The organism is Halobacterium sp. CBA1132, assembly GCF_001485535.1.
Lineage (GTDB): Archaea > Halobacteriota > Halobacteria > Halobacteriales > Halobacteriaceae > Halobacterium.
This window is the reverse complement of sequence record NZ_BCMZ01000001.1, coordinates 2502645-2587453: the sequence shown is the minus strand read 5'-3', so window position 1 is coordinate 2587453 and position 84809 is coordinate 2502645. Positions and strand designations below refer to the sequence as shown.

Annotated in this window: 75 protein-coding genes, 3 tRNA genes, 3 rRNA genes and 2 pseudogenes (1 of these 83 only partly in view); 37 read left to right on the top strand and 46 right to left on the bottom strand. The window is 67.5% G+C overall.

Features of this window, described 5'->3' with window-relative positions; all coding sequences use genetic code 11:
• The first annotated feature begins 46 nt into the window (after positions 1-46).
• Positions 47-1132, top strand: coding sequence for a DHH family phosphoesterase (locus tag AVZ66_RS13540; protein ID WP_058984592.1), 1086 nt, complete (start codon positions 47-49; stop codon positions 1130-1132).
• On the opposite strand, the gene AVZ66_RS13535 is transcribed toward AVZ66_RS13540, so the two are convergent.
• Both AVZ66_RS13535 and AVZ66_RS13530 read right to left on the bottom strand, forming a co-directional pair.
• Positions 1133-1627, bottom strand: coding sequence for a DUF5807 family protein (locus AVZ66_RS13535; RefSeq protein WP_058984591.1), 495 nt, complete (start codon positions 1625-1627; stop codon positions 1133-1135). It abuts the gene before it with no gap.
• Between the two features lie 42 nt (positions 1628-1669).
• Positions 1670-2092: a 30S ribosomal protein S6e gene (locus tag AVZ66_RS13530; protein ID WP_058984590.1), complete on the bottom strand. Its 423-nt coding sequence runs from the start codon at positions 2090-2092 to the stop codon at positions 1670-1672.
• 146 nt (positions 2093-2238) lie between these two features.
• On the opposite strand from AVZ66_RS13530, the gene AVZ66_RS13525 reads away from it, so the two are divergent.
• Complete coding sequence (locus AVZ66_RS13525) at positions 2239-2517, top strand: hypothetical protein (protein ID WP_058984589.1); 279 nt, start codon at positions 2239-2241, stop codon at positions 2515-2517.
• Here the strand turns inward: AVZ66_RS13525 and AVZ66_RS13520 are convergent.
• The 6 genes from AVZ66_RS13520 to AVZ66_RS13495 all read right to left on the bottom strand — a co-directional run bounded on the left by AVZ66_RS13520 (position 2514) and on the right by AVZ66_RS13495 (position 9309).
• Positions 2514-3455, bottom strand: a complete 942-nt coding sequence (locus AVZ66_RS13520) for an ABC transporter permease (RefSeq protein WP_058984588.1) — start codon at positions 3453-3455, stop codon at positions 2514-2516. The two genes, AVZ66_RS13525 and AVZ66_RS13520, sit on opposite strands and share 4 nt — an antisense overlap.
• Positions 3452-4411, bottom strand: coding sequence for an ABC transporter ATP-binding protein (locus AVZ66_RS13515; RefSeq protein ID WP_058984587.1), 960 nt, complete (start codon positions 4409-4411; stop codon positions 3452-3454). The genes AVZ66_RS13520 and AVZ66_RS13515 overlap by 4 nt, the downstream gene beginning before the upstream one ends.
• Positions 4404-5795: a nitrous oxide reductase family maturation protein NosD gene (gene nosD, locus AVZ66_RS13510; protein ID WP_058984586.1), complete on the bottom strand. Its 1392-nt coding sequence runs from the start codon at positions 5793-5795 to the stop codon at positions 4404-4406. The genes AVZ66_RS13515 and nosD overlap by 8 nt, the downstream gene beginning before the upstream one ends.
• A 6-nt stretch (positions 5796-5801) precedes the next feature.
• On the bottom strand, positions 5802-6509 hold the full coding sequence (locus AVZ66_RS13505; RefSeq protein ID WP_157575673.1) for a hypothetical protein: 708 nt from the start codon (positions 6507-6509) through the stop codon (positions 5802-5804).
• Between the two features lie 130 nt (positions 6510-6639).
• Entirely contained in the window at positions 6640-8625 is a 1986-nt protein-coding gene (gene nosZ / locus AVZ66_RS13500) for a TAT-dependent nitrous-oxide reductase (RefSeq protein WP_058984585.1), read from the bottom strand.
• Between the two features lie 201 nt (positions 8626-8826).
• Complete coding sequence (locus tag AVZ66_RS13495; RefSeq protein WP_058984584.1) at positions 8827-9309, bottom strand: plastocyanin/azurin family copper-binding protein; 483 nt, start codon at positions 9307-9309, stop codon at positions 8827-8829.
• Positions 9310-9502: 193 nt separating this feature from the next.
• On the opposite strand from AVZ66_RS13495, the gene AVZ66_RS13490 reads away from it, so the two are divergent.
• Positions 9503-10753: an MBL fold metallo-hydrolase gene (locus tag AVZ66_RS13490; RefSeq protein WP_058984583.1), complete on the top strand. Its 1251-nt coding sequence runs from the start codon at positions 9503-9505 to the stop codon at positions 10751-10753.
• Here AVZ66_RS13490 and AVZ66_RS13485 read toward each other — a convergent pair whose 3' ends face one another.
• From AVZ66_RS13485 to AVZ66_RS13475, 3 genes are all read right to left on the bottom strand, one after another.
• The gene (locus AVZ66_RS13485; protein ID WP_058984582.1) at positions 10754-11023 is read right to left on the bottom strand and encodes a DUF6360 family protein; all 270 of its coding nucleotides are present in this window, start codon (positions 11021-11023) and stop codon (positions 10754-10756) included.
• Between the two features lie 71 nt (positions 11024-11094).
• Positions 11095-12855 carry a nitrite/sulfite reductase gene (locus tag AVZ66_RS13480; RefSeq protein WP_058984581.1) on the bottom strand — a complete coding sequence of 587 codons (1761 nt, stop codon included), beginning with the start codon at positions 12853-12855 and terminating at the stop codon, positions 11095-11097.
• Positions 12856-12942: 87 nt separating this feature from the next.
• A complete protein-coding gene (locus tag AVZ66_RS13475; protein WP_058984580.1) occupies positions 12943-13230 on the bottom strand; it encodes a hypothetical protein in 288 nt (95 codons plus the stop codon).
• Between the two features lie 237 nt (positions 13231-13467).
• On the opposite strand from AVZ66_RS13475, the gene AVZ66_RS16730 reads away from it, so the two are divergent.
• Positions 13468-13617 (top strand): hypothetical protein, encoded by a 150-nt coding sequence (locus tag AVZ66_RS16730; protein WP_169793375.1) that lies wholly within the window; start codon positions 13468-13470, stop codon positions 13615-13617.
• 32 nt (positions 13618-13649) lie between these two features.
• The gene (locus AVZ66_RS13470; RefSeq protein ID WP_058984579.1) at positions 13650-14306 is read left to right on the top strand and encodes a hypothetical protein; all 657 of its coding nucleotides are present in this window, start codon (positions 13650-13652) and stop codon (positions 14304-14306) included.
• Here AVZ66_RS13470 and AVZ66_RS13465 read toward each other — a convergent pair.
• Positions 14303-15532 carry a M20/M25/M40 family metallo-hydrolase gene (locus tag AVZ66_RS13465; protein ID WP_058984578.1) on the bottom strand — a complete coding sequence of 410 codons (1230 nt, stop codon included), beginning with the start codon at positions 15530-15532 and terminating at the stop codon, positions 14303-14305. The two genes, AVZ66_RS13470 and AVZ66_RS13465, sit on opposite strands and share 4 nt — an antisense overlap.
• Before the next feature lie 81 nt (positions 15533-15613).
• Here AVZ66_RS13465 and AVZ66_RS13460 point away from each other — a divergent pair.
• Positions 15614-15687, top strand: a tRNA-Lys gene (locus AVZ66_RS13460).
• A gap of 64 nt (positions 15688-15751) precedes the next feature.
• Here AVZ66_RS13460 and AVZ66_RS13455 read toward each other — a convergent pair.
• The 8 genes from AVZ66_RS13455 to AVZ66_RS13420 all read right to left on the bottom strand — a co-directional run bounded on the left by AVZ66_RS13455 (position 15752) and on the right by AVZ66_RS13420 (position 23497).
• Complete coding sequence (locus tag AVZ66_RS13455; protein WP_058984577.1) at positions 15752-15958, bottom strand: hypothetical protein; 207 nt, start codon at positions 15956-15958, stop codon at positions 15752-15754.
• A gap of 53 nt (positions 15959-16011) precedes the next feature.
• On the bottom strand, positions 16012-16812 hold the full coding sequence (locus AVZ66_RS13450) for a hypothetical protein (RefSeq protein ID WP_082678851.1): 801 nt from the start codon (positions 16810-16812) through the stop codon (positions 16012-16014).
• Positions 16813-16904: 92 nt separating this feature from the next.
• Positions 16905-16980: transfer RNA gene (locus AVZ66_RS13445), tRNA-Cys, on the bottom strand.
• Positions 16981-17103: 123 nt separating this feature from the next.
• Positions 17104-17225: ribosomal RNA gene (gene rrf / locus AVZ66_RS13440) — 5S ribosomal RNA — on the bottom strand.
• Positions 17226-17353: 128 nt separating this feature from the next.
• A 23S ribosomal RNA gene (locus AVZ66_RS13435) occupies positions 17354-20275 on the bottom strand.
• Between the two features lie 368 nt (positions 20276-20643).
• A tRNA-Ala gene (locus AVZ66_RS13430) sits at positions 20644-20715 on the bottom strand.
• Positions 20716-20825: 110 nt separating this feature from the next.
• Positions 20826-22298 (bottom strand): 16S ribosomal RNA (locus AVZ66_RS13425).
• Together the 16S, 23S and 5S rRNA genes with 2 tRNA genes alongside form the textbook arrangement of a ribosomal RNA operon.
• An 890-nt stretch (positions 22299-23188) precedes the next feature.
• Positions 23189-23497 (bottom strand): non-histone chromosomal MC1 family protein, encoded by a 309-nt coding sequence (locus AVZ66_RS13420; RefSeq protein ID WP_058984576.1) that lies wholly within the window; start codon positions 23495-23497, stop codon positions 23189-23191.
• Positions 23498-23721: 224 nt separating this feature from the next.
• On the opposite strand from AVZ66_RS13420, the gene AVZ66_RS13415 reads away from it, so the two are divergent.
• Positions 23722-23919, top strand: coding sequence for an AbrB/MazE/SpoVT family DNA-binding domain-containing protein (locus AVZ66_RS13415; protein ID WP_058984575.1), 198 nt, complete (start codon positions 23722-23724; stop codon positions 23917-23919).
• Between the two features lie 4 nt (positions 23920-23923).
• Positions 23924-24973 carry a quinone-dependent dihydroorotate dehydrogenase gene (locus AVZ66_RS13410; RefSeq protein ID WP_058984574.1) on the top strand — a complete coding sequence of 350 codons (1050 nt, stop codon included), beginning with the start codon at positions 23924-23926 and terminating at the stop codon, positions 24971-24973.
• Here the strand turns inward: AVZ66_RS13410 and pheT are convergent, their stop codons facing one another.
• The 7 genes from pheT to AVZ66_RS13375 form a co-directional block, all read right to left on the bottom strand.
• Positions 24974-26689 carry a phenylalanine--tRNA ligase subunit beta gene (pheT, locus tag AVZ66_RS13405; RefSeq protein WP_058984573.1) on the bottom strand — a complete coding sequence of 572 codons (1716 nt, stop codon included), beginning with the start codon at positions 26687-26689 and terminating at the stop codon, positions 24974-24976.
• Positions 26689-28197 carry a phenylalanine--tRNA ligase subunit alpha gene (locus AVZ66_RS13400; RefSeq protein WP_058984572.1) on the bottom strand — a complete coding sequence of 503 codons (1509 nt, stop codon included), beginning with the start codon at positions 28195-28197 and terminating at the stop codon, positions 26689-26691. Before AVZ66_RS13400 ends, pheT begins: the two co-directional genes overlap by 1 nt.
• A 306-nt stretch (positions 28198-28503) precedes the next feature.
• Positions 28504-30066, bottom strand: coding sequence for a tryptophan--tRNA ligase (locus tag AVZ66_RS13395; protein WP_058984571.1), 1563 nt, complete (start codon positions 30064-30066; stop codon positions 28504-28506).
• Between the two features lie 2 nt (positions 30067-30068).
• Positions 30069-31100, bottom strand: a complete 1032-nt coding sequence (endA, locus tag AVZ66_RS13390) for a tRNA-intron lyase (protein WP_058984570.1) — start codon at positions 31098-31100, stop codon at positions 30069-30071.
• A gap of 25 nt (positions 31101-31125) precedes the next feature.
• Positions 31126-31878 carry an endonuclease NucS domain-containing protein gene (locus tag AVZ66_RS13385; protein WP_058984569.1) on the bottom strand — a complete coding sequence of 251 codons (753 nt, stop codon included), beginning with the start codon at positions 31876-31878 and terminating at the stop codon, positions 31126-31128.
• A 39-nt stretch (positions 31879-31917) separates the two neighbouring features.
• Positions 31918-34254, bottom strand: coding sequence for a DEAD/DEAH box helicase (locus AVZ66_RS13380; RefSeq protein WP_058984568.1), 2337 nt, complete (start codon positions 34252-34254; stop codon positions 31918-31920).
• Positions 34255-34560: 306 nt separating this feature from the next.
• Positions 34561-35973, bottom strand: coding sequence for an MATE family efflux transporter (locus tag AVZ66_RS13375; RefSeq protein ID WP_058984567.1), 1413 nt, complete (start codon positions 35971-35973; stop codon positions 34561-34563).
• A 125-nt stretch (positions 35974-36098) separates the two neighbouring features.
• On the opposite strand from AVZ66_RS13375, the pseudogene lipA reads away from it, so the two are divergent.
• The 7 genes and pseudogenes from lipA to AVZ66_RS13340 all read left to right on the top strand — a co-directional run bounded on the left by lipA (position 36099) and on the right by AVZ66_RS13340 (position 43765).
• Positions 36099-37033, top strand: a pseudogene (lipA, locus tag AVZ66_RS13370) (lipoyl synthase).
• A 400-nt stretch (positions 37034-37433) separates the two neighbouring features.
• On the top strand, positions 37434-38516 hold the full coding sequence (gene pdhA / locus AVZ66_RS13365; protein WP_058984722.1) for a pyruvate dehydrogenase (acetyl-transferring) E1 component subunit alpha: 1083 nt from the start codon (positions 37434-37436) through the stop codon (positions 38514-38516).
• Between the two features lies 1 nt (position 38517).
• Positions 38518-39495 (top strand): alpha-ketoacid dehydrogenase subunit beta, encoded by a 978-nt coding sequence (locus AVZ66_RS13360; protein ID WP_058984566.1) that lies wholly within the window; start codon positions 38518-38520, stop codon positions 39493-39495.
• 1 nt (position 39496) lies between these two features.
• Positions 39497-40969 carry a dihydrolipoamide acetyltransferase family protein gene (locus AVZ66_RS13355; protein ID WP_058984565.1) on the top strand — a complete coding sequence of 491 codons (1473 nt, stop codon included), beginning with the start codon at positions 39497-39499 and terminating at the stop codon, positions 40967-40969.
• Positions 40969-42393: a dihydrolipoyl dehydrogenase gene (lpdA, locus tag AVZ66_RS13350; RefSeq protein ID WP_058984564.1), complete on the top strand. Its 1425-nt coding sequence runs from the start codon at positions 40969-40971 to the stop codon at positions 42391-42393. The genes AVZ66_RS13355 and lpdA overlap by 1 nt, the downstream gene beginning before the upstream one ends.
• Positions 42394-42450: 57 nt before the next feature.
• Positions 42451-43257 (top strand): prephenate dehydratase, encoded by an 807-nt coding sequence (gene pheA, locus AVZ66_RS13345; protein WP_058984563.1) that lies wholly within the window; start codon positions 42451-42453, stop codon positions 43255-43257.
• Positions 43258-43366: 109 nt separating this feature from the next.
• Positions 43367-43765, top strand: a complete 399-nt coding sequence (locus tag AVZ66_RS13340; RefSeq protein WP_058984562.1) for an Hsp20/alpha crystallin family protein — start codon at positions 43367-43369, stop codon at positions 43763-43765.
• A gap of 125 nt (positions 43766-43890) precedes the next feature.
• Here the strand turns inward: AVZ66_RS13340 and leuS are convergent, their stop codons facing one another.
• The 3 genes from leuS to AVZ66_RS13325 all read right to left on the bottom strand — a co-directional run bounded on the left by leuS (position 43891) and on the right by AVZ66_RS13325 (position 48407).
• Positions 43891-46551 (bottom strand): leucine--tRNA ligase, encoded by a 2661-nt coding sequence (leuS, locus tag AVZ66_RS13335; protein WP_058984561.1) that lies wholly within the window; start codon positions 46549-46551, stop codon positions 43891-43893.
• Positions 46552-46670: 119 nt separating this feature from the next.
• Positions 46671-47300, bottom strand: a complete 630-nt coding sequence (locus AVZ66_RS13330; RefSeq protein ID WP_058984560.1) for a hypothetical protein — start codon at positions 47298-47300, stop codon at positions 46671-46673.
• 252 nt (positions 47301-47552) lie between these two features.
• Positions 47553-48407, bottom strand: a complete 855-nt coding sequence (locus AVZ66_RS13325) for a sulfurtransferase (RefSeq protein ID WP_058984559.1) — start codon at positions 48405-48407, stop codon at positions 47553-47555.
• A gap of 209 nt (positions 48408-48616) precedes the next feature.
• Between AVZ66_RS13325 and AVZ66_RS13320 the strand changes: the two genes are divergently transcribed.
• A complete protein-coding gene (locus tag AVZ66_RS13320; protein ID WP_058984558.1) occupies positions 48617-49444 on the top strand; it encodes a sulfurtransferase in 828 nt (275 codons plus the stop codon).
• Here AVZ66_RS13320 and AVZ66_RS13315 read toward each other — a convergent pair whose 3' ends face one another.
• Positions 49445-50461, bottom strand: a complete 1017-nt coding sequence (locus tag AVZ66_RS13315) for an AI-2E family transporter (RefSeq protein WP_058984557.1) — start codon at positions 50459-50461, stop codon at positions 49445-49447.
• Positions 50462-50612: 151 nt separating this feature from the next.
• Between AVZ66_RS13315 and AVZ66_RS13310 the strand changes: the two genes are divergently transcribed.
• The 4 genes from AVZ66_RS13310 to AVZ66_RS13295 are packed head-to-tail and all read left to right on the top strand — an operon-like array spanning position 50613 to position 56853.
• Positions 50613-52802 carry a PKD domain-containing protein gene (locus AVZ66_RS13310; RefSeq protein ID WP_058984556.1) on the top strand — a complete coding sequence of 730 codons (2190 nt, stop codon included), beginning with the start codon at positions 50613-50615 and terminating at the stop codon, positions 52800-52802.
• 57 nt (positions 52803-52859) lie between these two features.
• Positions 52860-53987 carry a thiamine ABC transporter substrate binding subunit gene (locus tag AVZ66_RS13305; protein ID WP_058984555.1) on the top strand — a complete coding sequence of 376 codons (1128 nt, stop codon included), beginning with the start codon at positions 52860-52862 and terminating at the stop codon, positions 53985-53987.
• 5 nt (positions 53988-53992) lie between these two features.
• Positions 53993-55837, top strand: coding sequence for an ABC transporter permease (locus AVZ66_RS13300; protein ID WP_394326156.1), 1845 nt, complete (start codon positions 53993-53995; stop codon positions 55835-55837).
• Positions 55834-56853, top strand: a complete 1020-nt coding sequence (locus AVZ66_RS13295; RefSeq protein WP_058984554.1) for an ABC transporter ATP-binding protein — start codon at positions 55834-55836, stop codon at positions 56851-56853. The genes AVZ66_RS13300 and AVZ66_RS13295 overlap by 4 nt, the downstream gene beginning before the upstream one ends.
• 25 nt (positions 56854-56878) lie before the next feature.
• Here AVZ66_RS13295 and AVZ66_RS13290 read toward each other — a convergent pair whose 3' ends face one another.
• Positions 56879-57556, bottom strand: coding sequence for a class I SAM-dependent methyltransferase (locus AVZ66_RS13290; RefSeq protein ID WP_058984553.1), 678 nt, complete (start codon positions 57554-57556; stop codon positions 56879-56881).
• Positions 57557-57881: 325 nt separating this feature from the next.
• Here AVZ66_RS13290 and AVZ66_RS13285 point away from each other — a divergent pair, with 325 nt between their 5' ends.
• A complete protein-coding gene (locus tag AVZ66_RS13285) occupies positions 57882-58319 on the top strand; it encodes a DUF2391 family protein (protein WP_058984552.1) in 438 nt (145 codons plus the stop codon).
• Positions 58320-58622: 303 nt separating this feature from the next.
• Positions 58623-59201, top strand: coding sequence for a hypothetical protein (locus AVZ66_RS13280; protein ID WP_058984551.1), 579 nt, complete (start codon positions 58623-58625; stop codon positions 59199-59201).
• Positions 59202-59218: 17 nt separating this feature from the next.
• Here the strand turns inward: AVZ66_RS13280 and AVZ66_RS13275 are convergent, their stop codons facing one another.
• The 5 genes from AVZ66_RS13275 to AVZ66_RS13255 form a co-directional block, all read right to left on the bottom strand.
• The gene (locus AVZ66_RS13275) at positions 59219-59995 is read right to left on the bottom strand and encodes a hypothetical protein (RefSeq protein ID WP_058984550.1); all 777 of its coding nucleotides are present in this window, start codon (positions 59993-59995) and stop codon (positions 59219-59221) included.
• 143 nt (positions 59996-60138) lie between these two features.
• Complete coding sequence (locus tag AVZ66_RS13270) at positions 60139-61608, bottom strand: MATE family efflux transporter (protein ID WP_058984549.1); 1470 nt, start codon at positions 61606-61608, stop codon at positions 60139-60141.
• A gap of 265 nt (positions 61609-61873) precedes the next feature.
• On the bottom strand, positions 61874-62722 hold the full coding sequence (locus AVZ66_RS13265; protein ID WP_058984548.1) for a Zn-ribbon containing protein: 849 nt from the start codon (positions 62720-62722) through the stop codon (positions 61874-61876).
• Positions 62722-63114: a DUF2073 domain-containing protein gene (locus tag AVZ66_RS13260; protein WP_058984547.1), complete on the bottom strand. Its 393-nt coding sequence runs from the start codon at positions 63112-63114 to the stop codon at positions 62722-62724. The genes AVZ66_RS13265 and AVZ66_RS13260 overlap by 1 nt, the downstream gene beginning before the upstream one ends.
• A gap of 6 nt (positions 63115-63120) precedes the next feature.
• Positions 63121-63765, bottom strand: a complete 645-nt coding sequence (locus AVZ66_RS13255) for an Era-like GTP-binding protein (RefSeq protein ID WP_058984546.1) — start codon at positions 63763-63765, stop codon at positions 63121-63123.
• A gap of 1044 nt (positions 63766-64809) precedes the next feature.
• Here AVZ66_RS13255 and AVZ66_RS13250 point away from each other — a divergent pair.
• Positions 64810-66303: a Cdc6/Cdc18 family protein gene (locus AVZ66_RS13250; RefSeq protein ID WP_058984545.1), complete on the top strand. Its 1494-nt coding sequence runs from the start codon at positions 64810-64812 to the stop codon at positions 66301-66303.
• Between the two features lie 166 nt (positions 66304-66469).
• Here the strand turns inward: AVZ66_RS13250 and AVZ66_RS13245 are convergent, their stop codons facing one another.
• Both AVZ66_RS13245 and AVZ66_RS13240 read right to left on the bottom strand, forming a co-directional pair.
• Positions 66470-66778 (bottom strand): hypothetical protein, encoded by a 309-nt coding sequence (locus tag AVZ66_RS13245; protein ID WP_058984544.1) that lies wholly within the window; start codon positions 66776-66778, stop codon positions 66470-66472.
• Positions 66779-66791: 13 nt separating this feature from the next.
• Positions 66792-67310 carry a DoxX family protein gene (locus AVZ66_RS13240; RefSeq protein WP_058984720.1) on the bottom strand — a complete coding sequence of 173 codons (519 nt, stop codon included), beginning with the start codon at positions 67308-67310 and terminating at the stop codon, positions 66792-66794.
• Positions 67311-67467: 157 nt separating this feature from the next.
• On the opposite strand from AVZ66_RS13240, the gene AVZ66_RS13235 reads away from it, so the two are divergent.
• Both AVZ66_RS13235 and AVZ66_RS13230 read left to right on the top strand, forming a co-directional pair.
• Positions 67468-67842 (top strand): helix-turn-helix domain-containing protein, encoded by a 375-nt coding sequence (locus AVZ66_RS13235; protein WP_082678850.1) that lies wholly within the window; start codon positions 67468-67470, stop codon positions 67840-67842.
• Positions 67839-68111, top strand: coding sequence for a hypothetical protein (locus AVZ66_RS13230; RefSeq protein WP_058984542.1), 273 nt, complete (start codon positions 67839-67841; stop codon positions 68109-68111). The genes AVZ66_RS13235 and AVZ66_RS13230 overlap by 4 nt, the downstream gene beginning before the upstream one ends.
• Before the next feature lie 57 nt (positions 68112-68168).
• On the opposite strand, the gene AVZ66_RS13225 is transcribed toward AVZ66_RS13230, so the two are convergent.
• On the bottom strand, positions 68169-68948 hold the full coding sequence (locus AVZ66_RS13225; protein ID WP_082678849.1) for a S26 family signal peptidase: 780 nt from the start codon (positions 68946-68948) through the stop codon (positions 68169-68171).
• A gap of 85 nt (positions 68949-69033) precedes the next feature.
• Here AVZ66_RS13225 and AVZ66_RS13220 point away from each other — a divergent pair, with 85 nt between their 5' ends.
• Positions 69034-70689, top strand: coding sequence for a DNA-directed DNA polymerase II small subunit (locus tag AVZ66_RS13220; protein ID WP_058984541.1), 1656 nt, complete (start codon positions 69034-69036; stop codon positions 70687-70689).
• Positions 70690-70743: 54 nt separating this feature from the next.
• Here AVZ66_RS13220 and AVZ66_RS13215 read toward each other — a convergent pair whose 3' ends face one another.
• Together AVZ66_RS13215 and AVZ66_RS13210 are read right to left on the bottom strand one after the other, a co-directional pair.
• Positions 70744-71019: a hypothetical protein gene (locus AVZ66_RS13215; protein ID WP_058984540.1), complete on the bottom strand. Its 276-nt coding sequence runs from the start codon at positions 71017-71019 to the stop codon at positions 70744-70746.
• A 75-nt stretch (positions 71020-71094) separates the two neighbouring features.
• Positions 71095-72282: a PQQ-binding-like beta-propeller repeat protein gene (locus tag AVZ66_RS13210; RefSeq protein ID WP_082678848.1), complete on the bottom strand. Its 1188-nt coding sequence runs from the start codon at positions 72280-72282 to the stop codon at positions 71095-71097.
• 106 nt (positions 72283-72388) lie between these two features.
• On the opposite strand from AVZ66_RS13210, the gene uvrB reads away from it, so the two are divergent.
• From uvrB to AVZ66_RS13195, 3 genes are all read left to right on the top strand, one after another.
• On the top strand, positions 72389-74452 hold the full coding sequence (uvrB, locus tag AVZ66_RS13205) for an excinuclease ABC subunit UvrB (RefSeq protein ID WP_058984538.1): 2064 nt from the start codon (positions 72389-72391) through the stop codon (positions 74450-74452).
• A gap of 173 nt (positions 74453-74625) precedes the next feature.
• Positions 74626-75711 (top strand): sulfite exporter TauE/SafE family protein, encoded by a 1086-nt coding sequence (locus AVZ66_RS13200; protein ID WP_058984537.1) that lies wholly within the window; start codon positions 74626-74628, stop codon positions 75709-75711.
• 1 nt (position 75712) lies between these two features.
• Positions 75713-76147 (top strand): universal stress protein, encoded by a 435-nt coding sequence (locus AVZ66_RS13195; RefSeq protein WP_058984536.1) that lies wholly within the window; start codon positions 75713-75715, stop codon positions 76145-76147.
• Here the strand turns inward: AVZ66_RS13195 and AVZ66_RS16350 are convergent, their stop codons facing one another.
• Together AVZ66_RS16350 and AVZ66_RS13190 are read right to left on the bottom strand one after the other, a co-directional pair.
• Positions 76148-76318, bottom strand: a complete 171-nt coding sequence (locus tag AVZ66_RS16350; RefSeq protein ID WP_157575671.1) for a hypothetical protein — start codon at positions 76316-76318, stop codon at positions 76148-76150. It lies immediately after the preceding gene.
• Between the two features lie 58 nt (positions 76319-76376).
• A complete protein-coding gene (locus tag AVZ66_RS13190; protein ID WP_058984535.1) occupies positions 76377-78140 on the bottom strand; it encodes an excinuclease ABC subunit C in 1764 nt (587 codons plus the stop codon).
• 106 nt (positions 78141-78246) lie between these two features.
• Here AVZ66_RS13190 and AVZ66_RS13185 point away from each other — a divergent pair, with 106 nt between their 5' ends.
• The 5 genes from AVZ66_RS13185 (at position 78247) to AVZ66_RS13165 (ending at position 81940) form a co-directional block, all read left to right on the top strand.
• The gene (locus AVZ66_RS13185; RefSeq protein ID WP_058984534.1) at positions 78247-78912 is read left to right on the top strand and encodes a DUF5518 domain-containing protein; all 666 of its coding nucleotides are present in this window, start codon (positions 78247-78249) and stop codon (positions 78910-78912) included.
• 51 nt (positions 78913-78963) lie between these two features.
• A complete protein-coding gene (locus AVZ66_RS13180; RefSeq protein WP_058984533.1) occupies positions 78964-79218 on the top strand; it encodes a hypothetical protein in 255 nt (84 codons plus the stop codon).
• 92 nt (positions 79219-79310) lie between these two features.
• Positions 79311-80087 carry an ABC transporter permease subunit gene (locus tag AVZ66_RS13175; protein ID WP_058984532.1) on the top strand — a complete coding sequence of 259 codons (777 nt, stop codon included), beginning with the start codon at positions 79311-79313 and terminating at the stop codon, positions 80085-80087.
• Positions 80088-80159: 72 nt separating this feature from the next.
• A complete protein-coding gene (locus AVZ66_RS13170) occupies positions 80160-81083 on the top strand; it encodes an ABC transporter ATP-binding protein (RefSeq protein ID WP_058984531.1) in 924 nt (307 codons plus the stop codon).
• Positions 81080-81940 carry an ABC transporter permease subunit gene (locus AVZ66_RS13165; protein ID WP_058984530.1) on the top strand — a complete coding sequence of 287 codons (861 nt, stop codon included), beginning with the start codon at positions 81080-81082 and terminating at the stop codon, positions 81938-81940. Before AVZ66_RS13170 ends, AVZ66_RS13165 begins: the two co-directional genes overlap by 4 nt.
• On the opposite strand, the gene AVZ66_RS13160 is transcribed toward AVZ66_RS13165, so the two are convergent.
• Positions 81941-82318 (bottom strand): hypothetical protein, encoded by a 378-nt coding sequence (locus AVZ66_RS13160; RefSeq protein WP_058984529.1) that lies wholly within the window; start codon positions 82316-82318, stop codon positions 81941-81943. It lies immediately after the preceding gene.
• Positions 82319-82454: 136 nt separating this feature from the next.
• On the opposite strand from AVZ66_RS13160, the gene AVZ66_RS13155 reads away from it, so the two are divergent.
• Positions 82455-83639: an aspartate kinase gene (locus AVZ66_RS13155; protein WP_058984528.1), complete on the top strand. Its 1185-nt coding sequence runs from the start codon at positions 82455-82457 to the stop codon at positions 83637-83639.
• A gap of 109 nt (positions 83640-83748) precedes the next feature.
• The gene (locus AVZ66_RS13150; RefSeq protein ID WP_058984527.1) at positions 83749-84060 is read left to right on the top strand and encodes a beta-eliminating lyase-related protein; all 312 of its coding nucleotides are present in this window, start codon (positions 83749-83751) and stop codon (positions 84058-84060) included.
• Here AVZ66_RS13150 and AVZ66_RS13145 read toward each other — a convergent pair.
• Positions 84057-84692, bottom strand: a complete 636-nt coding sequence (locus tag AVZ66_RS13145; protein ID WP_058984526.1) for an IS6 family transposase — start codon at positions 84690-84692, stop codon at positions 84057-84059. The genes AVZ66_RS13150 and AVZ66_RS13145 overlap by 4 nt on opposite strands.
• Positions 84693-84746: 54 nt before the next feature.
• Between AVZ66_RS13145 and AVZ66_RS13140 the strand changes: the two are divergent.
• A pseudogene (locus AVZ66_RS13140) lies at positions 84747-84809 on the top strand (tryptophanase); its annotated part runs 1014 nt beyond the window's last position; the annotation flags it as partial.

Genomic DNA, 84809 nt, shown 5'->3' with positions numbered 1-84809 from the left:
CCCCCCGAACCACGGGGTTCTTTGCGCGGCCCCACCTCCGTCCGGTATGGAAGATTGGGTCATCGAGGACGACGACATGCCGCTGGAGCGGAAGTCTCTGCTCCCCGGCAAGGGCTTTTTCATCCCGGACAGCATCCACGAGGAGCGAAAGGACCGCGAGATTCGAGAGGAAGCGGAGGGCGCCGAGGTGCTCGTCGTGGCGGACCCGGACGCCGACGGGATGGCGTGCGCGGCCATCGTGCGCGAGGTGTACGGCGACGCGGCGCTCGTGCCGGCCGGCCCGCACGAACTCGAAGACGGCCTGCGGCGCGCCGCGGAGTTCGGCGCGGACGGCGCGACGGTGTTCGTCTGCGACCTCTGCCCGGACCAGTTCCACTACGTCGAGGACGAACTCGCGTACCTCGTCGAGCACGCCGGCGAGGTGCACTGGTACGACCACCACCAGTGGACTGAGGATGTCGAGGCCGCCGTCCGCGAGGCGGGCGTGGACCTCGTCATCGGCGACTCCGAGGAGGAGTGCACGGCCGACGTCGCGGTGCGCTCCATCGACGCGGACCTCCCGCGCTACCTCAAGGAACTGGCGGCGGTCACCCGCGACCACGACCTCTGGCTGAAGGAGGACCCGCGCAGCGACGACCTCGCGGACTACTCCTACTGGGTGGACACCGACGAGTACATGGAGACGATTCAGGAGCACGGGGCGGACCTCCCCGAGGACGTCATGGAGTTCCTCGAGGAGCGCCGCGTCGAGAAGAACGACCTCATCGACCGCGCGGTCGCGCGCGCGTCGCTGCGCGAGGTCAACGGCTGGACCGTCGGCGTGACCTACGGCCGCTGCTCGCAGAACGAAGTCGCGGAAGCGCTCCGCGAACAGGGAGCCGACGCCGCAGTCGTCGTCAAGCCCTCCGGGAGCGCGAGCATCCGGGGCACCGAGGACTTCCAGCGCGCCCACGAGGTCGCGCGCCAAGTGAACGGCGGCGGCCACCCGAAGGCCGCGGGCTGCAAGCCCGACATCTACGAGGACATGCTGGACTACGCGAACCACTGGACATCGCAGGGCGCGACCGCGAAACAGGTCATCCTCGACGGGTTCCGCAACCTCGACCCCGAGGAAGAATCCGAGGAGTCCTAACTAGCGCTCGCCCGCGAGCCACTTGTCGGAGTACGACTCCCCGCAGGAACAGTAGACGTAGGCGTGGATGACGTCGCCCTCCGCGTAGAGGCCGCCGACCTCCTCGTTTTTCGGTTCCGCGAACGAGAACGCGAACTGCGCGCTGTGTTCGTCACCGTCGTCGGCGTGCGGGCAATCACCGCCCGAGAGGTCGCTGTCGACGTGCCCGGGGTTGTCCATCGCGGCAGACCCGAAGTCCATCGCGCCCATCCCCGTGATTTTCTGGAAGACGCTGCGGCCGCGCTCGCCCTCGACGACGAGGACGACTCCGTCCTCAGAAGCGCTCTGCGCTTCTGATGGGCTGCGAGAATCGCTTTGCGATTCTCGAACGTCCTCGACCCGTTCGGCGTCGTCGCGGTCGGCCAGTTTGTCCACGTCGGAGACGTACGACTCGGAGAGGTAGAGTGCGACGTCGTCGGTCCTGTCGCCGGCGAGATACGCGTCGTAGTCGCTCACGGCGACGAATACGCGACGAGCGCGAAAAAGCGTGGCGTTCCGTTAGGCTTCGGCTTCCTCGGCGTCCGCGTCCGCTTCGGCGTCGCCTTCGCCGTAGAGAGACTCGACGGACTCCTCGCCGCGCTCGCTGATGGAGACGTTGAGCTGCGCGACCGCTTCGGAGACTTCCTTCCCGCGGACGGTGACGCGCTTGCGCTGGCCGTCGTCCTCGGGGTTGAATCCGGGGCCGCCCTTGAGCATCACGTCCTTCAGCGCGGCGCCGTTGACGTCGCTGCGCATCGGTCGGCCGGCGGCGTCGCTGCCGCCAGTGATTTCGACGGTGTAGCCGTCGAGGCCGACGGCTTCGCCGTCGACTTCGTCGCCGATTTCGAGGCCGAGGAACCGGTTCGCGTCCTGTCCGTCTACCTCCTGCTGGTAGCTTCGCCCCGACTCGGGGTCGGCGACGACAACTTGGAACGTAGCCATGCGTGAAACCAATCGGGCGCAGTTCAAAAACCCGTCGAAGCCGCTCCCGCCGGCAGGACGCTCCTCGCGGGGGAATTGTGGGTGCTGGGACGTAGCCGCCACCCGAGCGTTGAAGGCGCGGCCCGCACAACGACGCGGTGACTGGCATGGACCGGGAACGACTCATGGACCGCCTCGAAGCCGAGTTCGGTGGGACGCCCGCGGAGCGACGCGTGGTCGCACGGATGGCGGGCGACCTCGCTGACGCCGGGGCGTTGGCCGATGACCTCGACGCCGAGGTGACGCCGGAGACTGTCCTCGACAACTTGCGCGACGCGCCGGGCGGGTCGCCAGCCGAGCGCTGGAACTGGTGGGTGGGCGCGCTGGAGGCGTCCCACGGCGGCTACCGGCGGTTCCGCGTGGCGGCGTGGCAGCAGGACTCCTAGACGGAGCGACGGGCGAGCGCGCGCACAGCGCCGGCGACCGGGAGGACCACCCACGCCGCGAGCGCCGCGAGCAGGACGCCGCGACTCAGTCCGGTCCCGGTGAGCACGCCCGCGATGCCGCCCGCCGTCGTGGAGACGGTCCGGAGCACGAGCACGCGGAAGAGGTCGGCGGGGTTCGCAAGCACGGCCACCGACACGACCCACTGCGGGAGGTCGAAGGCGGCGACGGCGCCGAGCGCGACGAGGTCGTGGACGAGCACGAACCATACCCACGCCGCGAGCGCGGCGCCGAGCGCCCGGGTCTTCTCGCTGGCGAGCGCGGACGCGAGCACGCCGACGCCGAGGAACGCCAGCGCCGCCGCGACGGCGGTCAGCGCAACCCACGCGTATGCGCCGAGCACGCCGATTCCAGCGTACCGGACGAGGAGCGCGCCGCCGACCGCGAGCCCGAGCAACATCCCGCCGCCGACGGCGGCCGCGCGGCCCGCGTACTTCCCGACGACCACCGACGGCGTCGACAGCGGGAGCGCGAGCAGTATCTCGAGAGTGCCCGACTCGTCGGCGCCGACGATGGCGTCGTAGCCGGCCGCGAGCGCGACCAGCGGGACGACGTAGACGCCGACCTGCGCGAAACTCGCGAGCACCGCGCCGACTCGCGCCGGGCCGACTGCCGAACCGCCGAGCGCGACGAGCGCAACCGAGAACAGCGCGAACACGGCCGCGGCGCCGACCGCCCAGCGTCGACGGACGGCGATGCGGTACTCGCGGGCGGCCACTTCGACGGTCCCCCGGAGCGCGCTTCGCACGCCGCCGCGCGCCGCGAAACCGGTGGGAGTGGCGCCGTCGGCCGCAAATTTTGGTGACTGGGCGGCGGTCGCACCGCCGTCGGTCGCCGGTCGGTCGGACGCCCCCTCGGGGTCCTCGTCGTCGGCCGTCACGCGCGCTCACCTCCGGTGCCGAGCGACACGTCGCCGCCGGCCGCGACCTCCTCGCGGAACACGGCGTCGAGGCCGGGTTCGGTGACTTCCACGGCATCGACGTCGGCAGCCTCACGGAGCGCGTCAAGGACATCGAAGACGCGCTCGCGGTCGCAGTCGACGTGGACGCGCGTGCCGTTCGCGGTAGCGCGAGCGACGCCGTCTTCGGGCGCCAACGAGGCTGCCGCCGCGTCGGCGTCCCCGGCGACTGTCGCGTCGACGGTGACGGTGTCCGCGGCCGCACGACGGAGGTCGTCGACGCTCCCCGACACGGAGACATCGCCGTCCTCCAGAACCGCGACGCGGTCGCAGAGGCGCTCGATTTCCGGGAGGACGTGAGAGCTGACCAGCACCGTCACGTCCGTCTCCGTGGCGAGCGCGTCCACGACAGCGTGGAAGTCCGCGACGCCCGCGGGGTCGAGGCTGGCGGTGGGTTCGTCGAGCAACAGCACGTCCGGGTCGCCGACGAGCGCGGTGGCGAGCCCGAGCCGGCGATTCATGCCGTTCGAGTAGCCGCCGACGCGGCGGTCCGCGTCGTCCGCGAGGCCGACGGTGCGGAGGACGCGCTCGACGCGGCGGTCCCGGGTATCCGCGGAGACGCCGCGCACGCGAGCGTGGAACGACAAGACCTCGCGGCCCGTCAGCGACGGAGGGAAGCCGGCGTGCTCGGGAAGGTAGCCGACGCGCTCTCGGAGCGCGGTGCCCGCCGACGGCGAGAGGCCGGCGACCGTGACGCTGCCCGCGTCGGGCGTCTCGTGGCCGACGAGGAGTTTGAACAGCGTGGTCTTCCCGGCGCCGTTACGGCCGACGAGGCCGAGCGTCTCCCCGCGGTCGACGGACAGGCTGGCGCCGTCGAGCGCGGTGACTGTGCCGTAGGACTTCTGTACGCTGCGGATGTCGATGGTTGGGTCAGGCATAGTATCGCCTCCAGTCGTCGTGTGCGGGGGCCGCCAGCGGGTGGTGGTCGACGACACCGGGCGCCTCTACGAGCGGCACCGACCGGCCGGCCAGCCGGACCGCGTCGAACGCCGGGCTGGACGCGAACACGCGGGTCTCGGGGTGCTCGCGCGCGAGGTTCTCGACGGTGCCGTCCGGCTGGAAGCGGACCTCGCTGACGCCGTCGTGGTCGACGTCGACCGGGCTGGCGTCGCTCCAGTAGTTGCCGCGGGCGCTGCCGTTCCACGCGACCTGCTGGCCGACCACGGCGTACATCGCGTCGGCGTTGTCGACGAACGAGTTCCCGGACGCGCGGACATCCACGCTGCCCGCCGTGAGGTGGACGCCGACGTCGTTGGCGAGCACGAGGTTGTCCCGGAACGTGTCGTCGAGCGAGTTGTAGACGAAGATGCCGTTGTCGTTGCCGACGAAGTGGTTGCCGGCGATGACGGAGTGGTCGACCTCCTTCACGAGGACGCCGTGCCCGCTGGTCCCGGTGTTGTTGACCGCGACGTTGCCGACGATTTCGAGGTCGTCGGAGACCATCAGCGCGTAGCCGGCGTCGTTGTCGAACGCGGTGTTGTTCGCGAGGCGGTTGTGGTCGGAGTACATGTAGTGGACGCCGTACCGGAGGTCCCACATCGTGTTGTTCGACGCGAGCACGCCGGAACTCCACGAGAAGTAGACGCCGTCGCGGACGTCCGTGATGCGGTTGTCCGCGACTTCAGCGTCGTTGGCGCGCCACAGTTGGATGCCGTTCCCGCGGTTGGACAGGCGGTCGATGGACGCGCGCCCGACGATGGTGGTGTTCCGGACGGTGGCGTCGGGCACGCCGTCGACCCAGACGCCGAACGTGGTGTTGGTGATACGAGCGTCCGCGAGCGTGGCGTTCGCCGCGGCGACCCAGACGGCCGCGTCGTTGTCTGCCGTGCTGTAGCCGGCGTTGCGGACCCACACGTCCCGAATCGTCACGCCGCTGGCGTTGACGGTGAGGACGTCCCCGTCGGCGCGCCCGGAGACGACCGACCGCGAGGGCGACTCCCCGGCGATGGTGACGTTCGGCGTCTCGATGCTGACCGGGCCGGCGACGTGGCCGTGGACCGCGACAGTATCGCCGGATTCCGCGGCGTCGACGGCCGCAGCGAGGGAGTCGTAGCGTTCGTCGCCGATGGCCGCGTAGCCGTCGCCGCGCTCGCCCACCGACGAGAGCGCGAAGTCGTACTCCGCGGGGACCGGCGCGTCGAACGCGACCTCGGGGCTGCCAGCCGCGTCGTCGCTGGGGGCGGCGACGACGGCGCCGACGCTCACCACGAGGACGGCGACGACCGCGACGGCGAACCCGCGCTCGATGCGGCGGTCAGTCACGGTCGGTCACCTCGCGGCCTCCGCGTCCTCCGCGCTCCCGCCCGTGACGCGCGCGGCGAGGTCGCCGAACGTCGCGTCGCTGTCCCGGAAGTAGAACGCGACGACGAGCAGGGCGACGGCGGCGATTGCGAGGTACGCGCCCGTCCCGAAGCGACTGTAGCTGGTGATGTTCGCGACGTGGTACTGTCCCCACAGCGGCGGCGTGAACCCCTCGACGCCCATCACGGGCGCGCCCGGGTCGAGCGTGTGGCCGGCCTGATAGAGGCGGTACTGGATGTCCGCGAGCATCACGCCGAACACGACGACGGTGCCGACCAGTTGGGCGGTCAGCCCGCGCTTCAGGCGGCGCGCGTCCGGCGCGAGCGAGACGAACAGCGTGGCCGCCGACACCGCGACGAACGCCAGCGGGCCGAACGACCACTCCGGCACGTCCACCGCGTACGCGTGGGGCTCGTAGTTCGGCTGCCAGTACACCGGGTCCGGGTAGTAGAAGCCGATGTACTTGTTGAGGTTCGCCATCTCCGCGTAGTCGCCCGCGATGCGGGGGTAGGCGTACAGTTCGAGGTGCAGCGTCGTCGACGGGTACTGCACCGCGTCGACGGCGATGCGCCACATCGGGAACCACAGCGCCGCGACGAACAGTCCCGCCGCTACCAGCGGGAGCGCGCGCCGCAGTTCGCGGAACGCCGACGGGTCCGGTATCTCGTAGTCCATGGTGTCACCTGCCCGGGGTTCGCGCGACGAACCACCGGTTGCGACCCCCGCGGGCCGCGCCGACACGACGAGCGTGCCGGCGACCCCGGGAGGCCGCCGATGGCCTCGGGTGGATGACAGACTGCGACCGTCAGTTCTCGCGCGGTTCGACGATCATCCGCGAGCGCATCTCCAAGTGGAGCGCGCTGCAGAAGTACGTACAGTAGATCCAGTAGACGCCCGGCTCGTCGGCCGTGAACGTCGCTTCGCGGGTGTCCTGTGGCGCGATGGCGAGGTGGACGTCGTGGTCGGGGACGGCGACGCCGTGGATGACGTCGCGGACGCCCTCGATGTTCGTCACCGTGAGCGTCACCTCGTCGCCCTCCTTGACGGTGAAGTCCGAGAGGCCGTACTCCGAGCGCATCGAGGACGTCTTGACGTCGACGGAGCGCTCGCCCGTGCGCTCGACGCGGGAGTTCTCCTGGGTGACGAACTCCTTCTCGCCCTCGTAGTCGGCCTTGTCCCACGTCGTCGCGGGGTCGAGTTTGTCACGGTGCGCGAACACGCAGTCGTGGGGCTCGGGGTAGGCGGGGTGGTCGGCGACTAGTTCCATCTCCTTGTTGCCCTGTCCGATGTGGATGAGTTGGTCGTTGTCCGGGTGGATGGGGCCGACCGGCAGGAAGCGGTCCTTCGAGAGTTTGTTCAGACTCACCAGCCACTCGCCGTCGGGGTCGGTGGTCATCGCCTCGACGGCCTGAATGTGGCCGGGGTTGTAGTGGACGTCCTGCTTCCCGATGACGGGGTCCGAGGAGCCCTCCTCTGCCTCGACGGCCGCCTCGATGTCCCACTTGACGGCTTGGGAGTCGATGAACAGCGACGTGTACGCGTGGCCGTTCCCGTCGAAGGTCGTGTGCAGCGGACCGAGGCCGACGTTCGGCCGGCCGGCGACGACGTCCTCGGGGTCGCTGGAGGAGTCGAGAGCGTCGATGTCGATGATGGTGACCGTCGGGGAGAGCTTCCCGGCGACGAACGCGTAGTCGCCGTTCGGGCCGACCTCAACGCAGTGGGGGCTCTTCGGCGTCGGAATGTACCGCACGATGGGGTTGTCGCCCCGATTCAGGTCGCTGTCCTGCGTGCCGTCGACGACGGGCACGCCGTTGACCTCCTCGTAGTTGCCGGCCTCGACGGCCGCCTCGATCGCGGGCACGTCGAACGCCTTCACGTAGTCGCGGTCGTCACGAGTCATCTCCGAGACGGTGACGCCGCCCTCGTCGTTGTACGCCGACGAGATGGCCCAGCGGCCGTCCTTGTCAGTGTCGACGATGTCGAGGTTACCGTCGACTTTCACCTGCCACTGAGTCTCCATCGACTCGGGGTCGACCGCGGAGAACAGCGACACGTAGCTGTCGGGGTCGTGCACGTCGCGACCGTCGTTGGGCAGCGGCGTGCGGAACTCGCCGTTCCCGAAGATGTAGCCCGTGTCCGGGCTCTGGACCGAACAGCCGTGGATGGCCTGCGTGTTCGGGACGTTCGTGATGGCGTCCGTCTCGAAGTACTTCAGGTTCACGCGGGCGATGCGGCCGTTGGCCTTGTCGTTCACCCAGAGGTACTCGCCGTCGTAGTCGCCGTCCGTCTCCGAGAGGACCGGGTGGTGGTTGTCACCCCACGTGAGGTCGCCCGCGTCCTCCAGCATCTCCTTGCTCTGGTCGTCGTAGCCGTAGCCGCGGCCGGCCTCCGTGTTGAACACGGGGATGCGCATCAGTTCGCGCATCGACGGAATGCCGACGATGCGGATTTCGCCGGACTGCCCGCCGGACCAGAAGCCGTAGTACTCGTCGTGCTCGCCGGGCGCCACCTTGTGGTCGGGCGTCTCCGACCCGCCGGAGCCGGTCGTCGTGTTGTTCGAGCCGCCGAGGCTGCTCGAACAGCCGGCCAACCCCGCCATCGCGCCGGTCGCGACGCCCGCCTTCACGAAGTCCCGGCGAGAGAGCTCGAGACCAGCGAGTTCCAGTGTCGTCGAGTCCTCTTCGGTCGTCGGTTCGTCGACCTCCGCGAGCAGGTCGTCGAGTTGGTTCTCGTGGCGCTCGACCACGTCGTCCGGGTCGAGCCTGTCGGTGTCGGTGGTGTCGTCGGTCATCCTCACGTCGACGGTCGGCGACTCACCCACGTAAACCGACGAGCAGAGTACAGAGACTCGGGAACGCGGACGAACATGTTTGGCGCGGATACGACCCGAGAGCGGGACAGTCGAGAGACCACCGGCTCACTGTCGTCGCGAACCCCCTCCGTCGGGCGAAAAAGGAACGCAGTTCGACCGCGCGCGACGCCGTCCCGGCAGTCACTCGACGACGACGGTGCCGACCATGTTCGACGTCGCGTGGGGAACGCAGACGTACGTGTACTCGCCGGGCGTCTCGAACGTGTGCTCGAAGGTCTCACCCTGCGAGACCAGCGCGAACGCGTCACCGCCCTGCTCCATCGTACCGAACCCAGACGCGCCCTCGGGGATGGAGACTTTGTCGTTCATCTCGGGGTACGCGCAGACGTTGTGGCTCGGACTGGCGAACTCCCACGTGACGGTGTCGCCGGTCGAGACCGTGATTTCGTCGGGTTCGAACGCCAACTGTCCGCCCGGCCCCACCGTCACGACGTTCCCGCTGGAGTCGTCGCTTGCCTGCTCCGTCTGTGCCTCCGTCGTCTCCTCACCGCCCCCGCCCCCGCCGCCGCCATCGCCGCCACCGCTGGAACAGCCTGCGAGCGCCGCGGCGCCGACGACTGCAGTGCTTGCGAGGAACCGTCTTCGCGAGTAGTGGTCGTCCATGTTTGCCTCACTTCACCGGTCGGGCATACGGACACGTAAACCGGCGAGCACGGTACCAGACCCCGGGAACGTGGGCGAACATATTCGAATCGGGGATTAGGGAGGTTGCGCTGCGAACCTCCCAGTGGAGGTCGGTAGTCCCCGAGGCACCGCCGACCGACGGAGCCAAACGCGGTGCGTCCCTACGACGCGTATGGACTTGCGGTTTCTCGGCGGTGCCCGCGAGGTCGGGCGGAGCGCGATTCTCGTCGACGACTCGCTGCTGGTCGACTACGGTATGAAACCCGGGACGCCCCCGGGCTACCCCGAAGACGTCGACCCGGACGCGGTCGTCGTCAGCCACGGCCACCTCGACCACGCGGGCGCTGTCCCCGCGCTCGTCGCCGGAACCCGGCGCCCGCCGATCCACTGGACGCCGCCCACGCGGGACCTCACGCGCTTGCTCGCACAGGACACGCTCAAGCTACAGGGCGGCGGCGAGCGCGGCGGCCGATACGACTGCCCGTTCACGCGCGCGGAAGTCGCCGCGCTCGGCGAAGTCTCGGAGACGCACGGCTACCGGGAGACGTTCGAAGCCGCGGGCTACGAAGTCACGCTCTTCGACGCCGGCCACATCCCCGGCAGTGCGCACGTGCTCGTCGATGACGGCGACACCAAACTGCTGTACACGGCCGACTTCAACACCGAAGACCAGCGCCTTCTCGCCGGCACGACCGCCCGGCCCGACGCCGACGTCGTGATTACCGAGTCCACGTACGCAGACGTCTCCCGCGAGGACCGCGCGAGCATCGAGGACGCGTTCGCCGCGTCCGTCGCCGAGACGATTCGCGGCGGCGGCACCGCCGTCGTCCCCGCGTTCGCGGTCGGGCGCACGCAGGAACTGTTCATGGTGTGCGCCGCCCACGACATCCCGTGTTACGTCGACGGAATGGGCGTCGCCGTCACCGAGCGGTTCACGCAGACCAGCGAGTTCCTCCGGGACGCGGACGCGTTCCAAGCCGCCCGCGGCCACGCTCGCTTCCTCGACAAGACGACGCGGAACGGCCAGCGCAAGCGCATCGCGGACAAACCGACCGCCATCGTCACCACCGCTGGGATGCTCTCGGGCGGCCCCGCGATGACGTACGTCCCCGAAATCTCGGGCAACCCCCAGCACGAGCTCGCGCTCACGGGGTACCAGGTCGAGGGGACGCCCGGCCGCGAACTCCTCGACACGGGGAGCGCGGAAATCGACGGCCGGCACCTCCGCGTCGCCGCGCGCGTCAACAGCTACGACTTCTCCGCACACGCCGACCGCGAGGGTCTGCGCGAGTTCCTCGACGACTACCGCGGCAGCGAGGTGCTCGTCAACCACGGCGACCGCTGCGAGTGGTTCGCCGACGAACTTCGCGCGGACGGCTTCGACGCGAGCGCGCCGGACCGCGGCCCGACGATTACGGTGTAGTTACTCGTCGCTCTCCGCGCGGTCGGCGTAGGACTCGAGTTCGTCCGCGAGTTCGCGGGCGTCCGCCGGGGAGAGGGTCGCGCGCTCGGCGTGCGCCGGCACGCGCTCGGTGTCCGTGTTGTCGAGTTCGAGTTCGAGGAGCACGTCGCCGTCGTGGGTCGTGACGTTGAGCACTGCGAGCGCCTCCTCGGTCCAGCCGTGACCCTCGGCCTCGCCGTCGAGAAGGTTGAACGTCGTGTACGCGTTGACCTTGATGATACGGTCGGCCATGCGAACGGGGACGCGTTCCGCGCTGGTGGGTGTTTCGACAGCGACAACAGAAGAGACCGGAGACCGAGCGGTCAGTCGTCCGCGGAGATGGGTTCGCCGTCGCCGTCCGTCGGCGCGGGGCTGGCGTCCATGTCGTCCTCGTCGGCGTACGGGTACCACGTCATCTTCGTGTTGTGCATGTACGGGTCGTGGTAGTCCGTCTCCTCGGGGTCCGCGAGTTCCTGGAGCGCGTCCTCGTCTTGGCGCTGGATGAACTCGCGGAACGTCTCCCCACCCTGCTGCTCGTCCTCGTACGTGGCGAGGAGGTTCTGGATGTACCCCGGCACCTCGTCGGCGGGCACGCGCATCTCCACCCACTCCGCGAAGTGGGGGTTCTCGCCGAGCCCGCCGCCGAGGCCGACGTCGAGGGCTTCCACGGGTTCGCCGTCCTTGCGGGTCTTCATCCCGCGGAGGCTGATGTCAGCAATCTGGGGCTGCGCACACGACGCGGTGCAGCCCGAGAGGTGGATGTGGAAGTCCGTCACGGCCTCCGGGACGTCGACGTTCTCCTTCAGCCAGCGCGCGTACCGCACCTGGCGGTTCTTCGTCTCCACGATGGACAGCGAGCAGTACTCGGTGCCCGTACACGCGATGGAGCCCCGCATGAACGGGTGGGGGTCCGGCGAGTAGTCGTCCAGCAGGTCCGCGGCGAGGAAGTCGTCGAGGTCCGCCTCGGGGATGTCCGTCACGATGACGTTCTGTCGCTGCGTGAGGCGGACTTCGCCGCTGCCGTACTCGTCAGCGAGGTCCGCGAGTTCGTAGACGTCCTCGACGCCCTGCCGGCCCACGAGGACGTTCAGGCCCACGTAGTAGTTGCCGTCGGGCTGCTCGTGGACGCCGACGTGGTCGCCGTGCTCGTGGCCGCCCGCGTTGTACGTGTACTGGTCGCGGAGGTCGTCGCCCGCGGTTTCGAGGTCCCAGTCGGTGTAATCCTCCTGCAGGACGCGACGAACCTTGTCGGCGCCCCACTCGTCGACGAGGAACTTGATGCGGGCGTTGTAGCGGTCCTCGCGGTCGCCGTGGTCGTTGAACAGTTCGGTCGTCGCGGCCGCGATGTCGGTGGCCTTCTCCTCGGGCACCCAGATGTCGACGTCGCGAGCGAGACGCGGCTCCTTCCGGGAGAGACCGCCCCCGATGCGGACGTTGAAGCCGAGTTCGCCGTGCTTCTCGGCGGGCTCGAACGCGAGGTCGTTGATGTCGCCCTGCCCGCAGCCCTGGTCGCAGCCAGTCACCGAGACCTTCCACTTGCGCGGGAGGTTCGAGTAGTCGTCGTTACCCTTGAACGTCTCGTGGAGTTCCTCGGCGACCGGCCACGCGTCGATGTGCTCGTGGGTGTCCTTCCCGGCAACCGGACAGCCGACGATGTTGCGCCACGAGTCACCGCAGGCCTGCTGGGTCGTGAGGTCGTTCGCTTCCAGTTTCTCGAAGATGTCCGGAACGTCCTCCAGTTTGATCCAGTGGAGCTGAATCGACTGGCGGGTCGTCCAGTCACAGTACGCCGCGCCGAACTCCGGATTGTCGACCGGGCCGCGGGCGTACTCGTCGGCGATCTCCGCGACGGTGCGCAGTTGCCCGGGTTCGAGGACGCCGTTGGGCGTCCCGATGCGCATCATGAAGTAGCTCTCTTGGCCCTTCCGCTGGTGGTACAGCCCCCACCACTTGAACCGCTCGAACCACGCGTCCTCCTCGTCCTCGGGGATGGCGTCCCATCCCTCCTCCGCGAACCGGAAGAGATGCTCCCGGATTTCGTTCCCGTAGACCTCGTCTTTCCAGCGCTCGACGTCCGTTGGCATATAGACACACACTCGGCGTCCGGCCTTACCAAGGCGTGCTTGGTGTCAAGGTTCCCCGCGGCCGTTCGATAGCGGATATTGTTACCGCTATCGGCGAACACCTTCGACGAGCTCGAACCCGTCGTCGGTCACCTTCCCGACCGGCAGCCACGGCGTCGTTCCGGACTCCCCGCAGTTCAGACAGTGGCCGTGCGGGCGCGCCTCCACGCGCCGCCCGTCCACGCTCACGTCCACGAACGCCTCGACGACGAGCCACGCGAGCTCGCACGAACAGAAGCCCTCCGCGACCGGCCACACCTCGCTGGTCCCCACCTCGCGCTCGTCGTTCACGCTCACCCACGCGGCGTCGTCGAGCAACCGCAATCGCGTCGCCATACCTCCCGTTAGTGCCCCAGTCGGGTCCACTCGTCGGCGCTGGCAACGCCTGCCTGCCGTCCCCACTACCGTCAAAACTCTCTGGTACCAGCCAGCCCTGGCGGACGTTGCGCGCGCAGCGACAGTTAACCGTGTGTACGCCATACTGTCGAATATGCAAACCCGTACGCGCAGCCACCGTCAGCACGCGTCCGCCGACGCCGCACCCGAGCTGTTCACAGGCGAGGTGGACGGCGAGTGAACCAACACGCCGAACGCGACGCCGACCGCGAGGAGACGCAGGACCGCGACGACGACCACCTCGCCGACGTGGAACCCGGCGCGGGCTGCACGGAGATCTGGGAGCACCTCTCGGAACGCCGGGAGAACCACGACGACGAGGAGTAGGTGTTTTACGCGCAACGCCGTTACCGGACGCTATGACTGACGAGGAGCGGCTCCCGCCGACGGACCGAGAATCACCCGTCGGCGAGCCGGTCGTCCGCGGGGACGAACGCGTCACCGGCGAACACGCCCGCGAAGCCGTCTCGTTCGACCCCGACGACCCCGACAGCGTCGCCGAAGCCGCCGAGACCGTCGGCGCGTTCGCGCGAAACGAACTCGGCGACAGCCACCTCTACATGCTCCGCGGCGCCGCCGCCTGCGCCGCGCTCGTCCGCGCCGAGAACTCCTACAAGGCCGCCGCCGAGCGCGCGGACGGCGACGTCGGCGTCTCGTTCATCCGGAAGTGGGCGCGCGTCCACGACCTCCCGCGGGCCGTCCGCGAGCACGTCGCCGCCGGCCACATCCCCCCGACCGCCGCCAAACACATCGCGCGCGTCGGCGGCGACGACCGCTATCTCCTCGCGTGGGCCGTCGTCGACAACGACCTCACTGTCCGCGACGTCCGCCAAGCCGCCAGCGCGGTCAACGACGGACAACCCCTCGACGAAGTGCTCGAAGCCCTCGGTGTCACGCCCGGGGAAGTCACGGTCACGCTCCCGTCGCCGGTCTACCGCGACCTCCGCCGGCACGCCACCGTCTCCGACACCGACCCCGACGACGTCATCGCGGACGCGCTCCGCGACTACCTCTAGTTCTGCGCGAGGAACGCCTCCGCCGCGTCCGCGAGCACGTCCACCGCCGTCTCGACCTCCCGAAAGTCGATTGTCTCGTCCGGGAAGTGCGCCTGCTCGATGCTCCCCGGCCCGAACATCACGGTCGGAATCCCCGCCTCGATGTAGTGGCGCGCGTCCGCGCCGTACGTCACGCCGCGCGGCGCCGTCTCCCCGAGGTCGTTCGCGCGCATCCCCGACTGGACGGCGGTCACGACCGGCTCGTCAGGCGAGATTTCTGATGCCTCGAACTGGACGGAGAATCGCTCGAACTCCGGCGGGTGTTCCGAGAGCCACTCGCTGTCCGCGACCACGTCCGCGAGTCGTTCCTCGAACTCGGCCTCGACCGCTGCGACGGTCTCGCCGGGTGCGACGCCGATGCGCCACTCCGCAGTCAAGGAAGCCGGTACCGTCGACGCCCACTCGCCGGCCTCTACGGTCCCGCAGACGACGGGCCACTTCGTCGGGAACTCCTCGTACAACGGATGAGTGACCGACTGCTCGCGCTCCTCGGCGAGGTCCGCGAACGCCTCCCGGACGCTGTCGAAGTGCGGAAGCACGGACTCGCCGCGCCACGGCGTCGCCGCGTGCGAGGACCGCCCGGTCAGTCGTAGGCGCTTCATCAGGCTCCCCTCGGAGGCGACCACGGGAGTGAGCGCGGTCGGCTCGGCGATAATCGCGGCGTCTCGGTCGAACGGGTACGGATTGTCCAGCGCCGCGGTCGCCGCGCCGACGCCACCAGCCTCCTCACCGACCACGCCCTCAACGACGACTCGTCCGTCCAGGCCGCGCTCTGCGAGTGCGAGCGCCGCGAACACGCACGCCGCGAGCCCGGACTTCATGTCCGCCGCGCCGCGCGCGGTCAGCTCGTCCCCGCGCCATCGTGCCTCGAACGGCTGCGACGACCACACCGCCTCGTCGGCCGGCACCACGTCGAGGTGGCCGTTCAACACGAGTGTCGGCCCCGCATCCGGGTCGCCGAGTTCGAGGACGCCACCGACACTGCGCCGGTCGGCCGCCCGAATCTCGCGGGGGTCGTCCGGAAACGATCGATGGCTCGCGAGCAACTCCACGTCGACGTCCCACTCGTACGTCTCGAAACCGAGTTCGTCCAACCGAGCACAGAACCACGACGACACCGACGCCTCGTCACCGTCCGTCGACGCGAACGAAACGAGCTCGGACGCGAACTCGCGTACTCCAGGCATACGAATTGGTTCACGGACGGCTGCCTAAGGGTTTCGCTGGATGGTAAACGTTTAACGTCACGGTGCCCCACGTGGAATCGAGGGCCGATAGCTCAGCCCGGCAGAGCGTCTGGCTTTTAACCAGACGGTCGAGGGTTCAAATCCCTCTCGGCCCGCTTCTGCGACGAACGAACAGTTCGTACAGCGTCGCCACTCGGCAACGTCGAAACGAAGAAACCGCTACTGTGTCTGTGCGTGTGCAAGCCAAGCGAGACCCGCGCCGATGCCGACGGCGCCGAGCGCGCCCAGCGCCTGAAGAACTGTGACGACGCCGCTGTTAGTGTACTGCCACGGCATCCCGACGAGCGTCGCGATACCGACGAGTGCGACGAACACGCCGACGAGGACGCCGTAGACGTCGAGCGTATCAGCGAACAACTGTTGCATGCACGACGCGTCGCCGCCGAACACGTTAACGGTGACGGAACGCCGCAGCGGCGTCAGTACCGCGACGGCATGAACGCCAGCATCGTGAGGAACGCCGCCGCCAGCATGCTCAAGATGGTGATTCCCCAGAGCCCGTTCATGCGCTCGTGGAACGTCTCCTGTGCCTCGACATCCGAGTGGTAATCCTCGTAGTCGGTCGTCAACTGCAGGACCGACGCGCCGCCCTGCTGCTCGAAGTGCGCGAGGTACGCGGTGTCACCGACAGACGTGTTCTCCCCCTCGTCGAAGCCGACTTCGTTCGTCCGCGGCGCGAACCACTCGATGGTCACCGACGAGTTCGTGACCGAGGCCACGCGAGTCTCGTTGTCGTTGTTCGGGCGCTCGATTGCGTCGCCCTCCGCGAACTCGTAGACTGTCGGGTCGTCGAGATACTCGTCACGCTCGACGAGTCGGCGCTCCCCATCCTCCTCGACGATGACGTACGTCGTGCCGTTCTGCTCGACTGTCGGCCGGTCAACCGTCTGGACCTCACGGAGCTCGAACTCCGACGGATCCGACTGACTCGGAATGACAACGGAATAATTCCCGCCCCGGTAGACCACCGTATCGTTGGCCGCCCACGACTCCGTGTACCGCGCGGACTCATTAGTCCACTCTGCGGTCGCGGAATCCTCCGAGACCTCTGTGAAACTGTACGACGTCCCCGCCAGCGTCACTGTCTCGTTAGCGGAAACCGTGTAATCCGGGTTCTCTAGTGTCACGTCAGGCTGCTGAGCGGCACCGATGTACGTGTACGCGCCGGCCGCCAGCAGAATGAAAACCACGACGGACACCGCCGCAGCACGTCGTTGCATACTCGAAGCGTAGAGAGGGCGTCGTATAATCGTTACTTTCCCGCCGCGCGAACGCACGGGACCGCCTCAACGACGAACGACGCACGCGAAAAAGCCAAGGGCCGGATTCGAACCGGCGATGGGCGGCTCTGCAGGCCGCTGCGTTAGGCCGAACTCTGCCACCTTGGCACGTCTCGTGGTACTGCGCTCGCTCGCTTAAACGTAGCGGTACGAAGTGTCGCCACTCCGCGCTACAAATGCAGAAAGCCCCGAACAGCAGCAGTGCTGTTCGAGGCTTAATGAAGTATGAATAGTAGGCGGCGAACCGGATTTCCCAGAGGCTCGCGCACTCCAGTACTGACCGGAACGCAGGCGGGCTTATCTTCCGTGTTCGGGATGGGTACGGGAGTTTCCCCGCCGCTATGGCCGCCTTAATACCGACCAACGGAATCGAACCGTTGTTCCCGGACAGAAGTCCGGGACGCCAGTATCGGCGAACGTCCGTGTGTAAGTGCAATCCAGTTAACGCCTGGACTCGACCACGTAATGTGGTGAGTGCATGAGTGTGTGGCATTTGGTCGTTTAGTGCTCGCGGGCTGAACGTCTCGTTGCCTTGACGCGTACACCCCGAGTCTATCGAACTCGTCTTCTACGAGAGACCTCAACGGTGATTCTTTTCCAGGTGGGTTTCGAGCTTAGATGCATTCAGCTCTTACCCCGTGGTGCGTAGCTGCTCGGCACTTGCCCTCTCGGACAACCGATACACCAGTGGCACCCGTTCATAGTTCCTCTCGTACTATATGAACGTTCCTGTCAATCACCAATAACACCCCCAATAGATAGCAGCCGACCTGTCTCACGACGGTCTAAACCCAGCTCACGACCTCCTTTAATAGGCGAACAACCTCACCCTTGCCCGCTTCTGCACGGGCAGGATGGAGGGAACCGACATCGAGGTAGCAAGCCACTCGGTCGATATGTGCTCTTGCGAGTGACGACTCTGTTATCCCTAAGGTAGCTTTTCTGTCAGCAATGGCCCGCATCAAGCAGGCTCATTGGTTCGCTAGACCAGGCTTTCGCCTCAGCGTCCCTCGTTGTGTAGGACACTGTCAGACTACCTTATGCTCTTGCGCTCTTCTCCGGGTCTCCGACCCGGATGAGGTAGCCTTAGGGCGCGCTCGATATCTTTTCGAGCGCGTACCGCCCCAGTCAAACTGCCCGGCTACCGGTGTCCTCCTCCCGGAGTTAGGGTCACAGTCACTGACGGGTAGTGTTTCATGCTTGACTCGGTGGCGTGCTAGCGCACGTACCTGTGTAACGTCTCCTACCTACCCTGCACATCAGCGACCGTGTCCCAGCGACAGCCTGCAGTAAAGCTCTATAGGGTCTTCGCTTCCCCTTGGGGGTCTCCAGACTCCGCACTGGAACGTACAGTTCACCGGGCCCAACGTTGGGACAGTGAGGCTCTCGTTGATCCATTCATGCAAGCCGCTACTGAAGCGGCAAGGTACTACGCTACCTTAAGAGGGTCATAGTTACCCCCGCCGTTAACGGGTCCTTCGCCCCATTGTACTGGGTGTTCAGATACCCGCACTGGGCAGGATTCAGTGACCGTACGCGTCCTTGCGGATTTGCGGTCACCTATGTTGTTATTAGACAGTCGGAGCCTCCAAGACACTGCGACCTGCCCAATCACTGGGCAGGCATCCCTTATCGCGAACTTACGGGACTAACTTGCCGAATTCCCTAACGTCGGTTGTTCCCGACAGACCTAGGCTTTCGCTGCCAGAGCACCTGTGTCGGATCTTGGTACGGACATCGTGCTCGTCTTTTCACGGGCCCCAGATTGACTCGAGTTTCCCTATTCCGCCGTTCGTCCGCTTCCTGCCATTACGGCTTCCACGGACTTGGACGGTTCGACCGGGCGATGGCCCGGCTCGAGCTACTCCGAGGCGTCGACTTTCACTGCACGATGGCACGGGAATATTAACCCGTTTCCCTTTTGACCCGCTCGAATTACGACGGGACTTAGGACCGGCTAACCCTCGGCTGATAAGCATTGCCGAGGAACCCTTGCTCTTCTCGGTCGTCGGGGTTCTAACCCGACTAACGCTGCTACTATGGCCAGGATTTTCTTCCCCATTCGGTCCACTCGAGTTCTCACCCGAGCTTCCGCCCGAACAGAGTGCCAACCTACTGGATCACGCTGTAACGCGTGCCGTTAGGTCTCGGTGGTGAACTTGAGCCCCGATCATTTTGGGCGCCCCGAACCTCGGCCGGTAAGCTGTTACGCTTTTCTTGGAGGGTAGCTGCTTCTAAGCTCACCTCCCGGCTGTCTAGGGCTCGGGACCACCTTCAATCGCACTTAGCTCACACTTTGGGACCTTAACCTAACTCTGGGTTGTCTCCCTCACGGTACACAGGCTTACCCCGCATACCGGATTCCCTGCGTCAACGGCGTTCGTAGGTTCGGAGTTCGACAGGAGGGCCAACTCCTCTCGGAGTTGGACCCTCCAATCGGTAGCTCTACCCCACGAACTACCTCAGCAGAGGTCATGCTTCGACATGTTTCGGTTGGAACCAGCTGTTGCCAGATTCGATGGGCCTTTCACCCCTACACGTAGGTCACGGGAGGGTATTGAAAGACACCAACCCTAACAGACCTCCACATGGCTTTCGCCATGCTTCATCTTGCCCACGCGTAGATCATCTGGTTTCGGGTCGTGTCCGTTTGACTCCCCGCCCTTGAAGACGGCGGCCCTCGCGCAAAGCGCTGCGGCCATGTCGGTTTCCCTACGCCTCCCCGGATACTCCGGTTAGACTCGTCAGACAGACACACTCCCTGGCTCGTTTTTCAAAACGTACGACGGAACATCGGCTCCTCACAGGTCCTACTACAGGCTCGCGCCTGACTCGTTCCCAGTGAGGCCTTTTATGCCCCGTCGCTCCATCGCCACCTGATTTCAAGCCCTATTTCACCCCCCTTTGTGGGGTGCTTTTCAGCGTTCGTTCACACTACTTGTTCACTATCGGTCTCGGAGAGTACTTAGTCTTGGCAGTCGATGCCTGCCATCTTCACGAGGGATTTCCGACCCCCGCTACTCTGGAGCTGGCTCACGATTTACTTGTCCTCGATACGGGGCTGTCACCCTGTATCGCGCTCCATTTCAGGAGACTTCGCGAGAACGTTCGATCGATGCACGCCAGTCCGAACACCACATTGCCCAGAAGGCTTCGGTTTGGACTGTGCCGCGTTCATTCGCCATTACTGACGGCGTCCCATTCGGTTTCTCTTCCTGGCCGTACTGAGATGTTTCAATTCCGGCCGTTCCCTATTGCGCAAAGCAATTGCAGTGGGGATTCCCATTAGGAGATCCTGAGTTCTTCGCCTCCGTGCGGCTCCCTCAGGCTTATCGCAGCTTGGCACGTCCTTCATCGGCATCCGAGCCGAGCTATCCACCAGGTGGCACAGTAGCCACGTTGGATGTCAGCTGCAGAGCAGCTGACGATGGTACTCAACCACACGAAGTGGTCGAGGGTTGTTGGCGGTGAAGCCAACGACGATGAAGTTGACTGCGAAGCAGCCAACAAATGCTCAACACGCAATGGTTGAGCGCTGTTGAGTCACGGATGTGACCAACAGTCGGTACTCGACCACGGTGGTCGAGTCCAGTGAGCGCCTGGATTGCACTTACACACGGTCGTCATCGTACGTCCTCGTGGTGAACGAGGAGCGTACATAGACCCTTCCCACCCGCACTTTCGCGGGGTGGTGCATCAGTCTTCGTCGCGATTCATCGTTGCGCCGTCTCCCACTTAAGGGGAACGGTTTAAGATGAATCCCGGACGGGATGGACCCACTGGGATTCGAACCCAGGGCATCCTCCTTGCAAAGGAGGCACTCTACCACTGAGCTATGGGCCCACCTCCCGAATCGGGAGGAGGTTAACGTTAGCCTTGATGGTTTGTAGGTGTCCAACTGGTCACGGCGTCGTCGAAAGGTGGGCCAGGGCTACGCCCTGGTCCCGATCGTTAGGAGGTGATCCAGCCGCAGATTCCCCTACGGCTACCTTGTTACGACTTAAGCCCCCTTGCGGAGCCCAGATTCGACCGGCGCATGCCGGCCTCATCCGAACCCCACTCGGGTGCTTTGACGGGCGGTGTGTGCAAGGAGCAGGGACGTATTCACCGCGCGCTGCTGACACGCGATTACTACCGAATCCAGCTTCATGAGGGCGAGTTTCAGCCCTCAATCCGAACTACGATCGAGTTTAGGAGATTAGCGCCTCCTCTCGGAGTTGCATCCCATTGTCTCGACCATTGTAGCCCGCGTGTTGCCCAGCTCATTCGGGGCATACTGACCTACCGTTGCCCGTTCCTTCCTCCGCTTTGGCAGCGGCAGTCCACCTAATGTACCCAGCTACCCAAAGGGTACTGCTGGCAATTAGGAGTGCGGGTCTCGCTCGTTGCCTGACTTAACAGGACGCCTCACGGTACGAGCTGACGGCGGCCATGCACCTCCTCTCAGTAGCATCGGGTAAAGTCATCAACCTGACCGTCATTACTACTGTCGGAGCTGGTGAGATGTCCGGCGTTGAGTCCAATTAAACCGCAGGCTCCTCCGGTTGTAGTGCTCCCCCGCCAATTCCTTTAAGTTTCATCCTTGCAGACGTACTTCCCAGGCGGCCCGCTTCTCGGCTTCCCTACGGCACAGCGCAGGCTCGTAGCCTGCGCCACACCTAGCGGGCATCGTTTACAGCTAGGACTACCCGGGTATCTAATCCGGTTCGAGACCCTAGCTTTCGTCCCTCACTGTCGGATCCGTCCTCCTGAGGCGCTTTCGCCACCGGTGGTCCGTCCAGGATTACAGGATTTCACTCCTACCCCGGACGTACCCCTCAGGTCTTCCGGTCCCAAGCCGAACAGTTTCCGCTGGACGCCTGCCCGTTAAGCGGACAGATTTCCCAACGGACTTGTCCGGCCAGCTACGGACGCTTTAGGCCCAATAATATCGGCCATCACTCGGGCTGCCGGTATTACCGCGGCGGCTGGCACCGGTCTTGCCCAGCCCTTATTCGTGCACCACCTTACGGTGTACAAAAGTGAAGGCTCTATGCCTTCACACTCGGAGTCCCCTTATCGCACTTGCGTACAGTGTAAAGGTTTCGCGCCTGCTGCGCCCCGTAGGGCCCGGAATCTTGTCTCAGATTCCGTCTCCGGGCTCTTGCTCTCACAACCCGTACCGATTATTGGCACGGTGGGCCGTTACCCCACCGTCTACCTAATCGACCGCAGCCACATCCTGTGGCGCCGTAGCGTTTCCAGCTCCACCCATTCCAGGGGTGGAGCATTATTGGGAATTAGCCTCAGTTTCCCGAGATTATTCCCATCCACAGGGTAGTTTGGCCACGTGTTACTGAGCTTTCCGCTGCGGGTCTAAACCCGCACAACTAGCATGGCTAAATCGGACTCCGATAGCAATGGCCTCCGGCAGGATCAACCGGAATGTTTGCTGGGGTTAAACCCCAGCGACCAGAACTAAAAGTCCTGGTTTGGCGGGAACACAAAAGTGTTCCTCATAGCCACGACAAAGCGCCGTGGCCAGTTGGATGTCACCAAACCATCAAGGCTAACATCAGATTCCATCTGTACGGCGGACCGCAGGGGTGGAATCCTCATTCCTTCGGACCTGAACGTAGTCCGCGACAGGTCATAAACCTGCCGGACTTCGTTCGGCCCAAGACGACGTTCGCATTTCCTCCAACGCCCCATTATTACTTAAGGGCATCGAACCAAGCTCGTGAGAGCGTTAGTCGAGGCCCGAAAGCGGGCACGGAAGCATGCGTCAGTCACTCGGGAAACCCGAGTGACCTCATCGTCGTTCGCATTATTCCGAAGTGCCCGGTATCACTTAAGGGCATCGAACCAAACTCGCCGAAGGCGAGGAGTTCGATGCGGGGCGCAGGGATGATTTCAGTGGCGTCGAGATCATCGAGCCACCTCACGTCGTTCGCATCTCATCCGAGTGCCCGGTATCACTTAAGGGCATCGAACCAAACTCGCCGAAGGCGAGGAGTTCGACGCGGGGCGTCGAGGCGTCAATCAGTGGCGTCGGGGTCACCGAGCCACCTCACGTCGTTCGCATCTCATCCGAGTGCTGGGTTACGTAAAACCCCATCGAACCAGGGGCGCTTCGACACGCCACCGCATACCAGAAAACCACGTGACGGCGTACCGTAGACTACGGGTGTGAGTGCCACGTGGGAGGAGGTCGGCCGGTCATCCCGCGCGAGTGCGTGCGGTCGGGCCGAGTGGTGCCCACGCGGTCGACACTACTCGTGGGAGTGACTAAGCCGTTACGCGTCACATACGCGGTCAAAAGATACAGCGAGCGGCGTTAGTCTTCGATGTGGTTGATGCCTTCCTTGGAGACGTTGGCTTTCGTGATCTCGCCGGGCATCCAGTCTGGTTTGTCTCCGGGGGCGTCCTCCTCCCAAGCCCACGCTTCGTAGATGTGGACTTTGTCGGTGCCCTTCTCTCGGAGCCGGAGCTCCTTGCGGTCGGCGCTCTGTTCACTGTCGGCGACGTCCTCGATGCGGCGGGCTGCCTTGAGCGCGGCCTGCCGTGGGGTGTTCCCGCTGAAGACGCTCGTCTCGTCGTCGGATTCTCGGAGCGCGAAGTTGCGCTTGCCGTCCTCACGTACCATGGTTTTGCTCCATGCTACCCGAACACAAGGACGAGTGATAAATATACCGCCGATTTTGCCGGTAGTTTTATGTATTCAGTCGGCTGGTCCGGGGAAAGCGCCGACCCGGACCGCGACAGTTCGCCGATTGTAGCCGCCGTCAGTCCCCGCCAGCGAGCGTCGGGTCAGGCGGTCGGAAGAACTTAAGTACGGTGTGCGGCGAAAGGCAACGTAGACACTTCGCGATGGTTCGCAAGAAGACGCTCAGCCCGAGTGGCGCGAAAGGCGACGACGGGGAGTACCACAACGCGCACGTCAACCTCCACGAGGACGAACTGTCGGTCGCCGGTCTCGACATCGGCGACGAGGTCTTCGTCAGAGTTCGGGAGGACAAAATCATCATCCAGCGGGCCGACCAGGACGACGTCGAACACGACTTCTAACGGGATGTACGGGCTGGCCAAACCGCTGTTGTTCCGACTCCCCCCGGAGACCGCCCACGAGGCGATTACGGGACTGCTCGGCGTCGCACAGAAATTACACCTCGAACGCGCGTACGCGGGGCACTACACAGTCGACGACGACCGGTTGTCCGTCGAGGCGTTCGGCCAGTCGTTCCCGAACCCAGTCGGCGTGGCAGCCGGCTTCGACAAGAACGCCGAGATACCGCGGGCGCTGGCGGCGCTTGGGTTCGGGCACGTGGAAGTCGGCGCGGTGACTGCCGAGGGTCAGCCCGGGAATCCACGGCCGCGGATGTTCCGACTCCGAGCGGACGAGGGCCTCGTCAACCGGATGGGGTTCAACAACGCGGGCGCGGACATCGTGGGCGAGCGCCTCGCGGGACAGCGACTCCCGGACGTGCCCGTGGGCGTGAACATCGGGAAGTCGAAGTCCACACCCCTTGAGAACGCTCCGAGCGACTACCGGTACACGTACGAGCGGGTCGCCGAGGACGGCGACTACTTCGTGGTGAACGTCTCCAGTCCGAACACGCCGGGGCTGCGCGAGCTCCAGAACCGCGAGCAGCTGGCGGCGATTCTGGAGACGCTCCAAGACGCGGGCGCGGCGCCGCTGCTCGTGAAACTCTCGCCGGACCTCCACCGCGACGCAGTCGTGGACGCGGTCGAGTTGGCGAACGAACTGGGGTTGGACGGCGTCGTCGCGACGAACACGACGACCGACCGGCCGGAGTCGCTGCGGAGTCCGAACGCCGCAGAGAAGGGGGGGCTCTCGGGGCGGCCGATTCGCAAGCGCGCGACCGACCAAGTGCGGTTCGTCGCGAAGCGGACAGACCTCCCTGTCGTCGGCGTCGGCGGCGTGTTCACGGCCGAAGACGCCTACGAGAAGATTCGCGCGGGCGCATCCGTGGTGCAACTGTACACCGGCCTCGTCTACCGCGGGCCGGGCATCGCGAAGGACATCAACGAAGGGCTGCTCGAACTGCTGGCCCGCGACGGCTTCGCGTCCGTCGCGGACGCGGTCGGCGTGGACCTGTGATTATCGGAGCGCGTCGAGTTCGAACTCGAAGCCGGCGACCGGCACTTCGACGTCGTGGTCGACGATGACCGCGGGGTGAAGTTCACCGACGACGCCCACTTCTTCGCCGTCGATAACGACGCTAGCAGCGCGCCCGTCGATGAACGAGGGGTGGTCGGTCGCGGGCGTCTCTAAGTCGACGTGGAACTCCTCGCAGAGCGCCGCGAGTCGCGCTTTGGCGTCCTCGTAGGAGGCGTCGTGGCGTGCGAGCACGGCGGCGACGGTGCGGCGTTCGGCGACGCCCGTCTCGGTGGAGTCGTCGACGTGCGCGGCGAACCCGATCTCCGCGAGGTCCTGCGGGTACGACCGGTGGGTGTTGTTTTCGAGGACGGAGGCCAGCGACGGCAGCGCCCACGTCCGGAGGATGGTGAAGTCCTCGCTGTAGGGTTCGTCGATGGTCGCGGGGGCCGCGGCGCCGACGGCGTCGTCGTCGGGGGAGACGCGCATTCGGTCGAAGTTGTCGGCCTCGTTGGTCATGTTGAAGTTCAGAAGGTCCTCGAAACCGAGGCCGACGAGCGTCTCGCGGGCGGCAGCCTCCAGTCGCGAGGTCTCGGTGCGCCCGCCGACGGTGCTGACGTCGGGGTAGCGCGGCACGAGGTCGTTGAACCCGTACGCGCGCCCGATGTCGTCGACGACGTCCACGGGGTGGAGGACGTCGACGCGGTACGGCGGAATCTCCACGTCGTAGGTGAGTTCGTCCCCGCCCTCGGGTTCAGCATCGAGTCCCGCGCGTTCGGCGAGGTCGACGACTTCGTCGGGTTCGAAGTCGATGCCGAGCAGCGTCTCCACGCGCTCGTGGGAGACTCGTTTGGTGCGCACTTCGAAATCGGGGCGCACGAGTTCCGTATCGCCGTACTCGACGGTGACGTTCTCGACGGTGGCGCCGCGGGCGTCGAGCGCGTAACAGATGATGGCGCACATCCGGTCGATGGTCCACTGGTCGGTACCGGTGAGTTCGACGAACAGCTCTCGGGAGTCCGTGGAGACCTCGGTGCGGCGGCCGTTGATGACCGGCGGGAAACTGAACATCCCGATGCCGTCGTAGATGGCGGGGTAGCGGTCGTAGTCGGCGAGCAGGTCGGCGTACTGCTCGCCGGTCGGGTGCTCGGTGAGCACTTCGGCGGGCGTGCGTTCGGCGTCGTCGTCGAGCGCGACGAACGTGTCGCCGTCCGGTTCGATACCGGTGTAGGTGATGGATTTGCCGGGCGAGCCGTCGGCGGTGTCGATGGCTTCGCCTTTGAGCATCGCGAGGTCGTGGATGCCGATGGCGCCTTTCGCGCGCTTGCGGCCCATCGTCGCGTGGAGTTTCTCCTGGAGTTGGATGAGCGAGTCGAGGGCGTCCTCGTCGAGGTCGACGCCGCGGACGACAGCGCCGGTGACGCAGGGCCGGTCGTCAGGGACATCTTCGACCTGAATCGTCCACTCGGCGCCGTTCGTGTCTGGGACGTAGACGCCGCGGGTGTCGCCGTAGTGGTAGCGCAGCGAGCGCGCGATGCCCTCCACGGAGAGGCGGTCGAGGCGGTCGGCCTCGAACTCGAGTTTGAACTCGCCGTTGTCGGTCTCGCCCTCGTACTCGATGCCGAGTCCGAAGAGGTCGTCTTTGAGTTCGTCGTCGCTCTTGTCGGTGTGCCCGGTGAGCGTGCGGAGTTCGTCGGGGTCGATGTCGACGACGGGCATCAGTACACCACCTCCGCGTCCCGCAGGAACTCCAAGTCACACAGCGTCCCGTGGACGTCCCGGATGTCCTCGAAGCCGGTGACGAGCATCAGCAGGCGTTCGAGCGCGAGCCCCCACGCCATCACGTCGGCGTCGACGCCGAGCGGTTCGAGCATCTCCGGGCGGAAGATGCCGGAGTTCCCGATTTCGATGAGTTCGCCGGTCTCGGGGTGGCGCCCGAACAGCTCGAAGCTCGGCTCCGTGTAGGGATTGTACGTGGGTTTGAACTCGATGTCCGTGATGCCGAACTGGCTGTAGAACTCGCGGAACGTCCCCATGAGGTCGCGCACGGAGAGGTCTTCGGCCATCACCCACCCCTCGATCTGGAAGAACTCCAGGAGGTGCGTGGCGTCGAGGGTGTCGTTGCGGTAGGCCTTCTCGACGCTGAAGTACCGCGCGGGCGCCTCCACCTCCTCGCCGGCGACGCCGGAGAGGTAGCGGGCGGTGAGACTCGTCGTGTGTCCGCGGAGCGCGAGCGCACGCGCGAAGTCCTCGTCCCACGGCGAGTGATAGCCGTCGCCGTCCGGCCCGACGCCCTCACGGTGGGCGCGTTCGACGCGCTCGACGAGGTCGTCGGGGAGGTCGTCGATGTTCGCGGGCTGGTCGAGCGCGAACCGGTCCCAGTGGTTGCGCGCGGGGTGGTCCTGGGGCATGAACAGGCAGTCGTTGATGTAGAAGTCCGCGTCGACGTGCGGGCCCTCCATCTCCTGGAAGCCCATGCCGACGAGGACGTCTTTGACGCGCTCGGCGGCCTGCCGGAGGACGTGGGTCTTCCCGGGCGTGTACTCGCCGGCGTCGGCTTCGACGTTGTAGTCGGCGAACTCGGCGTCGCGCCACTCGCCGGACGCGAGCATGTCGGGGGTGAGTTGGCCGACCTGTTCGGCGGACTCGACGCCCGCCATGAGTTCGGTGACGCCCGCCTCAGTCAAGAGGACCGAGCGAACGGTTCGCTCGCGGACGGCGGCGAGGTCGCGGCGCGCCAACTGGTCGAGCACGTCGCTGTCTTCGACGGTCCCGCCGTCAGCGAGCGTGTCGAGCGCGACGGCTTCGGCGTCCTCGCTCGGGTCGGCGTCGGGGTCCGCGGAGAGGTCGCCGCTGTCGATGCTCCCGTAGCCCTTCCGGGCGTAGTTCGAGAGCGCGATGTCGACCTGTGGACCCTCTAGTCCGGACGCGCCGATGACTTCGCCCATCGAGACAGGTTCGTCGTCGGCGCCGAGTTCGAGTGCGGCCTCGTAGAGCCGTACTTCGGGCAGGCCGTCCTCGGCGTACTCGCGGCCTTCGTCTGTCAGTTCGACTTCTTCTTCGACCTCCTCGACGACGTCCACGAGGCCGGCGTCTTCGAGTTCGAACGCCGCGCCCGTGACCGTCTCCGGCGGTCGGTCGATGTCGGCCGCGAGGTCGGCGATGCGTCTCGGTTCGTCGGTGCTCGCCGCTTCGAGCACCGCGACCTGCTGTGGTGGCAGTTTCATTGTGCGTAGGGGTGTGTGGCAGTCAGTTATCCGTTCCGCTCCCGGCCCGAACGGGCGGGTTCGGCCGCGCGGCGACTCTCGCCGGCGCGCGGCGTCCACCGGCCCGCTCAGGCGAAGAAGAAACCGAACCCCGGAGCCGCGGCTGGTTCGGACACGCTGCGACCGGCGTGGGGTTCGGACGCCATGTGCGGGAGCATGGCACGACCAGTGAAAAGAATTCCGTCAGCGGCCCGCTGGCCGAACATCCAGCCCGTCAGGCTCGCGGCTCGCGCATCGCGTGGCTCTGCGCTCGCTCGTTCCGTGCTCTCACTTCGTTCGAGCACGCGCGGAGTCCAGTTCGACGTCGAGGTCAGCCAGCACTTCGCGGGCTTCCTCGCGTTTCTCTTGGTGGTCTTCGAGGAACTCCGCCATGAGTTCGGCGGCCTCCTCCTTGCAACCGCCGCAGAGGCGCTCGCCGCCCGCGCACTCCTCGTAGACGCGCTCGGCGAACTCGTCGTCGTCGGCCGCGAGCAGGTACGCGTACAGCTCGTAGACCGGACACTGGTCGGGTTCGCCGCCGAGTTCGCGCTGCTTCTCGGCGGTCTCGCGGCCGCCCGTGGTCGCGGCCTTGACCTTGTCGTAGCCGTCCTCGGGGTCGTCGAGGAGGCTGATGTGGCTGGCGGGAATCGAGGACGACATCTTCCCGCCCGTGAGCCCCGTCATGAAGCGGTGGTAAATCGAGGACGGCGGCACGAAGCCGTAGCCGCCGTGGTCGACCTCGACGGCGAGCGCGAGGTCCTCGGCGGTCTCCCGGTCGATTTCGAAGGCGTCGACGTGGCCCTCGAAGACGCGCTTCTCGCCGGCGACCTCGTCGATGAGCGCCTCGAACGCCTCGTCGGTCGCCTGCCGGTCGAAGAACCGAATCCGGGGGCGGAGCGGCTCCATCCCCGCGTTGTCGAGTTTCTGTACGACGCCAGCGACCAGTTCGTCGCCGAACTCGGCCGCGAGCGCGTCGTCCTCGCGGAGCCAGTCGGCGGCCTCCGCGCACCGGGGCTGGCTGGCGTCCTCGGCGTACTCCTCTTTGGCGTCGTAGGCCGCGGCGACGAGCGGGCGCTCGTCGTCGTCGAAGGCGACGCTGGCGTACGCCTCGGTCACCTTGAAGTAGCGCGTGCGCTCGGCGAGGTCCCGAGCCAGTCGCATGTGTGGGTCTTGGTCGGGGCCGACCGGAATCACGGTCGGCTTGGACTCCTCCAGTTGCGGGTAGAGGATGTCCGCCATCTGCGTGACGACGCTCTGCATGTGCGAGACGTCGGTCTCGCCGTCGAACCCGTAGATGGCTTCGAACTCAGAGAAGTTCGCCTCCGCGCCGAGCTCGAACGCGAGGTCCTGGAGTTCGCGGTTCGCGGACTGGCGGTAGAGGGTGCCCTCCTCGGCGTCGAAGCCGAGCGCGAGCAGGCTGAGGAGGTAGTCTTTGGCGTGCTCGTCGATTTCGTCCCACGAGAGTCCGCGGGCGGCGTGGGCTTCGAGGTCCGCGATGAGCGCGTACGCGTCGGCGCCCTGCTGTTGGTGCCAGACGATTTCGTCGAACACCATCTTGTGGCCGATGTGGGGGTCGCCCGTCGGCATGAACCCCGACAGCGCGGCGAACGGCTCGTCGTTGCGCATCGCGTCGGCGACGCGGCGGTAGTCGCGGTGCCCGAAGATGATGGCGCGCCGCATCAGGTAGTGCGGGTCCGGCACCTCGTCGATGACGTCGTCGAAGGACTCGATGCCGAACTCGTCGAAGAGCTTGCGGTAGTCCGAGACCGTCGAGGAGCCCCACGGGTCGAGGGCGACGCTGTCGGCGCCGGGCGCCGCCTCGGCGTCCGTCTCGTTGTCTGTGTCGGTCATAGTTAGGGAGTGAGTCTGCTCACGGAGAGCCAGCGAATCGTATCCGCACTGGGATTGTCGAGCGCAAAAACCATTCGCTTCCGGACCCCGTGAGCGAGGCGCACGTCCAGCGAGACGTCTCGCGGCGCGAACACGTAGTCGGCGGGGAGCACCCGAACGAGCAGTTCGGAGTGGCCGAGTTCGTCGACGGACTCGACCTCGCTGTACACGCGGAAGTCCGCGCCGAACTTGAACCCGGTCTTGGGCACCATCCCGCGGTCGCGGAGCGCGCGGTAGACGCGCAGCCGGCGGTCGAAGCGGTCGGCCTCGCCGGCGCGCCCGCGCTCCACGACCGCTTCCACGTCGTCGTCCCCGAGGTCGAGGACGCCCTGCGCGGCGAGGTACGCGGCTTCCAACAGCGAGAGCTGGAGCGCGTCGTACTCGGCCGCGCGGCCGCCGAGTGGCTGCCCGTAGAACCCCTGTTCGTGGAGTTCGCTGGGCGCGTCCCAGACGAGCACGCGGTCTTCGAGGAGCGTCCCGCTGACGGCGGTCGGCGGCGCGAAGTCGGTGTCGCCGTCCGGGTCGGTGGCGGCGACATCGAGGTACGTGATTTCGCTCTCCTCGTCGACGACCGCGAGCACGACATCGCCGAGGTCGCCGGCGGGTATCGTCGAGCGCTCGTCGACGACGCGAATCCGGTGTTTCACGACGCCGTCGCCGGGGCCGTTCCCTCGCGGGAACACCACGAAGTCGCCGTCGCCGGGGTCGGCCCACCACGGCTGGCGGTCGGGCGCGAGGTAGAACCCGCGGTCGCGGAGGTCCGCGTAGACGAGGAAGCGCGCAGGGAAGCCGGCGCCGCGGGCCGTGAAGAACTCCCGGAACCCGGCGCCGTCGACGGCGTCGAGGTCGCCGCGGAACAGCAGGTGTGCGGCCTCCACGAGCGACAGCGCGATGGCGTTGCCGTCGAGCGGGTGGCCGTACCCGCGGGCGTCGTGGAACCGCTGGCGGGCGTCTCCGCCGACTCGGACCTCGTCGCCGTGTAGCTCGCCGTCCATACCGGGAGCGTCGCGCGCCCGACGTTCAACTGTTGCGGTCGCGCCCTCCCGCACTCGGCGTCCGCTCGCAGTCACTGTCCAGGCACCGCCGCCCGCTCGGCGTCTCGAAGACCGGTAGCCCGCACTCACAGGTCCCGTCGACGGTCCCGTGGGGGAGCCGGTGGCTGGCGCCGCAGTCCGGACAGGTCGCGTGGAGCCCGCGGTCGGCCTCGATTTCGAGTGCGGCGCCACACAGACACGCCCACTCGCCGTCGAAGCGCTCGGCGACGACGTCGGCGATGGGCGTGCAGTCGCGGTCCAGACACGCCGTCACCGCGCCGCCGCGTTCCACCCGCAACTGGGGGAGCCCGCAGTCCGGACAGGCTTCGTCGACGACGGCGGCGTCCCGCGGAATCGCGTAACTCGTCCGGCAGTCGATACAGACGACGCGGCCGCCGTCCCGCACGAGCGTGCCGTCGCACTCGCACGTCCCGACCGGCGGTCCGGCGGGCGACGCGGGATAGTGGGCGTCGCCGTGCTCGGTCGCGCTCTCGACGACGAGCCGTTCGTCGCCGTCCGCCGCGTCGATGCGGAACCCGCGGGCGTCCCGCGTGTACCGGACGACGCCCGGGCGCGTGAGCCACGCCGCGGGCTGGTAGCCGTCCGCGTCGTGGACGAGCACGGTGTCGTCGGGCTTCACGATGACGACGACATCCCCGCGGAGGTCGCGCTCGGTTCGCCCATCGCTCTCGTAGCGGACGGCACACTCGCCGGCGAGCACGCGAATCGCGTCCTGCATGACCCGGATTGGTCCCGGTTTCGTACTTGAACCTACGCGCTACTCCACGCGCACCGCCCGCGTCTCGGTGACGGGCAACAGCGGGAGGTCCGAGAAGGAGACGGTGACCTCGAATTCGAGAACGTCGGCGTCCGCGCCGAACACGCCCACGGGCACGGAGAGTTCGTCGTCGAGGTAGCCGGTGGTCTCGGTCATCTCGACGCTATTGACGGTGACGGCGACGCCCGTGGCCGCGCCGCCGCCCGCGTTCCGCACGACAACCTCGCACATCTGGTTGTCGCCGGCCGCGATGCTGTCGGGGAGGTCGCTCCAGTCGACGACGACCTCGGGCATCCCGGTAGCCTGCTCGTAGACGCTCTCCGCGACGCCCGGGCCGAGCCCGGCTTCTTCGAGGCCGCCCTCGCCGGCGTCGCGGACATCCGCGGGCGTCTCGATGCCCTCGTCGGCGAGCTTGTGCGCGCGGCCAGCGGCCACGCCGTCGAGCGCGGTCAGGCCGACCGCGTCCTCGGGGACGCCGGTGTCGATGCGGGCTTCGAGGCGGGCGGCGACGTTCGCGCCCGCGGGGTCGTCGTAGCGCTCGAAGAACGCGCCCAGCGCGGCGAGCAGGCGGAGCGCGTTCTGCTTGATGACCCACGCGTCCGAGCGCAGTTCCGGCGGGATGGAGCCGTCCATGCTCCCGCGCAGAATCGCGAGGACCTTCCGCGGGCCGGAGTCGAGGTCGTCGGCCTCGCTGCCGACGATGCGGTCGACGGCGTCGCGCTCGGACTTGCGCGCGCTCACGCTGTCGAACTCGCCGGCCTTCGCGACCGCGCGGAGCACGCTGTCGGCGTCACCCTCGCCGTCGGCCACGTCGCGGAACTCGCCCGCGGTGTCGAGTCGGAGGTAGTACGTCGACGCGAGCACGCCCAGTCGAGTCGCGGAGAGTCCGAGGTCGTCGTCGGTCTCCACGAACCCCTCCTCGACGAGGTCGTCGAGAGTGTCCCGGACGCGGTCCCGGAGCCCCGGGAAGTCGTAGTCGTCGGGTTCGGACTGCGCGCGCTGGTAGTAGAACGTCGTCTCCAGCCAGTCCATCACGTCGCCGAGCCCCCGAATCGTGCCCATCGCGATTTCGGCGTTCAGGTGCTCTGCGAGGTTCCCCGCCAGCCGGGACTCGATTTCCTTGCCCTCGCGGAGGAGTTCGCGGTACATGTCGGCGTCCGACTCGTCGCAGACCACCCAGCCGTAGCCGACGTCGTCGTAGCCGGGGCGGCCCGCGCGCCCGAGCATCTGGAGGACATCCAGCGGGCTCATGTCCACCTCGCCTTCGAGGGGGTCGTGGAGTTTCGTGTCCCGGATGACGACGCAGCGCGCGGGGAGGTTGACGCCCCACGCCAGCGTCGACGTCGAGAACAGGATGCGAATCTTGCCCTCCCGGAACCACTCCTCGACGAGGTTCTTGTCGTTCGTCGAGAGGCCGGCGTGGTGGAACGCCACGCCGTCGAGCACGGACTTCCGGAGCGTCGCGTTGTCCAGTTCCTCGGTCTCGGTGTGGAACTCGTAGTCGCCCCGCGAGCCGACGGGGATGTCGCGCTCGCCGATTTCGTCCCGCGTCTTCTTCGCGGCCTGCACGGTGTCCTGCCGGCTGGAGACGAACACGAGCGCCTGGCCGTCCTCGCGGAGGTGGGGTTCGACGAGGTCCAGCGTCGTGAACAGCCGACGGTACTTGTCCGCGAACGGGTTGTCGCCGTGCGTGTACGTCCGCACGCCCGCGTGGAGGTCCACGGGCCGGTAGTCGTCGCCGAACTCGAAGGTCGTCTCCGGGTCGGCGTCGAGCCACGCCGCCACGTCGTCGATGTTCGGCATCGTCGCCGACAGCGCGACCACGCGCGGGTCGCAGAGCCGCCGCCAGCGCGACACCACCACTTCCAGCACGCTGCCGCGCTTCTCGGAGTCCAGCAGGTGGACCTCGTCGATGACGACGCAGTCCACGTCCGTGACGAACGAGTAGCGCGGCGAGTCGTGTTTCCGGGTGGCGGAGTCGGCCTTCTCCGGCGTCATCACGAGCACGTCCGCGCGCTCCGCGCGCCGGGGGTTGAGGTCCCGCTCGCCAGTGACGACGTACACCGAGTAGCCGAGCTCCTCGAAGCGCTCCCACTCGGACTCCTTCTCGTTGGTGAGCGCGCGCAGCGGCGCGACGAACACCGCGGTGCCGCCGGCGTCGAGGGTCTGGCAGATGGCCAGTTCCGCGAGCGCGGTCTTCCCGCTGCCCGTCGGGGCGGACGCGACGACGTTGGCCTCGGAGTTCACGAGCGCTGGCACCGCCTCGCGCTGCATCTCGTTGAACTCGTCGAAGGGGAAGGCGTCGGCGAACTCGGGGACGACCTCGGCGACTTCCATCACCAGTTGGGGAAGGCGGGTGGGCGGATAGGCGTTTCCTTAGTGGCGTGAGTCGGAGGGAGTGAGCGAAGCGAACGACCGAGACTCACGGATACAGCGAACGGCGACCACCGGGAGCCGTGAGCAGCGCGGTTCGGAAGGAGCGAACGAAGTGAGCGACTGAGAACCACGTCGACGCGAGCGGGGAGCGCGTGCCCGAGCGAAGTGAGGGCACGGAGTGGCGAGCGGGGAGGAACGACCCGCGAGCGGCATGAGTCGGAGGGAGAACGGGTCTGAGCGCACCGAAAACCACGTCGACGCGACCACTCAGTCGGCGGCGTCGGCACTCATCGAGGACGCGACGCGTCGGAGGAGGCCGCGGTTCGTCGAGTAGTAGAAGTAGGCGGTGACGCCGATGGCGGCGGCGGCGTTCGAAATCGTAATCGCCCAGAATGCGGCGTACACCGGCACGGAGAGCACGACGACGTACGCGCCGACGGCCGCGATGGGGAGGCGGACGGCCCAGTACTGGAGCGTCGTTGCGACCATCGAGACGGTGGTCTTGCCGGCGCCGTTGAATCCACCCTGCACGGGGTAGATGACGCCGAACGCCCAGTAGCCGACGGCGAGAATCTGGAGGTACGCGACGGTGTACGTGAGCGCGTCGCCGTCGAGGCTGGGCGCGAACGCGCTCGCGATGCGGCCGGGAATCGAGAACTGGGCGGCGCCGACGACGGCGAGCGCGACCGTCGCGACGCCCGCTGCGAGCCACGTCGCGCGGGTCGCACGGGCGGGGCGTTCGGCGCCGAGGTTCTGACCGACGACGCTGGAGACGGCGCTACCGACGGCGATAGCGGGGACGAACGCGAGCGTCGAGATGCGCATGCCGACGGTGTACGCCGCGAGTCCGGCGCTCCCGCCGACGCCGGAGACGATGGCGACCATGAGGAGGCGCGCGGTCTGCCGGCCGCCCTCCTGACCGGCTTTGGGGACGCCGACCTCGAGGACGTCGCGCAGCGAGTCGAGGCGGAGGCGCACCGCGTCGCGCGTGTACGCGAAGTCGGTGCGGTCGGTGGTGGCGAGCGCGACGGCGATACCGAACCCGACGACGTAGCCGGCGGCGGTGCCGAGCGCGGCGCCGAAGACGCCGTAGCCGGTGAACCCACCGATACCCCAGCCGACGACGAGGAACGGGTCGAGGGCGACGTTGACGGCGACGACGGCGACGTTGACGGCGAGCGCCGCGCGGGAGTCCCCCCAGCCGACGAACGCGCCCTCGATGGCGTCGCTCATCCCGCCGAACACCATCCCGGCGAGCACGACGACGAGGTAGACGGCGCCGAGTTCGACGACGGCTCGGCCGGGGTCGAACAGCGCGAGCACGTCGGCGGCGAACACGGACGCCAGCGCGAGCGCAACGAGGTTGAACGCGAGCGCGACGACGACGGCGTGGAAGGCGGCGCGGCGCGCGGCGGCGTCGGCGTCGGCGCCGGCGTGCTGGGCGACGAGGACCTGCCCGCCGGTGAGCGCGACGTGGTTCCCGAGCGTCAGGAGCGCGAGGAGGGGCGCGACGAGACCGACGGCGGCGACCGCGTCCCCGCTGACGCGGCCGAGCCAGAACGCGTCGACGACCTGCTGGAGGACGATGACGTACTGCTGGGCGACCAGTGGCGCGGCGACGTAGAACAGCGCCCGGGAGAGCGCGCCGTCGGTTATATCCTCGCGGGAAACGTCAAACATTTTCTTCTTCGAGTGTAGTTTGAATGTCGACTCACGCCCTCTTTAACGTATGGGGTGCGCTCGCACAGCGCGGCGGGGTAGCGCCGAACCCCACAGTTTTTGCAGTCCCCCGCGAAGGGATGTCTATGAGCAGTCGGCGGAAGCCGGACTGGCTGAAGATGCGGCCCCCGTCCGGAGAGCGATTCACGGACATCAAGGAGACGCTCCGGGACCACGACCTCCACACCGTGTGCGAGGAGGCGTCGTGCCCGAACATGGGCGAGTGCTGGAGCGGCCGCAACGGCCCGGGCACCGCGACGTTCATGCTGATGGGCGACCGGTGCTCGCGGGGCTGCAACTTCTGCGACGTCGAGACCGGGGGGATGGAGCCGCTGGACCCCGAGGAGCCGGCGAACGTCGCGGAGTCCGTCGCGGAAATCGGGTTGGACTACGTGGTGTTGACGTCAGTCGACCGCGACGATCTCGACGACCAGGGCGCGGCGCACTTCGCGCAGACGATTCGGGAGATCAAGGACCGCGACCCCTCGATTCTGGTGGAGGTGCTGATTCCGGACTTCCGGGGGAGGAGGAACTCGTGCGGAAGATTATCGACGCGAACCCCGACGTCATCGCGCACAACGTCGAGACGATCGAGCGCCGCCAGTTCCCGGTTCGGGACCGCCGCGCGGGCTACGAGCAGTCCCTCGCGGTGCTCGACCAGGTGAACCGCGAGTCCGACATCTATACGAAAACGAGCCTGATGTTGGGCGTGGGCGAGTACGACCACGAGGTGTACCAGACGCTCGCGGACCTCCGCGAGGTGGGCGTGGACGTGGTGACGCTCGGGCAGTACCTCCAGCCGTCGCGCTCGCACCTCGACGTCGCCGACTACGTCCACCCGCAGAAGTTCGAGACGTGGCGCCGCGTCGCCGAGACGGAGTTCGACTTCCTCTACTGCGCGTCCGGCCCGATGGTCCGGTCCTCCTACAAGGCCGGGGAGTTGTTCGTCGACGCGGTGCTTCGGGAGGGGAAGAGCATCGAGGAGGCGCGCGAGGCGGCGCAAAGCGCCGCCTCGGACTGAGCGAGCGGCGGTCAGCCGCGAGCAGGGAGGACGCCCGAAGGGCGGCCTCCGACTGAGTGAGCGGGGAGCGAAGCGACCCGCGAACCGCGCGAGATGCGGCCCGACGGGCCGCCTCGGACTGAGCGAACATCGGGACGATAGGCCGCGCGGACTGTTTCTGAACGCCCGAAAAATCCGGCAATACTTCGATTGAGGTGTCTGTACGACCAGTTAGTTCGTCGCGTATCTGACGTTCGTAGAATTACGTCGGGTAGTAGTGAACGAGAGTGGTGGAAATCGGCGAGACGATGACCCGCTAGAAAGACCGTTACGAAAATCATATGGTCGCACGGGGTGATTCTCCGCACATGTCAGGACGGGGGTACCCGTGACTGCGACCGTGCATCGAGAACCCGACGACATGGTACGGGTGCTCGACGAGGACGGCGAGCTCGTCGACGGCGCCGAGGTCCCGGACCTCGACGACGACGAACTCGTCGAGATGTACCGGACGATGAAGCTCGCTCGGCGGTTCGACGAGCGGGCGGTGAGCCTCCAACGGCAGGGTCGCATCGGCACGTACCCGCCGATGTCGGGCCAAGAGGGCGCGCAGGTCGGCTCCGCGATGGCGCTCGGCGACGGTGACTGGGTGGTGCCCAGTTACCGCGAGCACGCCGCCTCGCTCGTGCAGGGCCTCCCGCTGAAGCAGACGCTGCGGCTCTGGATGGGCGACGAGAACGGCGCGCGCGTCCCCGAGGACGTGAACCTGTTCACCGTCGCGGTGCCCATCGCGTCCCAGATTCCGCACGCCACCGGGCTGGCGTGGGCGTCCAAACTCAAGGACGAACGGGACAAGGCGTTCCTCTGTTACTTCGGTGACGGCGCGACCAGCGAGGGCGACTTCCACGAGGGCCTGAACTTCGCGGGCGTCTTCGACACGCCGAACGTGTTCTTCTGCAACAACAACCAGTGGGCCATCAGCGTGCCCCGCGAGCGGCAGACGGCGTCGAAGACGCTCGCGCAGAAGGCCGAAGCATACGGCTTCGAGGGCGTGCAGGTCGACGGGATGGACCCACTAGCCGTGTACGCGGTGACGAAGGCGGCCGTCGAGAAGGCCAAAGACCCCGCGGAGGGCGAACTGCGGCCGACGATGATCGAGGCGGTCCAGTATCGGTTCGGCGCGCACACGACGGCCGACGACCCCTCCGTCTACCGCGAGGAGGAGGAAGTCGAGAAGTGGAAGGCGAAGGACCCGATTCCGCGACTGGAGAAGTTCCTCAAGCGGACCGACAGGCTCGACGACGAAGGTGTCGAGGACATCGAAGCGGACATCGAGGACCGCGTGGCGGACGCCATCGCGGCCGCCGAGGAGACGCCGCGGCCCGACCCCGTTGAGATGTTCCGGAGCGTCTACGCGGAGATGCCCGGGCGACTCGAGAAACAACTGGAGTGGTTCCAGTCCATCCGCGCCGACCACGGCGACGAAGCGCTACTGGAGGACTAACATGGGAGAGAACTTGACGCTAGTGCAGGCGGTACGGGACGGCCTCCGCGACGAGATGGCCGAAGACGACGACGTGCTCGTGATGGGCGAGGACGTCGGGAAGAACGGCGGCGTGTTCCGCGCGACCGAGGGACTCTACGACGAGTTCGGCGACGAGCGCGTCATCGACACGCCGCTGGCGGAGTCCGGCATCGTCGGCACCGCCATCGGGATGGCCGCGTACGGCCTGAAGCCGGTGCCCGAAATCCAGTTCTCGGGGTTCATGTACCCCGGGTTCGACCAGATCGTGAGCCACATGGCTCGGCTGCGGACGCGCTCGCGGGGCCGGTTCACGTGCCCGATGGTGTTGCGAGCGCCGTTCGGCGGCGGCATCCGCGCGCCCGAACACCACTCCGAGTCCAAGGAGGCGTTCTACGTCCACGAGGCCGGGCTGAAGGTCGCGATTCCGAGCACGCCCCACGACGCGAAGGGGATGCTGATTGCGGCGATTCGGGACCCGGACCCGGTCATCTTCCTCGAGCCGAAGAAAATCTACCGCGCGTTCCGCGAGGAGGTGCCCGACGGCCCCTACGAGGTCGAACTCGGGGAGGCCGCGGTGCGCCGCGAGGGCAGCGACGTCTCCGTGTTCACGTGGGGCGCGATGACCCGGCCGACGCTGGAAGCCGCAGAGAACATGGCGGACGACGTGGACGTGGAGGTAATCGACCTCCGGACGCTGAGTCCGCTCGACGAGGAGACCATCGTCGAGTCCTTCGAGAAGACGGGGCGTGCGGCCATCGTCCACGAGGCGCCGCGGACCGCGGGCGTCGGCGCCGAGATTACGGCGACGCTCCAGGAGGAGGCGCTGCTCCACCAGGAGGCACCGATTCAGCGCGTCACGGGGTTCGACGTGCCGTTCCCGCTGGCCGCGCTCGAAGACTACTACTTGCCGGAGCCCGCACGCATCGAGGACGGCATCCGAGAAGCCGTGGAGTTCTGAGATGGCACGAGAGTTCAAGCTACCGGACGTCGGCGAGGGCGTAGCGGAGGGCGAAATCGTCAGTTGGCTGGTCGAGGAGGGCGACACCGTCTCCGAGGACCAGCCGGTCGCCGAGGTGGAGACCGACAAGGCGGTCGTGGAGGTCCCCGCTCCGGTGAACGGCACCGTCCGCAGACTCCACTTCGAGGCGGGCGACGTGGTGCCCGTCGGGGACGTCATCGTCACCTTCGACGTGGAGGGCGAAGCCGCCGAAGCGGCGGACGAGTCGGCGGGCGAGGAGGCCACCGAGGAGCCCGAGTCGGCGTCGAAGTCCGCGACAGAGAAGGCGTCGACGAGGACGTTCGCGCCGCCGAGCGTGCGTCGACTCGCGCGCGAACTCGACGTCGACCTCGATTCCGTGGAGGGCACGGGGCCGTCGGGTCGCGTGACCGAGGGCGACGTGCGCGCGGCGGCGGAAGGCCACGCGACCGAGCCACAGGATGAGCCGCCGGACGAGGTGCGCTCGGCCGTGGAGCCGGTCGGCGAGCAGGCCGCCGACTACACTGAGGGCGGCGCAGGCGGGCAGGAGCCGGCGGGCCGAGAGAAGACGCTGGCGGCGCCCGCGACGCGCGGCCTCGCGAAGGAACTCGGCGTTGACATCGACGACGTGCCCGCCAGCGAGGAGCGCGACGGCGAGGCGTTCGTCACCGCCGAAGCGGTCCAAGCGTACGCCGAGGGCGGCGACGCGGCCCAGGGCGGCGCCACGGCGAGCGCGCCCGACCGCGAGTTCGTCGAGGGCGGCGAGACGACGCAGCCGTACCGCGGCGTCCGCCGCAGCATCGGCGAGCAGATGGCCGAGTCGAAGTACACCGCGCCCCACGTCACGCACCACGACACCGCGGTCATCGACGACCTCGTGGCGACGCGCGCGAAACTCAAGGAGCGCGCCGCCGAGCAGGACGTGAAGCTCACGTACCTCCCGTTCGTGCTGAAGGCGGTCGTCGCCGGCCTCGAGGAGTACCCGATTCTGAACTCGGAACTCCGCGAGGAGGCCGGGGAAATCGCGCTCAAGCAGGACTACAACGTCGGCATCGCGGTGGCGACCGACCACGGCCTGATGGTCCCCGTCGTGAAGCACGTCGACCAGAAGTCCATCCTCGAAATCGCCGAGGAGGTGAACGAGCTCGCGGCGAAGGCCCGCGACCGCTCGATTTCCCGCGAGGAGATGCAGGGCGGGACGTTCACCATCACGAACTTCGGCGCGGTCGGCGGCGAGTACGCGACGCCCATCATCAACTACCCCGAGACCGCGATTCTCGGGCTGGGCGGCATCGACGAGCGGCCGGTCGCCGAGGACGGCGAGGTGCGGGCGGCGCAGACGCTGCCGCTGTCGCTGTCCATCGACCACCGCGTCATCGACGGCGCGGAGGCCGCGCGGTTCACGAACTACGTGATGGAGCGGTTGACTGACCCCGAACTACTGCTACTCGAATAATGGTTGTTGGAGACGTATCCACTGGAACGGACGTGGCGGTCGTCGGCGGCGGGCCGGGCGGCTACGTCGCGGCGATTCGCGCCGCACAGCTCGGCCTCGACGCGACGCTCGTCGAGATGGACGCCTACGGCGGCACCTGCCTGAACTACGGCTGCATCCCCTCGAAGGCGATGATTACGGCGACAGACGTCGCCCACGACGCGGGCAACGCCGAGGAGATGGGCGTCTACGCCGACCCCGACGTGGACTTCGGGGAGATGGTCGAGTGGAAGGACGGCGTCGTCGACCAGCTCACCGGCGGCGTCGAGAAGCTCTGCAAGGCCAACGGCGTCAACCTCGTGGAGGGGCGCGCGGAGTTCGCGGGCAGCGACAAGCTCCGCGTTGTCCACAGCGGCGACGGGCAGGGCTCGGAGACCATCGAGTACGAGCACTGCGTCGTCGCGACCGGGTCGCGCCCCATCAAGGTGCCGGGCTTCGAGTTCGACGCCGACCCCGTCCTCGACTCGCGGCAGGCGCTGGCGATGGACGAACTCCCGGACTCCATCGTGGTCGTCGGCGCGGGCTACATCGGCATGGAGATTTCGACCGTGCTCGCGAAGCTCGGCGTCGACGTCACCGTCGTGGAGATGCTCGACGAGGCGCTGGCGGGCTATCCCGACGACCTCACCCAGCCCGTGAAACAGCGCGCCGAGTCCCTCGGCATCGACTTCGAGTTCGGGCTCGCCGCCGACCACTGGGAGGAGTCCGGCGACGGCATCGTCGTCGCGGCCGAGGACGAGAGCGGCGAACTCACGGAGTTCGACACCGAGAAGGTGCTCGTGGCGGTCGGGCGCGAACCCGTCACGGACACGCTGAACTTGGACGCAATCGACCTCGAACCGAACGACGACGGCCGACTGGAGACTGACGACCAGGCGCGCACGGCCGTCGAGAACGTCTTCGCCATCGGTGACGTCGCGCCCGGGCCGATGCTCGCGCACAAGGCCAGCAAGGAGGGAATCGTCGCGGCGGAAGTCGCGGCCGGCGAGCCCGCGGCGCTGGACTACCAGGCCGTCCCCGCGGCGGTGTTCACCGACCCCGAAATCGCGACGGTCGGGATGAGCGAGGCGGAAGCCAGCGAGGAGGGCTTCGAGCCAGCGGTCGGCACGTTCCCGTTCCGCGCGAGCGGCCGGTCGCTGACCACGGGCAACGACGACGGGTTCGTCCGCGTCGTCGCCGACGAGGACTCCGGGTTCCTGCTCGGCGCGCAAATCGTCGGGCCGGAAGCCAGCGAACTCGTCGCGGAACTCGGCCTCGCCATCGAGATGGGCGCCACGCTCGAAGACGTCGCCTCGACCATCCACACGCACCCGACGCTGTCGGAGGCGACGATGGAGGCCGCCGAGCACGCGCTCGGCCACGCCATCCACACGCTGAACCGGTAGCCGGCGCGCACTGGCGCCCCGGTGGTCTTTTCCCGTCTCCGTCGCGTACACGAGCGCATGGAAACGGTCACGCTCGGTCCGACCGGCACGTACTCCCACCGCGCGGCGAGCGCCGTCACCGACGACGGCATCTCCTTCGTGGAGTCCGTTCGCGCCATCGCCGACGCGGTCGCGAACGGCGACGCCGACCGCGGCGTCGTCCCCATCGAGAACAGCATCGAGGGCTCGGTCACGGAGACCCTCGACGCCCTCTCGGAGGTCGACCTCGCCGTCGTCGGCGAAATCGTCACACCGATCCGGCACGCGCTCATCGCGCAGAGCGACCAGTTCGACACCGTCGCGAGCCACTCGCAGGCGCTCGCGCAGTGCCGTACCTACCTCGACGAGAACTACCCGAACGCCGACCGCGAACCCGTCGCGTCCACCGCGCGCAGCGTCGAAATCGCGCGCGAGGACGCCAGCGTCGCCGGCATCGCCCACCCCGACAACGCGGACGGCGACCTGCAGGTCGTCGCCGGCGACATCCAAGACCAGACCAGCAACGCCACGCGCTTCTTCGTCATCGCGCCGCCCAGCGAGCGCTCGGACGCCGGCGGCAAATCCTCGTTCGTCGTCTACCCCAACGCCAACTACCCGGGACTGCTGTTGGAACTCCTCGAACCGTTCGCGGACCGCGACATCAACCTCTCCCGCGTCGAATCCCGCCCCAGCGGCGAACGCCTCGGCGACTACCTCTTCCACATCGATGTCGACGCCGGCCTCTACGAACAACGCACCCAGCGAGCGCTCGACGACATCGAAGCCATCGCCGAGAAAGGATGGGTGCGTCGCCTCGGCTCCTACGACGTCGAGCACGTCGTCTAAACCCACTTTTTCCAGCGGTCGCGGACGCTTGCAGCGGTAACTCGGTTCGTCCTCGGATTCTGACCTGCCGGCCGGAACTTTTTCTAGGAGTCGCGGCGATTCGTCGAACATGGACCGAAACAGCCCCTTCGACGAACTGGAGCGACTGCTGGACAAAATGAACGACGCGCGCGAGCGCGCTGCCGGCGGCCTCGCGGTCGACGTTCGGGACGACGAGGAGGCGTTCGTCGTGACGGCTGACCTCCCGGGCTACGAGAAGGACGACATCGACGTGGAGGTTCACGAACGGACGCTTCGCATCGACGCGCGCCACGAGGATGAGAGCGCCGTCGACGACGACAACTACGTGCGCCGGGAGCGCAGCAAGCGCTCGCTCTCCCGGAGTGTCACGCTCCCCGAGGAGGTCGACGAATCGGGCGCGACCGCGGGCTTCGAGAACGGCGTGCTGACGGTCGAACTGCCGAAGTCCCACGCCAGCGAGGAGTCCACGCGCGTCGACATCGAGTAGCTGGCAGGCTCGTTTTCCGCGGCGCTACCGGCGTTCGAGCGAAGCGCGGTTCAGAGCGAACGCAGTGAGCGAGAACCGCGTTAGTGAACGGCGACCGCAGGGAGCCGTGAGCAAGCGGAGCGCGGTTACTCCTCGATGTCGATGGCGGGGCGGCCGGGTTCGGCCTTCGCCGCGACGCCGTCGTCGGCGTCGCTGGCGTGGACGACGCGGACGGGTGCGTCGAACTCGCGCTCGACGAGCCACGCGGCCGCGGACAGCGCGTCGTACTCCTCGTCGGGCGCGAGCGTCAGCGACAGCGCCTCCCGCTCGGCCTGCAGTTCTTGGCCGTAGTCGGCGGCGTCGTCGCCCTGCTCGCGAATGTGGGACTCCTGCATCAACTCGGAGATGAGGTTGTCGGCGTCGCTCTCGACGGCGATGCCGAGGGCGTCGTACTTCCACTCGGGCGTGACGACGACGTCGATGCGCTCGGGGTTCTCGATGCCCGCCACCTCGATAATCTGACGGACGTCCTCGCGGGTGTTCTCCACGAGACTGCGCCGGGTCTCCGCGGCGTCGCGGTCGACGTCGGTCTCGGGCCACTCGGTCTCCGCGGCGAAGCCGTCGCCGCCGAGTTCCTCGAACAGTTCCTCCGCGAGGTGCGGGGTGACGGGCGCGAGCAGGCGGACGGCGACGTTCAGGCCGCGCTCGAACGTCTCCGCGTGGACGGCGTCGGCGTAGTCGCGGTACTGGCGCAGCGTCCCCACGAGTTCTTGAGCCTCGCGGAGCGCGACGTTGAACGCGAGGTCGTCGTACTCGGGCGTGGCGACGGCGACGGCGGCGTCGGTTTCAGCGGCGACGTACTGCGCGACGCCGTCGGCGGGGCCATCGCCAGCCTCGCTATCGTACGACTCTACGAGTTCCTTGACGCGGGCGAGGAAGCGGTTCGTCGAGCGGACGCCCTCCTCGCTCCAGTCGAAGTCGCGTTCGGGCTGGGCGGCCTGCATCATGAACAGGCGCGCGGTGTCGGCGCCGTACTCGTCGACGATGTCCTGCGGGGAGACGACGTTGCCCTTCGACTTGGACATCTTCTCGCCCTCCAGTTGGACCATTCCCTGCGCGAGCAGGTTCGTGAACGGTTCGCGGTGTTCGAGGTCCTCCTCGTCGGCCAGCACCTTCGTGAAGAACCGCGAGTACAGCAGGTGCATCACGGCGTGCTCGATGCCGCCGACGTACTGGTCGACGGGCATCCAGTCGTTCGCGCGTTCGAGGTCGAACGGCGCGTCCTCGAAGCCGGGGGAGACGTAGCGCAGGAAGTACCACGAGGAGTCGACGAACGTGTCCATCGTGTCCGTCTCGCGGGTGGCGTCGCCGCCACACTCGGGACAGGTGGTCTGCTTCCACTCGTCGGCGGCGTCCAGCGGGTTGCCGGTGGTGTTCACGAACTCCGGCAGTTCCACGGGCAAGTCGTCCTCGGGCACCAGGACGGGGCCGCAGTCGTCGCAGTGGACGACCGGAATCGGCGTCCCCCAGTAGCGCTGCCGAGAGATGCCCCAGTCGCGGAGGCGGTACTGTTTCGCGAACTCGGCGGCAGCGTGGTCTTCGGTGACGCGCTCGCGGGCGGTCTCGCTGTCCAGCCCCGAGTAGTCGCCGGAGTTGACGACCACGCCGTCCTCGGTGAACGCCGACTCCTGTACGTCGGGCGCGTCCGGCGCCGTCTCGCCGTCCCAGTCGTCGGGCTCGGGCGCGACGACGGGTTCGATGGGGACGCCCATCTTCTCGGCGAAGATGTGGTCGCGGTCGTCGTGGCCGGGGACGCCCATCAGCGCGCCCGTGCCGACGTCCGAGAGCACGAAGTCCGCGACGAACACGGGAATCTCCGCGCCGGTCACGGGGTTGGTCGCGGTGAGGCCGGTGCGGACGCCGTTCGGTTCGTCGCCGTCCGGGTCGGCCTCCTGCTCGACGAACTCGCGGATGTCGTCGTCGTCTTCGACGAGCGCCTCGCTGATGGGGTGGTCGGGTGCCAGCGCGAAGAACGTCGCGCCGTAGACGGTGTCCGCGCGCGTCGTGAACGCCTCCACCTCGCCGCGCCCCTCGATTTCGAAGGTGAGCCGAGTGCCGTGCTGGCGGCCGATCCAGTTGCGCTGCATCTGCCGGACGGAGTCCGGCCAGCCGCCGAGTTCGTCGATGCCGTCGACGAGTTCGTCGGCGTACTGCGTGATTTCGAGGAACCACTGGGAGAGTTCGCGCTGCTCGACGGGCGTGTCACAGCGCCAGCACAGTTCCGCCTCGCCCTCGACTTGCTCGTCGGCGAGCACCGTCTCGCAGGACGGACACCAGTTCACGTCCGCGTCCCGGCGGTCGACGAGACCCTCCTCGTGGAAGCGTCGGAACAGCCACTGGTTCCACTGGTAGTACTCGGGCGTACACGTGGTGATTTCGCGCTCCCAGTCGTAGCCGAAGCCCATCGACTCCATCTGGTCCCGCATCGTGTCGATGCAGTCCAGCGTCCAGTCGCGGGGGTTGGTGTCGCGCTCTTTGGCCGCGTTCTCCGCGGGCAGGCCGAACGCGTCCCACCCCATCGGGTGGAGGACGTCGTCGCCGCGCATCCGGCGGAACCGGGCGTACGCGTCCGTGATGGTGTAGTTGCGCACGTGCCCCATGTGGAGCTTCCCCGACGGGTAGGGGTACATTCCGAGGACGTACGTCGGGTCCTCGGCGTCGTCGGGCGTGCGGTACACGTCCGCGTCGTCCCAAGCCGCCTGCCAGCGGGCCTCGACGGCCTCGTGGTCGTAACTCTCTTCGCTCATCTGCTTGTGCGTGTTTCGGCGGGTCGGCGCCCTATACCTTTCCATCCGGGCACCGACGCGAGCGGCGGCGAGAAGGGAAATGTAGTGGAGTGTCGGCGTTTGCGAACCGACAGCGCGCGTCAGCAGACGGGCTTGGGGTTGACGCCCATGGATTCGAGCTGTTCGGTGTACTCGTCGTAGGCTGCCTGAATGGCGCCGTCGGCGGCGTCCTTCGCGGCGTCCCAGTCGGCGTCGTCCTCGCAGACGGTTTCGAGGAGGTCGAGCGCGCGCTCGCGCTGGTCGTCGAGGTCGCCCTTGAGGCCGCGGAAGACGCTGGCAGTCTGGGGGTCGGCCTGCCCGACGAAGAAGCCCGTGAGCTGTTCTTTGGACTTCTCCGTCGCGAGAATACGGCCGAGGAGGGCGCCGGCGCGCTCGACGGTACCGTCGAGGCCGCGGAGATACGCCTGCATGCCGGTGGCGTCGTCGTCGGGCTGGTAGTCGTCGAGTTCGGCGAGGACGGCGTCGGTGTGGTCGTCCTCCTCGCTGGCAGTGGTCTCGAAGGCGTCGCGGGCGGCGTCGTGGTCCTCGCTGTCGGCCCACGCGTGGAACGTCTGCGCGGCGACGTACTCGGCGTCGGCGGCGGCTTCGAGGACGGGGCCGGCGTCCATCTCGCCGCCGGTAGCGGCGTACAGGGACTTCGAGGAGCCGAGTCGGGAGAGCGCGGTCTCGTTGTCGTCGCGGACGGCGTCGAGGAACTCGCTGGGGGTCATACCACGGCGTAGGCGCTCCCGTGGCTTGTATGCTGTCGTCGCGGCGAACGAAATGCGGGCCGCGGTGGGGGAGTGCGGCCCGACGAGGGGGAGTCGGGTGGGGACCCGGGGGAAGGGGACACCCGAGTGGTGCTAACGGAGGACGTGCAAAACCCCTTGTGGCCGTTCTCGGGGAGTGCAGCGGCTACGCGGCGGGCGTCGCGAAAAAGTGAGTGGTGTCCGGGTTACTCGCCTTCGGTCTCGCTCGTGACCTTACTCGCCCGTCTCGATGGGGGCGTCGACGAGGTTGCCCCACTCGGTCCACGACCCGTCGTAGTTGACGGTGTCGTCGTACCCGAGCAGTTCGTGGAGCGCGAACCACGCGACCGACGAGCGCTCGCCGATGCGGCAGTACGCGACGGTGGTGCCGTCGCCGTCGATGCCTTCCTCGGCGTAGAGCGCTTCGAGTTCGTCGCTGGTCTTGAAGGTGCCGTCGTCGTTCGTGACGGCCGCCCACGAGATGTTCTTCGCGCCCGGGATGTGGCCGCCGCGCTGGGCGGTCTCCTGGAGTCCTGGCGGCGCGAGGACTTCGCCGCTGAACTCCTCGGGACTGCGAACGTCGACGAGCGGAACGCCGCGGTCGATGGCCTTCTCGACGTCGTCGCGGTACGCGCGGATGGACTCGCGCGGGCCGCCGGCTTCGTAGGTCTGCTCGGAGAAGTCAGGGGCCTCGTCCGTGGTCGGGTAGTCGTGTTCGACCCAGAACTCGCGGCCGCCGTCAAGCAGGCGCACGTCGTCGTGGCCGTAGTACTTGAACTGCCAGTAGGCGTAGGCGGCGAACCAGTTGGAGTTGTCGCCGTAGAGGACGACCGTGGAGTCCTCGGTGATGCCGTGGCTACCGAGGAGGTCCTCGAAGTCGTCCTGCTCGAGGATGTCCCGCTGCGTCTGGTCCTGCAGTTGGGTCTCCCAGTTGAAGCCGATTGCGCCGGGGGCGTGTTCGTCGTCGTACGCCTCCGTGTCGACGTCGACTTCGACGAGTCGATACTCGGGGTCGTCACTCTCGAACTCGTCGAGGTGCTCCTCGACCCAGTCCGCAGTGACGAGTACGTCTTTGGCGTATTCTGCCATACACGTTCGTACAACACGCGGCCCCATAACTACCGGCTACGCCGGCAGGTTCCCCCGGGCATCGAGTTTACCAGCAATTGTTTCCGGTGGAGTGGCCACTACCCGAGTGCCTCGCCGCGAGTCCGGCAATCAATCGGCAAGAAGTTCTGGTATCTAGGAGCGACGGCGACAGCAGGGAGGCTAAGGCGCGCGAACTCCTCGCTGTGGTCATGAGCGAGGAATGGGTCGCGTCCGCGGACTGGCTCGCCGAACACATCGACGACGTCGCCGTCGTGGACGTTCGCGACGCGTGGGAGTACGACGGTATCGGCCACCTCCCGGACGCGGTCAACGTTCCCTTCGACGAGTTCCGGGCCGATGGGCACGCGTCGCAACGCGACGCGGAACGTGCGAACGGGGAGCGAAGCGACCCGCGAGCAGACCCCGAGGGAATGATGCCCGAGCGCGACCACTGGGCGGCGCTGTTGAGCGAAGCCGGTATCGAACGCGGGGACACCATCGTCGCGTACGACGACACGCACGGCGTGTTCGCGGCGCGGTTCCTCGTCACTGCGCTGTACTACGGCCACGACGACCTGCGGTTGTTCGACGGTGACTACAGCGCGTGGCTGCGTGACCACGAGACTACCGACGAGGCGCCGGACGTGACGCCGACCGACTACCAGCCGGGCGACCCCGACGAGAGCGTGTTCGTGGACGCCGACGACGTGCTCGCGGCGACGGACGACCCCGACGCTGTCGTCGTCGACACCCGCGAACCCGAGGAGTACGCCGAGGGCCACATCCCGGGCGCGGTGAACCTCGACTGGAAGGAAGTCGTCGACGACGAGACGCGCGGCCTGAAGCCCCGCGGGGAAATCGAGAGTCTGCTCGCGGAGCGCGGCGTCACGCCCGACGAGCGCGTCGTCCTCTACTGCAACACTGCGCGCCGCATCAGCCACACGTTCGTCGTGTTGCGCTGGCTCGGCTTCCCGGACGTCGCGTTCTACGAGGGGAGCCTCACGGACTGGACCGAGCGCGGCCACCCAGTCGAGTAGTCACGGCCACTCCTCGGGGAGCAGCGACGACTGCGTGCCGCGGTGCTCGTCCGCGAGCAGGCTCGCGGCCTCGACGACGAGCGCGACGACCAGCGGCCCCGCGATGATGCCGATGGGGCCGACGGTGAGCAGGCCGCCTGTGAACCCGACGAAGTAGAGGCTCCCCGGGAGGTCGGCGGTCCGCCGGGAGAGCCGTGGGCGGACGATGACGTCGGGCAGCCACGCCACCAGCACGCCCGCGACCACGACGACGAGGATTGCGCCGGACACGTTGCCGATGCTCGCCCAGTAGAGTGCGACGGCGCCGACGACCAGCGACGGGCCGACGATGGGAATGAACTGGAGGATGCCCGCGAGCGCGGCGAGCGTGACGGGGTAGGGGACGCCGAGCGCGAGGAACACCGGGAGCGCGACGACAGTCGTCGCGAGCGCGGTCACCGCCTGCAGCACGTAGATGGCGTACAGCGTCGCGCTGGCGCGCCGAGCCAGCGACCGCACGACGTCGTGGTAGGCGCCGGGAACCGTCGCGATGAGCGCGCGCTCGGCGTCCTCGTGGGCGAGCAACAGTCCGAAGACCACCATCCCGAACAGCGTGAACTTCAGCGCGAGTTCCGGGAGCGCGACGGCGGCGTCGACCGCGAACTCCGCGAGGAACGACAGCGCGATGTCGGTGACGGTGCCAACTTCGATTGGGTACTCGTAGCCGTAGAACGCCAGCGTCACGACCTCCGGCAGCCCTTCGAGGGCGTCCATGAGGCCGCCGGCGCGGTCCGTGAGGACGTAGAGACCGGCGGAGACTGGGAGGAGGACCGCCAGCGACGCGAGCGCGGCAGTGGTCGCGCTCGACCACCACGGCGGCAGGCCGAGTCGCTGGACGCGGCGGTGAATCGGCACGAGGAGGTACGCGACCGTGACCGCGAAGAACACCGTCCCGAAGACGGCGCCGAGGAGCAGCGCGGCGGCGGCGAGGAGCACGGCGAGGACGGTGGCTAGCGTGGTGGTTCGTGACGGGGGCACACAACGAACTACCGCGGGCGCTGGCAAAAGCGTTCGGCGCGGCGGTCCCGCCCAGACCCCACACCCTCTTTTAGTCTTAGTGGCCGTCTCAGGCCCCAGTCCTAGAAATCTGGCAATAATCCCTTTCCGCGAGAAACGTCGTGTATTCAATATGACTGACAGTGGGGGCGGCAACGCGATCCTACGGCGGGTGGTGGCCGTCGGAGTCGCGTTACTACTCGTCGCGGCCGCGACTGCGGCTGGCGTCGGGTCGGTGGCGGGAAGCTCGGCGGCTACCGACCCGACGGGGGAATCGAACGTAGTCAAGTTTGTCTACGTCGACAACGACAACGTCACGTTCATGCTCGCTAACGGGACGAGCGTCCGGACCAGCGGTGCGGACGCCGAACACGTCGGCCCGATGGCTGACCTGGACAGCGACGGTCGGCTCGAAGCCCCGTATGTGACCAGCAACGGGGATCTCAAAGCGGTCGACGCGAACAACGAGACGCATGACCTCGCGGATAACGTCCCGTATTCGAAAACCAGTCTCGGCGTCGACGACTGGACGGGCGATGGAATCCCGGAAGTGCTGTACGCGGACGCCGACAGCAAACACCTACGGTACGCGAACGTATCCGGTACGGCACAGATCTCCGACGAGAAGGCATCGGGGCTCCTCGGCGCCGTCGACTTCGACGGACATGGCGAACGCGAGATTGTATACATCGGAACCTCGAAGACGCTACACTACTACAACAGCAGCGGTGCGACGGAGGTGTCGTACCAGAACTTCGGCGACAAGGGCGCGGCCGGCGCCCCGGTGGATATCTACCAGGACGGATCCTACTGGGTGCCCGCAATCGACGGCAGCGGATACCCCGAAGTCGTGAACGCCAACGGAACGACCGACCAGTTCCGGGACTCCAGCAACAACACAAAAAAGACCCCGATAGCGGGCGTGGACTGGGCAGGGGACGGGGACCTCGAAATTGTCCACCTGCAGAACAGCGACCTGGCATACACGTACATAAACGGAACAACGAGGAAGATCAGGGACGAGAGCGGTGACTCGGTCAGTGCCGAAAAGAGCGCCGGCGTCGCGGGCGTCTCCAGCTACCCCGACCCGCTGTCGGTCGAAGAGTTCGAGGCGAATGCGACCGGCGGGCAGAACGTGACGGTGAACGTCACGACGAACCACGACCTCTCGTCGCTGGATGTCTCGCTGTCGGGGCCGGAGAACACGACGCTCACGCTCTCGGACTTCGCGGAGACGGGCACGAGCCCGTACGCGTACACGGCGACGTACAACAGGTCGACGGACGGCGAGTACACGGCGACGCTGGAGTCCGCGTCGTCTGCTGGCGATAGCGTGTCACCCGGTACTGAGGACACCGCGAGCGTCGACGACGTGGTGCCGAACGTGGAAGCCGCGAATCTCACGGACGTGACCGACGGGAACGGCACCGTCTCGCCCGGTGACGAGGTGCGCGTGAACGCCACGGTCACGGGCGACGTCGGCACCGTGACTGCGGACCTCGCGGGCTTCGACGCGGGCACTGTCGAACTCGCACACGAGGACGGCGACGAGTACGCCGCGAACGTGACTGTCGGGGAGAACGTCAGCGAGGGCGACTGGAACGCGACGGTCACGGCCAGCGACGGACAGGGCAACGAGGACGCGACGGACACGAACGCGCTCACCGTCGAAACCGCTGACCTCTCAGTAGCGCTCAACGACACCGAGACCGTCGAGGAAGACGAGAGCGTACAGCTCTCGCCGTCGTCCGTCTCCGACGCGACCGGGGACGTTGACTACGAGTGGACGTTCGGTGACGGAAGCAGTGCCACCGGGAAGACGGTCACGCACACCTACGCCGGCGACGGAACGTACGAGGTGACGCTGACTGCCGACGACGGGTCCGGCGACAGGGACACCGCGTCGATGTCGGTGACGGTGACGGACGAGACGACCATCGAGGGAGCGACGACGGGCTCCACAACCACGACGAGCGACGACGGCAACGGCGACAGCGGCGACAGCGACCCGTACGACCCGGGCGGTTCGGGTGGCGTCGACGACTTGACGACGAGTGAGCCGACGACCGAGCCGACCACGACAACGGAGCAGACGACCGAACCGACCGAAACCACGACCGGGACGGTGACGACCACCGAGCGAGCGACGGAGACAGCGACGAGCACCGAGGTGGCGGCGCCCACGACGTCCGAGTCGACGACGACAGCGGACCCGGGTGCGGACATCGCGCCGCCGCAGAGTCCCGGTGAGGCGCCGGGCTTCGGCGTCGTATCGGGGCTGTTCGTGCTCGTCGCGGCCGCTGCGCTGGCGCTGCGGGAGTAACCGCCGGAACCGCGGGAAACGACGGCCTTTTCTACCACACCAAGAAACAACCGGGTAATGAGACGGCGTGACTACCTCAAGACGGCCGGTGCCGGCGTCGCGGGACTACTGACCGCCGGCTGCCTGCAGGTCGAGGAGGGCGAACAGGACAACACGACCAGCGGCACGACGACCGGCGGGACGACGAGCGGCACGACCAGCGAAACGACGAGCGAGCCGACGGGTCCGCTGACAATCGCGACCTACGACTCCTTCTTCGGTGACGAGGGGACCGCGGGTCGCTGGCTGAAAGACCAGTGGGAGGCCGACCACGACACCGAAATCGAGTACACCGCGCCGAGCAACGGCATCAGCGAGTACATCCGGCGCAAAGACCAGAACGCGGGCATCGACGCCGACCTCTTCGTCGGCCTGAACACGCCCGACCTCGTGCGCGTCGACCAGCAACTCCCGGACAGCGACCTCTTCGATGACCTGCGCGCGGATCTCGACAACGACGGCGACGTCAAGGAGAGCCTGGAGGTCGACCCGGAGAACCGCGTCGTCGCCTACGACACGGGGTACATCACGCCGGTCTACGACAGCACCGAAATCGACAACCCGGAGACGTTCGACGCGCTCCTCGAACCCGCCTACGAGGGGACGCTGCTCGCGCAGAACGCCCAGTCCAGCGACCCCGGACTGGCGTTCCTCCTCTGGACGATTCACGAGAAGGGCCCAGATGGCTATCTCGACTACTGGGAGGGACTGCTCGACAACAACGTGCGCGTGCTCGACGACTGGCAGCCCGCCTACGACGCGTTCCTCGCGAACGAGCGCCCGATGGTCGTCTCCTACTCCACCGACCAGGTGTACTACCACAGCGAGGAGCAACTCCCCCACCACCAGGTCAGTTTCCTGAACGACCAAGGGTACGCCAACCCCGAGACGGTCGGGCGGTTCGCGGACAGCGACCGGCCCGAGACCGCCGCCGAGTTCGTGGACTTCGTGCTCACCGACGACGCGCAGGCGAACGTCGCCCAGAAGAACGTCCAGATTCCCGCGACGACCACCGCGTCGCTGCCCGAGGGGTACGCGGAGTACGCCAAGGAGCCGCCCGAGCCGGTCACGTTCACGTACGAGGAGCTCGCGGGGAACCTCGACGAGTGGACCGAGTCGTGGGCGCAGTTGGTCGCGAGTAACTGACGCGCGTGACCGACCGGCTGTCCAGTGCGACGGACCGACTCGCCGACGACGCGAGCAGACTGGTGTTGCCAGTCGTGGGTGCCGGCACGCTGCTCGTGCTCGGCGTCGTCTTCTACTACCCCGTGTGGACGGTGTTCGTGGAGGCGTTCGGGGACGCCGCCGCGCCGATTCGGGACGTCCTCGCCAGCGAGTTCTACATGGGCGCCGCGCACGGCCTGTTCGCCCACCCGGCGCAGGTACCCGGGGACGTGCTCGCGTGGCTGGCGAGCGTGCGCGTCCACGCTGAGTGGTCCGGTCTGCTGCCCGAGGCGTGGGTGAGCTATCCGGACGTCCGGAAGGGGCTGTTCGGGTTCACGGCGTGGCAGGCGTTCCTGTCGACGGTGGCGAGCGTCGCGCTCGGCCTGCCGGGGGCGTACGTGCTCGCGCGCTTCGAGTTCCCGGGTCGGCGCACGCTGCAGTCGCTGACCATCCTGCCGTTCGTGCTCCCCTCCATCATGGTCGTCGTGGGGTTCGTCGCGACGTTCGGCACGCAGGGCACGCTCAACGGCGTCCTGACGGCGCTCGGACTGGGAACGGTCGAACTACTGTACACGCTGAAAGTCGTGGTGCTGGCGCACGCGTTCTACAACGCGCCGCTGGTCACGCGGATGGTCACGTCGGCCTGGGAGAACGTCGACGCCAGCGCCGTCGAGACGGCGCGCTCGCTGGGTGCGAGTCCGCTGCGGGCGTTCCGCGACATCGTCGCGCCCCAACTGCTGCCGGCGCTGGCGGCGAGCGCGGTGTTGACGTTCGTGTTCACGTTCATGACGTTTCCCATCGTGTTGGGGCTGGGCGGCCTCCAGTTGGCGACCGTGGAGGTGTGGCTGTACGCCCGCGTCCAGCAACTCGACGTGGAGTCCGCCGCCGCGCTCGCGACGCTGGAGACGGTTGTCTCGCTGGCGCTGACGTACGTCTACCTGCGCTACGAGTCCAAGCGCGCCGCCGGCGGTTCGGGGACCGCGCTCTCCCGGGAGCGGCTGTTCGCGCTCGCGGACGTCGACGTGCGGGGCGCGCTCGTGCGCGCCGGCATCGGCGTCTACGGCGTCGTCGTCGCGCTCGTGTTCCTCGCGCCGCTGGCGTCGATGGTGCTGGCGAGCGTCGGCGGCCTCGAGAATCCGACGCTGGAGTGGTGGCGGTTCCTCCTCGAACGGCAGGCCGGGAGTCGCACCCAGCCGTCGGTCGCGGTGCGGAACTCGCTGCTGTTCGGCGTCGGCGCGCTCGCGCTCGCGCTCCCGATGGGCGTCGTCATCGCGGCGTTCTCCGCGCGCGGCGGCCGCGGCCGGAAGGTCGTCGACGCGGTGTTGATGGCGCCCATCGCCGTCTCCGGCATCGTCGTCGGGTTCGGGATGCTGCAGTCGCTGGTGTTCGGCGTGGAGCTGTTCGGCTACCGCGTCAGCGTCGTCGGGAGCGCGGTCGTCGTCGCCGCGCACGCCATCGCGGGCTACCCGTTCGTGGTGCGGAACGTCACGCCGATGCTCTCGGCCGTCGACGACCGACTGGTGGAGTCCGCGCGGGCGCTGGGCGCGAGCCGAGCGCGGGCGCTCTACGACGTGGAACTGCCGCTCGTGTGGCCGGGCGTGCTCGCGGGCGCGGCGTTCGCGTTCGCGCTCAGCATCGGTGAGTTCGACGCCACCGTGCTGCTCGCGGGCGAGAACGCGTACACGATGCCCGTGGCGCTGAAGCGCTACCTCGTCGACCGCGCCGCGGGCCCGAGCGTCGGGCCCGCAGCCGCGATGGGGACGATTCTGCTCGCGGTGACAGCCGCCAGTTTCGTGGTCATCGACCGCGTGGGGGGGAAGTACCGACCGTGACGAGCCTCCAACTGGACGGCGTGACCCGCGAGTTCGGCGCGACGACCGCCGTCGACGACGTCTCGCTGGCCGTCGAGGACGGCGAGTTCTTCACGCTCGTCGGCCCCTCGGGGTGCGGGAAGACGACGACGCTGCGCCTGATTGCGGGCTTCGAGCAGCCGGACGCCGGCGACGTGCGCTTCGGCGGCGACTCCGTGGCGGGCACGCCGCCGGAGGACCGCGACGTCGGCATCGTCTTCCAGAGCTACGCGCTGTTCCCGCACATGACCGTCGCGGAGAACGTCGCGTACGGCCTCCGGTTCCGCGACCCGCCCGCGGGGCAGACGACCGACGAGCGCGTCGCGGAGCTACTGGAACTCGTGGACTTGGCGGAGTTCGGCGACCGCGACCCCGGGGAACTTTCGGGCGGCCAACAGCAACGCGTGGCGCTGGCTCGCGCGCTCGCGCCGGAGCCGGACGTCCTCCTGCTGGACGAGCCGATGAGCGCGCTGGACGCCCGCCTCCGGGAGCGCCTCCGCGTGCAGGTCAAACAGATTCAGTCGGAGTTGTCGATTACGACCGTCTACGTCACGCACGACCAGAGTGAGGCGCTGGCGATTTCGGACCGCGTCGCCGTGTTGAACGCGGGCCGCGTCGAGCAAGTGGGGACGCCGGAAGAGGTCTACCGAGAGCCGGCGTCGCGGTTCGTCGCGGAGTTCGTCGGCGACAACAACGTCTTCGACGGGAAACCTCCAGTCGAAACGGAGGGGTGTTCGGTCCGCGTGGGCGAGACGGAGCTCGACGTTGGGAAACGCTTCGACGGACGAGCGACGGTCTGTGTCCGCCCAGAGTCCCTCCACTTCGACTGCGAACAGAATCAGTTCGGGGTGCGGGTACAGAGCGTGGAGTTCCTCGGCGACGCCTACCGCGCGCACTGCGACTGGGACGGGAGGGAAGTGCTCGTGAAGACCCGGGACGAGCCGCCGACGGGAGACGCAGTGCTCGGGTTCCGCCCCGAAGACGCAACGCTACTGTGAGTCTCGGGATTCGTGCTCCGCCGAGTCAGGGCGCGACGCCGACGGTCAGCAGCGTCCCGTACGTGCGATAGCGTTCGACCATGTCCTCGCGCGTCTCGAAGCCCTCGTAGGGGAACTCCGAGGCTGTCGGAATTTCCACGTCGCGGTCCGCGACGTTGTCCTGCTCGGCGACGTGCAGGCCGGCGTCCCGGAACGCCTCGCGGTACTCGGCCTTGGCCCAGCGCGTCATCTCCACGGTGATGTTCTGCTGCCAGTCGTGGCTGTGGACGTTCTCCTCGTAGTAGTTCACCGCGCAGTAGAACGTCCCGCCGGGCGCGAGGACGCGCCGAATCTCTTCGAGCGTCTCGTGGGGGTCGCTGGCGTAGTAGAACGCCTCCATCGAGAACACGTGGTCGACGCTGTCGTCGGCGAACGGCAGACTCCCGAAGTCCCCGACCACGTAGCCGATTCGGTCGTCGTCGGTGTACGACCGGGCGTTGCGCGCCATCTCCGGCGCGCCGTCGAGCCCGTAGCCGCGAGCGATGCCCCGCTCGCGGAGCGCGCGCAGCGCGTACCCGCTCCCGGTCCCCAAATCGAGCACGTAGTCGTCGGCCTCGACGGGCATCCGCGCGAGCACGTGCTTGGCGGTGTGCCAGTGGCGGTCCTCCATTCCCTTGTCGCGGCCCGACGCCGCCCACTCGTCGAACTCCTCGCGAACGCTCATGGTGGACGCGACGACCGGCCCGGGCAAAAACCCGCTGGGACGGCTCCGAGGGTGGTGTTCAGATAAGGACGCATCCGTTCGCAGTTCCAGCCGACGCTCCAGCCGGTTTCCTGGCGGATCGAAAGGGCGAGGCGTTCTCGACGAACCCCGACGATGCAAGCACGTGAGCGACCAGCGGGAGCGAACGCGCGCAGCGAGTCGCGGGAGTCGAGAACGCCGAGGGCTTTCAAAAGGCAACGCCAACAGCTCCAGTTATCGCTGCTTATCTGAACACTGCCGCTCCGAGACCCGCAGACGTTTTCCCCGGCGTCCACGACTGGCCGGTATGGTCGGCCGAAGCAAACGCTACCGGGTCGCGGACACCGCCCAGCAGGTCGTCGGCGGCTTCCTGCTCGCGGGGCCGTTCGTCGTCACCGAGGAGGTGTGGCTGCTCGCCAGCCGGATGCAGTGGTTCCACGTGCTCGCGACCGTCGTCGTCGTGTTCGCCATCGGCTACGGCGCGCTCTACGAGGCCGACGACGACCGCGACCCCGACCGCGAGGCCGAAGTCGCCGGCGTCCCGATTCGGTTCGTCTCCCTGATGGGCGTCTCCTACGGCTCGGTGCTCGTGCTCGCGATAGCAGTCACCGCGCCCACGACGTTCGCCGGGCAGCTCGAACTCGGGACCGCGCTCCCGGACATCGCGGCGCTCACCGCGAAGGCCGTCTGCGTGGGCGCCATCTTCAGCGTCGTCGGCGCCGCGACCGCCGACAGCGTGTTCTGAAGCACCAGCGGCGCTGGTCCTTCCCTCCACGATGTTCGGATGAAAGTGTACTCCCAGTCAGCATCAGCCGATGAATCAACCGGTCTCCTGGTGGATTGAAAGGGCGAGGCGTCTCGGCGAACCCCGGCGACGCAAGCACGAGAGCGAGCAACGCGAGCGAACGCGCGCAGCGAGCCGCGGGAGCCGAGACAGCCGAGGGCTTTCAGCGGTTCCCCACAACGCTACTGCTGGATGTTTCTCACCTGAACACCACTTCTCTCCCCGACCCCGAAGGTTAAGACCGCGTAGACGCTTTCCTGCGGTATGGACTACGACCTCGCCATCGACGGAGCGCCCGACTCCGTCCCGGGCGGTACCGTCGTGTTGCTGCTCCACCCCAGCACCGGCGAGACCGACCGCATGGACACCGACTTCCTGAAGACGGACACGGACAACTTCCTCGTCGTCTCCACGCGAACCACCGCGCGCGAGGTCACGCAGAAACTGGAGTACTACGACGTCGACGAGGACAGCGCCGAGATTCTGGACACGCTCTCCGTCGACCGCGGCTACTCGCGCCGCGGCGCCAGCCACATCCACTACGTCTCCGCGCCCGACGACGTCGACGGCATCCTCGCGGCCGTCGACCAGTTCCTCACCGACAACCCCGGCAAGCGCCGCGTAAGCTTCGACTCCCTGACGGAACTGGCGTACTACGCCGACGAGGACCGCGCGCTCGACGCCCTGCAGCGACTCGGCGACCTGCTGGACGAACACGACGCCGTCGCGCTCGTCCACGTCTCCCGGGAGGTCCACGACGACGACACGCTCGACGCGTTCCGCGCGGAGAGCGACGTGGTCGTCGAACTCGACGAGAGCGGCGACGTCGCCGCCGACTACTGAGCCGCAGAACAGCCGCGCTACTCCGCGTCGAAGACTTTCTGTGCCCACGTCACCGCGTAGCTCGCGCCGTGACGGCGGTACGAGAGCGTGTCCAGCGCCGCGAACGGCGCCGGCAGGTCGACATCGTGTTTGACCGCGCTGCACGCCAGTTCCGCGGCCTCCGAGAACGACGTCTCGCCGCGCGCAATCTCCTGCGGGAGGCCGTCGATGCGGCCGGTGACGCGCTCGCCTGCGTCCACCCACGCCTCGTGGAGGCCGGGGTAGTCGTCGGCCCACGTCTCGAACTCCTCGCGCGTGTGGAGACCACAGTAGGCGTCGCAGCACGCCGACGCGAGTTGGTAGACGGAGGTCGGGTCGGCGTCGACGGCGTCGTCGAACGCGCGGTACCGCTCCCCGAAGAAGCCGAGGAACTGCTCGGGGAGGTCCAGTCCCGCCTCCACGAGGGCTTCCGCGATGAGGAACTCCGCGAACGCCTCGGGCGTCCCCTCGATGCGCGCCTTCACGAAGACGACCGGCGGGTCGGTCTGTGTGGTCCACGCGACGGCGCCGTCGCCGGGCGCGCCGACGACGAAGTCTGTCGACGCGAGACGGGACAGAATCTCCGGGGCGTCCTCGGGGAGCCACTCGGCGTCGTACTCGCTGGGCGACAGCGACTCGGTGAGCATCGCGAGGTCGTCGCGGTGCTCGGGTGGCAGCGTCTGGAAGTCCTTCTCGCAGTCGAGGACGAGTGCGTCCGGCGCGTACGCCTCCCGGACCGCCGCGAGCTCGCCCGAGAGGTCGCGCTCAGAGAACATCTACGCGACGTTGACGGCGATTAGCAGCCCCAGCACGGCCGCGAGGCCGACGGTCGCAGCGACGTACTTCGTTGCAGTGCTCATACCCGAGCGTTCGCCCGCGGCGACTTAAATTGCGGGCGTTCGCGGCCGCGAGCCGTCGGTCACTCCGCGGGCGTCTTCACGCCGTACGCGCGCCACGCCCCGGACTTGAAGCGCACGAAGTTGACGGCCGCGCGCACGTACATGTCCCCGAGGATGGCCGCGAAGATGGCCGTCAGCCCGAGACCCATGCCCGGCGAGACGGCGGGAATCGAGAGCGGCCCGAGCGCGAACGGCCCGACAGCGAAACTCGCGGGGAGCGCGGCGAACGCCAGCGGGAGCCGAACGAGGTACGTGCCCGCGACGGCGCCGTAGAACGGCCAGCGGGTGTCGCCAGCGCCGCGGAGGCCGCCGCGGAGCGTGCGCGACACGGAGAAGCCGGCGACGCTCAGCCCGAAGACGCGGATGAACGTCACCGTGAGGCCCACGTCGGTCGCCCCGAACGCCTGCGCGATGGGTGTCGCCGCGAGAAAAATGCCCGCGCCGATGAGCAACTGGGTGACGAGCGCGATGCGCAGCGTCTGCCAGCCGTAGTCGGCGGCCTCGTCGGGGTCGCCCGCGCCGAGGCGCTGCCCGACGAGCGTGCTGGACGCCGTCGAGTACCCCCACGCCGGCATCAGCGCCAGCAACATCACGCGCCGGCCGATGGCGTACGCCGCGACCACGGGCGTGCCGAGCACGCCGAGCACGAACAGGAATGGGAACCGGCCGAACGTCCGCGAGAGGCGCGTGCCCGCCAGCGGGAGCGCGACGCGCACGATTTCGCGGGCGACGCCCCAGTCCCACTGCTTGCCGCGGAGTCGCAGCGTGACGCTCCACCGCCCGGAGAGCAACACGGCGAAGAAGACGACGCCCGCGAGCGCGTTCGCAACAGCGGTCCCCCACGCCGCGCCGACGACGTCGAGTTTCGGGAACCCGAACAGCCCGAAGATGAGCAGCGCGTTCAACGCGACGTTCGTCGGTAGCGTCACGAGGCGCACGTACATCGGCGTGCGGGTGTCGCCGGCGCCCGCGAGCGCCCGCGCAGCGATCATGCTCCAGAACCGGAACACGACCGACAGCATCACCACGCGGAGGTAGTCCGCGCCCAGCGCCGCCGTCTCCGCGTCGCTGGCGAGCAGTCCAACGAGCGGGTCGGCGTACAGCCACGCGCCGAGCGTGAGCGGGACCGACACGAGCAGCGAGAGCCACAGCGACTGCTTGATGGCGAAGTCCGCTTTCGCGTCCTCGCCCGCTCCCTTCAGCCGTGAGACGACGCTGATTGTGCCGCTGGTGAGCGCGAGCGCGAGGCCGAACGGGATGAAGTAGTATTGGAACCCGAACTCCAGCGCGGCGACGGCGACGTCGCCGGCGGCGATGCTCACCATCAGGAAGTCCGTCGTCCGGAGCACGGTGCGCAGGCCGCCGGTCACCATCGCGGGAAGCGCGAGGTTGAACGCCTCCTCGCCTTTCCGGCGGTCGACGAGGCCGAGGCGAGCCAGCAGCGCGGGAAACGCGGCGACGAGGGCCTCCGCGCGGCGACGCAGACTCATCTACTCGGAGCGTCTCGTCGCCGCGGAAAACAACTTCGGCAGGCGGCAACCTATCGTGGGTTCGAAAGAACGGAGTCGAAAAGGTTGGGTCAGAAGGGCAGGTGAGGATGGGGTCGGAAGGGCAGGTGAGGATGGGGTCGGAAGAACGAGTGAGGATGGAGTCGGAAGGGCGGGTGAGGATGGGGTCGGAAGAACGAGTGAGGATGGAGTCGGAGAATAGGATCCGAAGAACGAGTGAGGATGGAGTCGGGACTGCTCGCGGGAGCTACTCGTCTTCGGTCTCCCACGCGTCCGGCACTTCGATGACGTACTGGCCGTCCTCTTGGAGCGCGATGATGTACTCTTGGCGGTCGTACAGCTCCATGAGGTTGAGTTCGTACTGTCCGGGCGCGACGATGCGGATGGATTCGAACTGGTCGTTGAGTTCCTGCCGGAGGTCTTCGAGGCCCGGACGGTCCTCGGAGTCGTCGGGTTCCTTGACGACGCGCCCCTCGGAGGGTGCGTCTGGCAGCGAGTCGGTGTCGACGACGGAACTGCGCGCGTCCGCCTGCGCGGCGTCCTCGCTGTCGGTCGCGGTGTCCGCGTCGATGGCTTCCGAAGAGTCTGCGCCAGCCGACTCGCCCCCCGTTTCGGGTGCGTCGGGGCTGGCAGCACTGGCCTCGTCGACGGCCGCCGGTGCTTCCGATTCAGATGCAGCGGCGTCGTCCGCGGCCGCCTCCGGTTCGGATGCAGGGGCGTCGACATCGGCGTCGGCGCTGTTCGACGGTTCACCAGCGCTCGGAGTATCCGCCGCGTCGGGGGACGCGGAAGCGTCTACAGCATCAGTATCGGCGTCGGCGTCGTCGCCCGTCGTACGCGCTGCGGGGTCGGGATCGCTGGTCACGGCGTCCCGGACTTTGTTCGCCGCGCGGCCGACCGCGCCCGCGACCGACCCGCCCTCGGGTTCGGGCGGGTCCGGCGAGTCGGCGTCCGCCGGCGGGTCCGCTGGCTGGGAGTCCTCGACCTCGCCGGGGTGGTACTGGAACTTGTTCCCGCCGCAGTCGGGACACCCGGACAGCATCTCCTTGGAGCCGTCCGCGAAGACGTGCCCGCAGTTCGTACACTGGTGCGGCATTACTTGCGTGACACGAGCGCGCTGATGAGCGTCTCGTCCTTGTGGAGGGACTGAATCTGGTTCGCCGGTCCGACGACCGTGAGCTTCGACGTCGACTGCTTGCCCATCAAGCGGCCGAGCAAGCCGGTGTTGCTGGTCTCGGACTGCGGGAAGCTCTCGATTTCGATGCCGGAGAAGCCGTCCGGGTTGATTTCGCTCATCGTCACCTCGATGAGTTTCGACTCCTCGTCGGGCGTGAGGCCGGCCTCCAGAACGACGATTTTGCCGTCGCGGACGCCGTCCAGAATCATCCGAATCTTCTCCATGGACGTCTTCCCGGACATCCGTTCGGCGCTGATGAGGTCGATTTGGACGCCGTCACCGGGTCCGTCTTCGCTCGTGGTTTCAGGCATCGTGGGTCACCCGAAGTACTCCGCGATCTTCTCGTAGACCTCGTCCATGTTCTCGCCCTCCAGCGCGGAGAGCGGAATCGTCTCGTGTTGGGGGAACGCGTTCGACACGCGCTGGATGTTCGAGCCCTCGAGGTCGGTCTTGTTCGCGAGGATGAGCACCGGCAGGTCCCGGCTCTCGATGATGCCGATGAGCATCGTGTTCACCTGCGTGAACGGGTCCTCGGTGGAGTCCAGCACGTAGATGACGCCGTCGACGTCCTCGCGCAGCCAGTGCATCGCTTCCGCGACGCCCTCGGTGGCTTCGCGGGAGCGGCGCACGGCCTCGTCTTTCTCCATGTCGTGCTCGAGGAACTCCGAGTAGTCGACTTTCGTCGTCACGCCGGGCGTGTCGACGATGTCGATGTTGACGGTCTTCCCGTCGCGGTTGATTTCGACGTTCTCCTTGCGGCGCGCGCGGCGCGTCTCGTGCGGGATGTGGCTCTCCGGGCCGACCGCGTCGCCGGTCCAGTCGCGAGCGATGCGGTTCGCGAGCGTGGTCTTGCCGGCGTTCGGCGGGCCGTAAATCCCGATTCGTTTCGGTTCCGAGTCGTCGGCAAACAGGCTCGCCGACACCCGTGAGATGCTGTCTCTGAGTTCTGCGAACAGTCCCATCCTTAACCTCCATACGCACCCCGCACCTTGTATGCTTGACGCAGGATACGAACGGTTGCTGCGGTAGAACCGCCGAGTAGACTTAAACTTACGTCAGACACACCCCCGAGAGAGGAGAGTGCGCTCCACGACGGTTCGACGCGAAGGGAGGGGGTGGAATGTCAGCAGGGAACGAGGAGTGGGATGAGGGATTCGTGAGGAGTGTGGAGCAGGCCATAGTCGGCCAGGATCCGTGAGGTGTGCTAGCAGGATAGGTCGACAGGCCCCCACCCCTTCGTTTCGAGTGGAAACAGGAGACGCCGTGGGACGACCGCGACAGAACGGGAGTTTCCAGCGGGAACGTCACTAGTCCTAGACCAGACCACACTCTCAAAATCCGGTTTAGGCTATATTGCGGTTACTGTTTCTGAGTATATCACTTAGTGTTTTCTCTTCCCTAGAGCTAACTCTCGTTGTGGCCCCTCCCCCGGGGCTGTTCTGCCGTTCCACTCGAAACGAAGGGGTGGGGGGCGGACCCCTGTCCCCCATCCCAACCCCCCTGTTTCGGATGCAACTCCTTCCCACCACCCCTCAGCCACCCCTTCGATCCGCTCGTTCGCTCCCGCGAGACTCAGTGTGAGTCTGAACCACGCACCCGAAACACTCCCCTCCGCGGCGTCCATGCCGGACCTCCATGCCCGACCTCCGACCTCGTCCCCGAACACGGTCCGAGGAGTTTCCGACACTCTCCTCGACGTGGCCCGAGCGAACCCCAATCTCCGAGCTCTAATCTCCAATTTCAATCTCCAAGCGGTGGTGTCCTCCCATTCGACCATCTCGGTCACTTTCTCACTCTCGGGCTCGACACCACCGATTCAGTGTTCGATACTTCGTCATTCGCTCGACCCCATCGAAACTTATTAGTCCCTCTCGTTTCCATTAGTTCATCTGCATCAACTGGAGCGCCCGGTCACTGAACCGCCTCGAACGCCCCGTTCGCGCCGGTCTGTGGCTTCCTCTCTCCGCGCGGCGCTCTCCACACGAAACGAAGGGGCACCGCAAATCATGTCTGACGAACCGACGACGGACGGCCGACGCACCGCCGACCGGGACTTCGAGGTGGACCTCGACGACGTCCTCGAAGACGAGGACGGCGACGAGGGACTGTTCGACGACTTGCTCAGCGGCGAACCCATCTTCGAGAACAAGGAAGTGCTGCGGCCGTCGTACACGCCGCACGAACTCCCCCACCGCAAAGACCAAATCAACAACATGGCGACGATTCTCGTCGCCGCGCTGCGCGGCGAGACGCCGTCGAACATCCTCATCTACGGGAAGACTGGGACTGGGAAGACCGCGAGCGCGAAGTTCGTCAGCCAGGAACTCGAGAAGACCTCCCAGAAGTACAGCGTCCCCTGCGAGGTCGAGTACATCAACTGCGAGGTCACGGACACCCAGTACCGCGTGCTCGCGCAGCTCGCGAACACGTTCATCGAGCAGAACCGCGAGTTCATCGATCAGCGCGTCGAGGAACTGGAGGAACTCCGGGAGGCCGCTGAGGACAACCCGAGCGCCCTCGAATCCGACGACGACAACGACGACCACCTCGACTTCGACTCCGTAGAAGCCGTCGACGAGCGCATCGAAGCGCTGCTCGAAGAGAAGTCAGAAATGGACGACGTCCCGATGACTGGGTGGCCGACCGACCGCGTGTACGCGCGCTTCTTCGAGGCCGTCGACTACGTCGAGCGCGTCGCGGTCATCATGCTCGACGAAATCGACAAACTCGTCGAGAAGTCCGGCGACGACACGCTCTACAATCTCTCACGGATGAACTCCGAGTTGGAGAACTCCCGCGTCTCCATCATCGGCATCAGCAACGACCTGAAGTTCACGGACTTCCTCGACCCGCGCGTCAAATCCTCGCTGGGCGAGGAGGAAATCGTCTTCCCGCCGTACGACGCCAACCAACTCCGCGACATCCTCCAGCACCGCTCGGAGGTGGCGTTCAAGCAGGACGCGCTCTCCGAGGACGTCATTCCGCTGTGCGCGGCGTTCGCTGCCCAAGAGCACGGGGACGCACGGCGCGCGCTCGACCTCCTCCGGACCGCCGGCGAACTCGCCGAGCGCGACCAGTCTGACTCGGTCACCGAGGCGAACGTGCGGCGCGCGCAGGACAAGATCGAACTCGACCGCGTGGTCGAGGTCGTGCGCACGCTCCCCACACAGTCCAAACTCGTCCTGTACGCCATCCTCCTCCTCGAAGACAACGGCGTCCACAACGTGAACACGGGCGAGGTCTACAACATCTACAAGACGCTCTGCGACGAGTTGGACGCGGACGTGCTCACGCAGCGCCGCGTCACCGACCTCATCAGCGAACTGGACATGCTCGGCATCGTGAACGCCGTCGTCGTCTCGAAGGGCCGGTACGGCCGCACGAAGGAAATCTCGCTGTCGGTGCCCGTCGAGGAGACCGAGGCCGTCCTCGAAGCCGACTCCCGGCTCAGCGACATCGAGAACGTCACGCCGTTCGTGCAGGCGCGCTTCGACAACTGAGCGCCCGTTCCACGGTTTCCGACCCCCTTCGTTTCCCGTCCACACACGACGATAGCGCAGCGACGGCCGTCCACTCGAAACACTCTCGAACCGAGCAGCAAAAGCGGAGTCTCAGTCACGCTTCCCGCAAAAGGGGAGTCGCACGGTCGGTTCCCGCTCTCTGTTCTCAGTCGCTCGGGTACGACTCAGTGGTCGGCTCGCCGGAGTTCGTGGTGCCCACGTGCGGGACGGCGACCCGGTAGAGCGCGTACACGAGCAACACGAGCAGCGCCGCGACGACCAGCGCCGTCCGGATGTTCGGGTCGATGGTCGGCTGTGCTATCACTTCGCCGGCGTCGTTGGTCACGGGCGCCGCGCCGCGGGGCGCGCCGTCGAGCGATTCCAGCAGGCCGGTGACGACGACGCCGAGCAGCAGCAAGCCGCCGCTCAGCGCTATCGCGAGCCTGTCCGCGAGGTCGACGTCGTTGGATTGCATGTTATGTCACCTCCTAGCCGAGTAGGTACTTCAGCCGCGGGCGGTTCTGGACGAACTCGGTGCGCTCGATGAGGGCGTCGAGACCGTAGTAGCGGCCGGCCGCGAACACGATCATCGTCACGAACAACAGCATCCCCATCAGGTCGCTGTTGACGAGTCCGTGCGCGAAACTGCCGTTCCCGACGAAGAACAGGCTCATGAAGAACACGCCGAAGAACGACGCGAGGCGCACGAGCACGCCGAGCATGAGCCCGAGCCCGATGGCTGTCTCTCCGAGCGGGACGAGCGCGCCGAGGAGGTCGGGGAATCCGGCGAGGAACGTCGCGAGGGGACCGAGCGTCGTACCGCTCATTCCCTGCAGATAGCCGGCCGCCCCGAAGTTCAGTCCGCTGTCGAGGAGCTTTCCGAGCCCGGAGTGGAAGAACCACCAGCCGGTGAGCACGCGAAGCATCGCGACCCAGTACGTCGCCCACGGCCCCGAGAGTTCGAAATTGACGTCGTTCCTCAAGGGGGTAGCCGCGTCGTATGACATTCCCATCACCTCACGTGTGGAGGTAGCCGCGCGACCCGTATAACCGCGCCTCCGATTCCAGCGACGTGGAACGCGTTCCCAGAATCTGAGAACGACGTTCCCGGACTCTGAAAATCGGACGACCAGTTAACTCCCCGTACCGCCGAGAGACGGAGTGATGCGTGCTCCGCTCGGGACCGACGACGCTCCCGAACTCCAGGCCGTTCTCGACGCCTTGGACGACGAGGGATGCAGACGCATCATCGAGGCGCTCGACGAACCGATGGCGGCCAAGGACCTCTCGGAGGCGTGTGACATCCCGCTGTCGACGACCTACCGGAAACTCGAACTCCTCACTGACGCCGCGCTCTTAGAGGAGCGGGCGGTCCTCCAGCCGGACGGCCACCACACGACGGAGTACGACCTCGTCTTCGAGGAGGTCGTCATCCAACTCGACGAGGAGCGCACGCTCGACGTCGGCGTCACGCGGCCGTCGCAGTCCACGGACGAGCGCCTCGAAACGCTCTGGGCGGAGGTGAGCAAAGAGACATGACACACTACTTGACACTCGTTGCGCTGAAGACAATCACGCTCGCGCTCGGCGGTGCGGTCACGTACTTCGCGTTGAAGGCGTGGAAGCGCACCGGGTCGCCGGCGCTGCGGTCGCTCGCAATCGGTTTCGGGTTCGTGACACTCGGGTCGCTGCTGGCGGGCCTCGCCGACCAAGTGCTCGCCGTCGAGCGCACGCTCGCGGTGTTGACCGAGAGCGCACTCACGGCCGTCGGATTCGCGGTCATCGTCTACTCGCTGTACGTCGACTAGTGAATGATGCACGCGCGAAAAGACGACCCTCTCTTCCTCGCGAACCGGGACTGTCTCTCACGTCAGCGGCGTGAGCGCGACGGCCGACGCGTTCCCCGAAGTCGAATTCGTGTCCGCAGGTGACGGTTCGACTCCGCCCACCGCTTCGGTGTCGGCAGTCGCCGTGCCCGGCGTGAGAGTACCGGCAAACGTCAGCCGCACCCAGCCGAGGTACGGAACGCGATATTCGGCGGTCCCTTTCACCCACGCGGGCTTGACGGGGCTGGAGATGCCCCGCGTCTGGTCGTAGTAGTCGTTGGTCACCGAGTTGTCGCCCTTCGTGATGAAGCCGGCGTGGGGCGCGGGACAGTTCCGGAGTTCGTCGCAACTGCTGGCGTCGACGTACTCTGGGTCGGCCTTCGAGTACCAGTTCTCGCCGTCGTCCACCCAGAAGCGCGCGCGGTGTATCACCGGCGTCTCCCGCGCGTTCCCGTACGGCTTGTAGACGATGACGTCCCCGAAGCCGCCGAACTGCCGGTAGTCGTGGCCGGTGGCGTCAGCGTGAGTGACGACGCCGGTGTCGCCGGTGGCGTACTCGGGGGCGAACCGCTGTTCTTCCATCACGAACACGAGGTCGCCTTTCTCCATGTTCGGCTGCATGCTGCCGCTCTCGACGGCGACCAGCGGCGGCCAGACGCCGCTGACCGAGAACAACAGCAGGCCGACCATGGCGACGGTGAGCGCGCTGCTGGCGGCTTCGCGGACGAACATCACGGCGCCGTGGTCGGTGCGGAGGAACCAGACGAGCGCGGCCCGCGGGCCGCCGCGGGGGTCGGGCACGTCGTCGCCGTTGGTCATCTACTCGGAGTTCGCTGGTCCGGTGTTTCAACTTTCCCCTCGCGGACCGCCATGCTTTTGCTCGCGCTCGCCGTGCTGACGTGGTGTGCCACGAGAACCTCCGGTCCGGGTCGTCCGCGAGCTCACCAGCCGGGGGTACAACGCGGAGCGCGAGGCCGTGACGCTGCTCGCGCGGGCGAGCGACCCCGCTGCCGCGGTCGAGCGCGCGGTCGACGCCGCGCCCGACGACGCGCTGACGCTAACCACTGACCACGTTCGCGGGGTGCTCGACGGCGCGGCGCCGAGTACTCCTGCGGACGGGGCAGATTCCCAGGACCCGACCGCTCCCACGGATGCGGCGGAGACCTCGAACGCGTCGACCACTGCCGAGACGACTGACCGGACCGACCCGACCACCTCCACCAACAATTCGACTGGAGACTCTTCTCGCGATATTCCACAGACGGAGACATCCCCTCCAGTTGAAACAATGGGGGTGGACGAAGGGCGGAATGCGGCGGGGCGACGGGACGGCCGCGAGGCCCGCGACGACTCTCAACGAAGCGTCGAAATCGACGGTGACATCACCGGCGAGTCGACCGGAACCGGCGAGTACGCCGACTTCGTCGCGACGTTCCGCGACCGCTACGACCGCCTCTCGAAAAAGCTCCGTGGGCGTGTCAACCACCGCCCGACGGACGCCCTCGACTCGATGCCCGGCGGCAGCGAGGCCGCCGTCGTCGGCATGGTCAACGACATCCGCTCGACCGCCAGCGGCCACTGGCTCGTCGAAGTCGAGGACACGAACGGCGTCTTCCCGACGCTCGTGATGAAAGACCGCGACATCGCCGCCCACGTCGACGAACTCCTCACGGACGAAGTCATCGCCGTCGAGGGCACCATCTCCGACGACGGCGGCATCCTGTTCGCGGACGACCTCCACTTCCCGGACATTCCGCGCACGCACCGCCCGTCGACGGCGGACCGCCACGTGCAGGCCGCGCTCGTCTCCGATGTCCACGTCGGCAGCCAGGAGTTCGCCGCCGACGCGTGGAGCGCGTTCGCAGACTGGCTCCACACCGAGGAAGCCGACTCCGTGGAGTACCTCCTCATCGCTGGCGACATGGTCGAGGGCGTCGGCGTCTACCCCGACCAGGACGAGGAACTGGACATCGTCGACATCTACGACCAGTACGAGACGTTCGCCGAACATCTCAAAGACGTCCCCGGGGACATGGAGATCGTGATGATTCCCGGGAACCACGACGCCGTCCGCCTCGCGGAACCCCAGCCGGCCTTCGACGAGGAACTCAGGGACATCATGAGCGCTCACGACGCCCGGTTCACGGGCAACCCCTCCACGGTCACGCTCGAAGGCGTCGACGTGCTCATGTACCACGGCGTCTCCATCGACGAAATCATCGCCGAGTACCCCGGCGACGACATCTCCTACGACGCGCCCCACCGGGCGATGGAGCAACTCCTGAAGAAACGCCACGTCGCCCCCCAGTTCGGCGGCCGCACCCGGGTCGCCCCCGAGAAAGAGGACTTCCTCGTCATCGACGAGGCCCCGGACGTCTTCCACACCGGCCACGTCCACAAGCTCGGCGTCGGCGGCTACCACAACGTCCGAATGGTCAACTCCGGGTGCTGGCAACACCAGACGGAGTTCCAGAAGTCGGTCAACATCGACCCCGACGTCGCCACCGCGCCCATCCTCGACTTGGACACGCTTGACGTGACGGTCCGGAAGTTCTCGTAGTCGTAGTTTTCACGCCGCCTCCGCGAACGCGCGCCATCCAGAAAAACCGCCGGCTCAGACGCCGTCGACGGTCTCCCGGTAGGCTTCGACGCTGGTTTTCGCGTCCGCGATGCTCTCTCGGGCGTCGTCGTCCTCGACGGCGCTCGCGAGGTCGTCGAGCGTGTGCGTGATGCGCGCGAGGCGGCCGTGATCGGGGCCGTCATCGGCCGTCGCCAGTTCCGCAAGCGAGTCGGATTGGTCGTAGAGCCGTTCCTCCTGTTCCGCGTCGGCGGCGGCGACCGCGGCCGCCCGCAGGTGGTCGCTCGCCGCGCGTAGGTCTTCGCGTACCATACCTGGAGTGTGGGACGCGCCCGAGAAATAGGTGTGGCTACCGCGCGAACTCGCCGACCACGCTGGGGGCGTCCGCTATTCGAACGCCAGCACGCCGCGTCCCGTCCCAGCGTACAGCGTCTCCCCGACGGCGACGAGCACGTTCACGCCGTCGGTCGACTCGTCGGTCCACCGGTGCTCCCCGGTCGCCGCGTCGAGCGCGTGGAGGTTCCCGTTCCCGTTCGGACCGCCGCGCTCACCCACGAAGACCGTGCCGTCGGCGACGACGGGGGCGACGAACCACCCCGTCCGCTGGAACGACCACTGCTCGTCGCCGGAGTCGACGCTGAGCGCGTGCAGCGTCGTCGTGTCCGCGTACTGGACGCCGCCCTCGGAGTCGCCGTACCGCATCGAGACGGCGTACGCGCGCTCGCCGTCGCTCGCGATGTTCCCGGCGTTGTTCCCGAGTTCGGTCCGCCACTCCTGATCGCCGCCCGACGTCACCGCGGTGACGGTGCTGGTCGCGCCCGGCGGGCCGCCGCCGCTCCCGACCAGCGCGTAGCCGCCCGCGACCACCGGGTAGTCGGCGTCGTAGAAGCCGCGGGACGCCCACGCGCGACGCGGACCGTCGGCGAGAACCCCGCGCAGTGCGCCCCGCGGCTCGTACGCGTCGAGACCGGACTCCGCGACGAGCAGCCGGCCGCCGTCGAACCCCGCGAACGCGGCGTCGCTGGCCGACAGCCGCCACCGCGGCTCGCCCGAACCGATGTCGTACGCGGCCAGCGCGTCGTTCCAGCCGACGTACGCGGTCCGGCGGTCCACGAGCACGTCGTAGGCGTACGCGTCCCGGTTCCGCCGCCACAGCCGCTCGCCGTTCGTCGCCGCGAACGCCGCCGCTTCCCCCTCTCCGGCGGCGACTACCACGTCGCTCCCGACGGCGAGCCAGCGGCCGCCAGCGGTGCGCTCCCAGCGCGGCGTCTCGCTCCCGTACTCGAACGCGGCGACGCTGTGTTCGCTGCCGACGTAGAGATTCCCCACGCCCGCCGCGAGCGAGAACGCCTCGCCCGGAGCGTCGTACATTCTCGCCACGTCTGGGCTGTCCGTCGGCGGCGTCGCCTCCGGATTGTGACCGGTGTTCTCGTAGTCGTACCGCGGCTGCAGCCACGTCCCCGCGGGCGCCGACAGCGGCGCGGGCGACCACGCGCCGTACCGCGCCGCACCGCCCGCGAGCACGCCAGCGGTGGCTAATCCGCCGGCCTTCAGGACGTCGCGTCTGGAGGGCATACGCGCCCGCTTCGCACGGCGCTCCCAAGTGTCTGGTGACGGGTCACACGCGCTGCAGTGGTGCAGGGGCGAGCCCCTGAAGTGGCTACACGCCTACTATCAGATAATGAGCGACGCCAGCGGGCCACTTCAGCCGGACCGACCGGAGGCCGACGTGCCGTTCCGCGTGGACGCGCCGTTCGACCCCGCGGGCGACCAGCCCGACGCCATCGAGCAGCTGGTCGAGGGGTTCGAGAACGGCGCCGACGCACAGACGCTGCTCGGAGTGACGGGCTCCGGGAAGACCAACACCGTCTCGTGGGTGGCCGAGCAGCTCCAGCAGCCGACGCTGGTCATCGCGCACAACAAGACGCTCGCGGCCCAGCTCTACGAGGAACTGCGGAACCTATTCCCGGACAACGCCGTCGAGTACTTCGTCTCCTACTACAACTACTACCAGCCGGAGGCGTACGTCGAGCAGACGGACAAGTACATCGAGAAGGACGCCTCCATCAACGACGAAATCGACCGCCTGCGCCACTCCGCGACGCGCTCGCTGCTGACTCGGGACGACGTCATCGTAGTGGCGTCGGTTTCGGCCATCTACGGGCTGGGCGACCCGCACAACTACGAGGAGATGAGCCTCCGCCTCGAAGTCGGCCAGGAAATCGAGCGCGACGAACTCCTGGGGCGGCTCGTGGACCTGAACTACGAGCGCAACGACGTGGACTTCACGCAGGGCACGTTCCGCGTCCGGGGGGACACCGTGGAGGTGTTCCCGATGTACGGGCGCTATCCCGTTCGCGTGGAGTTCTGGGGCGACGAGGTCGACCGGATGGCGAAACTTGACCCGCTCGAGGGGACCGTCGAGAGCGAGGAGCCGGCCGTCCTCTTCCACCCAGCGGAGCACTACTCGGTGCCCGAGAGCGAGATGGAGGAGGCCATCGAGAAGATTCGGACGGACATGCACGAGCGCGTCCGGCACTTCGAGCGCAACGGCGACATGGTCGCCGCCCAGCGCATCGAGGAGCGCACCACGTTCGACCTCGAAATGATGGCCGAGGCGGGCTACTGCTCGGGCATCGAGAACTACTCGGTGTACCTCTCGGACCGCGAACCCGGGGACGCCCCCTACACGCTCCTCGACTACTTCCCGGACGACTTCCTCACCGTCATCGACGAGTCTCACCGAACGGTCCCCCAAATCAAGGGCCAGTACGCGGGCGACAAGTCCCGCAAAGACAGTCTGGTGGAGAACGGCTTCCGCCTCCCGACCGCCTACGACAACCGCCCGCTGACGTTCGAGGAGTTCGAGGAGAAGACCGACAAGACGCTGTACGTCTCCGCGACGCCCGGCGACTACGAGCGCGAGCAGTCCGCGCAGGTCGTCGAGCAGATTGTCCGCCCGACGCACCTCGTCGACCCCGAAATCGACATCGCCGACGCCACGGGCCAGGTCGAGGACCTGATGGACCGCATCGACGCCCGCGTCGCCGACGACGAGCGCGTGCTCGTGACGACGCTCACCAAGCGCATGGCCGAGGACCTCACCGAGTACCTCGAAGAGGCGGGCGTCGCCGTCGAGTACATGCACGACGAGACGGACACGCTCGAACGCCACGAACTCGTGCGCGGCCTGCGTCTCGGCGAGTACGACGTACTCGTCGGCATCAACCTCCTGCGGGAGGGACTGGACATCCCCGAGGTGAGCCTCGTGGCGATTCTGGACGCCGACCAAGAGGGGTTCCTTCGCTCGGAGACCAGCCTCGTGCAGACGATGGGGCGGGCTGCCCGCAACGTCAACGGCGAGGTCGTGTTGTACGCCGACGAGCGCACGGACGCGATGCGGGACGCCATCGAGGAGACCCAGCGCCGCCGCCGCATCCAGCGCGAGTTCAACGACGAGCACGGCACGACGCCGACGACCATCGACAAGGAGGTCGGCGACATGAACCTCCCCGGAGCGGAGACGGACACGTCCGACGTCGCGGGCGACGGCCCCAGCGACGAGCAGGAGGCCGCTGTGCTCGTCGAGGACTTACAGGAGCGCATGGACGACGCCGCGAGCAACCTCGAGTTCGAACTCGCGGCGGACATCCGCGACCGCATCCGCGAACTCCGCGAGGAGTACGACCTCGACGGCGGCGACCCCGAAGACGAGGGCGTCGCGCCCGAACCCGGCGAGTGGTAGGCGGACCGCTTCGCACCCCCGCCTGACGGGCCAGCGAGTACGCGTTTCTCTCGCGTACGCGAACCTTTTTCCGTCACTGGCCGGATAGAGCGGGGCAATGATGTCACAGAGCGTCAGTGGACGCGTTCAGCCCGGACACCCGATTCAGCCGCCGACGCGGGGTGCAAGCTGACGTGTCCGACGCCGACGGGTCCTCGACTGCGCGCGTCACCAAGACGTTCCTCAAGTACCAGCACGTCTTCGTCTTCCTCGCACCCGTGTTGTTCGTCGCGGGCGTCTACTTCGGGCCGTTCGCGCCCGCAGACCCCGCGCCCGGCTACTGGACGAACTACTGGTGGCTGTTCCCCGCGTTCCTCACCGGGGCGACCATCGTCAACACCGTCGGCATCAGCGGGTCGGCCATCTTCGTGCCGTTCCTCATCTTCGTCTACCCGCTGTTCGCCGCGCCGCTGGAGGCGGAGACGCTCGTGAAAATCGGGCTCATCAGCGAGTCCTTCGGGCTCTCCAGTTCCTCCATCGCGTTCGTCCAGTACGGGCTCGTCGACCGCAAACTCGCGCTGTCGCTGGTGCTCGGCGGCCTGCCGTTCGTCGTCGGCGGCGCGCTGCTGTCGTTCTTCATCCCGGAGCCGGTGTTCCACGCGCTGCTCGGGGTCGCGCTGCTGGCGGCGTCGTACCTCCTGTTCAAGGCCGATCTCGGGCACGGTGACAGCGCCGACGAGGACAGCGACGCCGCAGCAGCCGCGGACGGCGGCTCGAACCTCCCCGACGACGCCGACAAGCTCGGGCCCGCCGGCGTCCGCACCGAGGACGGCGCCGTCACGCGCGTCGACCGCGACGGCAACACCTACGAGTACGACCGCTCGGGCTACCTCCGGCGGTTCGCCAACTACAGCGTCGGCGGCACCTTCCAGGGGCTCGCCGGATTCGGCATCGGCGAACTGGGTATCATCTCGATGCTCTCCTCGAAGATTCCCGTCCGGGTCGCCATCGGCACCAACCACATCGTCGTCGCGACCACGGCCATCATCGCGTCGCTCGTCCACGTCTTCGGCGGCGGCTTGGTCGGCGGGCACGCCATGGACCTTTCGACGACGCCGTGGAACATGGTCGTCTGGACGGTACCCGCAGCGACCCTCGGCGGTCAGATTGCGCCGTACGTCTCCGCCGCGCTGGACACGGAGACCATCAAGAAGGGCGTCGGCAGCCTGTTCGCCATCATCTCTATCGCGCTGTTCCTGATGGCCACGGGGGGGTTCTGAGATGTACGAGCGCATCCTCCTCCCGACCGACGGCAGCGAGGGGACCGCGGCGGCTGCAGAGCACGCCGCGACGCTCGCGCGAGCGTACGACGCCACCGTCCACGTGCTCGCCGTCGCTGACGAGCGCAACCGCTTCGAGACGCCGAGCGCGGGCCTCGCAGCCGACGCGTGGGCGGAAGGCGAGCGCGACCGAGCGGAGACCGACGCTGACGAGACTGTCGCCTCTCTCCCCGACGATATCGCCGTCGAGTGCGCCGTCGTCGAGGGTGTTCCTCACGAAGCCATCGTCGACTACGTCGAAGCCGAGGACGTCGACGTGGTCGTGATGGGGACTCACGGCCGCACGGGTATCGACCACTACCTCGTCGGCAGCGTCACGGAGAAAGTCGTTCGCACGTCGCCGGCGCCGGTGATGACCGTCCGAATCGAGTCGTAGCTACCGCTCGTACACGGCCGCCTGCTGGTCGACGTACCGACTCGGCCACTCTCGTACGTGTCGGGTGAACCGCGCGACGACGGATCGGAGTAGCCCTGTAGGGGGTGTCCCGTCGCTGGCGCGGTCCGTTTCCTCCTCGATGCGCCCTCGACGTCCGTCGTCGTAGCTCATCACACGCGGACGTACTCTCCCCACGTCAATAAATGTCATGGACGTTCTCGAAGGTTAGTTACAGCCGACTCGCAATGGTCTCCGCGGTCGCCGCCCCGACGCCCTCGATGTCCCGCAAGTCCTCGACGGACGCCTCGCGCACGCTCTCGACGCTGCCGAACCGCCGCAGCAGCCGCTTGCGCAACTCGGGGCCGACGCCGTCGACGTTGTCCAGCGTCGTCTCCACGTCGTCGCGCAGCGTCTGGTGGTACGCCACCGCGAACCGGTGGGCTTCGTCGCGCACGCGCTGGAGGACGTGCAACTGCGGGGCGTCGTCGTCCCAGTCGTACGTCCGGGACTCGGTCACCACGAGTTCCTCGTCTTTCGCCAGCGCGACCACCGGCACGTCCCAGCCGGCGTCGTCGAGCGCCTTCCGGGCCGCCCCAAGTTGCCCCTCCCCGCCGTCGACGAGCAGCAGGTCGGGGTCCGGGCGGTCGTCGCCAGCGTCCCCGCCGGCACGTTCAGCTTCGACCGCGCGGTCGGCGCGCCACCGCAGCAGCCGGTACATGTTCGCGTAGTCGTCGTTCTCGTCGTCGAGTTTCTTCCGGCGGTAGTCGGCCTTCTCGGCGCTCCCGTCGACGAAGCAGATGTCGCTGCCGACCACAGCCCTCCCCTGCGCGTGGCTCACGTCGAATCCCTCGATGCGGGTCGGCCGGTCGATGCCGAGCGCGTCCGCGAGCGCGCCGAGTTCGTCGCTATCCCCCGAACGTCGGTGGGCGTTCTTCAGCGCCAAGTCCACGAGCGTCGCGTCCCGGCCCGCGCCCGGCACCGTGACCTCGACGCCCGCCTCGTCGAGCCACGCGGACACGTCGTCGTCGCCGTGGCGCTCGGGCAACAGCAGGCGGTCCGGGAGGTCACGCTCCGCGTAGAACTGCACGAGGAACGCCGCCAGCACGTCCGCCGGGTCCTCGTTGTCGGGCGCGTCCAGATGGTGCTGGTCGCGCTCCACGAGCTGCCCGCGCTCGGCGTGCAGGCGCGCGACTGTGGCGTCCTCGCCCTCCACGGCCACGCCCAGCACGTCTGTCGTCGCTGTGTCGTCGCTGTTCGCGACCGCCGCGCCAGCGCCGCCGTGGAACCCCTCCACGACGTCCAGTCGGTCCCGCAGGTTCGCCGCGCGCTCGAAGTTCCGGGACTGGGCGGCCCGCTCCATCTCGCGCTCGATGGGGTCCGCGAGCGCGCCCGTCTCCCCCTCGAAGAAGCGCTCGGCCGCCTCCACGTCCGCCGCGTACTCGCCCTCGCTGATTTCGCCCGTGCAGGGCGCCGAACACAGCCCCATCTCGTAGTCCAGACACGGCCGGTCGCGGCCCCGGTACTTGTGGTCCGAGCACCCCCGCAGTCCGTACACCTCCCGAATCGCTTTCACCACCGTCTCCACCTCGCCCTTGTCCGTGTACGGGCCGTACGCCGCCGCGCCCTCCTCGGGGTCGCGGGTCACCTCGATTCGGGGGGCGGCGTGGCCCGTGAACTGCACGAGCGGGTAGGATTTGTCGTCTTTGAGGCGGACGTTGTACCGCGGCTGGTGGCGCTTCACGAGGTTCGCCTCCAACAGCAGCGCCTGCGTCTCCGTGTCCGTCACCGCGAAGTCGATTGCGTCCGCGCGTTCGACCATCCGGCCGATGCGCCGGCTCCTCGGGTCCGCGTACGACCGCACGCGGTCCCGCAGGTCGACGGCCTTCCCGACGTAGAGCACGACGTCGTCCCCGTCCCGCCGTTCGAGGAACTGGTAGACCCCGGGCTCCGTCGGCAGCTCGCCGGCGCGCGCCCGGACAGCCTCCGCGTTCATCGGTCCGCGCTACGGCCGCGGCGACTTTCAACTGCGCGGTCCCGGCGTCGCTCGGCGTGCGAACCACCGGCGAACTTAACCCACGCCGGCCGAGTTGTCTCCGACGATGACGACGCCCTCCGAATCCACCTCGGACCCCGAATCCTCGGTGTTCTACGACCAGCTACTCGACTACCTGCTCGTCGCCCTCCTCGCCGTCGAAGGCCTCGTAATCGCGTGGCTCGGCGTGATTGTCGCGACCATCGACCGAACGTTCGCCGAGGAGTTCGCCGCCGAAGCCGTCGCGAACGGCGACCAGCCGTTCGGCCTCTCCGAACCCGCGCTCGTGGATGCCGTCCACGGGATTGCGACGTGGGCCGGCGGCGGCCTCGTCGCGACCGGCGTCCTCCTGGTCGTCGCCGGCGCGTGGTTCTACCGGTACCGCGGCCGCGTCCGCCAGCGCGTCGCCGCCGACCTGCGACCGCCGCGCTGGCACGCGACCCTGCTCGGCGCCGTGCTCGCGACCGCGCTCGCGTTCGTCCCGTTCGCGCAAGCCGGCGGCGGCGCCGTCGCGGGCTACCTCACCGACCGCAGTTCGCTGCTCGCCGGCGCGCTGGTCGGCGTGCTGTTCGGCGCGCCCGCGTACGTCTTCTGGGGCGCGGTCGCCGTCGGCGCGGTCGTCGCCGGCGTCCCGACGGTGGCCGTCCTCGTCCTCGTCGTCGCGCTCGTGACCGTCGTCGCCGACGTCGTCGTCGCCGCAATCGGCGGGCTGCTCGGCGGCTTCCTCGCGTAGTCGGGTGCCCGAACCGCCACACTTGAACCACGGGCCGTCGAAGTTCCGCGTATGCCCGAAACCGAGCGCGTCTGGCTCGTCTTCCGCGAGTACACCGACAAGGGGCTGCTGAACCTCGTGTACGCGACCGCCGACGGCGAGCGCGTGCTCCGCAAGCAGCGCTCGCTGAACGCCGGCGACCCCACCGCCGCCGTCGACGCCGACGTCGGCGACCTCGAACCCGTCGAGGACCCCGAGGACCGCGAGCGGTACGGACAGGAAGCCAGCCGGATGCGGGACTCCCACGACCCCGACGACCGCGTGTAGCGTTCGCAGCGGCTGCAGGCACCAGCAAGACACTTCACTACGTACCGCGACCGCCCGACCATGCAGACTGTCCTCCCGGTGGTGGTAGCGTGATGTGGCCGGTCGTCGCGCGCCGCGACCTCCGCACCCTCCGCGCCGACAACTCCCTGCGCATCTTCGGTGGTCTCTTCGCGCTGCTGGCGTTCGGGTTCGCGTACGGCGCCACGAACGCCGGCGTGACGCCGCTGCCCACTACGCTCGCGTTGCTGTTCATGTTCGCAGTGCCACTGACCGCCGGCACGCTCACCCACGAGGCCGTGCCGAGCGCCGTCGCCAGCGGCCGCGTCCGCCTCACGCTCTCGCTGCCGCACTCGCGGTCGGCGTTCCTCGCCGGCGCGGGCGCCGCCCGCCTCGCGACGACGCTCGTCTCCGTCGTCGCGGCAATCGTCGTCGCCACCGTCGTCTACGCGGTCCGCGGCGCATCCGTGCCTGCGGTCCGTGTGCTCGCCGTGCTCGCGCTCGCCGCGCTGCTGGCCGCCGCGTTCGTCGCCGCGACGCTCGCGTTCACCGCGCGCTCGACGAGCACGACGCTGTCCGCCGCCACCACGTTCGGCTTCTTCCTCCTCGCGTTCTTCTGGCCGATACTCCTCGCCATCGGTCGCACCGTTCTCTCCGGCACGTTCGGCGTGAACGTCTCCAGCAGTCTCATCGACACGCTCGTCGTCGCCAGCCCGACGTACGCGTACGCGAGCGCTCTCACTGTCGTCGGCGTCGAGCCGGTGGCGTCAGTCGCGTCTGTCCCCGACGGTGCCGGCGCCGCCGTGCTGCTCGCGTGGACCGCCGTTGGGTTCGCGCTCGCCGCGCGACGATTCGGCCGCCTCGAACTCTGAGGCGCCGCCGTGCGGTTGCTCGCGCTGCGAACACCCCCAATAGATTTACGAGGGCGGTGAGATTTCTCCCGCATGGCAGCAATCGAACTCGCCGGCGTCACCAAGCAATACGGTGACGTCACCGCCCTCCACGACCTCGACCTCGAAGTCCAGTCCGGGGAGATATACGGCTTCCTCGGACCAAACGGCGCGGGGAAGTCCACGACCATCGACATCCTCTTGGACTTCGTGCGGCCGACCGCCGGCACCGCGACCGTGCTCGGTCTCGACGCCCACGACGAGTCGCTGGCCATCCGCCAGCGCATCGGCGTCCTCCCCGAGGGGTTCCACGTCTACGAGCGCCTCACCGCGCGCCAACACCTCCAGTTCGCCATCGAGTCCAAAGGCGCCGACGACGACCCCGACGCACTCCTCGACCGCGTCGGCATCCCGGACGCCGCCGACCGGAAGGCCGGCGGCTTCTCGAAGGGGATGCAACAGCGCCTCGCGCTCGCCATCGCGCTCGTCGGCGACCCCGACCTCCTGATTCTGGACGAACCGTCGACGGGACTGGACCCGAACGGCGCCCGCGAGATGCGCGAAATCATCACGGAGGAGGCCGAACGGGGCGCGACCGTCTTCTTCTCCAGCCACATCCTCGAACAGGTCGAAGCCGTCTGTGACCGCGTCGGCATCCTCCAAGCGGGCGAACTCGTCGCGCAGGACACCATCCGCGGGCTCCGCGAGGCCGCGGGCACGGGCTCGACCCTGACGGTGACCGTCGGGGAACTCACGCCAGACGTCCTCGAAGCCGTCGAGGGCGTGCCCGGGGTCACGAGCGTGGACGCCGACCGCGACGTCCTCACCGTGACCACCGAGGGCGCCTCCAAGACCGACGTCCTCGACGCCGTCGAGGCCGCCGGCGGCGAGGTCACCGACTTCGCCACGCAGGAGGCCTCGCTCGACGACGTGTTCGCCGCGTACACCAACGGCCACGACGAGGAGGTGTCGGCATGAGCTGGTCCGCGATTGCGCGCAAGGACTTCAAGGACGCCTCGCGCTCGAAGGCGCTGTGGGCGCTCACCGCGCTGTTCGTGGTGTTCATGGCGGGCATGGCGTACATCTACACGCTCATCGCGGGCACGGGCGACGCTACGCTCTCTAGCCTGGACTACGTCACGTTCCTGTTGGGTTCGGCCGCGTTCCTCATCCCGATTACCGCGCTCGTGGTGACGCACAAGGCCATCGCGGGCGAACTCGAATCCGGGAGCGCGAAGTTCCTGCTGTCGCTGCCCCACACCCGACGCGACGCCGTCGTCGGGAAAGTTGTCGGCCGCGGCGGCGTGCTCGCGGTGTCCATCCTCGTCGGGCTGGCGTCGGCGCTCGTCGTCATCCTCGCGACGTACGACGCCTTCGACCCCATCGTCTTCGTGATATTCGCGGTACTCACGCTCCTGCTCGGCGTCGTCTACACCGCCATCGGCGTCGGCATCTCCGCGACGACGAAAGACTCCGGGCGCACCACCGTCCTCGCCGCGGGCTTCTTCATCCTCTTCGAAGTCGTCTGGGGGTTCGTCCCGAACGCCATCTACTACCTCCTCGAAGGGTCGCTCACGCCGCCGGTAGGACAGGCCGCCGACGGCTCGCTGTTCCTCGACGCCCCCGGATGGTACTTCTTCGTGCAGCGGCTCTCCCCGAGTGAGGCGTTCGCGTCCGCCGTCCAGTGGTTCGCGAACAGCAGCGCGACGTTCCTGCCCGCCTTCGACCCCGTCCCCGTCTACCTCTCCGGGTGGGCGTCGCTGGCGATTCTGTTCGCATGGCTCGTCGTCGCCCCCGCGCTCGGCTACTACCGCTTCGAGCGTATGGACCTCTAACTACGGCTCCCAGCGGTACCGCCGTGTCGGCGCGCCGTCGAAGCGCGGTCCCGCGCCCACGTCTTCGAATCCTTCCGCTTCCAACACGTCGCCCAGCGCGTCGTCCTCGTTCAGCACCGCCTCCACCGAGAGGCCCTCGTTGGCCGCGAACTCCCGCGGGCCGTCGAGCAACGCGCCGACCGTCTCTGCGTCGCCCGCCAGTCGCGTGACGTGGACGGCGCCGCGCCACGCGTCGAACGCCACGAACCCCGCGATGTCGCCGTTGTCGTCGGCGACGCGCACCGTTCGGTCCCTGACGAGGCGCGCCGCGTCGATGTCGTCGTCGGCGACGCGGTCCATCGCGTCCGCGTCGTCGCCCGTCGCGTCACGAACGTTCATGGCTTCAAGTACACCAGCGACGAACTTAACGCCGCGGGCGGACGGGAGGCAACCGTTTCGTGCATGCAAGCAGTTATCACCACCCGCGTCCCTACGACCCGGCAATGAGTACGGCTTCGAGGTCCGGTGGGAAGCGATGCGCGTAGTCGCGAAGTTCGGCGGCACCAGTCTCGGGAGCGGCGACCGCATCGAGCGGGCCGCGGACTCCGTCGCTGACGCCGTCGCAGCCGGCCACGAAATCGCGGTGGTCGCGTCGGCGATGGGGAACACGACCGACGAACTGCTCGACGACATCACGTTCGAGGCCGACGACGCCGACCGCGCGGAAATCGTCTCGATGGGCGAGCGCACGTCCGTGCGGATGCTGAAGGCGGCGTTGGCCGCCCGCGGCGTGAACGCGGTGTTCCTCGAACCCGGCCACCCCGACTGGCCGGTCGTCGCCAACGACCGCGGCGAAGTCGACGTCGAGGAGACCCGCGAGCGCGTGGAAGCGCTCGCCGCGGACCTCGGCGACGTCGTCCCCGTCATCACGGGCTTCCTCGCGGAGGACCTCGACGGCAACGTCACCACGCTTGGACGGGGCGGCAGCGACACCACGGCCGTGATGCTCGGCCGGTACGCCGACGCCGACGAAGTGGTCATCGTCACCGACGTCGAGGGCGTCATGACCGGCGACCCCCACGTCGTCGAGGGCGCACGCAACGTCGGCGAAATCACCGTCGACGAACTCCGGAACCTGTCCTTCCGCGGCGCGGAAGTCGTCGCTCCCTCCGCGCTCTCGTTCAAGGACGACGAACTCGACGTCCGCGTCATCCACTACCAGCACGGCGACCTGCTCTCCGGCGGCACCAAAATCGAGGGCCAGTTTGAGAACATGATCGACATGCGGGACTCGCCGCTGGCGTGTCTCACCGTCGCCGGGCGCGCCATCCGCAACCGCCCCGGCATCATGTCGACGCTGTCGACCGCGCTCGACGACTCGGATATCAACGTCGACGCGGTCGCGTCCGGCATGGACTCGATGACGTTCTACGTCGACGAGGACCTCGCCGAGCGCGCCGAGAACGTCCTCCACAGCGAGGTCATCGAGGTCGGCGAACTCTCCTCGGTCACCGTCCGCGACGAGGTCGCCGTTATCCGCGTGCTCGGCGGCGAACTCCCGAATCAGCCGGGCATCCTCCGGCGCATCGTCGACCCCATCGCGGACGCGGGCATCAACGTCATCGACATCATCTCCAGTGCGACGTCGGTCGCCGTCTTCGTCGACTGGGACGACCGCGAGGAGACGCTGGAAATCGTTCAGGGCCGCTTCAGTTCCTAACCGGCGCCCTTCGTTTTTCGCACAGTCACGGCGGCGAGCGTACATCCCTGTACACTGCCGTACACGGCTGGCTCGCCGGGTTTATCGCGATTTCGCGCGTCTCTCGGGTATGCGCTCGTACAAGGCCGCGATGGTCGAACCGATTCGGCTGCTCGACCGCGAGGACCGCGAGGCCGCGCTCCGGGACGCGGGCTACAACGTCTTCAATCTCGACAGCGCGGACGTCTTCGTCGACCTCCTCACCGACTCCGGCACCGGCACGATGAGCACCAGCCAGTGGGCCGCCCTGATGGGCGGCGACGAGGCCTACGCCGGCAGCGATAGCTTCCGCGACCTCCGCGACGCCGTCCGCGAGGTCATGGGCTTCGAACATATCGTTCCCGCCCATCAGGGGCGGGGCGCGGAGAACCATCGTGTTTAGTTTAGCGAGTTCCACCAGACGGCGAAGGCTTGCAACCACGATTCCGCTGTTGTTGGCTCGACGTGGCTGAAACTATTACTGAACGAGGAAGTCCGTCGTTTTATCTCTCGAAAAACACGTTCGACAGCATTCCGATTCCCATGACGAACGGTTTGGAATCGGAGCCCGACTCGCTGGAGTGCTGTTTTGAGGTGCTGGGCGTGATCAACTAGAAACACGGCATCTTCGACGTCGTGTTTCTCGCGTAATTCCTGCAGAAATCGTTCAGTCAACGCCGTTGTTGTCGTCGGAAACAGCCGTACGTGCAGGAATTTGTTCGAGTCTGGATTGACGGCAGCGTACAGCCAGTACTGCTGGCCGTCGATACGGATCACCGTTTCGTCAACCGCAACCTGATCCGGGCTGGCGTCGCTGGCGGGCTGTAGATCAGCTTTCTGTACCCAATCATGGACCGCTTTCCGCGAGCGTTGGACACCGAACTTCTCAAGTTCTTTTACTGTATTCGAAAGTGAGAGACCAGCCAAATGAAGTCGAATACCAAGCTGCATCAGCTCGCTCGGTGTCCGCTCGCGCTCCACAAAATCTAACTCGATCCAGTCGCTACAGCCACTGAGGCGAGTGGTTTCAGCCATAGACAGCAGAAATCACTCTCGCCTCACTTTTCAGCCTTAACTAAACACGACCCGGAGAACGTCCTCTACGGCGCGCTCGTCTCCGAGGGCGACGTCGTGCTGAACAACGCGCACTTC

Coding starts and splice junctions, on each gene's coding strand:
- AVZ66_RS13540 (WP_058984592.1), top strand. CDS start 47: ATGGAAGATTGGGTCATCGAGGACGACGACATGCCGCTGGAGCGGAAG.
- AVZ66_RS13530 (WP_058984590.1), bottom strand. CDS start 2,092: ATGGCTACGTTCCAAGTTGTCGTCGCCGACCCCGAGTCGGGGCGAAGC.
- AVZ66_RS13525 (WP_058984589.1), top strand. CDS start 2,239: ATGGACCGGGAACGACTCATGGACCGCCTCGAAGCCGAGTTCGGTGGG.
- AVZ66_RS13515 (WP_058984587.1), bottom strand. CDS start 4,411: ATGCCTGACCCAACCATCGACATCCGCAGCGTACAGAAGTCCTACGGC.
- AVZ66_RS13505 (WP_157575673.1), bottom strand. CDS start 6,509: ATGGACTACGAGATACCGGACCCGTCGGCGTTCCGCGAACTGCGGCGC.
- nosZ (WP_058984585.1), bottom strand. CDS start 8,625: ATGACCGACGACACCACCGACACCGACAGGCTCGACCCGGACGACGTG.
- AVZ66_RS13495 (WP_058984584.1), bottom strand. CDS start 9,309: ATGGACGACCACTACTCGCGAAGACGGTTCCTCGCAAGCACTGCAGTC.
- AVZ66_RS13490 (WP_058984583.1), top strand. CDS start 9,503: ATGGACTTGCGGTTTCTCGGCGGTGCCCGCGAGGTCGGGCGGAGCGCG.
- AVZ66_RS13485 (WP_058984582.1), bottom strand. CDS start 11,023: ATGGCCGACCGTATCATCAAGGTCAACGCGTACACGACGTTCAACCTT.
- AVZ66_RS13480 (WP_058984581.1), bottom strand. CDS start 12,855: ATGCCAACGGACGTCGAGCGCTGGAAAGACGAGGTCTACGGGAACGAA.
- AVZ66_RS13475 (WP_058984580.1), bottom strand. CDS start 13,230: ATGGCGACGCGATTGCGGTTGCTCGACGACGCCGCGTGGGTGAGCGTG.
- AVZ66_RS13470 (WP_058984579.1), top strand. CDS start 13,650: ATGACTGACGAGGAGCGGCTCCCGCCGACGGACCGAGAATCACCCGTC.
- AVZ66_RS13465 (WP_058984578.1), bottom strand. CDS start 15,532: ATGCCTGGAGTACGCGAGTTCGCGTCCGAGCTCGTTTCGTTCGCGTCG.
- AVZ66_RS13455 (WP_058984577.1), bottom strand. CDS start 15,958: ATGCAACAGTTGTTCGCTGATACGCTCGACGTCTACGGCGTCCTCGTC.
- AVZ66_RS13450 (WP_082678851.1), bottom strand. CDS start 16,812: ATGCAACGACGTGCTGCGGCGGTGTCCGTCGTGGTTTTCATTCTGCTG.
- AVZ66_RS13420 (WP_058984576.1), bottom strand. CDS start 23,497: ATGGTACGTGAGGACGGCAAGCGCAACTTCGCGCTCCGAGAATCCGAC.
- AVZ66_RS13415 (WP_058984575.1), top strand. CDS start 23,722: ATGGTTCGCAAGAAGACGCTCAGCCCGAGTGGCGCGAAAGGCGACGAC.
- AVZ66_RS13410 (WP_058984574.1), top strand. CDS start 23,924: ATGTACGGGCTGGCCAAACCGCTGTTGTTCCGACTCCCCCCGGAGACC.
- pheT (WP_058984573.1), bottom strand. CDS start 26,689: ATGCCCGTCGTCGACATCGACCCCGACGAACTCCGCACGCTCACCGGG.
- AVZ66_RS13400 (WP_058984572.1), bottom strand. CDS start 28,197: ATGAAACTGCCACCACAGCAGGTCGCGGTGCTCGAAGCGGCGAGCACC.
- AVZ66_RS13395 (WP_058984571.1), bottom strand. CDS start 30,066: ATGACCGACACAGACAACGAGACGGACGCCGAGGCGGCGCCCGGCGCC.
- endA (WP_058984570.1), bottom strand. CDS start 31,100: ATGGACGGCGAGCTACACGGCGACGAGGTCCGAGTCGGCGGAGACGCC.
- AVZ66_RS13385 (WP_058984569.1), bottom strand. CDS start 31,878: ATGCAGGACGCGATTCGCGTGCTCGCCGGCGAGTGTGCCGTCCGCTAC.
- AVZ66_RS13380 (WP_058984568.1), bottom strand. CDS start 34,254: ATGGAAGTCGCCGAGGTCGTCCCCGAGTTCGCCGACGCCTTCCCCTTC.
- AVZ66_RS13375 (WP_058984567.1), bottom strand. CDS start 35,973: ATGTTTGACGTTTCCCGCGAGGATATAACCGACGGCGCGCTCTCCCGG.
- pdhA (WP_058984722.1), top strand. CDS start 37,434: ATGGTACGGGTGCTCGACGAGGACGGCGAGCTCGTCGACGGCGCCGAG.
- AVZ66_RS13360 (WP_058984566.1), top strand. CDS start 38,518: ATGGGAGAGAACTTGACGCTAGTGCAGGCGGTACGGGACGGCCTCCGC.
- AVZ66_RS13355 (WP_058984565.1), top strand. CDS start 39,497: ATGGCACGAGAGTTCAAGCTACCGGACGTCGGCGAGGGCGTAGCGGAG.
- lpdA (WP_058984564.1), top strand. CDS start 40,969: ATGGTTGTTGGAGACGTATCCACTGGAACGGACGTGGCGGTCGTCGGC.
- pheA (WP_058984563.1), top strand. CDS start 42,451: ATGGAAACGGTCACGCTCGGTCCGACCGGCACGTACTCCCACCGCGCG.
- AVZ66_RS13340 (WP_058984562.1), top strand. CDS start 43,367: ATGGACCGAAACAGCCCCTTCGACGAACTGGAGCGACTGCTGGACAAA.
- leuS (WP_058984561.1), bottom strand. CDS start 46,551: ATGAGCGAAGAGAGTTACGACCACGAGGCCGTCGAGGCCCGCTGGCAG.
- AVZ66_RS13330 (WP_058984560.1), bottom strand. CDS start 47,300: ATGACCCCCAGCGAGTTCCTCGACGCCGTCCGCGACGACAACGAGACC.
- AVZ66_RS13325 (WP_058984559.1), bottom strand. CDS start 48,407: ATGGCAGAATACGCCAAAGACGTACTCGTCACTGCGGACTGGGTCGAG.
- AVZ66_RS13320 (WP_058984558.1), top strand. CDS start 48,617: ATGAGCGAGGAATGGGTCGCGTCCGCGGACTGGCTCGCCGAACACATC.
- AVZ66_RS13310 (WP_058984556.1), top strand. CDS start 50,613: ATGACTGACAGTGGGGGCGGCAACGCGATCCTACGGCGGGTGGTGGCC.
- AVZ66_RS13305 (WP_058984555.1), top strand. CDS start 52,860: ATGAGACGGCGTGACTACCTCAAGACGGCCGGTGCCGGCGTCGCGGGA.
- AVZ66_RS13290 (WP_058984553.1), bottom strand. CDS start 57,556: ATGAGCGTTCGCGAGGAGTTCGACGAGTGGGCGGCGTCGGGCCGCGAC.
- AVZ66_RS13285 (WP_058984552.1), top strand. CDS start 57,882: ATGGTCGGCCGAAGCAAACGCTACCGGGTCGCGGACACCGCCCAGCAG.
- AVZ66_RS13280 (WP_058984551.1), top strand. CDS start 58,623: ATGGACTACGACCTCGCCATCGACGGAGCGCCCGACTCCGTCCCGGGC.
- AVZ66_RS13275 (WP_058984550.1), bottom strand. CDS start 59,995: ATGTTCTCTGAGCGCGACCTCTCGGGCGAGCTCGCGGCGGTCCGGGAG.
- AVZ66_RS13270 (WP_058984549.1), bottom strand. CDS start 61,608: ATGAGTCTGCGTCGCCGCGCGGAGGCCCTCGTCGCCGCGTTTCCCGCG.
- AVZ66_RS13265 (WP_058984548.1), bottom strand. CDS start 62,722: ATGCCGCACCAGTGTACGAACTGCGGGCACGTCTTCGCGGACGGCTCC.
- AVZ66_RS13260 (WP_058984547.1), bottom strand. CDS start 63,114: ATGCCTGAAACCACGAGCGAAGACGGACCCGGTGACGGCGTCCAAATC.
- AVZ66_RS13255 (WP_058984546.1), bottom strand. CDS start 63,765: ATGGGACTGTTCGCAGAACTCAGAGACAGCATCTCACGGGTGTCGGCG.
- AVZ66_RS13250 (WP_058984545.1), top strand. CDS start 64,810: ATGTCTGACGAACCGACGACGGACGGCCGACGCACCGCCGACCGGGAC.
- AVZ66_RS13245 (WP_058984544.1), bottom strand. CDS start 66,778: ATGCAATCCAACGACGTCGACCTCGCGGACAGGCTCGCGATAGCGCTG.
- AVZ66_RS13240 (WP_058984720.1), bottom strand. CDS start 67,310: ATGTCATACGACGCGGCTACCCCCTTGAGGAACGACGTCAATTTCGAA.
- AVZ66_RS13235 (WP_082678850.1), top strand. CDS start 67,468: ATGCGTGCTCCGCTCGGGACCGACGACGCTCCCGAACTCCAGGCCGTT.
- AVZ66_RS13230 (WP_058984542.1), top strand. CDS start 67,839: ATGACACACTACTTGACACTCGTTGCGCTGAAGACAATCACGCTCGCG.
- AVZ66_RS13225 (WP_082678849.1), bottom strand. CDS start 68,948: ATGACCAACGGCGACGACGTGCCCGACCCCCGCGGCGGCCCGCGGGCC.
- AVZ66_RS13215 (WP_058984540.1), bottom strand. CDS start 71,019: ATGGTACGCGAAGACCTACGCGCGGCGAGCGACCACCTGCGGGCGGCC.
- AVZ66_RS13210 (WP_082678848.1), bottom strand. CDS start 72,282: ATGCCCTCCAGACGCGACGTCCTGAAGGCCGGCGGATTAGCCACCGCT.
- uvrB (WP_058984538.1), top strand. CDS start 72,389: ATGAGCGACGCCAGCGGGCCACTTCAGCCGGACCGACCGGAGGCCGAC.
- AVZ66_RS13195 (WP_058984536.1), top strand. CDS start 75,713: ATGTACGAGCGCATCCTCCTCCCGACCGACGGCAGCGAGGGGACCGCG.
- AVZ66_RS16350 (WP_157575671.1), bottom strand. CDS start 76,318: ATGAGCTACGACGACGGACGTCGAGGGCGCATCGAGGAGGAAACGGAC.
- AVZ66_RS13190 (WP_058984535.1), bottom strand. CDS start 78,140: ATGAACGCGGAGGCTGTCCGGGCGCGCGCCGGCGAGCTGCCGACGGAG.
- AVZ66_RS13185 (WP_058984534.1), top strand. CDS start 78,247: ATGACGACGCCCTCCGAATCCACCTCGGACCCCGAATCCTCGGTGTTC.
- AVZ66_RS13180 (WP_058984533.1), top strand. CDS start 78,964: ATGCCCGAAACCGAGCGCGTCTGGCTCGTCTTCCGCGAGTACACCGAC.
- AVZ66_RS13175 (WP_058984532.1), top strand. CDS start 79,311: ATGTGGCCGGTCGTCGCGCGCCGCGACCTCCGCACCCTCCGCGCCGAC.
- AVZ66_RS13170 (WP_058984531.1), top strand. CDS start 80,160: ATGGCAGCAATCGAACTCGCCGGCGTCACCAAGCAATACGGTGACGTC.
- AVZ66_RS13165 (WP_058984530.1), top strand. CDS start 81,080: ATGAGCTGGTCCGCGATTGCGCGCAAGGACTTCAAGGACGCCTCGCGC.
- AVZ66_RS13160 (WP_058984529.1), bottom strand. CDS start 82,318: ATGAACGTTCGTGACGCGACGGGCGACGACGCGGACGCGATGGACCGC.
- AVZ66_RS13155 (WP_058984528.1), top strand. CDS start 82,455: ATGCGCGTAGTCGCGAAGTTCGGCGGCACCAGTCTCGGGAGCGGCGAC.
- AVZ66_RS13150 (WP_058984527.1), top strand. CDS start 83,749: ATGCGCTCGTACAAGGCCGCGATGGTCGAACCGATTCGGCTGCTCGAC.
- AVZ66_RS13145 (WP_058984526.1), bottom strand. CDS start 84,692: ATGGCTGAAACCACTCGCCTCAGTGGCTGTAGCGACTGGATCGAGTTA.